Consider the following 115,343-nt stretch of genomic DNA (forward strand, 5'->3'; position numbering starts at 1 on the left):
ACTATCCGTAGCATAGCAAGCTACGCTACTTCCCGTTCGACTTGCATGTGTTAAGCACGCCGCCAGCGTTCGTCCTGAGCCAGGATCAAACTCTCCAGTTCAATCCTTGAAATTTTACTCGAAATACGATTCTCTAATCAAAGAACCAAAAACACAAAACATTGACTCGCCCTGTTCAGTTTTCAAAGAACGTTCATTTATTGCCTTTTTGGCATTGCCTATATTAGCACAGAAAAGCAGCAATGTCAAGCCACGCTGGGCATGTTCGCCCTTGCAAAACGACAGCAAAATGGGAAGCAAGCACCTATCCATCTGCAAGGCAGAAAATATAGAATACTTCAACATCGATCAAATGAATTCCATAACTGATTTGAATTCAATATTGTAGCCCAGGCTCACTGCAAAAATTTATTCATGTTGTTCCAGTTTTTTTCAAAACAAAGAATAAAAATGCATCTTGATTTTCTAGAAAGGAAATTCAATGTTGACCACGGTCTCTGGAACCTCGCCGGGGTAGATAGCGTCAGCTATCGGCACCTGAACGTCAATATGGATGGGCGAGGAAATGAAAGGGATGACGATACGCATCTCGGTGCCAATTTGCAAATATATCTTGTGCCTTACCTGGTTTATTCCGGCTTCCTCGAATGAATCATGCAATTTGCCATTTACTTTCCCGGGTGAAATCAAGCGTACCGGTATGCGGGGGCCATATGTGGCCAACAGATAACTGCCCATCACTTCACCCAAAGGAATATCAAAAGCAATCTTTTCGACATTTTTCAACGTATCCAAAGTAATCAGGACAGTTTCGGAAATGATCCTGTTTGCTTCCGCCGTGTTGAGCTGGGCAAGAACTATTTTACCATTGTCATCTTTCTCGATCAGGATCAGTTCCCGGTAAAAAACATCTCCGGCGATCTTTTCCATGATTGCTTGGTTTACCGTTTCGGTAGCTATATTCTCGGCCCTGACTTCTGCAATAGAAATGATATTGGGGCGCAATCTGCTTTCAACAAAAATAAACCCCTCTATGATCAAAAACAGGATGAGGGTGATGAAAACAAATGAAATCAATGCTCGCATCTTGCCTTCCGGCAAAAAACGTCGGTGTCGAAACATAATATATAATCCCCCTATCTATTGATACTATGGCCGGAAGATTATAATTATGTCTGCTGTTTCGATTTTAGATTTACTTGATGAGCACCTTGATGAATTTTCGCTTGCCAATCTGCAGTAAAGTTTCCTCACTTATATCGATGTTTGTTTTCATTTCCTTGATTTTCTTGCCGTTGACACGTACCCCCCCCTGCTGTATGAGCCTGCGTGCCTCACTGTTGCTGCTCACCATTCCCGTATGAGCCAGCAGGCGGATCAGATCTGCAGGTGTCTCCCAGTTGGAGGAATCAAGGTGTATCAAGGGTATTTCATCAGGCAGTCCCTGTCTCTGAAAAACGCGACGGAACTCCTCCTCGGCTCTGGAAGCCTCTTCCTTCCCATGATATAGAGCGACTATCTCGTGCCCCAATCTCATCTTGGCATCGCGGGGATGAAGTCTGCCTCGATCCAAATCCCTTCTTATCCCTTCAATTTCCCCGGGTGAGAGGCGTGTGGCCAGGGAAAAATACTCCAACATCGATTCATCGTTGATGGACATTATCTTTCCGTACATCTCCCCCGGAGGATCTGTTATACCGATATAATTGCCCAGGCTTTTGCTCATTTTCTGCAGCCCATCGGTTCCAATCAGAATGGGGGTTGTCAATGTGATCTGGGGTTCCTGACCGTATTCTTTCTGCAGGAACCTGCCCATGAGCAGATTGAATTTCTGCTCGGTGGCACCCAATTCCACATCCGCGCGAATGGCGACGGAATCATAACCTTGCATCAGCGGATAGAAAAATTCATGCAGACTGATGGGTACGCCTTCACGGTACCTGCGGCTGAAATCTTCCCTTTCAAGCATTCTGGCCACCGTGATCTTTGAAGACAGCTCTATGATCCTGGCAAATTTCAATTCTGCAAGCCAGCTGCTGTTGAAAATCAATTCTGTTTTTGCGGGGTCGAGGATTTTATATACCTGCTCGCGGTAAGTCCGGGCATTGGCCAGCACTTCTTCCTCGGACATCTGTTTTCTGGCCTCCGCGCGGCCGGTGGGGTCACCGATGCGCCCTGTAAAATCCCCCAGTATGATGACCGCTTCGTGGCCAAGATCCTGAAATTCACGTATCTTGTGAAGGACAACCGCATGCCCAAGATGCAAATCCGGGGCCGATGGATCAAAGCCCAGTTTGCATTTCAGAGGTATTCCTGTTTCATAGGAATCTTTCAGTTTCCTGTACAGGTCCCCTTCGGGGATAATTTCAACCGTATTTCTTTTTATGATTTCCAATTGTTCCGCGGGTGTAATTTTTTTCATAACCGCCAAATGATTTTCCTCCTTGCTTGAATCAATAACCAATAGCAACAATCTTCGTTTATTTTAACACATACAGAAATAAATGTAGCTTTTTCCTCTCTTTTTGGCTCATTTTACAGGGGAAGAAGCGATTTTTGGCGCCGAAAAAAGCATTCTGCACACCGTAACAATTGCCTGCCTGAGAAATCATCCTCTGGATAAATATACTCCATGAAAGTGGGTGAATGATCCGGAAAAACATCAAGACTGCAGATAATGTCGTGGATTGATGCAAATACCATCGCTGGCGGCAATCACTTTTACTCCGATTTCCTCGGTCAAATTTTCTGCCAACCTGTCGGGGTTATTTGCCAGCATCGTCGTTCCAAAGTGGGTCAATACGGCTACAGCCGGTCTGATGTTTCTGATCAATTCCCTGACCCTTACCAGGTCGAGATGCTGAATATGTCGGGCCTGCACCGGTTCGTAAAGAACGACATTGATGATCAGCATATCGGCACGGTAATGATCGATCAGTTCGGGAAAATATGCCGTATCGGTGATAAAAGAAATTTTCCCGTATGGAAGTTCAAATTTGAACCCGTAATTCTCCACCGGATGCAGGTGGGTTACCGGAGTGGAGAACTTGATGTTACAGAACTCGTACCGGCCACCCTCTTCCAGGATAACCATCCTTTCCACTGCCGCCTGAAGGTAGCTGAACAATACAGGTTCAAAGTCTACAGCCGATGCAGGCAGGAAAACTGCCCCCCGGCGGTTGTAGGTGCCATTGGTCATGGCTTCCACCATGATATTAAGGTCGGTTGAATGATCCAGGTGCCTGTGGGAAAGCAAGATCCCGTCCAGGAGATCAGGATCAAGTTTGGGCGTGCTGGCAAAGCAATTGACCAGGGTACCCGGCCCGGGATCGATCAGAAAATTGGTCCCTCCGAAACGGCACCAGGTACCGGCCGAAGATCGCAGTTGTTGCTTTACCACGAAGCGTGCACCCGCGGTACCCATTATTTTTATGAAATCATCCAAATTGATTATTTCTCCTTGTCCAGCTCTCTATCCGCCTTGAATACAAAAGCCAGAATTGTGGCCAGAGCCTCGTACAATTCCACGGGAATCTCCTCCCCGAGATCGAGAACCCTGAGACTTTCCACCAGATTTTCATCCTGGAATATCTTGATGCCATGGCCGGCAGCGATCTCCATGATCCTCTCCGCAAACCACCCCTGCCCGCTAGCCACGACAACGGGAGCATTGTCTTCGCCCTGGCGATAACGAAGTGCCACCGCTTTTCTTATATCGAAATGATCATCTGACCTGGTCATGGTTTTTCCCCTTGGATGGTTGTTTTTCGCTCCGGAAACCGATCATACCCGTACATTAAGATGAATATTTCCCCCGGCAAATTCCCTGGCTATCTCTTCTCTAACCGGATAAACCGCCCATGACAACAACTCTTTGCCGGGAGCAATTTCCCGCCCCTCCGCTTCGATCAATTTCTTGACTTCTTCCTCCAACCTTCTGCCGGCCTCCCTGGTTTCTACAAGGAAAACACAGCTGAAACCGTCTTTCTTGATTCCTACACGAACCATTACCAGGCCCAGATTTCTGGTTTCCACAACCAGTTCCACCATCGGGTTCTCCCTCAGAATCGTGCCACTTTTCTTTTCTCGTTGGGGGTAATATCGGATGAAGACCGGGTAGTTCTGATGCGCAAAAGGTACCAGGAGACTCCACAAGAGGGAATCGGCCAGCGGAAGGCTCAGAGGCGTACCCCTGGTTGGCGTTTCGGTACGTGCCAATATGCGATACAGCAATTTTTCCCCCCTCTGGGCATAGTACTCCAGAAGGAGAAATTCCCCCTTGTAAACCGGCGTTTCAACCTTGGCCGGGAAACTGCCTCCTGCCCAGCGCAATATCGCCTGCTCCCCCTTCATGTCGATAACCTTTGCCAGCATACGGGCAATGGTGGTACTGTCTGACCTTGCTTTGGAGGCCCCTTCAGCAGGATCGATCGCCTTGATCAGGACGTCGTTCAAAGTATTGATAATCCCATCTACCATGGACATCATCCAACCCGCAATATGATATAATTATTTTACCATATATTGATGGGGGATGCATGTTTTTCCGCATGAAGCAAAATGAATCTGCCGTCAAAAATAACCGAGCTTGCCTGGCTTGTTGCCATTTTTACTACATTGAAATTGGGAGGGGTTTATTTTGATTCTTGTCACTGGAGGTGCCGGCTATATCGGCAGCCATGTGGTAAATGAACTTATCGGTAAAAATTTCAGGGTCACGGTGATGGATAATTTAAGCACCGGCCACAGGGCGGCAGTTCCCCCCGCGGCAGAATTTATCGAAGCTGACCTGTTGGATGAAATGATGACGCGGGAAATTCTTTTGAAAGTCAGGCCGCAGGCAGTGATTCATTTTGCGGCCAAAAGTATCGTTTCCGATTCTGTCGCCAACCCGCTGGCCACTTTCAATACCAACGTGGTCGGTACGTTGAACCTTCTCAAAGCGATGCAACTGACCGGAACCAGGTTGCTTGTTTTCTCATCCACCGCTGCAGTTTACGGTGAACCGCATGAAACACCAATTGAAGAAGGCCATCCCCTGAATCCAACCAATCCATACGGGGAATCAAAATATTTCATTGAAAAGATACTGGCCCGTGTAGCCGAAACGGGATCACTTGGCTATATTTCCTTGCGGTATTTCAATGCTGCTGGTGCGGATCCCGAGGAAAATATCGGGGAGGATCACTCACCGGAAACACACCTTGTCCCCCTTGTCCTGGCAGTGGCTCTGGGGAAAAAAGATAAAGTAGTCATTTTCGGCGATGATTATCCGACCAGGGACGGAACTCCCATCCGTGATTATATCCATATCAAGGATCTCTCTTCCGCCCATATACTTTCTCTGAGGGCGCTGCTTGAGAACAGAATTACACGGGCAGTATACAATCTTGGCAACGAACGTGGGTACTCGGTCAAAGAAGTTATCGACATGGCGAAAAAAATCACCGGCAAAAACATCAGTTACCAGGTTGGCTCCAGAAGAAAAGGGGACCCCTCGGTGCTGGTAGCCAGTTCGCGGAAAATCAAAAAAGATCTGGGCTGGACCCCGCTGTTTTCCGATCTGTCCACCATCATCGATACTGCATGGCGTTGGCACAAAAACAATCCGGAGGGTTTCCGCGACTGACCATCCGCCAATACCATTTTGCACTCACTTTTCTTCCATCAACCTTGTTGATGAACCGTCGGCCGCCGGAGTTACGTAAAACAGGGGCTTCCCGGGCAAAACCCTTTTCGTCCCATCCAGGATTTGCCGTTGAAGTCCGGTGACCCGATCTTTTTCAACCAGAGCCACGGCGCAGCCGCCGAACCCGGCACCTGTCATTCTGGCCCCCATTACCCCATCATAATTTTGCGCGGCATCGACAATGGCATCCAGCTCCCTGCAGCTAACTTCAAATAGATCGCGCAGGCCGCGGTGGGAGGAGTTCATGAGTCTTCCGAAGGAGAACATATCCTTGTCGATCAGAGCCCTCACCGCATCCTTGACCCTCCCGTTTTCTTCAAGAACATACAGGCTTCTCCGGAACAGGGTATCCGGCATCATGGGGCGGGCTTCATTCAATTCATCAAGGGTAACATCCCGCAAGGATTCTTTGGGTCTGGCCGTGATGGCTGCAATCATGGATAAAGCTTCCTCACACTCCTTGCGGCGGCGATTGTATTCAGAATGGGCAAGACTTCTCCTGACACGACTGTCGATGATCATGAAAGTATATTTGCTCTGATCAACCGGTACCGTTTCAAAATCCCGGCTGCGGCAATCAATAAAAAGAGCGTGACCCGGCGCTGACAGGGCTGAAGCAAATTGATCCATGATGCCGCACATCACTCCTACATATTCATTTTCCGCTTTCTGACAGATCAAAGCCAATTCTCGCCTGTCAATTTCAATATCGCTCAGAGATGTAAATGCCGATGCCGCGGCCACCTCCAGCGCTGCCGAGGAACTCAAACCAGCACCTATGGGAATATTTCCCCCGAAGGAAAGGTCGGCTCCACGGATCTCATACCCCTTTTTCATCAACGCCCAGCAAACCCCTTCAATGTAGCTCCACCACCTTATCTTTTGGCGCGGCTTCAGTTCGGCAAGAGAAAAAGTATATTTTTCACCTTTATCCAGAGCGTGGGCGTGCACCTCACCATCCTCGCGCCCGGTTGCTACCACCGTGATGCCCATGTTTACAGCCATTGGCAGAACAAAGCCCAGGTTGTAATCGGTATGTTCCCCGATGAGGTTTACCCTTCCAGGAGCCCTTGCCACGATTTTCAATCCAGACACCTCCATCGTTAATTTTGGGGTATTTTTCGTCGAAGCTGCATTGCTTTTTCCTCGGGAATGGAATCGTTGATGAAAGTGCCGGCTCCCTGTTCACATCCGGCCAGGAATTTCAATTTTCCCATGTCTCTAACAGGTGGAAGAAACTCAAAATGAAGATGATTCAGGCCCCGCTTGCCTTTGACCGGATCCTGGTGCAAGATCATGAGATAGGGAAAGGAAGTCTCGAATAGCGCATCATATCCGCGCACAACTTTCTGCAGAATGGAAGCAAGATTTTGATCTTCCTCCGCGGTCAGGTCGCTCAAGGAAGAGCGATGATGACGGCTATAAATATGCACTTCAAAGGGATATCGGGCGTAAAAAGGAAGAAATGCGGTGAAATCCTTGTTGGAGGCAACAACACGCGAACCTTCAGATTCTTCAATCCTCAAAACATCACAAAAGAGACATTTTCCATCATTTTTTTTACGATAATCCCTTGCAGAGGATAGCTCCCGTTCAGGTATCGGAGGGAGGTAAGGAAAAGCGTAAATCTGACCATGAGGATGATGCAACGTCACCCCGACTTCCTCTCCCTTGTTTTCAAAGATGAGAACATATTCAATTTCCTTTTTACGCCCCAGCTCCTCGTAGCGATCTCTCCAGACCCGAATAAGATTTACAATTTGTTCATGCGACAGAGTAGCCATACTTCCATGGTGCTCCGGGGAGTAAACGACGACTTCACAGACCCCCCTGGATTCCTTTACCGGGTGAAGATCGATACTCTCCGCCTCTATCTTTGGCGGCGGTATTTTGAAACTGGGAAAACGATTTTCAAATACCACTATTTCAAAATTCTCACGTGGTATTTCGGTCGTGAAGCCCCCCTTTTTCGTGGGGCATAGTGGACAATATTCCCGGGGAGGCAACAGGGTACGGTCCATCCTGTGGGTGGCTGTAACGGTCCACTCACGACAGATGGGGTTCCACCTCAGCTCCGACATCTATGCTTCTCCTCCCCGCCATTTTTCTCGTCGTTTCTTTCAGGGGTAAAGGAATAAAATATGAGATAGCGCCCATCGTCCTTGATTATCTTTTCCTTGTTCATCACCCGATGCTTTTCATGCATTTCTGATTGCCCCCCGTCCATTTTTTGCTTCTTTCTGTCAAACATTATATCATAACAATACCCGCCACTTCTGCAAGCAATATTCGTTCCACGAACACCCCTTGAACAATGTTCAAGTTGAATTTGGCCCTGTTTCACCTTGCCGATTTCAGCAACTTTCATCTATCCTCTATTTCCCCCGGTCATCTATCCGGAGTTACCAGGAATATCTGTCGTGAAATCGTGTCATTCCTGCCCGTATATATATCAGGGCACACCATACAAATGATGTGCCCTGATTTATTGAGCAAACCTGTAAGCCGAGTTCTGTTCCTCGCATAATTCGAGGCGGTAGTCATCTATCTGTGGATGCCAGTCGCCTGACACCTCTTGCGACCATACCCGAGGAATCTGCGCGCAACGTCATCTCCCTCCTATTTGGTCTTGCTCCGGGTGGGGTTTACCTAGCCGACTGGTCTCCCAGCCGCTGGTGCGCTCTTACCGCACCGTTGCACCCTTACCCCATTCAAGTTTGAAGTGGGGCGGTTTATTTCTGTGGCACTATCCTTGGGGTCACCCCCACTGGGCGTTACCCAGCACCCTGCTCTCTGGAGCTCGGACTTTCCTCAGGAGAATCTCAAGGTTCCCCTGCGACTACCCGGTTTACTCAATCTGTTAGCTATTTTCTTCTTGACACCCGCTAACAATATTATAGCGGTAGCAGGCTCCATTTTCAAGTCAACAACTTTTATTCTGGAATCCCGATACTCATACAATGCTGTCTTTCGTCTGCCGGAAATCGCCAGCCCACACCCGGCCCGATTTACATTGCCGAACAAAAGTGCCGTCATCCCACCGTGACCAAGATCAATCTTTTGAACCGCCATATTTCCCCTGTTCCCGTCCGGTTTGCTTGCAAGAATCAAGAATGCGGGAATGGTTTCCTTGATGGGCTCCGGGCAATTCTGTTGATGATGAAATAAGACAGGATTCCGCCTCCAAGCAGAAGGAGACCGGTCAAGGTATAAAGAGCAGTCCTGCCCTTTCTTCTGGCTATCACATTGTCCCAGGCCCAGAGTGCCAGGCCGCCTATGAACGGAACTATTTCCTTTCCACCCGGTTCATTCTTTTCCATGTATTGCCTCCAGAATATCGATCATCATAATATCGATCATCATATTTTATAACTTAGATTGCCCAGTTCTGAAGGCTATATCCGGAATAGTACCCTGAAACCTGGATGTTTTCCAGAATGGTCGGGATATCAGCGGAAGAAAACCTGGTTTTGTAGGAGGAAGACATATTTATTTCGGCAAGAAAGGCCATCACATCTTGTAAATTTTTAACCGGTACCAGTTCCATCTTTTTGTTAACCTTCATGGCTTCACCGTAATTTTCTTCCGGCAAAATAAAAAATTCAGCTCCTGCCCTCTCTGCAGCTACCACCTTCTGCCTGACCCCGCCGATTTCCCCGATATCCTCGTAATAGCTGATCGTCCCCGTCCCCGCGATATCATGCCCTCCCGTCAGGTCCCCGCTCAACAATTGGTTGATGATCTCCAGCACAAACATCATCCCTGCAGATGGCCCTGAAATATTTCCCGTCTTGATATCTATTTCCATGGGCATGTCAAGTTTCCAATCCCCAAGTGCGGTGATAATTATGCCCAGGGCAGGTTTGCGGGGGTCATCAACATGTGGAACGGTGGGTATCTCGGCATTGAATTCTTCCCCATTCCTTTGCAGCGTGAGTTTGACAGATTCCCCGATTTTTCTGTTCTGAACGATGGCCAGGACCTGGTCAGCAAAATGAACATCTTCACCATCTATCTTGACAATGACATCATCAGCTTGCAATATGCCTTCTGCGGGACTATTGTTTGCAAATGCACGTATGGCAATGCCCTTGCCTTCGATATCCACAGGTTTTCCGGCTCTCCTCAACGCAATAAATTTCGCCAATAACTGGCTCTCTTCCATCCACTTTTCCAGAATGTTTATATACTCCTGCTGGCTTATCCCCGAAGGGATCACCTTGTTTTGATGCAGAACATCGATATAGGGATGAAAAAAACCGTAAATCAACCAGAAGAGGGTTGCCCTCTGTTGCCCCACTGTAACCAGATAGAAATTCCCGTCGTTCCGGTGATACCCTCCTTCGACGTCAACAAATTGGCTTAAATTTTCAGCAGTGCCGGGTTTCAAAATCAGGTATGGCGTGGGAACAAACGATGCCAGTATCAACAACAGAAAAACAACCAGTGCAACCTTGGTATTTCTTTTCAAGTGTCTCCCCTCTTTTCGGTTCAATATATTGTTCCTGGCATGAGCGGGTTCGGAAGACGTCGTCCTGGCAAGAAGGAAATGGTTTTCATTGCACGCATCCTGCAATCCGCAAATTTGCACTTGATAATTAGTATTATACAGCAAAGGGAACCAATTATTAACCGGTCAAAAAATAAAAACCGGATCCATTTTTTATCAGGTGTTCAATGAAGGCAAAAACAACATTTTTTCGCCCGGAACCGTTGTCAGCATTATCAAAAGAAGTTCTATATCCAATTTTCGATCCATATATAATAAGCGATGTCCCTTGACAGGATTATGAATAACAGGAGTTATCATGCCATATTACATCCTTCTGGCTATCGTGCCAGCAGCATATTTCTTCCATAGCTACAGAAAAAATAGAAAAAAGTCGTTCGCCAATCGTGATTTCATGACCCTTGTGCTGGCCCTCCTTGTCGTTGGCCTGACTGTCTCCGTGATTCTTTTTCCGGAAGACGCCTTCGATGCCTCCGTGAACGGATTGGAGATATGGTGGAAAATTGTCTTTCCCGCGCTTCTGCCCTTCTTTATCATCTCACATATATTGATCGGCCTGGGCGTGGTACATATGCTGGGTGTCATCCTGGAGCCGATCATGCGTCCACTCTTCAATGTTCCGGGGGCGGGTTCTTTCGTGCTGGCCATGGGGTTGGCTTCCGGTTTTCCCATCGGGGCTCTTCTGACCACCAGGCTCAGGGAACAGAATCTCTGCACGGGGGTCGAGGCCGAAAGGCTTTTAAGTTTTACCAATACCGCCGACCCTCTCTTCATGTTTGGAGCTGTCGCCGTGGGAATGATCGGACATCCGGAAACAGGTGTCATCATTGCCGTGGCCCATTACCTATCCAGCGTAACCATCGGCCTTCTAATGCGTTTTTACAAACGCGGAGATGGTTCTTCCCCTCCCGGGAAAACTGGAAACGGCAATCTATTTTCACGTTCGATAAAAGCTTTGCTGGAAGCACGGGAAAAGGACAGTCGCCCGCTGGGACAGCTGCTCAGCGATGCCATCATGAGTTCAATCAACACTTTGTTGCTCGTCGGAGGATTCATCATTCTTTTTTCGGTTATCATCAGGATCCTTGAAAGAATCGGGGGAATAGCATTGATGGTTGCCATGCTGGCAAATCTGCTGGAATTTCTGGGTATCTCCGTGCAACTGGCCCCTGCTTTGATCAGCGGACTGTTTGAAATCGATCTGGGCTGTAAACTGGCCGGATCGGCATCCGCGCCATTGAAAGATATCGTCATCATCTGCGGTTTCATCATTGCCTGGAGCGGCCTATCTGTTCATGCACAGGTAGCCAGCATCATCAGCAAGACTGATATAAAAATAAATTCCTACATCATTTGCCGGGCCCTGCATGCAATTCTGGCTGGCCTTTACTCGGCAATTCTGGCTGGCCCCGTATTTCCCCTTTTCGCCAAAGTTGCCCTTCCCGCTTTCTACCAGATGACCCCTGCGGGCACTTTTTCCTTCTGGTGGGAGCGAAGCCGATTCATGCTTTACCATCTGTTGATTTTTTTGGGAACACTGATGGCCATGGTTCTGATCGGAACATTGATCAAAAAAATAAGAATTGTTTTCCTGAAGATCAAAACGTAGAGGTGTTGATCTTCTTTATGATGAAGTCGTGGACTTCTTCCGGCACCATGGCACTGATATCGCCACCGAAACAAGCAACCTCTTTAACGATACTGGAGCTCAGGTAAGCATACTTGCTGCTGGTCATCATGAACATGGTCTCCAGACGAGGATCCAATTTGTTGTTGATCAAAGCCATCTGGAACTCAAATTCAAAATCAGAAATGGCTCTCAACCCCTTGATGATTATACAGGCTTCCTTCTGGCGAGCGTAATCAACCAGCAACCCCCTGAAACTATCAATTTCGATGTTGCGGTAATTCCTGGTTACCGATTTGAGCATTTTCATTCTTTCTTCAAAGGTAAAAAGTCCTTTTTTACGGGGATTGTCCAGCACAGCCACGGTCAGATGATCAACCACCTTGCTGGCCCTTCTGATAATATCAATGTGCCCGTTGGTAACGGGATCAAAACTTCCGGGACAGATTGCCCTTCTCATTTTGGTCTTAATACCCCCTCTCCGAATCTTTCATCTTCAAGAAACTCAGGGCCGTGTCTCCGTAATATTTCCTGTCGATCATGACCCAGTTTTCCGCATAAATATTTTTCCGCTTATGATGCTCTACAATAACCATCCCCCCCGGCGGGAGTGGATTGCTGCTTGAAATGGCATTCAGAACCTTGGGTATCAGGTTGCTGTTGTAAGGAGGATCCAGGTATACAAATGGCATATCCCCTTTTTTCTTGGATATTACTTTTATTGCGGCCAGAACATCGGTTCTCAGAATAGAGGCCCGGGAATCCAGACCAGCATTTTTTAAATTTTCAATAATTATTTTAACACACATGAAATTATTTTCAATGAACGTACAGGATTTGGCTCCTCTACTCAGAGCTTCGATACCCACAGCTCCGCTTCCAGCAAAGATATCGACGAAATTTTGCCCCCGGACCCGTTCCCCCAGGATATCGAACAGAGCCTCCCTGACCATGTCGGGCGTGGGCCTGACCTCCTTGCGACGCGGGGCTTTTATTCTGATTCCACGGCAAGAACCCCCGATAATTCTCATGTTGGTGCACCCCTGTACAGGAATTATTTTGCAACAAGAATTTTCAAGCTTATTTTATCATGCTTCCTCTCCGATTATAAAATAATTTCTTTCGGGGCAGCAGAATGATCCATATCGTTGAAAAACAGGAGCCTGCCGGCTCATGGTGAACTTCCTGATCAGGCCCATGATAAGGCGTGCTATTTCGGGTGACATCCTGGACAGTTGCGGATCCATCCTCCCGTGATGAGAAACGGATTATAAATATTTTAAAAAGAAGGGAAAAATATTTTATATGAAGGTATAAAACAGGATTCCATGTTAAATAATATCAATGAAGCAACAATGTTCCCCATAAGCTCTTCCTCCGGTTTCTCCTCTCCCGGTCACCGATCGATATCGGTGGCTTTGCCGCAGGTTTCACCTGCGGCCATTTTTTTATAGGGCCTTTCTATATCACGACAATACACGTTGGCAAAATTTCTTTTCAGCATAATTGGCGAAATTATGAATCACATCCCTGCAAATGCTGAATATAATATAAACCGATCGCAAGTTGTTGTTTCTATGGAGGTTCAAAAAATGAATTCAAGGAGAAGAAAGTCCTTGATCTTGAGAAAAGGCGGAGGGGTTTTCCTGGCTCTGGGGGGATTGGTCCTCGTTGTCAAGACGGTGCCTTTCTTTGTGTTGCCACTCTTGCTAGGTTCTTTGCTTGTACTGGCTGGATGGCACATATATTCTTATAATCCGCATTGCTGGTAGCAATCCCCATGCCCCCGACCCCCTGTGAAAGGAGGATTATCATGATGAAATTTTACGCTGTCAAAGCCCCCGGCCTTGTTGCCGCAATATTGAAGGGAATCATTTCCCTGTTCAATAAAAATAGGGGTTGACAATTCTCCGGCCTGTTGAGAGAGCAGCATGATCAGCAGGCTTTTTTGTCAAAAGCAGACCCCGGCAAGATGTTGTTCCGGAAAATCTGGAGATGATACAGGAAAGGCAGAAGGTGGTTTGTTTCCGGAGGGTGAAACATGGATCTGGGGCAGTTCAAAATTCGGCCAACTTGCTTTGCTTTACCTGAAGATGAAAAATGAAGGGTTCAAGATTGAATGGATGGCGGATGCCGTTCCAGTTCAAACCTGCTGGCCCCACCGCTAAAATTGAGGGTCATTCTGGAAGATGATACATCTTCCGTAACATAATGATTTCCCTTCCTTGTCAAACCCTGATCCTCGAGATTGGAACTGACCAGGCCACCATCCAGTTCAATGTCCAGTTCCATTGAATCCGGCACGATTACTTTTACCCTCGAGGCCCCGGCATCGATACTCAACCTCGTCTCCATTCCCCTCTCCCCCAGGCGGATGGTGATATTCCCGGCACCGATTTCCAGATCCAGGGATTTCAAATCGATTTCTCTGAAATCCAGATCCGCACCGGTTGCGCCCAGTTCCAGATCGAGATCCCATGCAACGCTACGCGGCAATCTGACGTTCCATTCCCCGTTCAATATTTCCGATGAAAAACGGGGGAAAGAGCCGGATGTTTGTTTGACCAGATATTCAGCCTTGTTTTCCCTGAAATTGGATTTGATTTCAGGCCCGGAGATATCACCGCTGTACATGATCTCCAGTCGCCTTTCATTGTTTCCCCCCATTCTCAAACTGCCCGCCCCGAAAGCCAGTTCGAGATTGGCGACATCGATGCCAGTCGGAAGGGCAAGCATTTCTTCACCGCTGATGAAATGTTTCCCCCTTTTTTTGCAATCATGATTGTCCCAGAGCCAGATGCCCGCAACAACGGTTCCGGCGATGATCAGCAGAACCAACCCCAGGGAGAAACGATTTCTGCCGGAAATGATGAAGATGCCCAGAGCTATCAACAGCACCGGCCAGAATCGGGGCAGAAAGAAACACCAGAAACCCCATTCTATCACACCAAAACTGCTCAAACCGAGCGTGATACCGGCAATGATCAAAAATAAACCCCAGAATATCTTTCTTTCATTCATCTTTTTTACCCGCAAGTCCGCTCAAAACGATGGCGATGCCCACCAGAATAATGATAATGGGCCAGGCATTGTGCCAGGGAAGAAAGGGCATGAATTGCTTCATCAGGAGAAACAGGCCGATAAAAATGGCTATCAGGCCTACAATCAGATACCCCTTCCTGTTGCTTGATTCAGCATCTTGAGGCAAACTTTCCACCGTTTGCAGTTCCTCTTCCCCGACAGTTGCGTCAGGAATATGCTCATGCAGGTTTTTTTTCTCCGGAATGATGATCCAGGCAGCGATGTAAACCAGCAACCCCATTCCTCCTGCAAAAAAAGCCAGAACCCACAACAACCTGATCAACACGGGATCGACATCAAAATAGTCTGCCAGGCCGCCGCATACCCCGGCGATCATTTTATCCGTAGCGGAACGGTAGATTTTTTTTGCCATTTTGGAAATACTCCTGTTTTCCAGTCGTGCGATGCTATTTTTAAACCCATGCAGGATCGATTCAAAATATCATCCTGTCCATAACAACTTGCTTGCAACTTCCTTGAAGATGCCTTATTTACCGGGGGGCCGAGTCCTGCAAAACAATCTATGCCTGTTTCTACAACCAAAAAATGGCCCGTCCAAGCCATGTTTTTGACCGCGGCCGCGGCAATATTCAAGCCAGCCGTTATTGTGAAACGGTTTTCCGGATTGCTCTTGTCACCCGGCCCGATTTGATACAGGTGGTGCAAACATTCATTTTACGGTTGCAATCCTTCTTCAGGGATACACGTATTCTTTGGATGTTTGGTTTCCAGGCCCTCTTGGTCTTCACATGGGAGTGGCTGATAGTGAAACCACTACTCTGTTTTTTGCCGCATATCTCACATACTTTGCCCATTTTTTTCGAACCCTTTCATTGTTTATAGAAGATGCCTCTACAGGGAAAGTGGTGCCGAAGGTGGGAATCGAACCCACATGAGCCAAGCCCACGCGATTTTGAGTCGCGCGCGTCTGCCAGTTCCGCCACTTCGGCCCGCAAATGATATATTAGCATATTTGCATCTCACCTGCAACGATCAACTTCGCGTAACCTGCAATCGTAACCTGACATCGAGATTCGAAAACCGCCGCCTCCTTTTACCCTTTCAAATCCTCATGGCTGACGAAGATGCGGCGGTTCAAAGCACTCATCCATTAGAAAAACCGAACAACTTGTCCACTAGGGGAAAATCATCGATCAGGTCCACGATATAGCGCAGGATCAGAATTGCATCCTGGACATTGACACCATCTTGCAGATTGACGTCGCCAAACACTTCCTGTTCCGCTGTGAATGATATCAATCCCACGATACCCCTCAATACAACAATGGCATCCTGCACATCGATTTCATCATTGCCATCAAGATCTCCATAGGGCATGTAGATAACGATTACCCCTTGATCTTCCAGGGAGGAAATAACCCACCTTGCCTTTTCGCCCGGGGCAAGATTTAGATCTTTGTTGTATCTCAGGTCAACTCCTCTCAGGGCAACAAGACCCCCGAGGCCCGAGATGTCCGTGATTTTATTTTCTTTCAGGAAAAGATAATATAAATACTTCAATCCCGAAAGCCCTTCGATCCTGGTGATCTGATTCCGACCCAGGTTCAGTTCTTCAAGGTTGGCCAGCTTGTCAAGCCCCTCGATCTTGGTGATCTGATTCCGACCCAGGTTCAGCTCTTCAAGGTTGGCCAGCTTGTCAAGCCCCTCGATCTTGCTGATCTGATTCCTGGCCAGGTCCAGATCTTTGAGGTTGGCCAGCTTGTCAAGCCCTTCGATCCTGGTGATCCGATTCTGACCCAGGTTCAGCTCTTCAAGGTTGGCCAGCTTGTCAAGCCCTTCGATCCTGGTGATCCTGTTACCGGTCAGGTAGAGTGAATAAAGACAACCCAGCTTATCAAGCCCCTCGATCTTGCTGATCTGATTCCTGGCCAGGTCCAGATCTTTGAGGTTGGCCAGCTTGTCAAGCCCCTCGATCTTGCCGATCTGATTCCAATCCAGGCTCAGGTATCCAAGGTTGGCCAGCTTGTCAAGCCCCTCGATCCTGGTGATCCTGTTACCGGTCATGTAGAGTGAATAAAGATAACCCAGCTTGTCAAGCCCCTCGATCTTGCCGATCTGATTCCAATCCAGGCTCAGGTATCCAAGGTTGGCCAGCTTGTCAAGCCCCTCGATCCTGGTGATCCGATTCCTGGCCAGGTCCAGATCTTTGAGGTTGACCAGTGTGTCAAGCCCCTCGATCCTGCCGATCTGATTCCAATCCAGGCTCAGGCCTTTGAGGTTGACCAGTTTGTCAAGCCCCTCGATCCTGGTGATCCGATTCCTGCCCAGGTCCAGACCTTCAAGGTTGACCAGTTTGTCAAGCCCTTCGATTTTGCTGATCCCGTTACTGCCCAGGACAAGCCATTCCAGCTCGGTCATGCCCGAAAGTCCCTCGATCTTGAGAATCTTGTTGTTGTTAATGGATAGGAACAACATTTTGGTCATCTTTTTCAGAGGTGCCATATCGCCGATCATGTTGTTTTCAAGGTGTAACTTTTCCATTTTGACCATGTTTTGCAGAGGCGCTATATCTTCGATCAGGTTATTTCCAAGGCGAAGGTATTTCATATCGGTCAGTTTGGCAAGAGCCGAAATGTCTGTAACCATATTTCCCGACAGAAGCAGTTCGTGTAATTTGCTCATATTGCGGAGTGAAGTGATGACACTGATCCTGTTTTCAGAAAGTACGAGCCGTTCCAGGTTGACAAGCTTGTTGAGTGGTGAAATGTCACTGATACGGTTATAACCCAGGAAAAGCCACTCCAGGTTGGTAAGGTTGGCAAGGGGAGAGAGATCGCTGATAAGGTTGTGAGACAGATTGAGCGACTTCAACCCGGTCGCATGTTGGAGGCCGGTCAAATCAGCTATCTCCCCATTCGCTAAATTCAAATTGGTCAATGACTCCATATCCCCAACAGTTATGGGGTCGTTCTGCTTGTTTATCTTAACCCGGATCAACGCTTCCAGTTGCGGGTCCGGTATGTGAACCTCAGTTGCAAGGGCCACATTGCCGCTCCCGGAAAGCATGGTAAATAGAAATACAGCCAGGCAACAAGACAGAACCTTCAAACTTGTTTTGACCATCCATCCCGACTCCTTTCTTCCTCCCGATTCTTCGTGTGTATTGTTTAAATTACCTATTGTATTCTATTTGATTATCATTTTACCTTCCAGGAAAAGATATTTCTGCCTTGACTCATTTTGAACACTGTATCATCATTGCCCTCGCCCCGGAAATAGATACGGGGCAGGGCTGCGGAAAGCGTGACAGCCATGCATTATCCCGCAAGTAGTATTCCGTACGTCTTTCTGAAAATCCCCGCCCGGATTTCCGAAAATAAAAAGGGCGTTTACCGCCCTTCTGCAGCTACTCCTCTATTTCAATGGCATCACTGGGACATTGCTCTGCCGCCTCGATACAGCACTTTTCATCTTCTTCATCGATAACTTTTTTCTTTACGAAGGCGAACTCATCCCCGAGGGCGAACACTTCCGGGCAGAGGTCTTCACAGACCCCACAGAGAATACAATCCTCGTTAACCGCCACTTTCATACGGTCACACCCCGTTCAGCAAATAGATATTGGTCTAAAACAATCCGGCCATACTAGGTGTGCTCAGGATTCACCGTTTTATGCAGGAAGCGGTCAAATTTCTGTATTCAAACCAAACAATCAGTAAATCATCATTTCTTCCATGATTTTCTCCACGGCCTGCCGCGGATCGGGGCTCCCGTAAATTGGCCTGCCGATCACCAGGTAATCGGCTCCTGAAGAGATGGCCTCCCCCGGGGTCACCGCACGTTTGTGTTCATGCAGATCCGTGCCGGAAGGCCTTATGCCCGGAGTAACGGTGATGATCCCGGATCCGAAGGTTTTTTTGATCAAGCCTGCTTCCCTGCCAGACGTGATGATGCCATCACAGCCGAAGTCGACCGCTTTCTTGACACGGTACATGACCATCTCCTGAAGCGGACATGAAAACCCCAGTTCCTCCAAATCATCGGCATCCATGCTGGTCAGCACGGTGATGGCCATGAGTTTCAAAGGAGTATTCCCCCGCGCCTTGACTGCCTGTTCGATGATTTTGCTGTTTCCGTGAATTGTTAGAAAATCCACTCCCGTCCGTGCCACCTGCTCGACCACGCTGGCCACTGTTTCAGGGATATCATAGTATTTCATGTCCAGAAAAACTTTTTTTCCTTTGTCAAGGAGCCAGGCAATCATTTCCCGCCCCCCAAGAAACTGCATCAACATGCCGACCTTGTAGAAATTAACCGTTTCCCCCAGTTCCTCCACCAGTCCTCGTGCCCTCGCGGGATCATCAAAATCAAGGGCGCAGATGATCCGATCTTTCAAATCGATCAAATTCTCCCCACTCCTTTCCAAACAATTATTGTTGACCTTGTTCCGTTACAAAGCAATAATCAAACGGTCTATTCCGGCAACATCCTGTCCGCTCTTTCCTTCCATTCTTTCAGTGACGTATCTCCCCACCCCACTTTTTTATCAACGATCCGGCCCTCGGTGTCGATGAAAAAACCGGTGGGAAACCCCTGGATTCCAAAAGATGTGGCGATGCTGTAATTCGCATCCGATAAAACTGTTATATCCAGGCCGTTTTTCTCCCAGAACTTCCTGACCTGTTGATCCCTGTCGCCGGCTACGGTTATCACAACAAGACCACGTGATTCATATTCTTCAATCAAAGGCTGCAACTGCAGCATCTTCTGACGGCAGGGTGTTCATGTGGTCATGAAGAAATTGAGATAAATATTTTTCCCGCTCCATTCGCCGGGGAAATTGACCGTCTCTCCCGTCATGACATTCCTGGTACTGAAGATGTTTCCTTCCGCAGTCATGCTGACAGGATCGTCCCCGGTAGAAGATGTTGTACAGGATGCCATGTTAAACATTGCCAGGATCATGATGGACACCAGCAGAATGATCCATCTGTTTCTCGACATCGTTATTCCTTCCTTTCAACATTGTTTTATTGCTTTGAGGGGCTGCTCCAAAAGTGATCGCTCCCGTAGGGCAGATTTGCATGCAGGATAGGCAGCGGATACACTCGGTTGAATTCAACTGTCCGGGAAGATCAAGTTCCATCGGGCATACCCGGCGACAACGGTCACAGGAAATACATTTTTCCGTATGATGATGGATTCTGAACAATGCCAGGCGATTGAAGAGGCCGTAAAAAGCACCAAGCGGACACATTGTTCGGCAAAATGGCCTGTCGATCACTGTCGAGGCACCCAGGATAAAAACCAGCATCCCTGCTTTCAAATAGAAGATTGTCCCGACCATGTTCCACAGCTCGGGGGCTGCCAGCAGAAGTGGTATCCCGGCCGCAAGAGTACCCTCGGGACAGATATATTTGCAGAAGTAAGGTGCGCCGAAACCGTCACTGTCAACCCAAAGTATCGGCAGCAGCAGCAACAGGATCAGTAGCAGATACTTGAAAAGGGTAAGCGGATACGGAACGTGCAACTTCCTCCTTCCGATCTTCCCTATCAGTTCCTGAATCAGGCCGAATGGGCAGAGCCAACCGCAGAACCAGCGGCCTGCCAGCCCCCCGGCTGCCAGCAGAAAGCCAAAGATGTACATCGGAAATTTGTGATGAGGGGCTGCAACCATACCCTGCAACGCTCCCAGGGGGCACGAACCGGCCGCTGCCGGGCATGAATAGCAATTCAGAACAGGAACACAGGCTCCTTTAAGCTGTCCCTGATAAATACGCCCCCGGTAAAAGTTGCCCGGAAAGGGATTGGCAACAAAAAAAGCAATGATTTGTGCTATTTTTCTTCTGAAGTTCATTGGTTACATCCCAACTATCCCAGGCCTATACACTCCAGGCAGATCGCAATCCCCTTCTGCAGGACTGGAAAAAGTTCTCCGCGCCATAACCCCGCGGCCATCAGTAAAAGGCCCGCAAAAATGATCAATATAGAATTTCTGTTTCCATACATCCAGATCTTGCCTTTCTTTATTTATTCCCGGGAAACCGCCTGACAAGGGTTTTTTATGGCGAAAAGAGAATTCTTGCAGGAATTCGTCTCATCCCTTGTTGTCGGCAATATGCATGTCCATACTTCCCGATCTGAATCCCTCCAGATCCAGTGTAACATAATCAAAACCGAGATCCTTCAATTTACTGACCAATTCTTTCCGTTTCTCCAGCAGCCCGGGAATCTCCGTCTGCCCGATCTCGATACGGGCCAGTTTCCCGTGCGACCGTACTCTCAAGGTGCCTGCAATGCCCATTTTTCGCAAAACCTGCTCCGCTGCGGCCACACGCATGAGCTTTTCGCGATCCAGTTTCTCACCGTAGGGGAAACGGGTTGCCAAACAGGTAGTCGTCGGCTTATTCCAGGTAACAAGGCCATATTTCCGTGAAAGATAACGTATCTCTTCCTTGGTCAACCGTGCTTCCTTCAGTGGACTTTCCACTCCGGTTTCCGCTGTTGCTTTCAAACCGGGGCGATATTCTTCCTCATCCTCCGTTATGGTACCGTCCATGACTGTTTTGCTTCCATATTTTCTTGCCAGAGCAACCATTTTCTCATACAATTCTTTCTTGCAATAGTAACATCTTTGTGGTGGATTTGCATGAATTTTTTCCAGTCCCAGTTCATCGGTTTCAACTATGATATGCCTTACCTTCAGATTTCCCGCTATCAGACGGGACTGTTCCATCTCTTCTGATGGGCGGAGAATCGAGGCAGCGGTTACGGCAATCACGTTCTCATTTCCGAGCAGACGCACCGCCTTGAAGAGGAGAAAACTGCTATCTACACCGCCGGAAAAAGCTATCAGTGCACTACCGGTAGAAAGCAAAATCTGGTTCAATCGGGCTTCCTTGCGTGCTGCCAGTTGTACATCTATTACCGTATCATCCGTCCTCATCTGGTGACCGATCGCCTTCCCTGTTAAAACTTTGCTGATTCAATTCTGCAAATCGGGGATAAAACCTTTATTTTATATAATTAAAGGATTTTGCTGGAATATTGTCAAAATAGAGCTTTAAAAACTGGCAAATCATTACATTTGCAGGAGGATATGGTTATGATCGCAAAGATTATCTCTTGTGCCGTTCTGGGTATCGACGGTTTTCCGGTCGAGGTAGAGGTAGATATTTCCGGTGTTGGCCTCCCCATCTTCGACCTCATCGGGCTTCCGGACCCTTCGGTACGGGAAGCCCGTGAGCGTGTCCGCTCTGCCATCCGGAATAGCGGCTTCGAATTTCCTCTCTCACGCATCACCGTCAATCTTGCTCCTGCTGATCTAAAAAAAGAGGGCCCTGCCTTTGATCTTGCCATTGCTGTCGGGCTTCTGCTGGCCACCGAACAGATACCCCATGGGGAGATGATCGGCAGATCCATGATGGTTGGTGAACTTTCTCTTGATGGTACCTTGCGAGGTGTCCCCGGCACCCTGGCCATTGCCTCTTCTCTTGCCAACCTGAATTCCGGGCAGACCGAACTTTTTGTGCCTTCCGTAAATGCTGCCGAAGCTTCCTTGATCGAAGGTATCAATGTGCGGGGCGTTGATAACCTTGCCGAGCTGGTTTCATTTTTATCAGGGAAAAAGGATATTCCCGTAATGGTTCCCGACCTTGAAAATCTGGCTACCACACCGCTGCCCGGGCTGGGAATGGAAGAGGTAAAAGGGCAAGAAAATGCCAAAAGAGCACTGGAGGTTGCTGCAGCGGGTTCGCACAATGTAATCTTTTACGGTCCGCCGGGGACGGGAAAAACGATGCTGGCACGCCGCCTGCCTGCCATCCTTCCGGAACCATCCCTGGAAGAGATGCTCGAGATCACCAGGATCCACAGTGTAGCCGGCAAGCTGTCCCCGGATACCCCCCTGATGACATCGAGGCCTTTTCGCAGCCCGCATCATAGTTCGTCTGCCGCCGGTATCATCGGCGGAGGCAAGATACCGAGACCCGGTGAAGTGAGCCTGGCGCACCGGGGCGTTCTTTTTCTCGATGAGTTGCCGGAATTTACCCGGGAGGTACTTGAGTCATTGCGGCAACCTCTTGAAGACAGGGAAGTCACCATTACAAGAACCGCCGCCACTTTGAAATTTCCGGCAGATTTTATCTTTACCAGCAGCATGAATCCTTGCCCATGCGGCAATTACGGCGATCCCCGTCATGCTTGCCGCTGTAGCTATCATCAGATCCAACGCTACCGTTCCCGCCTTTCGGGGCCACTGCTGGACCGTATCGATATACAGATCGAGGTGCCGCGGCTTGATTATACCGTGATCGAAGCCACCGCTGCTCCCGAAAGCACAGCATCGATCAGAGCAAGGGTCAACAGGGCACGCCAGGCCCAGATCGAAAGGTTCAGAAATCTTGGCATATTGACCAATTCAGAGATGGGTCCCCGACAGGTAAAAAAATTCTGCACATTGGGGAAAGATGGGCGGGCACTGGCCAAGCAGGCCTTCAACCGCCTCGGACTCTCCATGCGCGCCTATGATCGTATCCTCAAGGTTTCGCGCACCATAGCGGATCTGGAAGGGTGCGAGAATATCGAAGTGCAGCATCTGGCGGAGGCAATCCAGTACCGCAATCTTGACCGCGAACTGTTCAGGGAATAACCTTCATTTGCGACTCCGTACTTTTGTATTTTCATTTTTTGCGAGCCACCACCCTGTAAATCAAACTTTCCATCGTTTCTGGAATAAAATAGGGGCGGTTCCCCGGAAACAACGGCGAATCGCCCCCAAAAACAGCAGACCATAACAGCAGCTACCCGATCGGCCACATTCTATTTGCGCGGCGGTATGTTGGATCGCAAATCCAATTCCTCCTGAGAATAGACGGGCGGGCGGGTTTCGTGATCCAGCTCCCGTTTGTCCTCGGGTTTGAGCATCTCCTCTGCCAGATCCCGGATCACAGTCTGGAAAGCCCCCAGGGACCACTGCCCGAATACCGTGTGGCCACCTTCATAGGCCTGAACCTGGAATTCTTCATTGGTGGTAACGTAGCCCATGTAATCGTTCGCATAGGAATTGAATATAACCTGTTCAACCCCCCGTTTCTCCAGGATGGGCGCGGCGGTTTCCACCACCCTCTTCTTGGATGTATTGGTAAACTCGCCGGGGCAAGCGATGATGGCCACGTTACCAAGGATCAAGATCTGCACGGGGAGGACATAGGCTACCAATCCGTGCTCCTTCATGGCCCCCATCTTGTATTGACGTTGAAGTTCCTTGACCATCGGATCGGCAAATCCGGGTACAAGCGGGTGGTCCAATGGTAATCCCAGTACCGCACGCTGTGTTTTGCCACTTTCAAGGGCAATTTTTTTATTGCCCTGGGCTGCATAGAGGCGTTCATAATATTTTCTTTCTGCAGGTGGGTAATTGTCCAGATTGCGCAAGCGTTTATTTTTTACACTATCCGCCAGCAATGTAGCTATCTTCCCCAGAAAAACCGGCATGCCCGGGCCATCCACGGGGGTACCGGTAAGAAAGCTCAATCCCTGGCAAGGTTCAGAGGTGTAAGCATCAGTTTTTCCATTGGCAAACTCCGGATCGACATGAATATCCGAAAAATCAACATAGATCATCTCGCAGTCAAAGTTGCCGTTGACCTTGACCCGGCCATCGTCAGCGGCAATCTTCAGGGCATGTTCGCTCTGGTATCGGCCGCTCTGCCGGGCGTATTCATATTCAGCCTCCCCCTTGATTTTTTTGCGGCGGCTTACCTGCCCTGGCCCATGGTAGTGGGGCGAAACATCACCGCACGCTGCCTGTGCAAATATGGCCACCCCTTTTTCGGGGAGGGCCTCTTCGGTGAAACGGGAAGCATATCCCTTGTTGTCGCCATCCAGACAACAAAGGCGATTCCCCAGACATGTGGCATGTACACCGAACCAGGTGATCATTGCAACCAGGGTATCATCACGTTCGACAGTGAGTGCTTGCATCTTGCGATCGACGGCCAGATGACATTCATCCTCGGCACGTTTTACAACATCCGGATTCTGGTTGTACGAATTCAAAGTGCGATTCCAGGCCACCGGTATATCCTCGGGAATATCGCCGGCAGTAAAAGATATTTCGCTCGGTTGAGCAGTTTCGATAGCTTCTCCAAGAGCTTCCATCGTATTCTCTACAATGTTTTCAACCAATCTGGGATGAAAACCAGGGGTAACAACATTGTAGAGCGGCTCATGTGCACATCCGCCATAGCCGGAATGAGTATGGGTGCAGGCCATGAGGAGGCAGCGCGGATCGATATGGGGATAACGTTTGGCCAATTCTTTCTCAACACCTTCACGTATGGCATGGGTTACATACCCCAGATCCAAGCAGACATATACTATTTCCTTCCCGGCTTCATCCCTGAAATAGAACACACGGGTGTAAAGCCGATTGCGAGCGCTCTTCTGGCGGTGGAACCACATGCCATAGCCATGCATGGCATACCCTTCGGAAACAACTGTGATGTCTCGTTTTGCAAATCCTACCTGGTACATATCCTCTCCCCCATTCACAGAGTAGTTTGGTAATGTGATATATTTTGATCAATCCCCGTAACCTGTCCGTGGATTGCAACAGATGCTTTCCCGCCATGCGCGGGTACCACATTGAAGAAGACCATGGACATAAAAACGGCTGCTGTACAATCATGCTTCTTGTACGGAACAACCGGTAAATCATTTCATGATGTGACCTCCTCCGGAAATAATTGATATTCATACATAATCATAATTCAAGTTTTAATTTTATTTTTCCTGCATGAATCATGTTTGCAATCAATGTTTGAAAGGCAACTGCAGATTGCCCCGGGGTTACAGTTTCTTTTTTTCGCCGATTTTTATTTAACCTCTTTGTAATACCAGGGTTTGTTCACGGTCAGATGCGAACCTTCCTCCGGATCGACGCTGATTTCAAAGTAAGTTCCACCCCGCTTCCCCCTGTCCCACTCGTAAGAAATGTAGATATCCGTTGTTTTCACCACGGATACATAGGTGATTCCATCATGTTTCACCGCATAACCGTGGGAATGAATGTGACCCGACGTGAACGTTTTGGTACTGCCAAGCTCCTTGACCGTATTGAAAAACTTGTAATTCGCGGCGTAATCCTCGTAAGCAGCCTGCAATTCTTCCCGGGTATTGGCATTTTTGAATCGCCCGGGTGTTTCATAGTAATCACTGCCATCCGGATCTGTATGGTCAGGATTGTACAGGTAATCGGAATCGGATGAAAGTGCCACGGCATAATTGTTGGCCTTGAAAGGTATATGTGAAGCAACCATGGTTTCCACGGTTACACCGTTATTATGGGCCTTCAGGCCCTCCACAACCCACCTGTACCAGTCCGCCTGCTCATCGGTATACCCGACATCGATGGTAGAAAACTCTCGTTCGCTTTTGTCCAGATGCATGTCCTTGAAGTGTATTTTGTAGTCATCAATTTTTTGCCAGTCGCCGGTATCCATGGTGATCAGGCTGTAAAAAATTTTTCCGTCTTCATCCCTGAAGTTGATCAAACTGTTGCCCAGCCCCTGCAAATTGGTAGGGCCAACACGGAACAAGGTGTTGTCTGATGCCTGAATTATATTGCAAAGCGCGGCTTTGTCAGCACGCCATTCGGCATCATGGTTGCCAAAAGTGATGGACCAGGGGATGTCATAGCTGTCCATGAAATTTCTGAAATCCTCCATGACGATGTCGCTTAAAGGATCTGTAAGGATGTCCCCGGTAACCAGGATAAGATCGGGGTCCGCAGTTTTGATCAGTGTGTCGATATGCTTGTAAGCTTTCCTGACCATGACATTTTTGTACCAGAAACTATGCGCATAGAGACCGGTTACTTCAAGGTGCGTATCGCTCAACGCCAGAATCTTGATCTTGCCATCCCTGGCCGTTATGCTGGGGTAATCATCGGCATTGAATGTATCGTCCGCGGACCATTCGTAATTTTCAACACTGCCAATAACTACCTCTTCACCCATCTTGCATTTTTCATTGAAAACCACCGAGAATGCAGCAAAATAGAGGCCAGTTCCGATGATAATAACCAGGGCAACAACTACCAGAATCAGGGATATTTTTTTATTTTTTCTGATAGAAGTCTTCGGTTGCATGACAACATTCCTCTTCCATCTTCTTGCGGTTTTGCTGATTTTTTGTCTCAAAGGGGCCTACCAGCATATTACCATAACAGCTGTTTTTGTCCATCGGCCGATCATTGTTTCAACTCTACCGGAAATCTATCTATCAATTTTACTATGTGGCGCAGGATCAATATCGCATCAGCCACATTTATATTGTCGTCTCCATTTACATCGGCGGCGCTTTTTTGATCTTCTGTCAGCTCGATCAGCTTGACGACACTTTTCAACAACAATATAGCATCCTGAACATCAATTTCTCCATTGCCCGAAAGATCCCCGTACCGTAGAGGACGAACCAGGATTCTACTGTCTATCAACTCTGCGGGGATATCCTCAAGTTTCTCGTCAACCAATTCCAGCACTTTCAATTCAAGAGCAAACTCACCCGCTTTTTTCAGCAAAAAATCTATTTCAACAATTACCCCTTCATCGATGTCCAGAGGGTTTTTTCCTGCCCAGGCAAACTTCAGGCGTCCCGGGCCGTGTTCCAGGTTTGAATCAAACACCGATTCCTCTTCTTTTCCCAACAGATCGGTCGCCCTGATTTCCTCCGGTGCAAGCGCATCGGGGTCGAAAGTGATGGTAAAAACGATGCCCGCAACCCCATGCAGATTACGCACAATCACCGGGGCAGTAACCGCGGCACCCACGAATCCCTCGGTTCTTCCCATCTCGATGCTGGGTCTTGCCAACGCGCGAATGGTAAAATCGTGGAGAACAAAAAAAAGCATCAGAGCCATGAGCGCAAGCATTATCCCGATAATCGTGGCTATTTTCTTTTTCCGACCGGTCATTTTTTTCTCTCCCTATTACTTTCCTTCGGAATGAAGTGACGATAACTGTCACAAAGACTGTTTATTGTCAACATATGCCAGAGGTTTTGCTATATTATTATGTTTATTCCCGAGCGTTGCAATGTGCAATTGTAATCTTTATCTTTATTGTAACTTAAAAATGAAAATCAAGGTAGCCGGTTCCTGTATAAATAATCCTGTATTCATTTCAAACTATTAAAATTTTAACAGCAATATGTTGTACCGGATGAAGTTATCTTGACCGGGATTGCCGCCAGAGAATACATTCCCGAAAAATGCCATGATTTTATTTTCCCGTTCCGGCTTTCACGGCAGGAAATCTGTCGGCAATCTATAATTAAGAACGGAAATGAATGGAAAAAGTATATTTCTGTTCAACTGGAAAAATATCGATTTATTTCCGATATGGAGGTTATACAGTGACGAAACAAAATAACAGTTACATGAAGCCCGAAGGTAATTGCCTGACCACGGCGATGGGTATACTTCCCCATCGTGATGTGGAAAGAGCGCTGGAACTCTCGCTCTCTCTTGACATACCTTTCTGGCCCCAACTTCCCCGGCTAAGCTTTTACGAGGATATGTATGTACAGGTGTCGGAACATTTCCCCGGTATAGTGCTGGATCTGGAAAAGCGGGAAATCAGCTTCTCGCGGGAGAAGTTCAACCGGGAAATTGAAGAGTACCTGGCCCGATGGGATGATGAATCTTATTTCAGCCTCTCTTCACTTTACAGTGCCGTTTACCGCAGTTTTCTGAAAAATGATCTTTCTGCCTACCCGTATATCCGTGGTCAAAGCATCGGTCCGGTAAGTTTCGGACTGAAGATTCAGGACGAAGAAAAGCGCCCCATGATTTACCATGACGATGTACGTGAAATCATCTTTGACTTCGTGGCTCGCAAACTGTGGGCCCAGTACAACGACTTGTCCAGAATTCACCCCCGGCCCTTCGTCTGGGTTGATGAGCCCGGCCTGGAGATGCTCTTCATGTCCATGACCGGTTACACCAGCAATAGAGCATCGGCAGATTATCGCCTATTTCTTGAAAATTTCCCAGGCCCCAGGGGGGTTCATCTTTGTGGCAATCCCGATTGGTCTTTTCTGCTCAACCTGAACCTGGACATTCTCTCCGTGGATGTGCTCTCCCGCGGCTATATATTTACAAGATACCGGGACGAAATCAAATCTTTTCTTGACAGCGGTGCAATAATTTCGTGGGGAATTACCCCTACCCTTACCGAGGAATTTATCATTGAAAACACCCGTTCCATGATCGAAACCATAAACAAATTGTGGTCACACCTGGAACAGGGAGGAATTCCGCGCGAACAACTGTTGAAGCAGGCATGGTTCGCTCCGGCCCGTTGCTGTCTGATCAACACGGACGGGGAGATAACCGTTGAACATTCCTTTGACATGTTGAAAAAGGTGGCAGAACATTTTAAAGAAGAATGTGGTTGAAATATTATTCCACACTTGTGAACCTGTCTACCGGGCCAGGTCGGGAATTGCCTGCATCATCCATCAACGATGCACGGTTTTTACCGAAATTGCGCCTTCCTGTCGATATTTGAAGGAATAGGCCGATATAAAAACGAATTGATGAATGGCGAAGCCCGCTATTGTTCAGCAAGGAAAGGGGCCAATTATGGAATTGTACATGATATTTTTTACGGCCATGGGTGTGGGCCTTTCTGGAGCCGTGGTGCCAGGGCCGGTAACAGCGGTGGTGGCTGAACAGACCATCAAAAGGGGTTTTGTAGCCGCCCCTCTGGTAGTTCTGGGGCACGGTATACTGGAAGTTTCCGTCGTCATCCTGCTTTCAACCGGATGGGGACACCTTGTTACCGGCGAAACCGCGACAGGAGTCATCGGAATCATCGGTGGGGGAGTTCTGGCCTGGATGGGAGGGGGAATGATGCGCAACGCCCGCAATGTTTCCCTGAATATACAGAACGCCGGCACTGCTGTTTCCAAAACCGGGCCGGTCGTTGCCGGAATGATCACCACCCTGGCAAACCCTTACTGGTTCCTATGGTGGGCTACCATAGGAGCAAGCTACGTTGCTTTCTCCCTGGAATATGGAGCAAAGGGAGTGCTCCTCTTTTTCAGCGGACATATCCTTTCCGATCTGATCTGGCTGTCTTTGCTTGCGTTTGCCCTGGTTTCCGGAAAAAAATTTATCGGTGATCGTGTTTATCGGGGTATTATCTTCTTGCTGGGCCTTTTCCTGGTCGGGCTGGCCGCTTACTTCATCTGGACCGGGGCCAAATTCCTGATCTAACACCGTTTCAAAAAAAAGTGCCGACAGAGCGGCACCGTTCATCATGGCAATTCCGCCTTGCAAAAAAGTCCACAGTGGCAACATTTTTCCCTGGTCAACAAGTTCTCACGTGTCTCCTTGCATGGACATACATTGTCAGCATTGTTTTCCAGGCGGCAGGGGCAGTAAAAATCACCGAAATTCTCGAATTTTTTGATCAGGCCTGCTATGATTCTTTCCTTCCGATCACTGACCTCCAGACCCTTCAATCGAGCAAACGTGTCTATACGCCCCCTGATTTCTTCCTCCGGAGGTTGTGGCCAGCGTTTTGCTTCAAGTTGTGAACCGCGGTCCTTCAATTCCAGTTGGCTGCCGCATGCAGTACAGACAACCCTGTCGGCCGCAAGGGCCCCTTCTTTCAATTCTAGGGTTTCCCTGCAAACGGGGCATTTTATTTTGCCTCTCATCTGAATTTTTCGATCCCCTTCAGAAGCTTCTGTTCGTCATACCCCAGGATGGTCTGTTCACCGATAACAGTTATGGGGAAAGCCCTTTGACCGGTCAGGCGATCGATCTCTTCAAGTGCCTTTGCCTGTTCATCCCCGGAAAGAGAATCTACCTCGATCAATGAATACTCGACCCCTTGCTCATCAAAAAGACTTTTTACCTTGTCACACCAGAAACAGGTTGTGAGAGAATATAGTTTAATCAAGCGCACCTACCCCTTTCGTCATTTTTCTTTCTGCAATAATAGCAGATAAATTATGCAAGATCAAGAGTTGCAAATCAGAAGAATTACAGACTGTTTTGCTTTATTCCATCATTTTTCAAAAGCCTGCCACCTTTCTTGACAACCCGGATACAAAACAGCCAATGATATTTATATTGCAGCCTGGTGTGACTGGTATAATTTGGTGGGCAATTAAACTTGCAACTTGCAAAAATAACGGGTAACATCATTGAAGCTTTAAAAAAATAGCAAACAAAAGTTATGTATTGTGGGGAATCGGAGATTATAATTATTAAATTTTACATTTATTATTCATTTTTGGTTGTATTTCTATTATACTGAATTAGCTATCCAATTAAGTCTTGAAAATGACTGTAAAGGAGGTGGATGTTTTGGACCAATATAATTCCGGTAACGGACTGGTGCCAGACCCTGAAGACGTCCAGAAAAATAAGGCCATGGCTATCCTTGCTTATATCTTGTTTTTTTTACCCATAATAGCCGCAAGGGAATCCAAGTTCGCCATCTATCATGCCAATCAGGGCCTGATTCTCTTCATCGCCAGTGTAGCTCTCGGGATTGCAATCAGGATCATATCCTCCATTCTATTTTCCCTGTCCCCCTTTGGTTTCTGGGGCCTGGTCACAACCCTCACATCACTTCTGTCTTTATGTATCCTGGTTCTGGCGATCATCGGCATTGCCAATGCGGCAAATGGCAAAATGCAACCGTTGCCCATTATTGGAGGTTTCCAGATCTTGCGTTGAATGGGGTGATCCCTGGGTTGGTTCGACCCGCTTTCCTTTCTATATCGTCATCGTAAAAGGAGTGGTGAAAATGAAAAATGTATTTTTGGTTTTACTCATGATGGGACTGCTGATCGTTTCGGGTTGCAATTCCCCGGTCTCCCTGGACAAGGGCGGGAACGTCGTGATAAAAGGTGAGCAAGGCGAAGAAATCAAGATCGGGGAAAAGGGCATGGAAATCAAGGGAGAGGATGGTTCAAAATCCGTTTTTTCCACGGGCGATGATGTCAAGTTGCCGGAAGGATACCCCTCCAATGTTGTTCCCTTGATGAAAGGCGGCAAGATCGACTGGGCGAACAAAACAGTAGAGGATGGCAAGCTATCTTTCTGGATCGGGGTCAAATACAATCGTAAAAGCGAAGAGGTTTACAAGTTTTATGAGGAACTATTTTCCGGTGTTGCCGGTTTTTCCTTTTCACAATCACAGGGGTACTATTCGTTGATTGGCGTAAAGGATGGGTACGATATCATGATCACCATCACTGATGAAGAAGAAAATATCACTTCATTGGGCATAGTGCTCGGTCAACAGGGTGAATAATAACAGAAATTCTTTTTCATGTATTACAAAAGCGAGGTTGGTACATACCAACCCCGCCTTTTTATTTTGTGGCAAAATCCTTTCCGGACGACACAGGGTGCCTAATCAGCCCCTCCCCATTGCCTTAAAACAAAATCCCTGATGTATTTGTTAATCTTCCTGGGCTGTTCGAGCATAATCATATGGCCAGCATCTTCGAAAACTTGCAACTCTGCATCAGGCAAGTTATCTTTCAAGAATTTACTGTATTTAACAGGAGTGAGCAGATCTTCACGACCAACGAGGATCAATGCAGGTACCTCTATCGAATGGAGCCTGTCCATCAGGTCAAAACCGTCACAGGCGCTGAAATCGGCATAGAAAATTTCGGGAGAGGTTTCCCTCATCTCTCTGCGAGCTTCTTCGAGAAGTGAAGGAGCGGCATTTTCGCTATAAATATAAGACAGCATCTCCGGAAACACTTCTTTCTTGCGGAAACGTTCCAGTATGGCTGGCATCACACGCAAGCGCGCACCCGTGGCGATAAGAATGATCCCCCGGAGATCCCCGGGGTAGAGGCGTGCATAGTCAAGGGCTATCGCTCCGCCCAGGGAATGGCCGGCCAGAAACAAGGGCTCCAGGTTCTTCCTTGCAACTAGCGTTTTGAGTACCTCGCGATAAGCAGATACATTGTCCTCGGCTGTTCCCCCCGACCGGCCGTGACCCGGCAGATCGACTGCTATGGTTCTCATCTTCTCCGATAATCGTTTCTGGAATCTCCAATGTGATGATCTACCGCCGGAACCATGACAGAAAAGAATGGGTATTTCTCCACCGGCGTTGTTCTCGCTGAAATATATGTCTACATCTTTTCCCATATCGATAAAAGCCATCAGGGATCCCCCCAAAAAAATTATACCTGCACCTATCCAGTATTCATTCTTTTATTTGCTTTTACCTTCAATTCAAAGATAATATTCACATTATTTTCAAGATATTAAACAAAAGCAGTTGATTAGATATAAATAATCGTATACAATTTAATGCGGCTAGTTCATCGCAAACAATCTTTTTTCGAGGTCCAAAGGGGTTGTTCACAGTTGGAATTGATTGAAGGGGAAAAGGAACTCATCCTTGAAAGCATTGACGAGATATTCAAAACTAACGACAGGACCAGGGAGAATCTCATACCCATCCTGCAGCAGGCCCAGGAAAAAATAGGTTATTTGCCCACGCTGGCCATGGAACGTATTTCCGAATTGCTCGGTGTCCCCGCCGTTGATGTTTACAGTCTGGCCACATTTTACAATCAGTTCCGCCTTACTCCCCCCGGGAAATTTCAGATCAAGGTCTGCATGGGAACTGCTTGTTACATGGTTGGCGGGCAAATTGCTCTCGACTCATTTGAACGCCGCCTGGAAATTCATGAAGGAGAAACAACCCCTGATCGGGAATACAGCCTGGAGCATGTGGCCTGCGTAGGTTGCTGTACGATGGCCCCGGTTGTGGTCATCAATGAAAAAGTTGAGGGGAAGGTTACTCCCACAAAGGTGGACGGCATTCTCCTTGCGCTTGAAGAAGAAAGTAAAAAAAATGCTGATGACAATAAAGCAGACGAGGAAGACAAGAAAATAAAAAATCCTGAAGATAGCTAGGCGCCGGAAAGGAGACACATCTTTCATGTGCACCGTTTCTGCCATGGAAAAATACAACGACCTGCATGAAAAAGCAGTTGAAAAAGAAAAATATCTTGAAGAAAAAACCGTGATACGTATTGGAACCGCTACCTGCGGAATATCAGCCGGCGCACTTGATGTCAAGGCCGCTTTCGAAAAAGAACTATCGGCAAACAGCATCGATGCCGTGGTGGATGAAGTCGGATGTATAGGGCACTGCTATGCCGAACCCCTGGTCATGATTTCACGCCCTGGATTCCCCTCCCTTTGTTACGGCAATGTCGATGAAGGGTTGGTTGAACGACTGGTTAAAGACTATCTCCTTGACGATGACCCTTGCTATGAATATGCTCTGGCAGCGGTCGATCCCAATGACATCTTCCCCACTTTCGATGATTTCCCCCGGGGCGTGATCGAACACAAGATCATCCTCGAACAATGCGGTTTTATTGCCCCCGACAATATAGATCAGTATATATCCAAGAATGGATACTCTGCTCTGGCCAAAGCACTGGATATGAGCCCGGAACAGGTTCTGGAAGAGGTGAAGGAATCCAACCTGCGCGGGCGAGGCGGTGCCGGTTTCCCGGCCGGTACAAAATGGGAGGCCGCAACAAGAAACAAGGAAAATATCCGCTATGTTATATGCAATGGTGACGAGGGCGACCCGGGAGCATTCATGGACCGCAGTATACTGGAATCGGATCCACATCAGGTGATAGAAGGACTGATCATCTGCGCTTATGCTGTAAGCGCCACCAAAGGTTATTTCTATATTCGAGCCGAATACCCTCTTGCAATCCGCCGCGTCAGGCATGCCCTTGAACAGGCCCGGGAAAAAGGGTTGTTGGGTGAAAACATCCTGGGAAGCAAATTCAGCTTTGACATCGAAGTTTTCCAGGGGTCAGGCGCTTTCGTCTGCGGGGAATCATCGGCACTGGTCGAGTCGATGGAAGGCAAAACGGGGATACCGCAGGCAAGGCCTCCCCGCCTGGCTGAATCGGGTTTTCACGGTAAACCAACCGTTTTGAACAATGTAAAAACTTTGGCCTACGTTCCCCACATCATCTCCAAAGGTGCCGAATGGTTCAAAAACACGGGCACACCCGGCAGCCCGGGAACGGCTATCTTCTCACTGGTCGGCAAGGTAGAGAATTCGGGTCTCGTGGAAGTTCCGATGGGAACCACCTTGCGCGAACTTATTTTTGAAGTCGGTGGCGGGGTCCCCAATGAAAAATCTTTCAAAGCAGTACAGATAGGCGGCCCTTCAGGAGGTTGCCTGCCGGAAAGCAAACTTGACATACCCATTGATTTTGATTCTCTTTCTGAAGCCGGGGCAATCATGGGTTCCGGTGGTCTGGTAGTCCTTGATGAAGATGACTGCATGGTTTCCATTGCGCGTTACTTCCTGCAATTTACACAGGAAGAATCTTGCGGCAAGTGCACCTTCTGCCGCCTGGGCACGAAGCATATGCTTGACATACTCACTGACATCTGCGAAGGAAGAGGAGATAAAGAATCCCTGCAGGTTCTGCAAGATCTCAGTGAAGATGTGAAGGCAGGTTCGCTTTGCAATCTGGGAGCAACGGCTCCCAACCCGGTTTTGACCACTTTGCGATATTTCAGACATGAATACGACATCCATATCGAGGAAAAAAGGTGTCCTTCCCTGTTCTGCCCGGAGCTGATCGTCTACTATATTGAACCAAAAAAGTGCAGCAAGCTGTGCAATGTCTGTGTGGGTAGTTGCCCCACCGAAGCGATCTACACCCGGGACGACGGGCTTAAAGCCATTGAACAGGAAAAATGTGTGAAATGTGACAATTGCCTTAAAACCTGTCCGCCGGATTATCACGCAGTGATCAAGCTATCGCCGCCGGAAGAACTGAGCAAGAAGGAAGCAGGATAAAGATGAAAAACGTGAATTTAACCATCGATGACCGCCCCATAACCGCCAGGGAAGGCGACATATTGTTATGGGTGGCGCTGGAAAACAACATTTACATTCCCAACCTCTGCGCGATCAAGGAAAAGGAACGTCCATCGGCAAGCTGCCGGCTCTGTTTCGTGGAAATCGAGGGATATGACCGGCCGGTAACATCCTGTACCCAGCGCGTCAAGGAGGGAATGGTCGTCAGAACCAGAACCCCGGCCGTGGATCGACTGGTAAAAACTGCTTTTGAACTCCTGCTGTCAGATCATGACCTCAACTGTGCCAAATGCCCGGCAAGGAAAAATTGCGCATTGATGACCATTGCACGAGAAAGAAAACTCAAAATGAAGCTAACTCGTTTCAAACCGTTGAATCGGAAGAGGGCCATCGATGATAGCACTTCCCTTTTTACATTCGACCGCAACCGATGTGTACTGTGCGGTCGATGTGTCTGGGCTGATCGCGAAGAAGCAAAGGTCGGCGCCATTGGATTTTCCAACCGGGGCCTCGAGCGCATGGTGACCACCTTTCGAAACATACCACTTGCCGATTCACCCTGTACCGAATGCGGGCTTTGCGTGGAAGCTTGCCCGGTCGGGGCGATGACCTTCAAATAAGCTTGCCAATCATTTCTCTCAAGAGGTGCTCAACTTCATGAAGATGACGGAAATAGGAAAAAATATATTTCACATCGAGGGGAACAAGGCCGGAAGGTATCCATATGCCAACTCGCTGCTGATCAAGGATCACAGGAACGTCCTTATCGATTCCGGAATCGGGCGTGAACACGTCGAGGTTCTGGCCAGGGAATACAGGATCGACCATATTTTGGTTTCCCACGGCCATGAGGACCACACTGCTGGCAACGATCTTTTTGGCGCTGACACAAAGATTGCCGTTCATATCCTGGATGCCCCTGCAGTTAAATCGGTAGACAGGCTTGTAGAACTTTACAACATGCCCGATGAGCATCAGCGCACCATGATGGCCCGTTTTTTGAGAGAAGTTTTCTTTTTAAAGGATTCAACCGTGGACACTGAATTCACTGATGGTTACACCCTCGATCTTGGAACAATCAAGGTCGAAGCAATTCATACTCCCGGCCACTCGGCCGGGCATACCTGTTTTTTCATCCCTTGTGCCAAAATAATATTTCTGGGCGATATCGACCTTTCTTCATTCGGCCCCTGGTACGGTTCACTGGATGCGGATATCGACGCTTTTCTTGATTCGATTGAAAAAGTGAAATCGATAGATTTTGATACAGCTGTCAGTAGCCACAAGGAGATAGTTTACGGGAAAAAGAATATCGATAGAAAACTGGACCGCTACGGAGAAATTTTTCAGGAAAGGGAAGAAAAACTGCTTGCTTTCCTCGCCAGGGATAAAACAGTGGAAGAGATCATAGATGAAGCAATCATCTACGGCCGTTACCCGGAACCGACGGAACTTTACAGAAGCATGGAAGGAACAATGATCTGCAAACACCTGCGCCGCCTTGTTGACCGGGGACGGATCTATCAGAAGGAAGAAGGACTTTTCCGCGCCGTATAGAACGAATTTATTTTTTGCCGCGTTGCTCAGCTCGAGCACGGATGATGGCAGGAATAGCAATCAATCCTGGCGAAATGATTTACCGCTAAACTATTTCTGGCAGGAGGGGCTCATGAATAAAAAAAGATGGATCGCTCTGATAGTATTTTTGATCATGCTGATCTCCGTTCTGATCAACCCCCCTTCCCTCTTTACCGGTATCTTTCCCGAAGATAAAAAATGGGAAGAAACGATATACAAAGACGGCGGAACCGATCACCTGGCCATGATCGATATCAAAGGGGTCATCCTCGCGCAGGAAGAACAGGACATCTTCTCCTCATCTCAACTGGAATATGATCATGAGATCCTCCTGGATCAACTGGACAGCGCTTTTGAAGATGAAGCTGTCAAAGGGGTGATCGTCCGTATCAACTCACCCGGCGGGGGGGTGGCTGACTGCGACGAAATCTTTCAGAAGATAAGACAGCTCAAGAATGAATATACAAAACCCGTGATCGCCTACCTGGAGGATGTGGCAACATCGGGAGCTTACCTGATCTCTGCTGCATCCGATAAAATATATGCCAACCGCCATACCCTGACTGGTTCCATAGGAGTAATCATGAGCACATACAATGTTCATGAACTGGCTGAAAAATGGGGTGTCAGGGATGAAACTTTCAAAAGTGGCCCCTACAAGGACATCTTGAACCCCCTGCGTGAAGTAAGCGAAAGCGAACGCCGTATCATGCAGGAACTGATCGATGAAAGTTATTTATTCCTTATCGACAGTATCCTTGAAGAAAGAAACATGAAACGGGAAACCCTGCTCACATTATCCGACGGGCGGCTCTACTCCAGTCAGCAGGCCCGGGACAACGGGCTCATAGACACGATCGGCCTCCTCGACGATGCAATCAATGAGGTGGAAATACTGTCTGGAATAGAAAATGCAACTGTGATTCGTTACAAAAAAATTGAACCGTCGCCGATCCGCCTCCTGTTCGAAGGGTTGGGACATTCAATTTCTAGATTCAAAAACCTTTCTCCGGGAATGGACTTCTTCGATTCTCGTTACCCATCCCTGATGTACATCTGGAGTTGGTGATTCTGTTGACAGATAATGAAACCGGGTTCCGGGATAGTGGCAAAATGACCGGCGAAACCGTATACCGCCCCGCCGGTGTGTCAACAAGGTTGGGGGCATATTTGATCGACCTCATCGTTGTTTTTGCCCTCACCAATCTGTTTATTCCCGGCGCCCTGGGAAATGGAAAAACATCCGGCAACCTTGCCTTTTGGGGAGTGGGAGCAAGCGCTTTCGGTGTGTTGGCCTCACTGTATTTTCTGCTGATGACCGGATTGTCTGGACAGACAATCGGCAAGATGATCCTGGGAATCAAGGTAATCGGAATCGATGGCTCTCCCCCCGGCTGGTCAAGCTTGTTTTTTCGGGAAGTAATAGGACGTTTCATCTCCCAGGCGGCCGGCATCCAGCTGGGTTATATCTGGGCGGTCTTCAATATACACAAACAGGGTTGGCATGATTTTCTGGGCGACACCTACGTGATCATCGAACCGGAAATACAGGAAAAACGCGACATTGTCATCAGGAAAGAATATTTCCCGGGCAACCGCAGATCCTGACACTTATTTTCGATTTTCAACCTTGATCTTCCATTTTTTAATAAATAATTGTCGCCTGTCAAATATTATAATCGTCCCGGGTTTTATGAGGAACCCCTTTCTCGAAATAAACATTGCGGATGGGCAAAGCGGTGGAAACACCTTCCCGTTCAAGTATCTCCATGATTCTCAGGTTGACATCTTCTTTGATGGATAGATACTTCCCCCTGCCGGTTTCCAGTGTAAAGTAAGAAATGCCAATATCAAGGCTGCCCTTGCAAAAATTTTCGAAAGTCACATATATTGATTCCTCGTGGATTTCGGGATGCTCCTCCAACATCTTTCTTATCTCGCCCACACATTTCTTCAATCTGTCTCCCGGCGTCGTATGAGCAACCTTGAGTTTAAACTTGACTCTTCTCTTCCCCATACGGGTCCAATTGACTATAGCTTCGTTTGCCAGAATCTGATTGGGAACCGTTACCAGAGCCTGGTCAAAAGTTCTTACTTTTGTGCTGCGAAAGGAAATTTCTTCAACGGTACCCTCGGTCTGGGAGGTGGAAACCCAATCCCCCACCGAAAATGGTTTGTCAAGCAGGATCACAATTCCCCCCAATATGTTGGCGATAGCATCCTTTGCAGCCAGTGCCACGGCCAGGCCACCAAGACCCAACCCTGCTATAAAACCATTTACATCGTAGCCCCATTCCCCCGCTACCATGACTATGGCCATGACGATGATGATGAAACGGAGTACCCTTGAAAGCAGTGGACTGAGAATCTCGTCAAAATCACTATTCAATTTCCGGATAAATATTTTCAAGAAAGAAGAATAGGCAGCCGTCAGGTTGTAAAAACCCCAGGCCGCAATGATGATCAAGGAGGTGCGGAACAAACGGGCAACGGTTGTCCCCTGTTCAAGGTTCAGCGGGAAATATGTAATAGCTCCATACCCCCCCAGAAAAAGCAAGAGGGCTGCCAGAGGCTTTTCAAAAGCGGGAAAATAAATATCAGTGATTTCCTCGCGAGCATTGGGGAAAAGCCTTACCGCCAACCTGCAAAACGCCCGGGTTAAAAACCCCTTGGAAACCATCACGGCAATTACTATCAGTAAAAATATCGCTACATAGTGCCATATCCCCTCGTGTAAACAAAATGAAGCAATCCCCTGTTTGAAATAATTGATTATTTCCGCCATCCTGTCCACCATTTTTCCTTTTCCCTTGCCACCTTTCCGATTCCCCGCCCTGTGCTTTATGAAACAACAAACGATATTCAAGCTCAGTTTCGACGTTCTCTCGATTTTTCCCTGCACCATTATTTTCCATCGGCTTCCACACCAAAGAAGGATTAATCAATTATTTATGGAATCAATAAAAAAAAGTGTTGATTTTCTGGAACACCTATTGCCTGGAGGTTGATTCATGTCGTGTCAAGGATAGTAATGTTGTTTCCGGTATTCCAGGTATTGCTTTTTCTGGCAGGATTGCATATTTCCCGCCGCCGGGAACCGGGGCAGACAGATATACGCTTGCCCCTGCCAATCAGGATCATTCTCAGTCTGTCCCTTTTGCTCGTCGCCTATCTCATCAACCTGGAACACGAATCTCCCTACACAGCCTGGGTTTTCGGGGGAATGGTCCTGTCCTTTCTGGGGGATCTGACCATGGCAGAGATCATCAAGGTACCCAACAGACTTATCGGCGGAATGTCAGTTTTCGCCTGTGCCCATGTTCTTTACCTGGTTGCTTTTATCAAAACACTCAATGCGGAGGGCCACTTCCCATTTGGCATCCTTGCAATGGCATTGGTCATCTATTCGTTGATGATATCGCTCAGCTGGCGTAAGCTGATACCCGATCCGGGTCAGAAAAAAGCCCTGTATTATGGCGGGCTGTCTTACGGTTTGTGGATCGGGGTCATGGCCTCATTCGCCCTTGCCCTGGCCGTAACCCTCGGCGGAACATGGTGGATGGTTGCCGCCGGCGCCCTGTTATTTGCGATCTCCGATTCAATTATCGGCGTGACCAAAATAGGCAACATCACCCTGAAATATTCGGAAATATGGGTCTGGTTAACCTATGTAGCCGGTCAGGCAGGGATTATTTACGCCGGATGGTTTTATTAGAATGTACAATTTTCATGTCCACAAAATCACCTGTTTCCTTTTCTTGCGCAAAGCCAAAGAAGACAATAACAGGATTCTTTGATTTACTTCACCTGCTCATCCTTTCAAAAACAAGGCCAATCACGATGTCTTTACGTGTGCCATGTTGCCCATGGCTCCGATTCATACATCATTCCCGTCAGCCAAGTCCCTCCAATTTCCCCTTCAATTGATTAAATTTGCCGTTTTGAGAAATACTAAACTTAAATAATTGTTTGAACAGGGGTGAAAAAATGAACCGTAGTGTAAATCTCTTGATCAAGTATATCTATACTGCCGTGATAACTTCCGTTTTGCTTACCTATCTGCTTGTACCCTCCATCAGCCTGGTAGCGTCATTGATTGTGGCCGCGTTTGTAACCCTTGCCTCGTATTTCATCGGTGATCTGTACGTGCTGCCGAGGATGGGCAACCTCGGGGCCGTAGTTGTAAAATTTGCTTTGGCTGCCGTGATATTCGGACTCTCCAATCTGTTCATGGCCGAGGTGGTTACCTTCTCCATGGCCGTGGTAACAGCAGTCGTTATTGCCGTAGCAGAATGGTTTTCCCACCGCTATCTGACCATGGACGTCGATACTGCCGCTGAAGATGAAGGTAGCCTGTCGCTGTCAGCTTGCAAATACTGCGGTGACATAAATTGCCGTGACGAGAACTGCAGGGGCCGTGACGATAATAAAGAATGATATTCCCATCAAATCGGAGCAGGGAACCCTTGTCTTGAAGGGTTTCCTGTTCAGTTGATTGCGGCAAGGAAATCTGCATGTCACATTCATCACCGGCACATTGTTGTTGCATTTTCCTTTTCAGACTTTGAGAGGCGGCACTTTCATGCTTGAAACTGCAAAAAATAATACTTCTTTACCAACTGGTGAAATTGTATTCTTTTTGACCGCGGTGATTCCCAAAGTATTCAAAGAGCTTCGTCGCTGGAACAGAAAAATTGAAGAATGTCCCGACAGCGATCTTTATTTTCTGGCAAAAAACAGTTTGCGTCTGAAAAGGTTCCACTCCCAGGGAGGAAGTTATTTCACCCTGAGTGCTCGTAACCATTCCCCGGAATTGATCCGGGCCATCGTTGCTCTGCAGACGATCAGCGATTATCTTGACAATCTGTGTGATCGCAACAATTGCCACAACGAGGCTGCCTTCCGTTACCTGCACCTGGCCATGAGTGATGCACTTTCGCCTGGCCCGGCACGCAAAGAAAGCTATTATCGTTATTATCCCCTGAAAGATGACGGGGGTTATCTCGAAGAGTTGGTAAGTGTTTGCAGACAGCAAGTGGCACATTTTTCTTCTTATGAAACGGTAAAAAATGATATTTTGAGGCTGGTTTCATTGTACAACGATCTGCAAACTTACAAACACATGTGTCCGTCCTTGCGCGGATCTCTTCTTAAACGGTGGTGCCGGACAAAGAACGCTCTTCTCGACTGCAACCCCAACCTTTTCTGGTGGGAATATGCCGCTGCATGTGGCTCCACCCTGGCAATCTTCGCCTTGCTGGCTCTTTCCACCCGGATAGAAATATCCGCCAACACGGTGAAAGCTATTACCCGCGCCTACTTCCCCTGGGTATGTGGTTTGCATATCTTGCTCGATTATCTGATCGACCAGGAAGAAGATCTTCTGGCCAATGATTTCAACTTCATCGCTTGCTATCCATCTTCCGTCTCCATCCCCCATCGGCTGCAGTTGTTTTTCCGCGAGTCCATGAAGAGGGTTTCCATACTACCCCGTGCTCATTTTCATCAGACGATAGTCAAGGGACTGCTCGCCGTTTATCTTTCTGATCCCAAGGCTCAGAAGCCCGATCTCAAAAAAACCGCCGCCTTGTTGATAGAGAGCGCCGGCCCGGATACCCGGAACATGTTCAACTATTGTATATGGCTGCGTCGCCTGGGAATCCTGTAATCTTTCGGTGGACGATGTTTATTATTTCTTGCCCGTACCAGGGATTCAAAAACTGGATTACCATCAAATATTCTTGTGGGCCAGGTTGAACGCCCGGGATTACCATGCAGAAAATGCCTTTATATTACCAACTCGAGGTTTTTGGATAGTTTCTGCGAGGTTGTATGGAGCTTTCTGGCCAGTTCGTTCAATTCCATCACCGAAGCGGATTGTTCCTGGGTAATCGCCGCAAGGTTTTCACTGTTTGCTTTCAATGTTTCCACTTTACCGGCAATCGTTTCCAGCCGTTCCGTAACCTCACCCACTTCATCGATGATCGCTTTGAAGTTGGCTCCGGTGTTTTCAATGATTCCGGAACTCATCCTGATTTTTTCCGCTCCACGCGAAATTTCTTCCCGCGTGATCTCCGATTCTTTTTCGTTCTCCTTTATGATCAAGGTAATTTCCTGCGCCGCAAGCACTGTCTGTTCCGACAGTTTTCGCACCTCGTCAGCTACAACAGCAAAACCCCTTCCATAGCTGCCTGCCCGGGCTGCCTCGATTGCTGCATTCAGAGCAAGAAGGTTGGTTTGGTCGGAAATTTCATTGATACTGGCCACCATCTTCCCGATTTTCTTGGTCTTGCCAACAAGATTCTCCACCGATTCCTGAACCTTGGATATAACTTCCCAGATAATGTCGATCTGGTTCAAAGTATCTTCAACATCTCCGCCCCCCTTCAGGGCATGGTCAGCGGCCTGCCGCCCCATCTCCGCCATCTCCTGCGAGGCCTGTGAAAGATACATGACATTCATGGCAAATTCATTGGTAGTTGTGGCAATTTCCTCAACGGAAGCACTGATGCTTTCCGTTGACTCCGAAAGAGCCTCGCTAGCAGAAGAAGCATCCCCGGCAGCCTCCTGGGAATTATCAAGTATGGTGGCAATATCATTCTTCATTTTTTTGGCATCCTTTTCGGATTGCAATACAAGATTCAACATTTTCTTTCCTTCCATGACAGTGAAAACAATACATGCAAAAGCAATTATCAACGTGGCCGGCTGGCCCATTACAAACCCTGCTGGCAGTTCCTCCAACCCGGGCCCGGGCATGAGAATGATTAAAATCAGATTGGCCGCATATGACATTACAGTGGCAAATATAATCAATGGAATATGGAAGTACATCGAGGCCAGCACCACAACACTGAACCACAGCGGGGAAAGGGAAAATGCCTCGTGGCTCAAGACAATGATCACAGATACAAGCAGGATCGCTGCCAGTACAAGAACGTATTTGGTGTGGGCCTGTTCACGAAAATAATGCCATAGAACAGTAACAAGAAGCATCAAAACCAGCCCGGCAACAAAACCAAAAAATCGTGCGCCTTCCCTTGTATCGGCTATACCGAACAGGTTCTTGGCATACGAGACCGAAAAGCCCAAAATAAAAGCTGTCCATAAAAGCTTGATAACCAATAAATTGATCTTTTTTTCGTTCTGTTCAAGAAACTCCATGATTGTATTCCCCCCCATGCGTTATTTTAACACAATTTTTTTACTGAATAAAATGATAAAATTATATGGAAGGTCAAATCTGCTCTCCCTGCTTGCTTTTCCTCCATTGATTTTTGCCAGCAATGGCTAACATTTTCCGCCACGATTTGCATTTTCTTCGCTCTTCGGGCAGGGATTTCCATCACCGCTGTTGAAAAAAATAATGGATATGGTCATCGGAAGGAGATAGAAAACTGCAGGGTAAAAACGACCTGGGCAATGTCCTTGCAACCTATTCAAGCTCATTATCTTGTTTTGTACAGGTTGTTCTCAACCAAGCCATTAAAATAAAATGCATCAATACCACATATAGATATTAAACCAAACCCTGATTGCACAAAATTGCCTGCCAGAAAATAAAACTACACATTTTAAGGAGGATTACCATGGAAAATCTTGTGTCGACCGGTATCAGAACAGCCATCGTAACCAGCTATTTACCGCGACAGTGCGGTATTGCCACATTTTCCTCGGATCTGCTCACCAGCTTGAAACCAAACTACAATATCAATCACTTCAACACCAGCTACCTTCAGGTTGTTGCCATAGAAAATTTGACTCCTGCTCACGAATACCCCAATGAGGTAACTTTCATCATCAGGGAGCAGATTCTTGACGATTATATTCAAGCAGCCGGTTTCATCAATACCAGGTCCATCGATGTTGTCTCCCTTCAACATGAATTCAACCTCTTCGGCGGTGAGGATGGGAATTATATAACTCAATTCCTGAACAGACTTAAAAAACCGGTGGTTACCACCTTGCACACCATTCCCATCGAAGCCAGCCCCACCCAGAAAAAAAGTCTTGAAGATGTCTGCAATCTTTCCACCTTCATCGTGGTGATTTCAGAAAAATCAAAGTGGATTCTTCGTGAGCATTACCATATCCCCGATGATCGGGTGATCGTCATCCACCATGGTGTGCACGATGTTCCTTTTGCCAACCCCGCAGAGTACAAAAAAAAGATAAACATGGAAGACAGGGATATTATTCTAACCTTTGGCCTTCTTGATCAGTTCAAAGGAATGGAATATGTCATCGAGGCCATGAAAAAAGTGGTCATCCGTCATCCACAAGCCACTTTCATCATCCTTGGAAAGACCCACCCCGCCATTCTGAAGCTCCATGGTGAGGAATACCGTGAATCACTGAAAAAGATGATCAAAGAAAACAAATTGGATAACAATATTTTCTTCCGCAATGAATTCGTCACCCTGGAAGAACTGATCGATTACCTGATGGCAGCCGATATCTATATAACACCCTATCTGAATAAAGAACGCGTATCCTCGGGGACGCTGGCCTATGCACTGGCCTGTGGCAAGGCGATCATATCAACACCCTATTACTATGCCCAGGAACTGTTGAACGACCAGCGAGGGCGGATCGTTCCTTTCGAGGACAGCGAGGCCATCGCCCGTGAACTGTTGCTGCTTCTGGGAGATGACGATCTACGCAACGAGATACGCAGGAAAGCATACCGTTTCGGACGCAAGATGCTCTGGACCGAGGCCGGAAAATCCTATTACAGAACATTTGCAGAAGCTATCAAGAAAGAAAAATCCTCCAATTGAACCACATTGGTCGGAGACAGGCAGATCTTTTAAATTTTCTGTGGGGTGGTGAGGCGGAATTTCTCGCCCCCTCTTTTCTTTTTCACTGGCTGGCGGAATAGATCGACGCCATCCTCGGTCAGGACAAAGCAGCTTGATTGTAGCAGGCCCCGGGAAAGATTCCTGCTTCCCCGGGGCTTTTTTTACCGGGTTTACAGATTGATGTCATTCTGTAGTGTGTCAAATGTTTGTCAAATGTCTTATTTTTGCCCCGCTCAAAAACCTACAAACCCTTATAGATCAATGGTCGGAGCGACAGGATTTGAACCTGCGACCTCTTGACCCCCAGTCAAGCGCGCTACCAAACTGCGCCACGCCCCGCTGACATCGACATTATATATTATATATTTCTGAAATGCAATTCGCATCTACCAACATGTTTGGGATGATTTTTCTTTGATTTGTTTCTCTGTGTCAGGTTCACCCATTTGCAAGGTTTTCGAGCAGTTCTCTTTCTGTTTTTTTTCAATTGATGATAATATATAATCAATTCATGTTTTCATAACTTTACAGGTAAGGCGGAAAATGGCCAACAGACTTTATTTGCTTACCGGGGCAACGGGGCTTCTGGGCGGAAATATACTGCGACAATTGATTGCGAACGGAGAACGTGTCCGTGCACTGGCATTGCCGGGTGATCCCGCAATCCGGAATTTGCCGGCGAGCACGGAAATCGTGGAAGGCGACCTTCTTGACGATACCGCACTGGAACAGTTTTTTACCACCACGGGAAACACCGACTTGATCGTGATACATGCTGCAAGCATCGTGACGGTTGACCCCCGTCCCAACGGGAAAGTGCATGCAGTAAACGTGGATGGCACTGGAAATATCGTGGATAAATGCTTGCGGCACAAAGTCAAAAAACTTGTCTATATAAGTTCGATAGGCGCAATCCCCGAACTTCCCCATGGACAGGTTATACGCGAGGTTGAAAAACATGATCCCGAGCAGGTGATCGGCTATTACGCAAAAACCAAGGCCATGGCAACCGATCTTGTTCTGGATGCAGCGCGCGAACATGATCTTGATGCATCGGTCGTCTATCCAAGTGGAATTTTTGGTCCCAACGATTACGGCTTCGGAATGATTACAAGTTGCCTGAAAATGGTAGCGGAAGGCAAGCTGCGTATCTCCATAGGCGGTACCTTCAATTCGGTAGATGCCAGGGACCTGGCCTCCGGGATCATTGCCTGTGCGGAAAAAGGGGGCAGAGGTGAATCCTATATCATGGCCAGCCGCTGTTATACATTCGCCCAACTGATAGAAACTGTATGCAAGGAATCCGGAGCAAAAGGGCACCTGTTCACAGTTCCGCTGTGGCTGGTTCGTCCATTTGCCGGCATTGGCACGCTGTATGGCAGATTGACCAATCGGCCCGCGTGGTTCAGTAGCTATACAGTCTACAATCTCATGAGGAATAACGATTATTCTACCGAGAAAGCAGAAAGGGAGCTGGGGTTTCATTCCCGCTCACTTGACGAGACCATAGTGGACACGATCGATTGGTTAAGACAGATCGGAAAAATCGGTCCTATCAAAAAGGGCTGACTGGAAGATGAAATGACGCTTGAAAATGTCATAAAAGCATACAACCGCCATGGACTTGTGGAAATTGGTTTGTTATCCACCCCTGGGTCAGATGTTTTGCCAGGGATTTGGTTGCCTGCCCCCTGTCAGGTAGGGTTGTCCCGTGGCCCGGTTGTTTGGTGCAGAAACCTTCCATCATGGTGCAAACTGCCTTCAGTTTTCCCGGGAACAATCATTCAAGTTATTTTATCTTGTCCAGAACCAGTTTGAGGGTCTCATCTGCAATGCGGGAGCCGTCTTCAAGCAAATGGTTCATCTCCTCGTTGACTTTCTTGACATAGTCACTATCTTTGATTGCCCCCAGGTTGATGATCACATTGAGGGATCCGCTGATCAGCGCTGCCTTGAGGAAAGCCACGCCGCACCCCACATCGGAGATCGCAATCCTGGTTCCTATCTGCCCCATACGTTCGTGGACCTTGATCCCCTCGTATGATTTTCTCATTATTTCTATCGGCACTGAACATGCCACCTTTGAACACCTTTCCAGTTCTTCTTCCTTGAATCTGGCTTCTTCCGGCGTATCCTTCGGTAACCCGTACGCTTTCGACAGCGGCTCGAAAACTTCTGCATCTTTATCGACAAGCGCCTTCAGTTCGTCAATGATCCGATATCCTTTTTCCAGAAGTTCTTTTACTTCATCTTCAACGTCGGCATATCTTTTTTTACCCACGGTCAGGTTCCCGACCATATTTGAAAGAGCCATCCCTATTGCCCCGCCCAATGCCGCTGCCCCCCCTCCCCCCGGCACCGGGGCCTTTGAAGCCAGCGCTGCAAGGAATTCACCCGAAGTTTTTTCTACCATGGACATTATCAATTACCTCCTGTTTATCGCCAAGTAATCGCAAAGATCTGGCAGTAAATTTTGTATATTAGATATATTTCTCCATCTGTTCAACAATACCTGCAAAATGAATGCTCGATGGGGCGCTATTCTCATAGATTCAAGAGGATAAATAACCGGAAAGACCAATCAAAAAGGTGAACAGGGGGTCACTTTCTCATTATTGCATACGCCGGGTCTGATTTCCGGGAGCTGTCCCTTGCCGTGCAAGAGCCATGTGCTTTTATCCCGTAATGTTCTTGTATGATCGTACCCGGCAAGAGGGTAATTCCTCGAAGATGTCATCCATCAACTCCTCGTAACGCTCCTTCAACAGATTCCACAAGACAGAACTTTCTTCGACAAGGGATTTGAATTTCTTCGATTGAAAATAAAAACTGTAAGCCTGCTCGTTGGCATCCCACCACGACCGATAAAAGAATGCAAAGTCAGTTACTGCTCTATCCTCGCGGATTTGAGATGGCATTTCTCTTATCAAGTTTTCCATGGTCTCATGGGCAACCCCATAAATGAAAGCAATGGCCCTGTTCATGTGGGCAACAAATTTGATATAGGCATTGATACTGTCAAACAATTTTTCAAATCTCTGCCGATCTGGCTCTATCGGGGAATAAACACTTTTTCCGGGGCCGTTACCGTTCATGTACCGGGCCCGGTACCATAGCTGCAAAAAGGACTTGTATGCCTCGCGGTCTCCACACAGCGCACGGGAATATTTCTTTTTCATCTCCCCCGATAATTGGTACCACGGGCTGAAATATTTTGAGAGTGTCCATTCATAAACCGCAGCCATCTTCACAGGCGCAGCAATCCACTCCTGAACATGAAGAGGCAGCCTTGCCTGCAGGTATTTTTCGATCACTTCGCCGTAGTTTTGCATGCAATTGAAGGGATATTGTTTTGCCTTCTCCATGTTGCTACAGATCGGGGACAGGAAAAAGATGGTCTCCTGCCAGCAAGCAAGTAACGCCGTATAAAGTTCGGAATTGGCATTTGCCCGTATCTGCCATTTTTGCACCGGAAAGAGAGGCGTCTCCTCCCGTAGACGGTTGATATTCCTGGTACATGCTTCTAGGAGTTGACGGTAGCCTACCCCGTTTTTTATCGGAAAGCTATATTTGCCATCAAATATTGCAAAGCCAGGTGCAATGCTTTGTTCCGCCTGAAGAGTTTCGTTATCCCAGGCACCAAACAAATCGGATGTTTCCCGGTAAGGGTCAAAACTGATACCCGCTTCTTTGGTCATACCGCCCAAAAGGATCCCGTCCTTGGATTTTATGTTCTTTGCCAGATTGTTATTGTTTTATATAGGGTCGGTCTTTGAAATGATTGCCACGGTGTTTTTTCCGTTTTAACCGCACTATATATTCTATGATCGGAAAAATAAATTTAGACCACCAGAATGAATTATTCATCATCAGACATATTTTGAATGACAGGAGGCGGGGTTTCCCCCGCCTCCTGTCTGCACACAATCAATTTCAAATTAGCAACCGATATCAACTTCGGCTTTCTTCCAATTCTACTGTTTCTTCCTCTTCCTTCTCCTCCTTCTCTTTTCTTTCCCGGGATTCATTCAGTGCATGTTGATGCGCCAGTTGATGCATCCGATGCAATGATAGCAGGAATGACACTACCGACTCTCCCCCCTGGTTTTCATTGATACCCGCTGGCTGCAGCCCATCGAAACATCCGCCGGTAGAAAAATCATACAGTGGCTGGCGCACATCGTTGTTGCCAAAATACCAGTTGAAAGCCCACTCCATCCGCTCGCGCCAAACGGAATCGCCGGTCGTCAGATAGGCCTGATGGCAGGCGCCGATTATTGCTGAAGCCTCAAGCGGCCTCTGGTCAAAACGCGATTTTTCCTTTCCATTCATGTACCATTCCTGATCTCCGATAAATGAAGGATGACCGCCCACTTTATCTGTCTGTATTTCGATCAGCCATTCCAGAGTTTCCAATCCGCGATCGATCATCTCCTGTTTGTCAAGATATTGGCCGGCAGCGATCAAAGCTTCGGGCAGGCGGGGATTGTCATAGGTTACGGTATTTTCGCACCAGGGCCATTCCTCACTGGCTTTCTTGGAGAATTGATTGAAAAGCCGGCGGCTGAACCTGGTAACTGCCTTGTGCATCTGGGTCTCCCCTCCAAAACGTTCCAGATATCTCAAAGCGCCGATTATGATGTAGGACCATGCGCGGGGCGATTTGAATTTATGCGTTGATTCGATTAGCTGTTTGAATAGCCGTACGCTGAAACCTAACACCGCCTCCGTCGGCGGATAGGCAACTGCGTGACCCAGAGCCCATATCGCTCTGCCATGGGTCTCTTCAGACGTTCTTTCTTCAGACCATTCCCGGTTAAAAGATAGATGGCTTCTGATATTCCCCGTTTCAGGATCGAAAGCATTGTTGAGAAAACTTAAGTAGTTATTTAGCAAAGGCAGGATCGCCTCATCCCGGAATAGATTCCAGTTCATAACGGCAACTGCCAGAGCGCGGGCATTGTCATCCGTGCTATAACCATGCGAACGATCCGGGATGGTATAAACAGCATGATGGAAGAGTCCGGTATCGTCGGTAAGCATCTGCAACTGCCTCAGGTTAACCTCCGGTAGCACTATAGGCTCGGATAGAAAATTTGCTTCGGCAGGGTCTACAACCATCAAATCCCCGTAATCGTACAAAGCCTGCTCGAAAGCATTCATGTAAGCATTGGCCACCTCGCCCCAGACCATCTGTCGCCCGTATTCATACGCGTTTTTCCGAAGCCTGTTTCGCAAATTATCGTCTTCTATCAGCAATATCAATTTTTCCGCGATGGCCTTGCTGTCCTCGAAGGGGACCAGAATCCCCCGTTCATCACCGAGCAGATCATTTGCATAATGGTAGGGTGTGGAGATTATTGCCTTCCCCGCCGAGAGGGCAAAAGCCAGGGTACCGGAAGAAATCTGCTCTTTCCCCAGGTAAGGTGTTATATAGATATCGGCAGCTACCAGAAACTGTTTCAATTGTTCCAGGGAAACAAAGTGATTATGAAAAACAACATTGCGAGAAATTTTGTAGTCGCTGACCATCTTCTGCAGTGAATGACGGTACTTCTCCCCATATTTCTTTTTTATTTCAGGATGGGTAGCTCCCAGAATAATGAATATCACGTCGGGAAATTTCTCCACTACTCCCGGCAGGGCTTCTATGACATATTCAAGCCCCTTGTTGGCATGAAGGAGGCCGAAAGTCAAGATAACGGGCCGCCCCTCGGCATTGAACTGCCCCTTGTAATAAAACGGATCAAGAAATGGTACATCATGTACCCCATGATGGATCATCTCGATCTTCTGTTCAGGTACACCATAGACATCCTGCAGGATCTGCACTGCCTTGTCTGCCAGTACGATCAGCTTGGTCGAATAGGAACACACTTTTTGCAAGGTTTTCTTGTAAGAAGGAAGGGGATTCTCTGTAATGGTATGCAATGTTGTCACTACCGGTTTCTTGAGTTTCCCGAGTAAGTACAGAATGTAGCTTCCTTCCTCGCCTCCGCCGAATATACCATATTCATGCTGAAGATTCACTACATCTATCGGTGATAGATTTATGTAGTCGGCAGCACGACGATAATCTTCACGGTACCGCTCCCTGATGGCAAACGAAACCTCCTTGCTGTAGGGATACCCCTCAGGCACATTGTTCAAAGCTATCACTTGAAGCTCATTGTCCGGCTGATTCAAATCCTCGTTGCCGTTTATATTTTTGATGCTTTTATAAAGATCGGAGGTGAAAGTTGCTATGCCACATTTACGAGGGGGAAAAGTAGAAACGAAAGCTACCTTCAACGGTTTGTTCATTTCATTCATGGTCATCACAACATTTCTCCTTTCATTTAATATTTGGATACACCTGTACCGATGCTTGTCCCGCAAGACAATTTTCCCGTGGCCCGTCTGTTGTCTGATATATTATTGGATTACAATGTGGATTCAAAAATAAAATTTTTGATGTGGTCTTCATATAGATTAACATAGACAGGCTCCTTTTTCAACACCTCGCAGCAAAGATAAAATGTGATCAAAATATAGTCCATTTCACGTAACATCGGTCATGAATAGATATTCATGGCCATATTATCCCACTTTGTAACTCTCCTGGTGATCAGTATATATCCATATTTTAAGATACCCTTCAAAAGATATTTAATGCCTGATGGCACGGTTTTGCTGACCCGGTTTCTGTGCAAATTGCAAAATGGAATATAAAAAGGGGCCTTGTCAAAAGGCCCCCTCCATGCGGAAGAGTCATTCATTCAATTTATTTGAATCGAAGTTTATCGACCACTTTATATCGAATCAATCTTCACTTCAGGATTTGCTGGTAAGCAGAACATCGACCAGATCGTTTATATTTGCCGTGGCTACGCAGACAGTTGTATCGGCCGCACCGTAATACATCTTCAGATCCCCGGTCTGTTTGTCTACAATAACCCCGGTGGGAAATGTCACGCCGGGTACATCCCCCACGCGTTCGTAAGGCTCACGCGGTCCGAACACCCATTCATCAAGCCGACGGATGATTCTCCACGGTTCATCCAGATCCAGTAGCGCCAATCCGACACGGTAGAGATTGCCCGATGCGGTCGCACGAACACCATGATAGATGATAAGCCATCCCTCGGGCGTTTCGATTGGAGGCGGCCCCAACCCGACCTTGGAACAATCCCACCATCCCGGACGGACATCGAGCAAGATTTTATGATGGCCCCAACTTATCAGGTCAGGAGAGAATGCTATCCAGGCATGCGCTTCTCCCCTGATAATGGGACGGTGTATCAATACATAGTGGCCATTGATCAGGCGGGGAAAGAGCGAAGCATCTTTGTCTTCGGGGGGTAGCATGGTCCCCATGCGCCTGAAGTCCTTGAAATCCTTGGTCATGGCCAGAGAAACAACAGGGCCATCGGGTGAAAAAGAAACGTAGGTGATGGCAAATTCTTCACGTTCTTTTATCCAGACAATACGGGGATCCTCAACCCCCCATTGTTCCTCGTTGTGTTTTGGCTCCGGTTTGAGTGCAGGTAGATCATCAATGACCCAATTCGTAAGACCGTCCTTGCTGCGAGCTATGGTCAGATGCGAGAAGCCACGCATATCCTCAACTCTGACCAGTAGTAATGTTTCTCCATTGTACTGTATCGCTCCCGGATTGAATGTGGAATTGGCACAGTAGGGCCATTTTTCCGGGGTGAGGATGGGATTTTTGTCTGATCTTACGAAATAGTACTCGGGTTTTTGATGGACATAAGGGTTCATTTTTATCCTCCCGTTATATTACTAATAGCATTTATATAATTACAGGTATTATTCGTTTTCCCCTTCCAAAACACAAATATAATTTTCTTCACAATTGTTTTGAAACATTACCATATGCCATTGTTTTTCCAATATATGATTTCTTTCTGAAATGGTGTCCTTGAGTAAAACAGCAAGTACGCGCAAGACAGAATGAATGGCTCTACAATACCAAAAAGGGGGATCTTCACAGATCCCCCCGCTCCATCTACATTTGTGAGAACAGTTTAGAGAATTATGGCGATCAATCCGCCGCTACCTTCATTGACGATCTTCTCCAGGGTTTGTTGCAATTTTTCCTGGGCATTGGGTGGCATATTGCCCAATTTGGAAGTTATGCCGTCCTTTACCAGGTCGTGTAGCGATTTTCCGAATATCTCCGATTCCCACAATTTTTCCGGGTTCTCCTCGAACTCCGAAACGAGGTAGTTGACCAGATCTTCACTCTGCCTTTCGGAGCCCACCACCGGTGCTACTTCTGATTTGACGTCTACCCTGATCATATGCACGGAAGGAGCACTGGCTTTCAATCTAACCCCAAATCTTCCGCCATGCCTTATGATTTCTGGTTGATCAAGGGTCATTTCCTCGGCTACCGGAGGAACTACCCCGTAACCGATCTGCCTGACCTGGTCGAGAGCATCCTTCATCTTGTCATACTCTCTTTTGGCAAAGGAATAATCCCTGACGACATGCAGGATATCGGCATCGCCAACGATTTCTTCATCTGCATATTCGGACAAGATCTTCTGGAAAAGGCCCGGAACAATTTCTACATTGATCGTCGCCTCGCCCATTCCCAGATCCAGATCGGAAAGCGACGATTTTTCAATATAAACAAATTCCTCCAGGTTCCTGGCGATGTTCTCCACCTCTCTGACCTTGGTTACCGCTTCAAGGCTTTCCTGGATACAATCATCAAGGTTCTTCTTCAGCCAATGATCCACTTCCAGCACCTCAACCCAATCCGGCAATTGTACAAATACGTCCCTGACCGGGAATTCATAGAGTACCTCTTCGAGGATAACATTGATATCATTTTCCTTGAGGTACAACAGATTCAGTGCAATGACCGGTACCTCATATCTTTCAGCCAGTTCGTCCCTGAGCAGTTGTGCTTCCTCGCTCTGTGGCAGGGTGCAGTTCAGCAATATCACGAACGGTTTTCCGATTTCTTTGAGTTCGTTGATTACCCGCTCTTCCGCCTCCAGATAATTTTCACGCGGTATCTCGGCAATGCTTCCATCGGTGGTCACTACTATACCGATCGTGGAATGCTCGGTAACAACTTTTCGGGTTCCCAGTTCCGAAGCTTCCTCGAAAGGAATATCGTAATCAAACCACGGAGTGGAAACCATGCGCGGCCCCTCTTCATCTTCGTAACCCACCGCTCCCGGTACGGCATAACCTACACAATCGACAAAGCGAAATCTCATGAACAGATTCTCTTTGATTTCGATTTCCACCGCTTCATCCGGTACAAATTTTGGCTCTGTAGTCATGATCGTTTTTCCTGCACTTCCCTGGGGAAGTTCATCTCTAACGCGCTCAAGCTCATTGATATCTTCAATGTTTGGAAGGACAAATAACTCCATCGACTTGCGGATAAATGTAGATTTGCCGGTGCGCACCGGTCCCACTACCCCCAAATAAATGTCGCCTCCGGTTCGCCCAATAATGTCTCTGTAAAGATCATACTCCAAGATTTTATCCCTCCTTTTTACTGTTTTTGTAACCCAGGCATGGCCTAACAATACATTATATGAATATCTGTAAATTATATTTCTACTTTTACCAAATACGTATTGTTCTCCCCTTCCCGGGGACAGGCTACTTTTTAAAATAGATATGCAGGGAGTAGTACCATTTATGATAACTTTTTGGTATTTCAGGAAGCAATTATGTTAAATATTTTTTCGGGGCTTTCTCCTTCGAAGAGAATATGGAAGAGAATGTCTGTCACGGGGCTCTCAAGTTTCGCCTGGCGAAACAAGGCAAAAAGCGATCTGAGCGTTGAAACCCCTTCAAAGATAGTCTTTCTTCCGGATCTTATATCGGCAAGGGTTCTCCCTTTTCCCAATTCCTTGCCCAGAAAGCGATGGCGGCTGTAGGGGCTGCAACAATTGGCAAAAATATCCCCCAGGCAGGATCGGCCCGCAAAAGTCGCTGCCCGGGCCCCCATCGATCTGCCCAAAGAAACCGTCTCCCTGTACAGGGCGGCAAGAACATTCCCCCGGAGACTGTCTCCCAGATCCACTCCTTCGATGACCCCACTTGCCAGAGCTGCCACACTGGATACAGCCCCACCCAGTTCCATACCTATCATGTCCGGTTCGTGTTTGAGCCTGAAATCTTCGGTAACAAGAGATTCCTGGACCGCTTTCACCACCGGGGTATGGGTGGAGGAGATATTGAGAACCATGGGAACAAAATTTGCCAATTCCTCGGCATGCCCCGGGCCGGTGATGATAGCTGTTCCTTTTTTTGAATATGTTGGCAGCTCATCTTCAAGGACCACCGACAGTCGAAGGTGGGTCTCCGGTTCGAGGCTTTTTGAAGTGGAGACCACAAAAGTCCCGGGATCGAGATGGGGACGGATTTCGCGGATTATTCCCCTTGTGAATGCAGAGGGCACGGCGAGAATGATCATTTCTTTGCCTTTCACAGCTTCCTTCAGGCTCATGGTCGGCAATACCGATGAAGGTATCCTGACTTCCGGCAGATAGACCTCATTGCAGCGTTTCAAAACAATCGCCTCATAGGTTGCATCGGATCTCACCCAGAGAGCGATGGGGAAATTTTTTTTGGCGGAAAGAGCTACTGCAAGGGCCGTGCCCCAGCTTCCTGCTCCGATAATGCCAACACTCATCTTTTCAAAACATCCCCTTACGGGGACTTCTGTTTATCCCCGATCCTTGATTCGGTGCCGCTCACCAGCCGTTGGATGTTTTCCCGATGTTTGAAGACGACAATGGCAGCGATCCCTGTACCGAAAATGATATGCGCCATGAAAAAATTTGATGAATCGGTAAGATAGAGGATGAGAAAGGAAAGCGGAACCAGCAATGCACTGGCAATTGAACCCAACGAAACATAACGGGTGACCCCCACGATGATCACAAAAAATGCAAGGACAGCCAACGTGGGCAGAAAAAAACCGGGTACAGCCAGCAACACCCCCAGAGAGGTGGCCACCCCCTTTCCCCCTTTGAAACCTAGAAATACAGGGAAACAATGACCCACGATGACCAGGAAACCGGCCAGCAACATGACCGTTGTGCCCACCTTCAGGTGCTGCGCGGCCAGTACTGCCAGTGCCCCTTTACCGGTGTCCAGAAGCAGAACCAGAACGGCATAACGAGCACCCATCTTCCGGAGCACATTTGTGGCCCCGATATTGCCGCTGCCGAATCTCCGTATATCGATATTTTTGAACATCTTGCTGACGACCAGGCCAAAAGGAATGGAACCCAGTACATATGCCGATATCAATAGTAAAGCTTCGACCATTTTCCTTCACTCCATTCTAATTTACACCCACCACCGGGTGTGTCCCGCGCAAACTCACGCTTATTCGCTTGACCGCATCTGCTCGTTGCTCACCGTGTTATCTACCGGCCGCCATCTATTGCCTTTTTTGCTTTTACCATGAGCCGCAGGGGAACCCCCTCGAAACCAAAGGCTTCCCTCAGGCGATTTTCAATATAACGCAAGTATGAGTAATGCAGCAACCTGGCCTCGTTGACAAAGATTATGAATGTGGGAGGTTTTGTTTCCGGCTGGGTCATGTAAAGTATCCTGGCTTTCCGCCCTTTCCGGGTCGGCGGAGGGTTTACAAGCAGAACATCCTGAAGAAAATCATTGAGAATTGCGGTGGAAATTCTTTTCCTGCTCTCATCGTCAACCTTCACGATCATCTCGAAAAGTTTGCCGATACCACGTCCGGTTAGAACCGAAGTAAATTGGATCGGTGCATAATGGGCAAATGCAAACTCCCGATGAACTGTATCAATATATCGGCGCGCCATGCCCTTTTCGGCAGTCTTGACAAGATCCCATTTATTGAGGAGAAAGATGATCCCCTTTCCTGCCTCGTGTGCCATTCCAGCAATCCTCTGATCCTGTTCGGCAAACCCCTCGGATGCATCGAGCATTACGAGCACCACATCAGCCCGCCTTATCGCCTTTATCGAACGCAATACACTGTAATATTCCACATCTTCCTTGACCTTTGAGGGCCGTCGCAATCCGGCGGTGTCCACCAGCAAGAACTTCTTGCCCCCATGATCAACAAAAACGTCGATGGCATCGCGCGTCGTTCCCGGCTGCGGGGTAACGATCACCCTTTCCTCACCCAGGAGGGTGTTGATGAGGGAAGATTTCCCCACGTTGGGCCTTCCCACCACCGCCACCTTGATCAGGTTCTCCACTTCATCAATCTCCGCAAAATCTTCCGGTGGCAATTCTTCAAATATATGTTCCAGAAGATCCCCCGTCCCCAGGCCGTGAATCGCTGACACGGGAAACGGGTCGCCCAATCCCAGCTCGTAAAGCGGATAGCAACCCCATTCCCTATCCCCATGATCAACCTTGTTTGCCACCAGCAGTATTTTTTTCTTCGTTTTTCTCAGATAGGCAGCAATCTCGTGATCCAGTGAAGTCAGACCCTCGACAACATCGACAACAAAAACAATCAGGGATGCTTCTTCGATGGCTAGCTCGACCTGTCGGTGTACCTCTGTCTCGATGGAAGAACCATCAGCAAAAGTAACCCCGCCCGTATCGATGATGGTAATATTCCTTCCCAGCCAGTTTACCGTTCCATAAAGCCGATCTCTCGTCACCCCGGGCATCTGATCCTCGATGGCCGTACGCCGCCCGGTAAAACGATTGAACAATGTTGATTTACCGACGTTGGGCCTTCCCACGATAGCAACAACCGGTTCAAGCATGATCGGCCTTCCCCCTCCCGGCAAGCGCATTGATCACTTCCGACAGATTCTTCAACCCTGAAACAGGGATCAATTCCATGTCCAGTACAGCAGCCACATCCCGGAGGGAGCGATTGTCCAGAAAAACATCCTCATCATCTTTCAACATCACTCCGGGAAAGATAACCACCCTGTCCCGGTCCTGGCCCCGCAAGGTTTCGATCAGATCAAAGCCGGTCAGCAAGCCGGTAACGGTTACCATGGGACCAAAAAAACGGTTTTTGATTACCTCCAACCTTGTATCGAGGTTTGGTATCGTTTTCAAAATAGAAACCGGTAAAAGTATGGCATCCCTGGCTGCCACGCCGGTTAATAACGTAATTTTTAATTCATGGGAGAGGCGCAAATCCGGTCCCGAAGCAGACCATTCCTCGTATTCTTCCAGAAAGAGGCGCATCAACCCCACCCCGTTGTCGAGCTGTGGATAATCCTCGTATTCCGCATCGGAAGGAACAGGCATCCCGGCCAGCAGGTAAAATTCGTCAGCAAGAAAGACAAACCTTCTCCCCCTCTTCTTCAGGAAACGATCCTGCATGCCATGCACGAGCGACACAATTTCACGGGCCGCAGCCGCGGACATTGGCACCAGCGGAGTCAGCCTTTCCCGATATGCAGTCAAGCCCACGGGAACGACGGCCACGCTCTCCATGGCCGGCCCCAGCGAGGCCAGGTCATCGATTGTCTTCTTCAGTTCCGGCCCATCATTCCATGCCGGACAGACCACGATCTGCCCATGCAGATGGATTCCCGCCTCCGTGAGAATGCGCATCGTCTTCAGGCCTTCTCTTGCCTGCCGACTGCGCATCATCCTCTCTCTTAGATCGGGGGTGGTGGCATGAACGGAAACAAAGAGAGGTGAAATACGGTCACGAATGATCCTGCTGATATCCGTTGCAGCAAGGTTGTTCAGGGTGGTATAGTTGCCTTCAAGAAATGAAAGCCGGTAATCGTCGTCCTTGAAATTTACCGTCTTTCTCATTCCGGGAGGATTCTGATCGATGAAGCAGAAAATGCATTTGTTGTTGCATCTTCTGACCGCATCGATGGTCGGGGATGAAAACCCCAATCCCAGAGGCTCTCCGATATCCTTCTCGATCTTCAGTGACCATACCTGGCCATTCTCCTTCAAAATTTCAAGATCCAGTTCTTCGTGGGAGGCGGCAATCCGGTAATCGATGATATCATGCGGTGGACGGCCGTTGATGGCGATAAGGCGATCGCCAGGTACAACCCCCATTTCATCGGCCACGGACCCGGGTTGGACATGATTGATCAGAATTTCCTTTTCTTTTCCCTCACAAGAAACAACCATCCTGTTCTTCCCCATTCATTATGCCCTCTGCAATTGTTGGTTTTTCCAGAGCCTCTTTTTCCCTTCTCTTGATTATAGTTATTTTCTATATGCGCTGCAAATTCAGGAAGGGCCTAGATTTTCTATCGTTCCAGGGAAATGGCAGCCAACGCTATCACTCCCATGAAAGTTTCCATACGAAAAGGCGGGGCCAGAACCCCGCCCAGACAACCCGTTGAGCGTATATACAATACCCGGGGCCATTTCCTCCGCCCTGGGCTGAACATCTTTCCCCTATCCCCGCTGCCCCTTCGTTTCCTGACGGTAATGCCTGATATAATTCATGGCGTAATGATCCCGGCCACCGATGAGGTCAGCGCTCTTGACCGTGGCCATGGCTCCCTTCTGCCGCGGGTTGATGATGGGCAGATTCACTCCGGCAAAAACCGCCAACGCCAGAAAACTGTTGTTGAGCACCTCACGCATGGGTAGTCCGAAGGAAACATTGCTGGCACCCAGGGTCAAGTTGGAACCCCATTCCCGGCAAATCATCTCTATCGTGTCCAGGGTTACCAGTGCCGCCCCGGATTCTGCCCCCAGCGTGGTGACCAGGGGATCGAAGATGATGTCGTCCGGGTTCACACCTGCTTCCTGTCCGGCCTGAAGAATTTGCTCGGCCACCGAGAACCTTTCCTCGGCAATCATGGATATACCCTGTGAACCGAAACACAGAGCAATCACCGGTACATCATATTTGGCCGCCAAAGGTAGGATCGAGGACAGAGATTCTTCCTCTGCTGTCACACTGTTGATCAAGGGCCTGCCGGGGCAGGCATCGAGCGCCGCCTCGATAGCCCTGGCATTGGATGAGTCGATGACCACGGGGAGTCCTGAACTCTCGGCTACCGCTTGCACAGCCCGGGGTAGCAGTTCTTCCTCGTTGACTCCCGGCAGACCGACATTGACATCGATCAGTGTCGCCCCTTCTTCCTTCTGTTTCAGGGCCTCTTCTTTTACCGGATCCAGGTCGCCCTGCTTCAAAGATTCCGCCAGCACAGGTCTGCCAGTGGGATTGATCCTTTCTCCAATAACATGGGTAGCCCCCCCTGCCTGAAGAAAAATTTCTTTTTCCGTACCTTTCAGAATCGTTTTTGCCATCCACATGAGCTCCTTTCAGGAAAATTTTCTGCCAGGCTTGTTCCGAACATGTCAAGAAGGGAAGTTTACATGACCGGCAAATATTTTATAGAAACCGGGATAGGATGCCAGCTCCACGTGGCCCACCGATCCGGCTACCTGGTCAGCACGGTCAATTTCCCGTCTGGATATCAGTGCCCGGGCAGCACCAACACCGGCCGCATTGCCCACATGTGTTATTTTGCCCTTCAATTCCGGTGGTAGCAACCCGATCCGGACTGCACTATCCTGATTCATGTAATTGCCGAAAGCACCGGCCAGAAATACAGCATCGATATCATCGGTGCCAATGCCATATTCTTTGCAAATAACGGTAATCCCGGTCGCTATGGCCGCTTTGGCCAGTTGCAATTCTCTTATATCACCCTGCGTGATCAGGATAGGGTCACGTCCGGAGGCAGGTGGGCTTTCAGCGAGCACGAAAGCGTTGGCTCCTTCATGTTCAATGATCCGTCCGGCCAGTTGCGAATCGTTTTTCGCAACTGGCTCCCCTGCCGAAAGTATCTTGCCTCGATGGTTTACCAGCCCCCTGTCCAGGAGAACGGCGACAGCATCGATCAATCCGGAACCGCAAATTCCAACTGGCTCGCCGCCCCCGATCACGCTATACTTTAACCGTTGGTCAAAAAAAACCCTGTCAATGGCCCCCTCCGCAGCCCTCATTCCCCTGCTGATCTGTGCACCCTCAAAGGCAGGCCCGGCAGCTGCAGAACAGGCCAGCAACTTTTCTTTTCCCCCCACTACCACCTCGCCGTTGGTACCGATATCCACGGCCAGGTTGATCTTCCCGGAACGATCCATCCCCGTGCCAAGTATCATTGATACTGCATCTGAACCCACAAATCCAGCTATATTGGGAAGCACAAATATTCTTCCGGCCCTGTTCAGGAGAAGGCCCACTTCCCCGGGATCCACCGATACCCCTTCTTGTATAGCGGCAACATAAGGGCTGGCGGCAAGGGAAGCCGGACTGATCCCCAGGAAAATATGCTGCATGCAGGTATTGCCTACCACCGTGGCCACGTAAATATTTTCCTGCCCGAGGCCAACTTCCCTGACCAGTATCCTCAGCAACTCGTTCAGCGAACCAAGGACAAGGGCTTGCAATTCAGGCAGCGCTTTTTCATCACGGCGGATATAATCTATCCTCGAGATCAGATCGGCGCCACGGGCAGCCTGGGCATTCAGAACGGCCGCCTCGGACAACAGCTTGCCACTGGCGAGATCATAAAGATAGCCGGCAACAGTGGTGGTTCCTATATCAATGGCAACGCCAAGATTGATGGAGACCGTGTTGCCTGCCTCCACACCCCGGATTGCGCAGCCGTCTTTTATCACGGTAACACGAAAATTTTCTTCCCGCAGTACTCCAGGCAACTTCCGATACACGGAAAGGGGCAGCATTTTTGATCTCTGCCCCCGGGAACAACGTCGTAGCCTTTCACTGTCAGAGGCCTGATCTTCGAGGTCAGGAGGAGAAAGCTGAAGGTATTCCTTGCGCAATGCCGGTTCCGGAACAAGATCCGGTTCCGGGCCTTTGAACCGCCCCTTTTCCTTTGCCGCCAGGGACTGTTCAGGCAGAATCACCCGCATATCTCTATCAACAATGGTAGAGCAGGCCAGGCGGTACCCCTGCTCCAGATCCGAGGAACTCAGGTGGGAACGCTCTGCCACCGTGGGTTTGCCTGCCCCGTCGGCGATCAAAACCTTGCATTTCCCGCATTTTCCCGAACCGCCGCAGACAGTTTCCAATTCCAAACCGGCATCCCGGGCAACTTCATCAAGTCTGCTCCCCTGCCTGACCTTGATCGTCTTCTTTCCAGGTTCAAAAACAACTTTCTTGAAATCGCCCACAATATTTTTACCTCCGGGTTCTGATCAACTATTTCCCGGAACGGTCAAGCCACGTTTTTTTCCGGGGAAAAGGGTCTGATCGGGCAAGAAACTACCCCCGTATGGGATAAACGCCGTGTCGATGTACCGATTGCAACATCGCTTTCACGTTTTCCGGTTTGGAATCAACAGGGACTGTACAACCTGAGCTGAGGATAAAGCCCCCGTCGGAACCGACTTCCCGGAAAAGTTTCCGGCAGTAATCCTCTACCTCCTCGGGCTGACCCAACTTGAGCATGGTAGCCGGAACATCGCCCATGATACACATATGCCCATCGAGAACTTTTTTCGCTTCAAAGATATCGGTTACCCCATCCAGGTTGAGGACACATTTTCCCCGCGGAAATTCTTTGAAATAATGAAGGAAAGGAGTCCAGTCGCTGTCCAGATGCAATACTGGAGTAATATTCTTGCTAACATAGTATTCACACATCTCCAACCATTCCGGAAGAGCAAATTTCTCGAATTGCTTGGGGTTGATGGCAGAAGCACTGGTCCTTGTTCCCCCCATGAATACCCGGGGTATCCCGGAAAGCCTGGAGAGGATCAATCCCAGGGGTTTGAACAGTTTTATGAACTCCTTCGAGACTGCCTGAATATCTTCCGGATAACGATAAAGATCCATGATATAATCCGTAAATGAACGCAAGCCGAGGGAAATCCATTCCATCGGGGTAAAGGACAGATTGGGGCCTACCAGGAAAACAACGTCTTTTTTTCGCCAGGCACGGGTTGAACGTTTGAACTGCAGCCCGAAGGATATCAGCTTGCCCATCTGTTTTACCAACCTGGAGGGGCTGGCCATGATGGGATTGTGTTCACGCAATTTGCCCAGCATCCAGCGCATACCGCCTTTTTTCACCACATCCTTGTATTCCTCGGGTTCCATGACCGTTTCTTCCACGAATTGCCAGAGGGCATCTTCGGGATATCCATCAATGCCGGGAAGCATGGGTGGAACCAAAAAAATCAAACTCATCATCGGCCCCATACCGGCGTACGAAAGATTCATGCCATCGATTGCCCCAAGGTCTTCGATGGTTTTTTCCAGGGCCCTGTCAGCTTTCTTCAAATCAAACAGCATTTCATGCTGTGTTATACCGCCATACCGGCTGGAGAACATATCCAGGATGGGCACTACCGGTACCCGATCGGGTTTTCCAAGCTTGATCGCGGTATTGATCCTTTCTTCAGACGTCATCCGAGCCATTTTCTCGCATCTCCCTTGCTTGTATTGGGTTCATTATTGCGTCTATTGTTGGTAAGAATTGGCCAGCCGTACCGCTTCGGTAGCATCTTTGCCGTAAGCATCGGCACCACAGTAATCGACGACAGCCTCATCCACCGGTGCCCCCCCGATCATGATTTTCACCTGCTCCCGAAGTCCCGCTTCCTCCACCCTGTCAATAGTTTCTTTCATGGATTCAAAGGCAACCGTGAGAAGAGCGGAAAGCCCAAGGATCCGGGCACCGGTTTCTTCCAATTTTTGCACAAATGCTTCCGGTTTCACATCTTCACCCAGGTCATAGACATCATAACCCTCACACCTGAGCAGTGAAACCACGATATTTTTGCCAATATAGTGAATATCCCCCTGAACCGTGCCGATGACCACTTTCCCTTTCTTCTCTCCGGTACCCCCCGCTTCCAGGCGAGGAACGATCAGCTCCATGGCTTGATTGAAAACCTCCGCTGACATGATCAGTTCGGACAAAAAATATTCCTTTTTTTCAAAACGTTCGCCTATTGCAGACATGGCCTCCCGCAAAGCTTCCACCAGGTCCAGGGGTTCCGCCCCCTCCGACAACAGCCTCCTGACCTCGTCCAGGGTTGGTTCTTCCTCTACTGCGATCATGAATTCTTTCAACTTTTCCACTTCTTTTCTCCCCTTTCATTGTTGTTTCGGTGCAGGTTCAATTGCCCAAAAAGTGTTCCAGTGCCGAACTTTCACCGGGTTTTACCACAACAAATTCCCTCCCCCACTCTCCGGCAAACATCTTTTTCACAAGTCTTGCAGAACCGCTGATCTCTTCATATTTCAGCTGAAATAAACCCGCCATCTTCCGCGCATAGCAACGGTAATCATCCACCTTGTGGAGGCCTGTATCGATCAGGGCCAGGCGCCTGTAATTTGCCATCGAAGTTTTGAAAAGTTCCCGTGCTCTTTCCTCTCCCCAGAGACGCACGGCGCGTTCAAATTCATGAAAAGGTGTAGCCTCCGCTTTCGCCCACCCTCCGGTAAGATAACATGTCCCCGGCTCATGAAACAACTGCTCCCTGTGAGCTTTCCGTGAACCAAGAAAAATGCCGATGCAATCGTCCACCCGGGGGATCACAAGCGTGCAGTTTTGAGCCGCCCTGATTCCCACCAGGGCCTGAGCGCACAGGCCAAACCCAAGAAGAATGTCGAGATGGGACCCCCTGTCAGCGTACATTTCAGACAGTTCATCGATATTGTTTTGCAGGATGGTTCGCAGCCGACGGGGGGAAACATGCCCTTCAGGATCTATGGTACGCCGGATCATATCCCCCGAAATCAAAGTTGATATCTCTTCCATCACAACAGCGCAAGCAATGACGGCAATTCTTTTCTCTTCAGTGTCCAGGGAGCTCACCCCATGCCTGTTTTGCTCATTTTGGAGAAAATGGTTGACTTACAGCCCCGAAATTTCGAAATGAACGGAACGGAAATAGTTTAGTACAGAATCAACTGTTTCCAATGAAAAGTATATATTCACAACCAAATATTTTCAAGGTGGATTGACCAAAAAATAAAGGCAATGCCCCCGATGAAATTCCCTGCCATGGCTACCGGAAATTTTCCCCATTGAAAACCGCACTTGCAATCTGCAACGTTGACATCAACGATATCCATGATTTCAATCTTCATGGATAGAATTGACGGGTGCTGTACATGAATTCCCGTGCATGAACAACGGGAGTATACTGAAGCCCCTCCTCACCTTCAACTTTCAAGCCGGGAAAAGCTTGCCTGTATTTTTTTTCATGAATGGTTTCAAAATATTTATCTTGCCGAATACTTTCCACGGAATTATACTGTACCTGGTTAGAGGTATTTTTGTTGAAGGTATCGGAACCTTCTCTATTTTCCAAACCGTCCAAACAAATCTTTTGCTTTGTCTCCAATTATGTTAATATTATTGGGAAAGATGAACTAATGGAGAATAATCCATGAGACGCATTGATACCAACAAACTCAAACCTGGCATGATCGTAGCTCGGACAATATTCAGCCCCACCGGCGAACCCCTCCTGAAACCAGGTATAGAGCTAAAAAATCATTATATCAACAATTTGAAAAGGCTCGGGATCAACAATGTTTACATCCGTGATGAACGGCTCGAAGGGGTCGAATACAGTGATGTCGTCTCCGATGAGAGCAGGTTGGAAGCTAAAAGAATAATCTACGATTATTTCTCTGTCAAGGAACGTTTCAAGTTCCTGGGTGACCTTGAAAAATCCTTGATCAAAACCGCTGACAGGATAGTGAATGAGATATTGAACAGGAAGGAAATTGTTCTCAATCTTCAGGATATCAAATCTTCCGATAGCTATACGTATGACCACTGTGTCAACGTATGCATCCTCTCTGTTATTGCCGGCATGAAGTTGAATTTATCCAGGGATGAACTGGTCCAGATCGCATTGGGTTCCTCCATCCATGATATTGGCAAGCTGGATATACCCGGCGATATATTGAATAAACCGACAGTGCTTACCAGGGAAGAATTCAGCATCGTCAAGGAACATACCCGAAAAGGTTATGAACGGTTTCAGAGGGGTTCCTTCACCTCCGAAGCGGTGGGAAACATAATTCTACAACATCACGAGAGACATGCGGGGCATGGTTACCCATTTGGCTTGAAAGGCAAGGAAATTGATCGCATGGCACAGATAGTCTCCATTGCGGATGTATACGATGCCCTCACCTCTACCCGCCCTTACCGCAAAGCCTACTACCCTCACAATGCCGTTGAAATGTTTCTTTCGGTGGGCGGTGTCGACTTCAATATTGATGTGCTCAACGCTTTCCTTTCCTTCATTCCTTCTTTTCCGGTCGGGACACACGTGGTATTGAACAATCAGGAAAGCGGCCTGGTGATCAACAACACCCCCGGGTTTTCCACCCGCCCCACCGTAAGGATCCTTTATGAAGGCCCCGACCTGACCCCCCACCATTCCCCATACGAGGTCAGCCTTGTGGAGAACACGGGCCTGGTCGTCGCTGGTATGATCGATGGAGAAGGCATCTATCAGCACTTGAGATCCGTCCCCACCAACCGTGAAACTACCTCCTGAAAAATGACAATACCCGTTGGTTAGATAATGTAGTCAGTCCTGCCTTCCTTGAAGGATTGCACTTTATTTACCAAAGCAGAATACCGCAACCTGATCCCCAGGGCTACCAGTGGCCTTCCCAGAAAAACCAGCCCCAAAAATCTGGAAATGAAACCCCCGATGCGAGCCAGGACATTTACCTGGTCAAGACAATTGATGATGGCGATCTTCTTCACGTGGAGCCCAAGTAATGGCAGCAATTCTTTCATGATCTGTTTCACTTCATTTCCCCTGGAACCGCTACCAAGAGAAAAAACATGGTTCCCGTGGCCATCAATGCCTATACAGCTCAGGATGCCAATTTCCCTGCTTTCCAGGCGGTCAAAATGAGGAATCTTCAGAATCTCGCATAAATGAGGTGTCCGGGTTGTGGGCAATCTATACAAATGGATATTGGCAGCAACAACCGATGAATGCGTTCCGCCGTAACATTGGTAAATGACAAACATCATCCTTCCTCCTATTTCTATCTACCATGTTTGCAATCGCAAGAAGGATCTTTCAACAGTAGCCTTTATTTCAGCCAGGCAACCGCGATATGCCGCTTCCTCGATGCGGGGAATCCCCGAAGCCTCGGCGAATTGAAGTAGAATCTGCCACCCCGGCAGAGGGTTGACCAGCAACAAATCTGCGGGATTCCCGCCAGAGGCAGACATCAAATTGTTGATCGTCCTCCTGATAACTCCCTCTGCACAGTCTCCGTTCAGCATGTAGACCTCCTCCCCTTTTTTCCCCCGCCCGAAATATAGGATGAAGGGCCTGTCCCGCCGGAACCCTTTCAGTATTTCCCCTGTTTTTGCCATATCGATCAGGGCGTCATTCATATTTGCATGCAGGTAGGCAGCGATGAAGGATGCGGCCAGGTGCCTGGGATGATAGTAAACAACCTTCATAACGCCCTATTCAATGTTTGACCACGATGAATACACCGTTTTCAAGATCATGAACTACTCCTTCCGTTATCCGCGCCAGATATGTGGCCACCTTCTCCTGTTCCTCGGCATCGGAAACATGAAAAACAGGTGCGCCGCCACCGGCAACCAGGGAAGAGTCGGTTGTAACCACAGCCAGAATGTACTTGGTCAGCTCTGTCTCCACTATTTTTCCTTCCACGAAGCGGAATCCACATTTCGGTAAAGGCAATTTCCCCGGGGGAAAGATTCATCGTCAATCTGCTGCACCACTGCCTGCCGGGGATTGAAGAGGTTTGGAGAGCGCACTCTCCAGCACGGGAACTCTCTTTACTGCCTTGAGAAGGCACCCAAGGTCCTTCTCGATGGGCAAAATGACCAGGCCGATCCTGCCGGTATCCATATTTCGCCGTACAATCGGCATGAATTCGGCGGTATCCACATCGCGATATACGCCCAGCTGACAGGCCACCTCATGGGCAATCGCCTTTCTCTGCCCAAGATTGGCCAGCGTTTCCCTGGCATTATCATCAAGAGGTTCGATGATCACTCCCAACCCTCGATCCATGACCCGATGCCGCGCTTTCCTGGTTCCCAGGTTCATGAAATGGATGTCCTCCACATAAAGGTTCACACCCTCAAAGCGGATTTCTCCGGGCCGTACCCTGGCAATCTGCCCCACCTGTTTGCCGCGCATCAACCTGTTGCATATCAATATCGCCGGTATGCTTGCTACCAGCGCCATCTCGATACCCCCGTAGTAGGTAAACCCGCTGCATATTATCGCAATCAAGATTACAAGATAATTGCGGGACTCGAACACACGGGCAATCCCCTCCACATAATCCGGGCCGCGGGCCACGAGTTCCGAACGGTCTATATTGGCCAATGTTTTTCGCTCGATTTCTCTTATATCGCGAAACTGTGTCGCTGCAAGGGCCAGGAAAGTGACCGCCGTGAACTCCCTCTCCGCCAGTGCGGGTATGGCAACTGCCCCCAGAAGCGCCGCTATCAACCCCAATGACATGTGGGTTACTACACCATGAGGATAGGAGGGATACTGACGATAATCGGAACGGAGCATGTAGTAACGCCCGATCGTTCCACCCACTACCCCCGCTATCGAGGCCAGCAAATATTTTTCCATTGGATTTCAAACTCCCTGTACAATCCCTGTGACAACAACTATTCTTTTTCTCTGCCCCGCAGATCGGCAAATTCCCGGCTCAAAAAACGTCTCAACCTGTTCATGGCTTCGTCCCAGCTTCCCGCTGAAATCAACAGAAATACAAAGGCACCCAGGAGAACAATGACCAGAAAACGGAGGGCGGAAACAGCGGAGATCCCGCCTTCGCCAAGCACTGTGTTTCTCTGGCCGGCTACTTCCCCTTCCCCGCCCCTTGCCGATTCGAAGTAGTCGGCCACCACTCCTGCAAACAAACGGGCCGTCTCCTCCGCTCCCTCCCGCTGGTTTTCATGGCCGCCTATCTCCAGAAGGATGGAGCGGGGCGAAAGGTCCTGGTTGTAGTTACCCTGCGCTTTGAGGATGCCTTTTACCAGGCCGGGATATTTCCGGTCAGCTTCCCCTTTGAGCGCCTCGGCAAATCGTGCGTTATTATCGACATTCTGGTTCTGCCTGCCAAGCACGAGTAGAAGTTGAACCCTGTTCTTGCCGGCAACCTGCTCGATATACTCTTTCGCAGGAACTGCATCACGGTGAATATCGAAAAAAGCCATCGGTTGATCCTTGATCATCTCCTCCATCGTCCTCCGTGAACGATGGTAGGCCCCGGCATCATGGGGGATATGTGTTTGCGTGGAATGAATCACGTTTATGCGGCGATCCTCCAGCCCCCGGCAAAAACTTCTGCCCACATCAATTATCCCCCCGCCCCTGTCTATGGATGACTTTCCATCACTGGGTACATAGGACTCTGCACCATGGCTGTGATAGACGGCGATCTTTTTTGGATGCCGTGATTCCACGGGAGCAACGTCCTCCTCGCGGAAATTGTCTTCTTCCTCGGTCCCGTGAATCCCATGCCCCGTCAGACGGATTGGCAGTGAAAGCCCTTTCTTGACTTCTAGCTGACGAGCCCAGGCGATATCATCGGTGATTCTGACAATACGATAATTGACGTTGTCGGCATCAATATACTCATCGCCAACATGCAAGACGCGGGCGGTGACAAGAATAATACGCTCATCTTCCTCATTTTTAACCATAAAATAGCCTTCCCGGCGTTCATCCAGGTTGTGTTGTTCAAAGAAAGACTCTACCACCGGCAAGGTAGAATGGATGTAAATCGAGAAGGCCAGAAATATAATTGTCCAGACCAGCAAGAAGCCGATCAGTTTCCTGAACCTATTCATCATCATATGGCCCCCTTTGATCGTCTACATTGTGCTCGCTTTCTCCCTGTTGAGTCCGTGCGGCAAGATTTTCCCTTATCTCCCCGATCAGCTCCGCCATGGCAACGGCCACGAGACCGGAGATGACCGTGGCATCGAATATGCCTGCCCCCCCTATCACCATTGTTGCCCTTCCGCCGGTGAAAAACAATTCAATGCGGGTAAAGATATCGGTCAAGACGATCGCCCCCACCCCGGCAATGAACGCCGATCTGCGGGAGCGGCCTGCCAGGTAACCGATTATCCCGGCCATGATCGCCACCAGGTAAAGCGGATCCATGAGAATGGCAAATGTCGGTTCAGCAGGGAGGATCTTCAACATTGCATATACAGCCAGGGCAGAAACAAGAAGTGCCACCCCGGCGCGTATCTTCTCGTTGGCAGAATCGCTCCTCAGGAACAGGTAGACGATGAGGACAATTGGAATGACACCACCGCCTGTATTTATGGACAACGTGGACGTTATTGGTATATCCGGCAGGTAACTTCCCGCGATCATCGCTGCAATAAAAATCAAGGCAGCGCGGTCGCTCAACCCCATGCGGTCAAGGATCCTCTGGGCAAAACCCAGATAGATAAGAATTGAAATCACGATCAGAACAATCGTTCCTACGGGCATGGCGACACTCCTTTTTCAGTTTTCTTGTCTTAGATTTTCCTTATCTACCCTTCTTTATACAAAAAAACAACCGCCACCGAAACGGTTGTTTCTTCATTCAAAGCATACTTTTTACAGGTACAGATAGCGGGCCGTGCCGCCATACGTTGGCCAAAAATCCAATCATACGATTGCTAACAATCAAACGAAGTAGAAGGTACCGTTATGAATCCGTGCAAATTTTCTTTGATTTGTCACCGGGTCGGAAATTTCCCCTCCCATGAAGTACCCGGCAAATCGTTCCTCGCCCAATTCGAGACAAAATCAAGTGGCACGGTCCGACCGGGGATACCCGTGCTCCACAGGATCTCTGGAAATCGCGATGCCATGTTCCACGAACATGCACATCACACCCGCCACATTCAACCGCTCCGGCGTGAAACATCGGCACTGAACCGGTGCGGATTGTTTCATTGCTTGTGACCGCCAACAGGCAATGGTATGTTACCGGAACGGAGGGGCCGCTACAGAAAAAGATATTCTTCCGGTTTCCAGGCAGGGCGGGTCATGACCAGCCCGGCCAGGCGGCAAGGTATTTTCTTTCAGGCTCAAAACCATTCATTCTTTCATTTTTTATCATTGTCGAAGAGATCGCCAAAAACATCGCCAAGTGTCACACCGCTATCGTTGTCCTGGTCGTTGGAAATATCGTCGTCCGCCCTGATCACGGGATTTGCATCCTTGATACTCAAGCTAATCCTCTTATCCTCGGGCCGCAGATCGATAATCTTCACTTTGGTCGTGGCCCCCTCGCTTAGCGCTTCGGAAGGATGCTTGACATGATGGTCAGCAATCTGTGAAACATGGACCAGCCCCTCGACACCGGGCATAATTTCCACGAAGGCACCAAAATCAACCAGACGCGTGATTCTGCCCTCGATGACTTCACCGATCTTGAAGCGCCTCGTAACCTGGCCCCAGGGATCCTCCCCCGTGCGCCTGATACTCAAGCTTACTTTCTCTTCCTCGGGCTTGACCTGGAGAACCTTTACCTTCACCTTTTCACCAATCTTCAGAGCCTCCTCGGGGTGTCTGATCCTTCGCCAGGAAATCTCCGAAATATGCACCAGGCCATCGATCCCACCCAGATCCACGAAAGCACCGAACTTGGTCAGGCGGCGTACCTCTCCGGTAACCACGATGTCCGGTTTCAGGATCTTCAAGGTCTCCTCCTTTTTGGCAGCATTGGCCTCCTCGACATACTTCTTGCGAGAGAGGATAACTTTGTCTTTTTCCTGGTCAAGTTCTATAACTTTGAAAGATATTTCCTGGCCCAGATATTCGCCAAAGTCCGGGATATACCTGATATCGACCAGGGAACCCGGCACAAAACCGTTGATTCCGGCACCCAGATCGACGATCATACCCTTGGGAACGACTTCTTTTACCTTCCCGGTCAGCGTTTCTTCCTCTTTCAATGCATTTTCAAGTTTCTCCCATGATTTTCTCCGTTCCAGCCGCCGATGGGAGACCACTACCTCACCTTCCTGGTCATCGACGCTGATGACGAGAACCTCGAGCTCGTCGCCGGGAGCGTATTTGCTCTTTAACGTCTCTCCCTCGTAAAGAAAAACTTCCCCGCCGGGGAGAAACGCCTCCATTTTTTCACCCATGTCGATCATGATGCCGTCATCCTGAACACTGACGATGGTACCACTGGCAACGTCTCCGCTCTGATACACCTTGATCTCGTCCAGAAAGAAAAATTCCTGGTCATCGTCTTCCGTTTCCACCATCGCCTCGCTTTCTTCCTCCACCCCTGCCCCGGCACTCTCTTCTGCCATGCTTCCGGTCGCGGTATCTTCCACCGCCTCTTCCTCGGCAGGCTGCTCTTTCACTTCCTCATCCACAACTTCTTCTGCGGATGCCACGGGCTCCCCGGTATCGGTGTTCATCTCCTCTTCAGCGGTCTTCTCTTCCTCGGGCTGCTCCGTCTCATTGCAGTCCAGAGCAGTTTCTTCCCCATTATTTTTTTCACTGTTAATCTTCGACATTTCAGTCAGTACCTCCTTAATTATCCAGCCGGGGGTTGAAGCCCCGGCAATAACTCCCACTACCTTGACATCCTGGAACAGCTCTTCCGGCAACTCCTTCGCACTGGAAACGCGATACGAAGGTGTTTTTCTTATACACAGCCTCAGCAATTTTTCTGTATTGCTGCTGAGGGGGCTACCGATTATGATCATCAGGTCCGCCCGCAAAGCCATCTTTTCGGCCGCATCCTGCAATTTTTTTACTGTCGGACAGAGAGTGTCATACATTTTACAATCGGGATACAATTCTCTGTACCTTCTGGCGGCATTTTCGAAACCCTGGCGTTCCTGAGTGGTTTGGGAAATAAAAGCCGAAGGAGCACGGATCTTCTTCCTGCTCAGTTCCTGCATCGTGGAGACAACAATAGCCCTGTGCTGTGTCCACTTCAGGATCGCTTTCACCTCGGGATGTTCCGGTTTGCCCCATATCACAACCTGGTAACCTTGATCGGTAAGTTCCCGGGCCAGTGACTGTACTTTTTTAACGCGTGGGCAAGTAGCATCGTGAACGGTTACCCCCGGAATCCGGGACGCTTTTTCCAGTTCTTCGGGCCCTTCTCCATGCGTTCTGATAATCAGATGGCCCTCCCTGACATCATCAAGTGAAGAAACCAGATTTACCCCCTTTGAATTCAGATATTTTTCTACCTCCTCATTGTGAGCCAGGGGACCAAGGGTGTAGACATCTTTGCCCTCCTTGACCATTTCAAGAGCCATGTCCACCGCCCTCTGAACCCCTGAACAGAATCCTGAATGTTCATAACACAATATCCGCATCCGTGTTCACTCCCCCCGCAACCATCAAAATCTACACAGCATCCTCCAGTAAACCTTCTATGTTCTCCATGACCAGCTTGCTGACTTCCTTGATTTTCTCCCTCCGGGCCTTTCTGCTCTCCCGCTCATATTCAAAATCTACAAAGATCGGTTTACCGATATTTATCCTGATCGGCCTGAAAAGCCGGTAAGGACCCTTGATAGCCACTGGAAGAACCGGCGCACCGCTTTTCAAAATTATAAAAGCCGGCCCATCGAAAGCCTTCAACAGTTGGCCGCTCCTGCTCCTGGTCCCCTCGGGGAAAAGTCCCACCGCTTTACCCTGATCCAGGATGGATAATGCCGTCAAGAGTGCCCGGCGGTCAGCTTCCTCCCTTTTTACGGGAAAAGCGCCCAGCTTGCTGATCAGGTTCCCGAAATACGGTATATCAAACAGCTCCGCCTTGGCCATGAAACAAACCTGCCTTCTCTTGCCTATCGCCCTGGCCACCAGTGTCGGATCGAACCAGTTGATGTGGTTGGAACAGACGATCAGCGGGCCAGTCCAGGGCACATTTTCCCTGCCGGTGACTTTCATCCGGTAAATTAGCAAATAGAACAGGGAAAAGAGAAACAGGCCAAAATTGTAAAGGGCCCCGCCCTCTTCCCGTTTTTTACCGTGTTTCATGTTTTTTTTCACCCCGTACGTAAGCAACCATGGTGGAAACAACCTCGGGCAAAGTCATCTTCGTGGTATCGAGGACCATCGCTCCGGGAGCTGCCTTGAGTGGTGATACTTCCCTTCCACTGTCTATCTTGTCACGCCGCGTTATCTCCTGCCTGACTTCATCGGCAGTTATGCTGCACCCTTTTCCGAGATATTCCTTCCAACGCCGCTTCACCCTTTCTTCAGGGGACGCATCCAGGTAAATCTTGTATTCGGCATCGGGCAGCACGACAGTCCCTATGTCTCTCCCATCCATGACCACGTCTCCCCATCTGCGGGCAATCTCCTGCTGCTGCCTTACCAGATATTCGCGCACGATGGGAATGGCAGAAACCTGTGAGACAACAGTATTTACCCCGGGCGCCCTTATAGCCTCGGTCACCTCTTCCCCATCAAGGAATATACGCTGACGATCTTCTTCCGCTTGAATGTCAATAATCGTATTTTCCAGAAGGCCTGCCAATGCCTCCCTGTCTTCAATCTGCGTCCCGGCCTGCAATATTTTCAATGTTACAGCCCTGTACATGGCCCCCGTGTCCAGGTAGCCGATCTTCAGCTTTCCGGCCAGCATACGGGCCACAGTGCTCTTGCCTGCACCGGCAGGGCCATCAATGGCGATATACAGATGACTCCCTCCCCACAAAAACCGGTTTGTCCTTTTTCATAAAAAAACACCATGGTTGGACAAACCAGGTGTTTTATATATCTTCTCTCAGAATCTTTGCCTCACGCAGATAAATGTGCTTGATTTCACTTTGTTTCAGACTTGTATTGGTTAGAATCAATATTCTCAAGCATCTTTCCAAGGCTCCGGGTACATCTATCTCCCGGCAACAAAAAAGAGGGACGTCTTTCCAGCCGGCTCTTCTGGCCGCTTCGGCGGGAAAAACATCGTTTAAATCGGAGGTTAATGAAAACAATACTACGGCGATGTCCTCTAACTGCACTCCATTCGCACCGGTCATCTCTTCCATAAGCTCTTGCGCCGCCTGAATGATCTCCGCACTACAATTTTCCCTGACTGTGATGGCTCCTCTTATTCCCCTGACCATAAACTGTTCCACTCTCTCAAGTTCACCAACTCGATAGATCCTTTACCTCTCCTTGCGACCGTAACCGAAACAACCTGTAGCAGCAATATAATATAACATTATTCTTGCTTTGACAAGGATTTAATCTTCAATGTTTGTGAAATCTTCGGGTATGGCCCAACCGATCAACTGGTTGTCTCCCAGAACGATGATCTCGTCACCTACCCTGGGCTGCTGCAATCCCACCGCCCCTATGACCCGTATTCTTGCCGGTTTGTTGCAGTTTTCATCACTCTCCACTTCAACAAGATCCCCGGCCTCAACAGTGACCGTCAGTGGTTCATCGTACATTATAGCCCTCTCTTCCCCGTTGATCATGATCTTCAAGCGTGTTTGAGGTGCCAGTGCCTTCAGCGTTATCTCCATGGGGGGCTGAAACGTGCCACTTCCGGCTCCGGTCATTTTTTCCGTTTCATCAAGCGTATCTCCTTCACCGTGAAGATGCGTGTACGGCTCCCCTTCAAGGACATCAACCCGGCTCAGGTACTGCCTCACGTCACTGTTGATCATCAGGGCCTGTATCAACACCATCAAGATGATGAAAATAACCGTAAAATAAAAGACATAATTTTCTACCCGGCGCGAAAAACGTCCGAACCATCTGTTCATGACACGAAACCCCCTTTAACCTCTCCATTAATTTTTACGTTAAAGGGGGTTTTTTATACCTTGTTTGTATACTTCCCGCTAGCGATACTCCTCGTGCACAGCTTTTATATATTGGCTAAACTTGAAAAACAACTTCTCGATGTCTCTGGCATCAAGTTGCATTGATGTCGGTTCAAGGATTGCCACACGGCGGAACTCCTCCCGCGAAATTACATGGATGCAATCTTCCAATGAATCGGCAGTGATCGTTATTTCTATCGGTGCATAGGAAACCTCTTCATCAACCCCGTCATGGTACTCGATAAACGTGTATATATCCAGCACTTTTATATCTTCGACCTGAATGCCCTGCATGGGAATGCTCTGCCATAACATCATCTTCTGTTCCCTTATCTCCTCGGCTACCTCCTCGGTCGTTTTCTTTCCAAAGAAAAAACGCCCCCTGGCAGTTGTTCCGCGGTAATCATAACGTACTCTCAAACGAATCTTCTTCAACCCTTTCACGTCCGGCACCTTCTCCTCTACCCATGCTTGCGTGTTCGGATATAATGGCTGTTCCGGTTGTTCCTGACCCGTTCCTGTTCGGGCCTCTTCCTGATCGTCCTTCTCCCAGCTATAACGATCCCTTTGTTGTTCATTTTTAAGATCCCCGTGCAGGATCAAAAAATCTACATTTTTTTCCTTCTCGAGATTGAACAAGCTCACCACCCCTTTTCGCAGCATTGTACACCCAGACACGCATTCCTTCCAGCTCATTTTTGGTTTCTTTAAGGTTCAACAAATATCCTGCCTGAAAAGGGGCATATTGTTTAAGATTACTACAATATCCGTTAATATTCCTTAAAATCGCTGTATATATGCCCGCACCGGTCGATCATCTTCGCACGTTGAGGTGGATCCATATTCCCCCCGCCGGGATGATACCCAAAGCATAAATGTAAAAAAGAATATGGCGGATTGTCGGTAGAAGGTAGATCAGAAGTGCTGCCGGAAAGGAAAGGACACCGACAAAAATCAAGACAATCCCTGCAAACCTTGATTTTCCTGTTGCTTCCTGCTTTTTTTGGGGAGAAAGTTGCCCGCCTTCGTGATCGGAAAACATCTTGTATCTGATCAAAATACCGGTCAGCAACACCTGTACGCCGATGACTAGAATAATGATGATCTCCAAAAGTACAATTCCTCCCCTGGCCAGGAACGGGCAATTCAGGGTAGCATCTCGAGGCCCACCAGTTCGCGAAGTCTGGCAACCTCGCCAGCATCGAGGTGCCGGTAACTGCCCGGTGGCAATTTCCCCGTTCCCAGGAATGCAAAACAGGTTCTTTCCAGGCGGATGACCGGATGAGCAATGGCAAGGCACATCCTTTTCACCTGCCGTTTCCACCCCTGTACAAGTGTCAGGTCAAAAATACTGCAGTTGGAACCTCTATCCAGCCGCACTCTGCTGACCTCTGCCGGCGCAGTCCGCCCTTCCTCCAGCATTATCCCTCTGCGCAAGCTTCTCCGATCTGCACGGGACAGTATACCCCTGACCTTCACCCGGTAGGTTTTCTTTACACCATAACGAGGATGAGCCAGTCGATGGGCAAGTTCTCCGTCATTGGTGAAAAGCAGTACCCCACTTACATCCCGATCGAGCCTTCCGACAGGGTAAACCCTCACCTTCAAGCCATCCAGCAACTCATTGACCGTGGGCCTGCCCCGCGGGTCATTCATCGTCGTCAGGTAACCGGGCGGTTTGTGCAGCAAAACATAGGTGAAAGACCGGGGTAGCTTGACCTTGCGACCCCGAACAAGTACATTGTCGTCCGGGGAAACGAGGGTCTGCGGAATGACCACGGTCTGGCCATTTACCTTGACCAGCCCCTCGCGGATCATTACCTCCGCGCGGCGCCGGGATGCTACTCCGGCGGCAGCCAGATATTTTGCCAGCCTCAATGTGGACAGCCTCCTTGCCGACGATCAAAACATTATCATCATTTTATCACAATTGAATACCATCGACACAAACAGGGATACAGATCAAAAAAGGGAGGCCTCCCCGGCATGCTCTCCTGCTCAGGAAAAGAAAATTTTGCATACGATGATGGAAGCGATGAAACCGCCCAGGTCCCCCAGCAACCCTGCGGCAAGGGCATGGCGGGAACGGCTGATGCCCACGGCACCGAAATAGACGGTCAGCACAAAGAGGGTAGTGTCGGTGCTGCCCTGCATGGTGGAAGCAAGTCGCCCCAGAAACGAATCAGGCCCGTGTATCTGCAGTATCTCGGTGGTCACCGCCAGAGCCCCGCTACCGGAGACGGGGCGCATCAGCATCAGGGGGATGATATCAACCGGTATGTTCAGAATATTCAGCAATGGGGCAAGAAGGCGAGCCAGCAGATCCATCGCCCCGGAATCACGCAACAACCCGATGGCTACCAACATACCAACCAGGTAAGGTACAAGGCGGATAGCCATGGGAAAACCTTCCTTGGCCCCCTCGATGAATACTTCAAAAAGATTGATACGGCGCCCGAGGCCATAACAGAATGTTAGAATCAAAAACGCCGGTATGATCCAGGCCGAAACCAATTCAATCGTCTTGAAAAACATCACTTCCGGTCCCTTCGTCGTCTGAGAAGACGGTCAAAAAAGAGGGCCACTGTAACGGAACAGAAGGTAGCAATAATGGTAGTCCCCACGATTTCCGTGGGGTTGGCAGAACCGTTGGCTACCCTCAAAGCGATTATTGTTGAAGGCAGGATGGTAAGACTGGAGGTATTGATGGCCAGAAAAGTGCACATCTCGTCCGATGCCCTGGCGGGATGTTCGTTAAGTTTCTGCATTTCTTCCATAGCCTTGATTCCGAATGGGGTAGCAGCATTGCCCATCCCCAGCAGGTTGGCACTCATGTTCATCAAAATAGCATTCATGGCCGGGTGTTCATGCGGCAAGCGGGGGAACAGAAACAAAGCCAGTGGCCGCAGAAAAGATTTGACCGCATCGATAAGGCCGGACTTTTCAACTATTTTCATTATCCCCAACCAGAAAGTCATTACACTCACGAGCAGGATGGCCACCGCCACCGCGTTTTCAGCGGACTTGAACAGACTGGCGGTAATGATATCGATCCGCCCGTTGATACCGGCAACGATGATCGCCAGGCAGATCATCGCCACCCAGAGGTAGTTGACCATGCTGTTTCCCTCCGCAACGTCAGTGCATTACCTTTTCCCATAGTTCGAGCAAAGGCCTGTAAAAAGGAGCGCGGCTGACCCCTTCCCCGGCAACCAGGTCGACCGATCCGATAATTTTATCATGAAACATTATTTCCAACGTGCCAATCTTCTTTCCCTTTTTCAATGGGGCGCGATACGGTTCCTCAAGGCAAAATCTATATCTTACTTCCGGAAGTTCGCCAGCCGCGAGCGGGTAATAAAAGCTGGCTCCCGCGGCCACCGCAGCTTGCTCCTGCAATCCCTTATCAACCTGTACCGTCTTGATGACCTGTCCGGCAGCAATCAGGAGTTCCACCTTGTAGGCAGCAAAACCGTAATCTAGCAGGAGGCTGGCATCTTCCCACATATCAGGGGCATCAAGAACAACCACGATAAGGCGCTGTCCCTCACGGAAAGCGGAACCGACAAAACATCTTCCCGCCGGGGTAGTCCAACCTGTTTTGACCCCATCTGCACCGTCATAAAGTTGCAACAGCCGATTCTGATTGTGCAAAATACGGTCCCATTCATGTTCCGGCCAGGTTATGATGGCCCGCGGGGCAACCACTATGCGGCGGAAAATTTCATTTTTCATCGCATATGAGGATATCAGGGCCAGATCGTAAGCCGTGGAACGATGCTTTTTGTGGTGGAGTCCGTGAGGGTTTTCAAAAAAAGTCTTCTCCGCGCCTATCTCACGGGCCTTCTCGTTCATGAGTGCCACGAACTCTTCCACGCTGCCGCCAATATGTTCGGCAATAGCTATCGCCGCATCATTTCCCGAACGCAGCATCAGCCCGTACAGCAATTCCTCGAGAGTCTTTTTCTCCCCGCTTTCCAACCAGATGGAAGATCCGCCTGTCGAAGCTGCCCTTTCGCTGACGACGACGACCTCTTTCAATCTTCCTTTTTCGATGGCGATGATGGCCGTCATGATTTTTGTGGTACTGGCGATATATCTCTGCTGGTTCATTCCCTTGCTGTACAGTATGCGGCCAGTTCGGTGATCCATCACCACCGCCGATGCGGCAGACACGGCAGGTTTTTGCATTGTCTCCCCTACATCGTTTTCCTGTCCGGTAGCAACGCCAGAAAGAGAAAACATCAGGAACAGGAGAATCAAGATAACGCCGCTTCTGCCTGCCATTCTTTTCTTTGCAGGATCCCCCCGATCGATAAAGGACACGGATAAGCCCCCTTGTTTTAACCCTCTACCCGGATCAATGATAATTATTATTCGGTGAAAATATCATTTATGATTATTTTGGGGACTTCTGCTGGTTGTTATACAATCGGCGTGGTCATATCCTTTCCCCGGTGCTGCCGGGGTACCCCGGCTCTCCCGATCAATCGAAGATGGGGAAATAACCCGCATGGAAATGGGCCGGATAATAACTTCCCTGTCCGCGGACAAAAAAGAATTCTGGCATCCAGGCCCGGGTAGGCCGGGGCGGGGAAAAGATCAACCTTGATATGGCGATGGGGCCGAGTCGGGTTGTGTGGAACCTCTTGAAAATCAATGACCTTCCTTGCGCAGGGGAGGCAGTTCATCCAAATTTTTCAATCCAAAGTATTTGAGGAATTCGGGGGTTGTGGAATAAAGCATGGGTTTGCCGGGAGTGTCCTTGCGCCCGCTCACCTCGATCAGCCTTCTGCGTGCAAGGTTGTCAAGAACGCCATCGGAATTTACCCCGCGTATAGCTTCTATCTCCAGACGGGTAACCGGCTGCTTGTAGGCGATGATCGCAAGCGCTTCCAGCGCGGCAATGGTAAGGTTGCCTAGCGTCTCCTTGTAAAACATTTTTTCCAGAAAGGGAGCCACATCGGGCTTGGTACCAAGCTGATATCCCCCATCGATGTTCACTACTTGCAGACCGCGATGGGCGCTGTGAAAATCTCGATCCAGCTCCGCCATCAGTACAGAAGCTTCTTCCACCGAAACGTCCAGTATGGAAGCAATCTCTTTCAGTTTCAGTGGTTCCTCCCGGACAAAAAGCAAAGCCTCTATGACCGCTATCTTATGAACATTCTCCATTTGTTTAAGTCCTCTCCTTGCCGTTCTCCCGGTAAAGCTCGATCAGGACCGGGCCGAAATTCCTCTGCTGCCACAATCTGATTTCCCGCCGGTGGGCGAGTTCAAGAACGGCCATGAAAGTAACAATTATTTCCCTTATCCTGCCTGTATTGAAAAGGGTTTCCAGATAGACAGCTTCCCTTTTCTGTTTCAGTTCATGCATGATATTCTTGATCCTGTCCTTGATCAGGTATTCATCAACCAGGGAAATTGACGGTCTTGACTTCTCCCTCTGAAGCCTGGCCTTTTTTCTTTCCAGGGCATTGAACAACACCGCTGCCAGATCTTCATGGAAAAGAAAAGAATCCTGCCTCGTGATATAGAGTACCCTGGCCCGGCCGGTAGAGCGAAAATAGATCTTCTGCTGTTCCTCCTCCCGATCACGTAGAAAACGGACAGGATCCTTGAACTCACGGTATTCCAACACCCGCCGGATCAGTTCCTCGCTGCTGTTGATGGAAAGGACAGCGTCTTCTTCTTCCTCCGCAAGGCCATGCCTGGCGGGAAGGAGCAGCTTTGACTTCAATCTGAGCAGAGTCGCCGCCATGACCAGGAAATCGCTGGCGATCTCTAGGTTGAATTCTTCCATCAGCCTTATATAGTCCAGATATTGCGCGGTGATCTCGGCTATGGAGACGGACCAGATATCGATCTCCTGTTTTTTGATGAGATGATAGAGAAGATCAAATGGGCCTTCGAAAACGGGCAAATTGATTATGTACCCCAAATAGACCAGCTCCTGTCTTTGATGCTCTGTTGCGTCGATCCTAGATCCCCATCGCCTCACGCACCTCTTCGATGGTAGCCCCGGCCACGCGCCGGGCCGTCTGGGCTCCGTGTTCAAGCACCTTTTCCAGATAGGCAGGCCATCCTTCAAGTTCCCGCCTCTTCTCGTAGATCGGTTCCAGGAAAGAAATCAGTTTTCGGGATAGCCGTTCCTTGCATTCCACACACCCTATCCTGGCGGTACGGCAATTTTCCGCAATCCGTTCGATGTTTTCACCATCGAACGCCCGGTGAAACGTATACACGGGGCAAATTTCCGGGTTTCCGGGATCATTTCGCCGCGCCCTTCCCGGGTCAGTCAACATCATGCTCACTTTTCTGGAAATCTCCTCCGGTTCCTCTGTCAGCCGGATATAATTGTCATAGCTCTTGCTCATTTTTCGACCATCGACACCCGGTATCAGTGGGTAATGATTCAACCTGGTAGCAGGTTCGGGAAAGATAGGCTGGTAGAGGTGATTGAAACGGCGGGCCACCTCCCGGGTAAATTCCACATGGGGAGCCTGATCCTCGCCTACCGGCACGGCGTCCGCCTTGTAAATCAGAATATCGGCTGCCTGAAGCAAGGGATAACCTAGAAATCCGTGTGTATGGAGCTCCCTGCCCTCGATCTGCCGGAGTGCTTCCTTGAATGTCGGGCACCTTTCCAGCCAGGAAATGGGCGTGAACATGGAAAATAGAAGATGGAGCTCGGCATGTTCCTTTACATCCGATTGGCGGAAGATGACGGCACGGTCGGGATCCAGACCTGCACTGAGCCAATCCAGTACCATCTCCCTGATATTTTCCTTTATCCGGGATGAGTGTTCGTATTCCGTGGTCAGCGCATGCCAATCGGCAATGAAGAAATAACAACGATATTCATCCTGCAATTTGACCCAATTTTGCAGCGCGCCCAGATAATTCCCCAGATGCAAATATCCACTGGGGCGCATCCCGCTAAGCATCACTTTTTTGGAAGCCATAAACAATCACACCTCGGTCCTTATTTTATCTACATGGAAAAACCGTTCAATGCAAACCATACCAAGATTATAACATTTGTTTTCTTTCTAGAACAACAGGAACCTCACGATCTGAAAGCTGATCCGGTCAAAGAGGTTCATCGTCCATTCCGTCAGCGGCCATAATATTTTCCCCAACCCCCCGAAGAGAACCAGAGCTATGAGGATAATCCCCGCATACGGTTCTATCCTGCGGTAGAAATTGGCAACGGAACCGGAAGCGATGGAGACAACTATCTTGGAACCATCAAGGGGCGGCAAGGGCAACAGATTGAAAATGGCAAGGATGATATTCAACTGAATGAATGTTTGCATGAACAGGAGCAGAAGACTGTTGGTCACACCATGGCCAATCAGAAAGGAAAATATCAGTGTAGCGGCAAAGCCCAGCAACAGATTGGCCAGCGGACCGGCCAGGGAAACCCACAACAGGCCGCGACGTATATCCCGGAACCGCCCGGGGTTTATGGGAACCGGCCGTGCCCATCCGAAACCGACGATCAGGATCATCAGGGTACCGATGGGATCGAGGTGTGAAACAGGGTTCAGGGTCATCCTTCCCATGTCTTTTGCCGTCGTATCGCCGAAAGCATAGGCTACGCGGGCATGGGCATATTCATGAAATGTAAGAGCAATCAACAACGACGGTACAATGGCAATCAGTATTTCAGGATTGGATAATATTCGCACTGGCAAGGCTCCTTTTCTTCTGCGCCGGCATCCAGCAGCCGTTGAATTCCTCCCGCAATTTTATTTCATGGGCAAAAATATCCCTCTTCTGACAGATGAAAAACCCCAACCTCCTGGGGATACTGTCATATACCCCTTCAGGTTGGCCTGCAAGACCTTGCCAACCCGGGAAATAAAAGAATACAGGTCATCTGCCTCCCCCGTCCCGATCAAGATATGAAAAAACAAAATTCCGCTCTTCTTCCACCGAGCGGACCCGCCCATCCAGAACTGCTTCCCTGAGCCCCTTCAAGATTTCACCATAGATAGGGCCGGGCCTGATCCCCATTTCCTTGAGATCCTTGCCTTGCAGTTGTGGAATCACCTTGTGGAGATGATCCCAATAAAACTGGGGGTAATCCTTTATCCGTTGGTTGGGAGCTGCAGCTCTCAGCAACAGCAATGTCTCCGGTGGCAGTGGATCAAGTACATTGAACACTTCACCCGGGCCCGGTGACTCATGGCTCAATTTTTCAATTGCTTCCGGGACAGTGGAAGACAACACCATGGTTTCAATCTTGCTGCGAGAATAGTGCATGCGGTGCCCCATGAAACGTATCGTCTCCGGAGGGAGATCGTGGTACAATGCAGACAGATATATTATTTCGGGGTCAGGTTCCTTTTCCCACCGCCTTTTCCCTGCCCAGTTCACGGTCTCCCTGACCTCCTCCAGGAGTTCCCACTTCTGCAAATCCGGTTCCAGGTTGGGAAATATGAAAGAGAACAGGTCGAAATCTTCCAGCCGTTTCAAGATAGCCGGAGGATCATTCTCGTGGAATATCAACCTGACCTCGGCATTGAGCCGGGTCCTGCTCACTCGCATCAATATACGTTTTTCCACAGCATTTTCGATGAATTGTCGTGTCTGCTCTTCGATTTCAAAATTGAACCTTTTTTCAAAACGGATCGCGCGTAGTATTCTCAATGGATCGTCGACAAAACTCAGATGGTAGAGAACTCTTATGACACCATCTTGCAGATCTTGCAATCCGCCAAAATAATCGTATAGCTTGCCGAATGAATTCTTGTTCAGGGAACAGGCCAGCGTATTGATAGAAAAATCACGCCGGAAAAGGTCATTTTTCAGGCCCGAGGCCTCCACTTCGGGAAGTGCCGCAGGTGTGGGATAGAATTCCTTGCGAGCGGTTACCAGATCAATCCTTACCCCATCTTTCATCGTGATTGAAGCCGTGCCAAATGGATCGTGAGTTTGAAGGTGGCCCTTGAGAATATCATTTATTTTCCGGGCAAAAGGTATCGCTTCGGGGATGACCACGATATCCAGATCTCCCGGCTTGAAAGAGCCCAGCAGAATATCCCTGACGCTACCGCCCACCAGATAAACACTGCTCCCCTCCTTCTCTGCGTTCTGGCTTATCAAAAGAAGAAGCCTCTGTATCCCTGGTGAAAGTTTTCGGTTGATATACGAAGTAAGATCATTCAGCCCCTCTATATTTTTATCTGCCGTGGCTGCTTCCGGGTACTGTTCGACGTTGGCCAACCGTTTGTGAAGATCGACCCGTTCCGCATCCATCCTGTAGAGTGAACGCAGGATATCGGTGCGGGTTACCATGCCGCACAATCCGCCTTTCTCGTCCAAAATGGGAATCCGTCCGATATTGTAATCGATCATCAGGCGGCGAAGGCTTCTGATCGACTGGTCATGAGCGGCTGTGATTACCTTTTTGCTCATGAAAGCTTTGACCGGGGCATGACCGAGCTTGTGCCGGATAGCTTTCTGTAGATCCTTGCGGGAGACAACCCCGGCAAGCTTCCTTTCATTGTCCATTACAGGAAAGCCGCTATGTCCGTATTTTTCAAGCAATTGCATCACTTCCCTGACCGAGGTATCTACAGAAACTGTTTTAACGGGGGCAGAAGCGATATTCCGGGCCGTCAACGGTGGGGGCACGTTGAGCCGTAGCAATTCCATGAGTTCCCGGCGCGCGCGAAATATTGAATCATACTTCAGCGTCAACGAAGCTGCGCTGGAATGCCCTCCGGCTTTCCAGAAATTCAGGATACCCAACAGATTTATATCTTCATTGAAGGAACGCGCCACAACATGTATCTTACCCTCCATCTTGACAAGGCAGAAAGCCGCCTCCACATCCTCCAGCGATGAAAGCCGGTGAACCAGATCTGCAATTCCCAGGATGTAGCTTTCCGCGGAGGCCCAGCTGAACAATATTTTACGCTGGTTTATGTTGATAAATTCAGTCTGCATGATCAATTTTTCCAGAAGGGTCTTCTGGCCGGCAGTGAGCGGCCTCTGCAAAAAACTTTGTATAACATCCAGGTTGATAGTCTGTTTCCAGAGATAAGCCAGGGCCTCGACATCCCTGGGCGTGGTGGAACTGAAGGTCAGGTAACCGGTGTCCTCGTAGATGCCCATGGCCATGATCGTTGCCTCGAGTTCGGTGATGGGTAATTTCCTGTTTCTTATTTCCTCCAGCAACAGCGTGACAGTGGCACCCACGGGTTCAACCACCATCTTGCTTCCAACGAGGTCTTTTTTCCGGTCCGGATGGTGATCGTAGATGTGCAGATCCGCGCCCCGATCCAGAAACCCTCCGATTTTCCTGTGAAGCCTCGAAGGTCGGCGTGTATCGACCAGTACAACCAGACGATAATGGTCGGATAGGAGGTCTGTCTCGATCAAAGGCAGATAATCCCGGTAAAGATTGAGAAATGAACGGACATTGCAATTGATCTGCCCGGGAAGAAGAATCACCGCACGGGGGTATATTTTTCGAGCCGCTACTACTGAAGCCAGTGCATCAAAATCAACATGGGCATGAGTAGTAATGAGCGTTCCCAATATATTACCTCCATAAATTAACTTTTTCTATTATAGCATAAATTAAGTGGAGATAAGAAAAGGATGAGATTTTTAAGACTCTGCAACATCTTTGAACAGCAGGGGCAGTAAATGGTAAAATTAGATATCATTCCAATACATGATGAAAGGGGATAATCTCTTGCCCACACCGCTAAAAAGCAAACTGGTCATAGGTAGTTGCGTTCTCCTTGCCCTGCTGGCACTGTTTATCATCGGCAATCATTTTCTCTTCCCTTCCGATCATAAACCTGATGAAGTGATGAACGAACCTCCTCCGGACAAGACGGAGAACAAGCCGTTTTTATCACCGTATACCGGACTTCCCATGGAAGGGGAACTCCTGGAACGCCCGCTTGCCGCGATGATCGATAACCATCAACAGGCCCGGCCGCAACATAATTTGCAAGTTGCCTCCTACGTCTACGAGGTCATTGCCGAGGGCGGAATCACACGGTTTCTGGCCGTCTTTCACCATAAATACGAGGGGAAGATTGGCCCCGTACGCAGTATCCGCCCCTACTATGCCCATCTGGCCAGAGAAAACGATGCGGTGGTAGCCCACTGTGGATCATCAAGGCAGAGCGTGGAATTGTTGCGAAAAAAGGGCTATGATCATCTTGACGAACAACCCAATCCCGCCTATTTTTTTCGTGAAAACACCCTTCGCCCTCCCCACAACCTGTTTACCGACATGGACAGGATGATAGACGGAGCCAAACATTATCAGCTGTACCGGCCTACCCGGCAGGCCCCGCTCTGGGAAATCAGCGAAAGCGAAGGAGAAACCTTCGGTTCCGCGGAAGAAATAGGGATCAACTTCAGCAATTACAATCGTGTGCTCTATCGCTGGGATGAAGGCGAAAAAGGCTACCGTCGTTTTATCAACGGCCAACCCCATGTCGACGGGCAGGACAACAGGCAACTCATCGTGCAGAATGTCATCATTCAGTACGTGCCTGCAAGGCTTATTTCCAATGTACACCGGGAATATTCCCTGGTGGGAAACGGGGAAGGGCTGCACGTCAGCAACGGACATTCCCGGAACCTGCAATGGTCAAAGGGTAGCTTTGATACAGAGACCCGTTTTACCCTTGAAGGCGGGCAGCCGCTCAAGATTGCCCCGGGGAATACCTGGATACATATACTCACACCTGAATCCAACACCGTAACGATCGGAACAGGTAAAGAAGAACCGCTCCCCTGAACCGTATCTTTCCTTACTTTTGCATCACCATGAAACGTTCCATGTAATAAAGGAACAGGCGATTGAAATATCCGTTGAAATAGAAATCACTGGCATGGGCGGCCAGAGGCAGATAGATGATCGCACAATCGTTGTTCCCCGCTTCCCTGTACCTCTCCTGGAAAGAAGTCGAGGTCTCGTATGCAACCATGCCATCTTTCATCCCCTGATAGATCAAACAGGGGGGGCTGTCCTTCTCCACGAGCAGTTCCACATCTTTCCACTCGTCTGCTCCCCCCAGCTTCTCGAAGATGAGCTGCTCCTTGTTTGCAGGATAAAAGGGGATAAAACCTTTGATGTCAAGTTCAGGACTGAATAGTTCCTGGTGTTGCCCGCCGGAGATAGCCAGAGCCATGGCCGTTGTAAAGTGCCCGCCGGCAGACCCCCCGGAAATAAACACAGAATCCAGATTGGCGCCATATTCTGCGGCATGTTCCTCCAGATAATAGCTGAAGATGCCCAGGTGGCGTACCATGTCGTCAAGAGAAAATGGGCCGGTCAGATACTCCGGTGCTCCCAGTGATAAAACAGAGAGAGCTGCCTCCGGGATTTCAATTTTGTTCAGAAAACCGATAAAATCATACATTTCATTGAGCATGAGCAGATCGATGCGGTCCGAAAGCCCGTATTCCACATCGAAGACAGTGTAGCCCTGGGAGGCAAGATATTTGTTCATGGGCATCATGTTGAAAACACCCTTGCTCCCGGCTATCCATGCCCCACCGTGAACGCGGATGAGGGTTGAACCCCAACCGGGAAGATCGGGGTTGTCTTCGGCCGGCATGAAAACATCGAAATACAGGCGTATCCCTTCGTCCACCCCCTCCGTACCTTCATAGAAAAGAACGTCTTGCTCGTAAATAAAATCAACCGGTGGTGTTCCAAGAAAATATGCGGGAATGGAGATCTTGCTCGGCAGGAATAGAACTTCGTCCGACGGATCAATTTCCGCGCGCCACCCCTCCCCGAAAGCAGCGGCAAAATTGGCTTCCGCCGCGGTGGAAGCACGTGGAATCGCAAACAACGGGGATAGAAAGATGATAAAAATGGCCAGGCCGGTTATGCCCGTCAGATAACGCAGCCCGCTCGGTGTCTTCTTGTAAATTTTCAATATCAACAACGCCAGAGTGAAAAAATAAAAGGCCCAGAATATGCCAAACTGACAGACGAGGATCTGGGTCATGCCGAAATAGCAAGTCAGCAAAACATACGCCAGGAAGAACGAGGGAAGATACAGGATGTAGATCAGCAGCAGGAGAATCTTCTTCAGGAATGGGGTTTTCTGATCTATCTCCTCCAACGAAAAACGCTTCCTGATGGGAAAATCATCGGAAATCCCGGCCAGGGTCATGAGCAGATGGATGATCCCGAAGCCCAGAATACCGAAAAATGATGGGTAGACTGCAAGGAGCATGGTACGGTTGAAATCCACATTGTCAAGCGTGTTGGTTGCCTGCAGGTTACCGAACCAGATTCCCAGTATGGCCACGAAGAAAAAAAGCAGATAGAATGTCCCGAAGGCATTCAGCTTGCCGCTTGCACCCCACAGATTGTTCAGATAGACAACCAGAATGTTGGTCGTGAAAGCCAGCAGGATCAGAACACCAAAGAAATTCAAAAAAGGAGCCTTCCCCGGCATGGCAACATAAATGATCCCGTAAATTAAAGAAACCAGGCTCAAAAAAAGAGCAAATACAGTGATTCCTCTCAGTACATTCTTTTTTTCCAACATGAGCTTATCCTCCCTTGCGAACCAAAATATAATTTGCCTTCAAGTAATACATATTTCTATACAACCCGTTTTTAAACCTTTTTTTAAAAAACAATTGCCGGGGTATCGATACAAAATTGCTACCTGTCATCACGAAGAGGTGATGGCAATATCATTGTACCAGGGAGATGGCAATGATGGGAACCTGTTTTATACGGGGAGAGCCGGTAGCTCACTGCTTTACAGGAGGGGACCCCACAGTTATCCGGACCCCGGCAATCAACTTGAATGCTGCTGATGGAGATTGTTTTTCCTCTGCCATGACAGATGCGTGGGCGGAGCGGGGCTGTTGGTTGCTCTGAATCAGGGGAAACAGGAACCATCAATACAGAAAGAACGGGTATCTGTCATTTTCTGTTCTGCCAAAATGGTGTCAGGATGTTAATGAAAGGAGTGCAAAATTTGAAATCGATTCGTAACCATCGTTCCCTCCATTCCATGATTTTCCCCATGGTTGCGTTCTGCGCCTTGATCGCCGTGGCAGCCTGCGGTTGCCATGACCATCATGATGCTTGCCCGGATGGAAACGGCAAGATAGCGGTCATGGCCACTATCTTTCCCATCGCTGATATAATCAAAAACATTGGTGGAAATTACGTTGTCGTGACCTGCCTTCTCCCCCCCGGAGCAGATCCCCATACTTTCGAACCCACCGCATCACAGGTTAAAAATACTTCGCAAGCAGATATATTTTTCTGCATCGGCGGCGGGCTTGATGATTGGGCCACGAAACTTTCCGATGCAGCGGCAGAGCGAAAACCCCAACTCACCCGCCTCATGGAAAACATGCATGAGTCAGTATTGCCCTTTCCGGAACATGATTCGGCGCGCGTTGAAAATCCCCACATCTGGCTCGACCCCTTGCTGGTACGCGATCATATCGTTCCGATCATTACCGAGGAACTGTCACATGCCCTTCCGCAAATGAAAGAATGTTTTGCAGAAAATAGTGCCGCTTATCAGCTAGAACTGACCGCACTCGACCGGGAGATAAACAAACGCTTCACCTCGCTGAAGAGACGTTCTTTTATCTCCTACCATTCTGCCTGGGTATATTTTGCGGCACGCTACGAATTGGAGGAAACAGCGGTTATCTCCGAACATCCGGGTGAAGAACCTTCGCCCCGGTGGGTTGCTGAACTGATAGATCTTGCCAGGGAACATGCAATAACCACCATATTCGCCGAACCGCAAACGAACACTGCCATGGCCGAGAGTATTGCTGCCGAAATAGGCGGCCACGTTTCGCTGCTCGACCCCGTGGGGGGCGAGGGCATCCCGGGCAGGAGCTCCTATCTGGAACTTATGCGCTACAACACCGATTTGATAGCGGAAGGATTCCGGGAATGAATTCGAAAAAATGTACGGGAGGTAAAACCGACAATGTCCTCCAGCCGTGTCATTGTAGAATTCAGGGATGTTTGCATCAACATTGACGGGGTTAAGATACTGGAAAAGATAACTTTTCAAGTAAACAGAGGAGAGATGATCGGGGTTATCGGCCCCAATGGGGCAGGTAAAACCACCCTTTTAAAAACGGTCCTCGGGTTGGTAAAATTTGAGCGGGGGGAAGTCCTTGTTTTTGGGGTCAACCCTGCACACCTTGGTAAAAAACGCCGTCTGATTGGATATATCCCCCAGACGAACACTTTTGAGCCGAGGTTTCCTGTTTCCTCTGCCGATGTGGTCTCCATGGGCTTGCTCGGTCATCGTCCCGGGTCGGGTTTTTCAATATCCCGGCGGAAACAGATCACCGAGACCCTTGAAAAGGTCGGTCTGGCTGACTGCGCCGACTATCCATTCTACACTCTTTCCGGAGGGCAGCAGCAAGGTATCCTCCTGGCCAGGGCTATTATTGGTAAACCGGAGTTGCTCCTGCTCGATGAACCTACTTCGGGGCTCGATGCGGTTGCCCGGGAAAATTTTCTTGTCCTGCTGGAAAATTTGCAAAGGCATCTGGGCCTTACCGTCATGATGGTCTCTCATGATTTCATGAGTATTGCCCATTCAACACATTCGATCATCTGTATCAACAATTCCATGCATATCCATGGAAATCCATCCGAAGTACTTGGCGATTCCCGCCTTGGTGAACTTTTCCGTTGTCAGTATGACGTTCTGGAACATGGAAAAAAGTTGACGAACAACATCCCCCGAAGGCCAGAGAACGAAAGCCCTCCCGAAACAGGAAGTGATGGCTAACATGGATAATATTTTTTCTTTTATCTTCATGCAACGGGCCCTGATCGCCTCGGTGATGATCGGTGTACTATGCTCCGCCGTCTCCCTTCTGGTGGTACTTAAACGACTTTCTTTCCTGAGTGTTGGCCTTTCCCATTCAGCGCTCGGGGGTATCGCCATGGGCCTGGTAACCGGGATAAATCCAATGTTGACCGGTATCCTGTTTGCCATAATCGTTGCTCTGGCCACGGGCCTTGCAACTCATCGACGAAAAATTGCTGAAGACACTGCCATCGGCATCATGTTCTCGGCAGGTATGGGAATTGGCATCATCCTTATCAGCCTTGCCAGTGGATACTATCCTGAACTCTTCTCCCTGCTTTTCGGGAATATCCTCGCTGTTACATCAGCCGATCTCTACCTGCTGGGAACGGTAACGGTGGCGGTTCTGCTTTTCATCGGCTTTTTCCTGAAGGAGTTGCTGGCGATCTGCTTTGACGAAGAGATGGCTTTGGTGGGCGGCATTCCGGTCATGCCTCTTTATCTGGGTATGTTGGTGGCCATGGCAGTGACGATCATGGTTTCTGTAAAGATCGCCGGTGTCGTTCTTGCTTCCGCCTTGCTTGTCATTCCGGCAGCAACCGGTTATCGTCTATGCAAAAATTATCGGGGTATGCTTGTTGCCTCCCTGCTCACGGGATTGGTCGGTTGTATCGGTGGTCTGCTTCTATCCTACTTCTTGAACTTCCCGTCAGGAGCCACGATCGTGTTGGTGATGACGACACTCTTCCTGCTTTCCGGTTTTAAAAAAACAAAGGACCCCCCCACGGCCTCATTCTGAAAACCCTGTTTCACATCTTTCTAGAAAAAATAACTCTTGATGGTGGAAAAATTACGGTCAATGTTTTCCGGCCCGGAAACCATATCCATGTGCCCTGGCAGCAACCATTGGATTTCCTCTTCCATGAGAGACAGTTTTTCAATGCTTTCTTTCATCAATTCCATGTCGCCGCCCGGAAAATCTGTGCGCCCGATACTGGATCTGAAAACGGTATCGCCGCTGATCAGTGCTTTTTCCTTGTAGTGATAAAAACAGGCTGAGCCCGGTGAGTGCCCGGGGGTATGCAACACTTTCAAGACCGTGTCCCCCACCTCCAGATCTCCTTCCTGAAGGAAAATATCCGGGGCCAGATCGACAGAGGTGTTTCCACCCCGTTCATGATATATTCTGGCCATCGCGTCAAGCAGGTACTCCTCCTCCTTGTGCACCGCGATACGCGCACCGCTTTCTTCCCTGATCGCCGGCGCCGACTCGTAATGGTCCGGATGGCCGTGAGTGCAGATGATCAGCTTGATATCTTTGAAAGAAAAACCGTCTTTTTCAATTTTTTTTCTTAACTGCTCCATGCAATCTTCACCAAATTCATTCCTCAGGTGACCGGGATCAACAAGGATATTCTTCTCTCCCGCCAAAAGATATGTATTGCAGTTATTTCCGTACCCCCCCCAGGGATACCAGAATAGCTTTTCCGTCAACAACAACAACAATCCCTCCTTAACATCATTGCTTCGTTCTGATATAATGTAATAATTATAGCACATTCTGGGAAAAAGGGGCAAAGGAGATCCAATATGGACAAGATCAGATCGGCAGCCGAGATTGCCATGGAAAAAATCAAAAAAATAGACATCGATAGCAATGCCGTTGAAAAACACGGCGAGTACATAAAGGCGGCCAAAGTACTGGCTTCCGCACTCATTGAAAACAGAACCGACGCAGAAAAAATAATGCAATCTCTCAAGCGCTATCCGCAGGATGTCATGAATGCCGTGGAAAAAGTTTTTTTTCAGAGCATTGCCGGAGGCATCAATCTTTCCAATACAACGGAAATCATAAATATGATCCATCACCTGACCTCCGATAAAGTTATCCTGGAGGCGACAGAAGAGTTGAATGCCATTTTCCGGCAGCGTCAGGCAAAGTTGAAAAAGCTACTGGAAGAGGCTGCAAGTAAAAGAGAAGAACTGGCCCTGCAGGAACTGAGCAGGGAAGGAATAAGAGGGTCTGCCATTTACCGTATAAACTCCAGGGGTGACATCGGGGAAGACATATTTTCCCGCTGCGAGGAAGAATATCGCAGGGAGATATCGGGTTTTTGTTCTTTTCTTTCTCAAAAAGCCTGATCTAATGGGGTGTACAAGATAGTAAACGATAACCGCACCGAGTTGCTGGAGGAAAATATCTTCACCCTGATCTGGAGATATTCCCTTCCGGCTACCACGGGCATGCTAGTAAACGCATCATTCAATATAATCGACACCATATTCGTCGGCTTTCTGGGGAGCGAGGCCATCGCCGGCCTCTCCGTATCCTTCCCCGTGCAAATGTTGATGGGAGGCATCGCCATCGGCACCGCCGTGGGGGCCTCATCCCTTATCTCACGTCAACTAGGTGCCGGTGATTACAGGGAGGCCAGCAAAACAGCCAGTCAGTCCTTCTCCCTGGCACTGTTGCTCAGTCTCGTTATCATCTTTATCGGCATTTTCTACCTGGAAGATATGATCACCATGTTCGGTGCCACCCCCGAGATATTTTCGGCCACATACGATTATCTTTCCATAATTTTGTGGGGGGCTCCCACCGTCTTCCTGATGATGATGAGCAACAATATCATCCGCGGTGAAGGGAACCCGGTCATGTCCATGAAGATCATGATCGCCGGTGCGGTGCTGAATATCATCCTCGATCCCATCTTCATCTTTGTTCTGGACCTGGGCATCAAGGGCGCCGCTCTGGCAACGGTCGTTGCCCGCACAATCGTGCTCTTCTACGTTGCTTATTATTATCTTTCGGGCAAGAGTGTTGTCCGTATTGCAGCGAAATGGTTCCTGCTCCGCTGGAAAATAATTTATGAAATATACAGGGTGGGCATCTCTGCGATCTTCACACAGATTGCCTTCAATCTGGCTACTATTTTCGTGAACAGGATTCTTGGAGGCTATGATTACCTGGGCATCGCCGCTCTCGGAATTATCATGCGCTTGCAGGCATTTATCATCTTGCCCTGTATCGGCATCTCCCAGGGCCTTCTGACCATCATCGGTTTCAATTTCGGGGCCGGGCTCCACAAAAGAGTGCGCGAATCATTCCTTAAAGCGACATTTGTTGCTTTCATCTTTGCTACTGCCATCTCCCTTCCTTTCTTTCTTTTTTCCCCCTTCTTCATCAGCATATTCAGCCGGGATTACCAGCTGATCGAGATTGCTTCTTACGCATTGCGCATCATGGTCGTCTCCATCCCCATTGCCTCCTTCCAGATCATCTCCTCGGTTCTTTTTCAGGGAACAGGACGTGGATTGCCTGCCCTGGTACTGACACTTTCCCGTCAATTGCTGCTCTACCTGCCCCTGGTTTATATTCTGGATAAATTCTGGGGTATGGATGGAATCTGGTTCTCCGCCCCCATCTCTGACATGGCCTCCTGGATAATAGCCCTGGTTGCTGTGACCATTGAATTCAACCGCTTGAAAACCCCTATGTGGAGTTATATCTCCGCTTCATTGCAGCGGAGGATAGCCCGTGAACCAACCCCCTAGCCGAATTTCCCTCTCCCGTTCTTCTACTTCATTGCCCATGATGGCCTGGCCACAAAGTCCGCAGCCCACCGTGAAAAAGCGTAGAGGAAGAAACGGAAAAGCAGGAAAATAGCCATGTGGCTGTCATCAAAGATCCGGAAATTGCAGCCTGGCGGGTTGAGCCTCTCTTCTTGACTGCCGCGTGGCAAAGGAATTTTCTCGTACGGCAGTCAACCGTGGCTTGATACGGGTGGGCAAGGTGAAATGCCAGGGCTTGAATAACGCCAACATCGTCCTGAAAATAAATCGCTCCCGGGCAGAGCATGTCCCCGCCCGGGAGCAGAATTGTCTACTTTGTATTTTTCCTCTCACTCATGAACAACGTTTACCGCGCGAACGTCAAGTCCGGGATAAGGCCTCCGTTTTACTCCGGTTGCAAGGTTACAACCCTGGTTGCTTTTTCCGTAACTTCCTCCTTCTCGAAGCACATCCGCTTGTATTCGCCGGCCAGCCACATATCCAGCAGGTCATCATAATGTTCACTGCGAATATGGCCGGAGTTGCCAATCGCAAGCATATCATAGGCCTCGTGGTTTGACATGTCGATGAGATAGCGATAGGGAGCCCCCAGCATCACATCGAAGGGTATTTCAGGAGTAGGCAAACTTCCCATCGCACAGGGAGTGGAAATGTTTCCTCCCACGTTGAATGGGCCGCGGTCATACCTTTTGGGGTTGACCTCGGCACCAATATAGTGGTTGAAGGTATGCTGATGAATTTTGCCCCATTCCCAGGAAGACACCTCCGAGCCGACGTTGGCAGAAAGGTCTGCCACCGTTTCAGCAAATACTTCCCTTACCGTGTCATCAAAATCCCCGCTGATCCAGGCCGAACTGCCGGTCCTGATGTTGCGATCCAGGACATTGATAATACTCTTGTAGCTGAACGCTTGATCTTCAAGTTCCGCCGGCAGCTGATCCAGATAAACGTTTTTGATAAACAGGGAGTAGAACCTCCAGAAAATAGCAGCACCGACCGAATCTGCCTCGTCCAGCGGATTTTTCGCCCATGTTTTCAATGTCTGCAGGGCCTGAAGCTCTTTCTCATCCAGTTCCGATTCTTTTCTTTCCAGCGAGGCGATTATTTCCTGTGCCAATTTGCCCCCCATATCATTGTAGTAACTGGTCTGGACCGCCTTCATGTCATCCAATGTCAGTTTGTTCCCGCTGTCAACACGTTCTCTCAGTTGCTTGGTGATCCCGATAGCCCGGGAAGGATGTGTCCATTCATAGGAAATGAAGTAAGGATAGTCATCCTCGACGACCCGGTGATTGGCGGTAACGATCATCCCCGAAGGAGGATTGTAGAGGTAGGGAATATCATCCATATCGACAAATCCGGTCCACTCATATTCACTGCTCCACCCCGGCACGGGTAGAAGCCCGTTGCCTTCCTGTTCATGCTTGGACGAACGGATGGGAAATTTGCCATTTCCCAGATAACCGATATTCCCCTCCGTATCGGCATAAACAAAATTCTGGGCAGGGGTCCAGAAACTCCTGGTGGCCGCCCTGAACTCTTCAAAATTTTTCGCCCGGATCATCTCTACAAGAGCATCGGCTTTGGGGGTAGCATCGAGGCCGATCCAACGCAGGCTCAGGGGAGTATCCATTCCCACAGCATCAGATATAACCGGACCATGCCTGGTCACGATAATCTCCAGCTCGATGTCCTCCTGCCCCCTCACCTTCACCGTCTCTTCTATTACCTCTGCATCGATCCATTCCCCGTCAAACAAATATTTGTGAGGATCATTTTCATGGAATTTTATTTCATAGAGATCCATCACGTCAGGATCCAGGTTGGTTTCTGCCCAGGCGATGTGCTCGTTGTATCCGGCAATAACCCCCGGAACCCCGGGGAACATTACCCCGGAAACATTCAATTCACCGGGAATGATGAGGTGGTTCATGAACCAGATAGCAGGCAAATCCAGGGTCAGGTGCATATCACTGGCCAGCAATGCACCGCCGCTCTCGGTCAAATCCCCGCTGACCACCCAGTTGTTGGAACCGATCCCGCTAACTGCCTCTCCGAAACCGGTCTGGCAGGAAAGTTCTATCAGCCTGGCTGCGCCCGCAATATCCCTGTCCGTGGCGTTGGTTACAATGGTTGGCCCGTATTCGGCATAGCCCGGGAGAATATCCTTGAATTTATCACTGTCCACGCCGATTTTGGATCCCAGGGCATACAGGAACAGCTCCGTCTCCATGTTGCCTCCCAGCGACCAGGCGATCATCTTCCCTATAGCCAGGGAATCAACGGGAGTCCATTCATCGGGAACATAATCAAAAAGGACAAATTCAGGGGGAAGATTATCGATATTGTCTTCAATATAGGCATTGACGCCGGCAGCAAAACCATCCAGCATCAGCCTGGTTTCTTCAGAAATAACACCCATGTTGGCCTCGGCCGCCCGACGATAGCCAACGGTACGGTTGAAAACATCCTGTTCGACAGTACTTTCTCTTTTGCCCCCCACGATCTCCGACAGCGTGCCGGATATAACCCGGCGGAAAAGATCCATCTGGAAAAGACGGTCATTGGCCTGTGCGTATCCCTGGGCAAAGGCCACGTCCCACTCGCTTTCTGCATAGATATGCGGCACTCCATATTCATCATAATATATGGTAACCGGTTTCTCTACACCGGTGGTAAGTACAGTGCCACTGTAGACGGGCAAGCCGCTTTTCTGTTGAAAAAACCATTTTATCCAGTCAACAACACCTGTTTCCTCCGGTGAACAACCCCCTGCCATGACCGTCAACAAGAACAGCATGGTTATTGCGAACACACTCAGCTTTTTCAATAAAATCTCTCCCTTTTGTAAAATTTCATGAACCTTCCTGATCGTGAAAATATTGTAACATGTACCATCATATTTGTGAAGTTTTTAAAAATACCATTGGCTATTTGAAAGAACAGACGCTTCAAGTTGCCGGGAAAAAATATATTTGTTGTCACACTTTCAGGACCCCGTGCATATACTTTTAAGGTGCGGATTTTTAAAGGGATAAACCGCCAGTGAGACGGGGAGGGTTGCATGTGTTCCTGTTCACCCTTGCAGCTCTGGCAGAAGAGCTGTTTTTGCTGATCGGCTATTATGCCCACAATTCCTTTCCCCAGCCTTTGGCCACGGATGATGAAAGGAAATACCTTCTCAAAATGGCCGAAGGCGACATGGAGGCGAGGAATGTCCTTATTGAACATAACCTCAGGCTGGTCGCTCACATCATCAAAAAATTTGAAACTACCATTGACAAGGAAGACCTTATTTCCATCGGCACGATCGGGCTGATAAAAGGAATCAATACATTTGACATCAACTGCGGGACCCGTCTGGCCACCTATGCAGCCCGTTGTATCGAGAACGAGATATTGATGTACTTCCGCTCCCTTTCCAGGAAAAGGGCCGAAGTCTCGTTGCAGGAACCATTGGGTTTTGACAATGATGGCAACGAGATCAAATTTGAAGACATACTCAGCTACGAGGATTCGGTCCTGAAGGAAGTTGAGGCGAATATTCTCTCCGAAAGGATCATCGCCGCCATAGACAAAAAATTGCACGGTAAAGAGAAACAGGTACTGGCCATGCGATTTGGCCTCTCTGGCAGGAAACGGCGCACGCAGAAAGAAATTGCCAGAATGCTCGGCATCTCCCGTTCATATGTATCCAGAATCGAAAAGAAGGCGATCCAGAAGATTGCCCGCGATTTCAGATGATGGCAGCTTTATCTGATGGCTCTCACAGCCCTCCCGGCAATGCTCCGAAAGATTTCGGCAGCACCAAGATCCCCCCTTTCCTCCATGAAAACAACTACCACGACCCTGGAATTCTCCAGTGGTGCCATTCCAACAAACCAATGGTTGAGCACCTCACGCCCTTCACGCCGTCTCCCGCTTTGCGCCGTCCCCGTCTTCCCCCCCACCATGTACTTCGGATTGGCAGCACCCTTGCCAGTCCCGTACGTGGTAACGCTGTTCAGAACATATTTGAGCTTGTTGACGGTGGAATAACTCAGCACCCTCGTTCCCCTGTCATGGGGAAAACGCTTGACCGTCCGATGGTGACAATCCGTGATACTGTCAACCAGGCGCGGCTTGACCTTTTTCCCGTCATTGGCAATGATGGCTATCAGCTGTGCTGCCTGGATCGGGGTGATCTGCACGAGCCCTTGCCCGATGGATGTATTGGCCAGGGCTATTTGTGTTTCGATCTTCCCGGCGGATGGTATGTACCCGGCATCTTCTCCCAGCGGCAGCCCGGCCACCTCGCCCAGCCCCAGGATTCGAGCGTACCGTTCGATCATTTCTGCCCCCAGTTCCTGGCCAAGGTGAATAAAGGTACTATTGCACGAATAGGCAAAAGCATCTGTAAATGTAAGTTCAGCATGCGGGTGTACATGTGGACAGGGTATATTGCCCTCCGACAATTCAACCGAACCGTGGCAAGAGTATTCTTTGAACAGGGAAGTCAGGCCCTCTTCAAAAGCAGCGGCGGAAAGAACAATTTTGAAAATGGATCCTGGCTGGTAAGAGATCGTCGCCCGATTGTTGAACGGCCCATCCTTGCGGCCAAGGTAATCCTCCACCCGCCCCGGTTGGTAATTGGGCCTGCTGGCCAGAGCCAGTATATCACCGTTGGAGGGATTCATCACCACCACGGCACCCTGTCTGATATGGGCATCCATGATTCTTTCCACATATTCCTGCAGGTCGTGATCTATGGTCAGAACCACGTTGTACGGTTGATGTTGTCCGGAAGAGCCCCCCCGCATTCTTATACCCAGCCCTTCGATAAGGTTCTCCCTCCCATCGACAAAGGCGGAAAGAATCGGTGGCTGTGCGCTCGTAAGCTCGGCATCGTAAAAAAGTTCTATACCTTTCTGCCCTTTTCCATCGCTGTTACGAATATGTCCCACCACATGTGCAGCCAGCACCTGGGGGCTGTACCTTCCCTGCACACCAACCTTTACCACCCCCGGGATGGAGGTATCGGGTTTGAAAGCCAGTGTTCCCCTCTCCCCCCTTTCCACAATAAATGGGAATCGGCTATGCGGCGGAGACATTATTTTATCCATGAAATATTTCGAAGTCGAACCTCGGGCGAGAAGATCTTCTTTACCGTGGTAAATCGAAGGGAAAGCAACGATGGCTTCCTCCCGGATCCCGTTGATAAGGGATATTCCGTTCCGGTCCTGTATATCACCCCGCCCATGCCCCAGGATGATGCTCTGGCTACGCTGCCGCACTGCCCATCTGGTCAATTCCTCGGCATTGATGATCTGTATGAAAGTCAATCTTGTTACCAGTAATGAAAATAATAGTGACATGGTCAATAGCAGAAATACAAGACGCCGCCACTGATTGGAATTTCTCAAAATAAAAACCCCCTGAAGTCATTTTCGACCCGGGAGGCTGCAAATATACCTCTGAAAGTATATTGACCGACAGTCCTCGATTTCCTGTTTCAGTATGTTATGTTGCAGGCAGGTATTTTCGCAATATATCCAGGGGGGCCAGTTTCTCCCCGGGGACAGGGATATGCAGTTGCTGCCGGGGATGGGGCGCTGCATCCAACTCATTTCCGGACAGATCAAAGATCTTCTCTACCTTGAACCTGTAAGGCTTTCCGCTTGGCCCGAAGGCTTCCAGCTCCTCCCCCCTTAGAAAATGATTGCGCTGCTCCACGAAGGCCATCCCTTCTTTCCGATCATATCCGCGGACAACAGCGGCCAGGGTACAGCGTTGACGATACCTCTCCTTGCTGGTGGGATCAACCTGTTCGGGGCGGCCAAAATAAAATCCGGTGTGGTAAGGGCGGTGGCTCACCTTGGTCAATTCCTCCTTCCAGTCCAGATCGGAAGTTGGCCCTTCCGACCGATTCAGGTATTGATCGATAGCCTCGCGGTATACCCTGGTGACGGTGGCCACATAGTGTACCCCCTTCATCCGCCCCTCGATCTTGAAACCATCGATGCCGGCATCGACAAGTTCGGGAATATGTTCGATCATGTTGAGATCCCTGGAACTGAGGATGTAACTCCCACACCCTTCTTCCGCGATCAGGAGGGGGTCATCCAGCCTGTTCTCCTCCGCAAGAATGTAATTCCAGCGACAGGGCTGCGTACATTCACCTCGGTTGGCTCCCCGTCCGGTAAAATATGAACTCAAAATGCATCGCCCCGAGTAGGCCAGGCACATCGCCCCATGCACAAAAACCTCCAGTTCCACATCCACTTTTTTTCTGATCTCCCGGATTTCTTCCAGGCTCAGTTCACGTGCCAGAATGAGGCGCCGACATCCCCTCTCCTTCCAGAAACGAGCGCTTTCCCGGTTGGTAACTCCCGCCTGTGTGCTGAGGTGAACAGGTACCTGCGGGGCAATCCTTTGTGCCAGTTGTAGAATACCTGGATCGGAGATGATCAGTGCATCCACACCCAGGCTGGCCATCCTTTCAATACAGGTAACAGCCTCTTCCAGATGGTGGTTATGGGCGAAAATATTCAGAGCAACATAGACTTTCACCCCTGCTCGATGTGCTACCTGCACACAATCCTCCAGTTCTTTTACAGAAAAACCGGGGACATAGGCACGGAGGTTGAGATCGGCCCCCCCGACATAAACCGCATCGGCACCATAGTGAACGGCCATGTACAGCCTCTCCAGATCCCCGGCCGGGACAACCAGCTCGGGGTGAGAAATGATTACCTTTTTATCGCCAGCGACATCCATAACGTTTGAATCCCATTCCTCCCCGGGAAAGAAAGGCCCCATCATTCTCAAGAACAGGGCGGCCCGGATAGCTGTTGCCCGTGTAAAAAAAACCGGCTTTCAATACGGTTTTCCGCTTCCTTTCCTCCTTGAAACAAACCTGCTCAGCCGTCCGGCCCCTCGTCTTCCTGTTCACGGGCAAGGACAAGTTCTTCCCACTTTTCGGCTGCCAGGTTCCATTCTTCCTCATCCTCCACCTCTTCAAAATAATGCTCGTCGCCCTTCTCCCTTACACGGAAAATATAGGCGTCTTCACCCTCCACTTCTCCCACTTCATCATCCTCACCGTTGAATGTAAGTGGTACCAGGATGGCATATTCGATTTCTTCAACCGGAAATATTTCCACTACCAGGAAACGGTGTTCCACCCCATCCTCATCGATCAAAATGGCCAGATCCTCTTTTTCTTCCATCGAGATTCAACACCTTTCTTTTATTTGCGCTAATGTGAGATGTAAACAAGCCCGGGAATGACCCGTTCTTTTCTAGTATGATGGTCTTTTCTCTTGAAATTTATGTTATTTTTCCGTCGCCAAACGGGCATCCAGGTAGGATTGAAGGATGATCGTCGCCGCAACCTTGTCGATCTTCCTCCTGCGCAAATCACGTTTCATATCGGCTTCGATCAAAACTTTTTCTGCAAAGACAGTTGAAAGCCGCTCGTCCCAGAGATGTACGGTCTGACCAAATTCCCGGACCAACTTCTCCTTGAATCTTTCGGCCTCAAGTGCCGCCGGGCCAATACTCCCATTCATATTGACCGGATAGCCCAGCACTACCTCGCGGACACGGTAACGTTCGAACAGGACCGCCAGTTGCTGCAAATCTTTCTTTATTCCCGAGCGCTCGATGACCGTTATCGGCTGTGCAGTAACCTTGAGGGGATCGCTGACTGCTACCCCTATCCTTTTTTTTCCCAGATCCAATCCCATTATTCTTTTTTCAGACATCTCCGGATCCCGCCTTGTTGATAATTCTCAGGCATAGCAAGGGGCAAGCCGCCCCGCAGTACCCACACAAGATGCATCTCCGCTCGTCCACGACCGGGCCTCCATCCCAGAACAATGCATCCTGGGGGCATGCCTCGATACAACGCTTGCAGGCGCTGCATTCCTCGCTCATGTGTTGCAGTACCCGTTCCTGCTTTCCGATCTTCTCCCTCACGGATGCGGGTACCTTCCGCCCCCGAAATGTATGCAAGGCAAAATCCACTTCTGCAGCACTGCTCATCCCCACAGCAATCGCATCGATACTCGGCTGCCTGCGCAGATAATCAAACGCTTCATCGGCACGGGAATGCAGATGCCCTCCCCCCAACGGTTTCATCGTGTAGATGCCGATGCCGCGTGAATGTGCCCTTTCGATAGCTTTCAGCATTTCTTCCCTGGTACCATCTTTTATACCCAGACCTTCCATATTGAAGAGGGGATGAATGACCTGGATTTCTTCAAAATCCGGCGCTGCCACCACAGCCTCGATTGTATGGCATGAAATCCCCACGGCCCCGATCAGGTTTTCTTTGCGGGCCTCCGCCAGGTAGCGTAATGCAGGCCGATGCCCCTCCAGGGTCAGGCGTGACTCCTGTTCATGGATGAGGAATATATCGATCCGCCTCCTTCCCAGTTCACGAAGGGCTTTCTTCAGGCTGGCCGCTGCCTGTTCGGAAGTGTAAGCATAGGACTTGGTGGCCACAATCACCTCACCTGGATATTGATGCAGCGCTGCCGCGATATGTTGATATGTGCCGTACAATTCGGCAGTATCAATAAAATTTACGCCGCCCTCCAGAGCGCGGCGTACAAGGGATGCTCCCGCATCCACGTTCAGATTGGCCTGCAACGGCCCCATGGTCAACGCACCAAAACACAATCGGGATACCGTCAGTCCACTTTCACCCAATTTGCGATATTCCATCTTGCTATGAACCTATCCTCACCCAACAGTTTAACGATCATTCGGTATCATCATGAAGGTCCGTTCTGTTTACATAACTACGCACCAATTCTTCTATCAATTCATCCCTCTCAACCTTCTTGATCAGGCTGCGTACATTTTTGTGACTGGTAATATATGCAGGTTCACCTGACAACAGGTATCCAACCAACTGATTCAAGGGGTTGTACCCCTTTTCCTTGAGAGCCTGATAAACTTCAAGAATAATACGCTGGGCTTCGTTCACTCCTTCTTCTTTTTTGATTGGAAAACTCACGGTATGTTCCATCTTCTCGTTCAAGGTTCCCCCCCCCCTCGCCCGATTTTTCCATATTCATCTACGATTACCCCTCTGCTCCTCCACAATACCGCTCACCATATCCAGAGCATCCGGCAGAGCCGCGGGGTCCTTCCCCCCGGCCTGGGCCAGGTCTGGCCGACCGCCACCGCCACCGCCAACTTTTCTTGCCACGATGGCAATTATCTTTCCGGCATGAATCCCCTCCTCGATCAGTTCCGGGGTTACGGCGGCCACCAACAAAACGCGGCCTTCTCTGATCGCCCCCAGCACGACCACACCGCGTGACAGCCTTTCTTTCACATGATCGGCCACCTCACGCAGGGTTTCCATGCTGTTCACATCCACCTTGTCGGTAATGATCTGTATGTTGCCATTCTGTTTCAAGCTATTCCTCAGCAAATCCGCAGCCTGATGGAAGATCATCTTTCGCTCAAGTTCTCGAAAGTCATGCTGCAAGCGCCTGTTTTCTTCCACCCAGTCATTGATTCTTTCCTCGATCTGGTCGGGGGTTGTTTTCAGGATACCCGCGACCCGTTTCAAACGATTATCCTGCTCCTGATCATATTTCAAAGCTTCTTCACCTGTCAGCGCCTCGATCCTGCGGATCCCCGCCCCGATGCTTTCTTCCTTGACGATACGTAACAACCCGATCTGACCCGTATTCTCGAGGTGGGTACCGCCGCAAAGTTCGGAACTGTAGGTCCCGATATTGACAACCCTAACCTCATCACCATATTTTTCTTCAAAAAGTGCCATGGCCCCATGTTTCCGAGCTTCCTCCAGCGTGACATACTTGCAACTTACCGGCAATCCTTCCCTGATAACCGCGTTGATCTTGCTTTCAATATCCCGCATCTCCAGATCGGTAAGAGCGGCAAAATGCGTGAAATCGAAACGGATGCGATCGGGAATTACCTGTGAGCCCGCCTGGTTGACATGTTCACCCAGAAACTCCTTGAGTGCCCGGTGCAACAGGTGGGTAGAGGTATGGCTCCTCATGATGGCCTGCCTCCTGGCGTTGTCCACCAGGCCGCGAACGGTAGCACCCTTCTTCAACATCCCCGAATCCACCTTTCCCCGGTGGACGATCTGTTCATGGATGTTGAAATACACATCGGTAATTGAAATTTCCACCCCATCCCCGGTTATCACTCCCGTGTCTGCCACCTGCCCTCCCGATTGGGCGTAAAAGGGCGTTCGATCGATGATAATTTCGACCGTGTCCCCTTCCGAAACCTCTTCGACGGAAAGTGATTCCCTGCAGATGGCCATGATTCTGGCCTCCGCCTCCAGCCGCTCGTAGCCCTCGAAATGGGTGGAAAGATGTCTGCTCTCTTCCCAGCAAAGATCATCAACCGGGTCCCGACCATCGCCACCGGATTTTCGTGCCTTGCGCCCCCTTGATCTCTGCTCCTGCAATGCCCGGTCGAAGTTTACCACATCGACCTCCAGGCCCTTTTCAGCGAGGATCTCCCTGGTAAGATCCAGGGGAAAACCGTATGTATCGTAAAGGCGAAAAGCCACCTCGCCGGGGAACAATCGGTCTTTCCGCTGTTCTCCGGTGCCAAATTCATTCACAAGATAGGATTCCAACATATCCATTCCCTGGTTCAAGGTTTCACGAAAACGATTTTCTTCAAGCTTCACAACCTGCTTGATATAATCTTCCCTCTCACCCAGCTCGGGATAGGTACTCTTCATCAATGATACAACCAGGGAAACGGCACGGTGGAGAAAAGGATTGTCGATTCCCACCAGGCGCCCATGGCGGACAGCTCGACGCAGAAGACGACGTAAAACATATCCCCGCCCCTCGTTGGAGGGCAGAACCCCGTCAGCAACAAGGAAAACAACCCCGCGAAGGTGCTCCGCAACGATGCGCAGGGAAAGCCGGTTGTTCACTGAAAAAGCTTCGCCGGCGATATATTCCACGAGAGGCCGCACCGTATCTATCTCGTAGATAGAGGTAACTCCCTGAAGAACCGTGGCCAGGCGTTCCAACCCGGCGCCGGTGTCAATATTTTTCCTGTCCAGTGTGAGCAGGCTGCCATCGGGCATACGGTTGTACTGAGTAAAAACGAGATTCCAAACTTCCAGAAAACGATCGCAATCACAACCCACCTTGCAATCCGGGCGCCCGCATCCCACTCCCGCGCCCAGATCGAAATATATTTCCGAAGATGGCCCGCATGGACCGGTCCCTATCTCCCAGAAATTATCTTCCTTCCCCATCCGTACTATCCGTGCGGGGTCCAGTCCGACTTCTTTCCTCCAGATATCGGCCGCTTCCTCATCTTCCTCATAGACACTGATCCACAGTTTGTCCGTGGGAAGCTTGAGTAGATGCGTCACGAATTCCCAGGCCCACAGTATGGCTTTTTCCTTGAAATAATCGCCAAACGAAAAATTGCCGAGCATCTCGAAAAAAGTAGCATGTCGCCCGGTGATGCCAACCAGCTCTATATCCGGGGTGCGCACACATTTCTGGCAGGTAGCCATACGGGGATGCGGGGGGGCCTTCTCGCCGGTAAAATATGGTTTCAGGGGAGCCATCCCTGCACCGACAAGGAGCAATGAAGGATCATCCTGTGGCACCAACGAATAACTTGGTACCACAAGATGATCTTTACGTGCAAAAAAGTTCAGAAAGAGCGAGCGTATCTCGTGACTTTGCATAACCTATCCCCCTTGAAACTAAAACCAATTATATTATCTCTGTATACCAGTGTCAACAATATCGGTAGTAGAAATACCCGCCGGGAAAGCGCCACGCGCAAGGGTTTTTTACCGTCTTCGGGCCCCCTTTTCCTCGCCGGAACACCCCATGAAGGTATGGCAAATCTTCAACCAATTTCCCTTTCGGTGGAAGAATCATCCATAGGCAATATCCCGGAGGTGTTTGCTGACAATCCGCAGCGTGGCGGCAACGGGAAGAACAAACAGGAGGCCGGCAAAACCAAACAGTTTTCCGGCCGCAAGAAGAAGAAGGATGATCACCAGGGGATGAAACTTGAGGCTATGGCTGAATATCAGCGGCGCGATCAGATTTCCCTCCACCTGCTGGATGATGATCATCAATGCAGTTACCTTGATCGCCAGCACCGGCGAAGAGATGTAGGCCACGATGACAGCGGGTATGCCTCCGATAAAAGGCCCGATAATGGGTATGAAGTTGGTTACCCCGTTAAGAAAACCCAGGAAGAGTGCATATTTCACATCGAAGAGGAGCAGCCCCAGATAAACCGTCAGCCCGACCAGAAAACTGACCAGAACCATACCCCTCAAATATCTACCGATGGCCGAATCAATCTCCTTGCCGATTATCGTCAATCGTTGCCGGGCATGGGCAGGAAAGGCGCGGATGATGAACGCCTTGATATCTTCCTTGTCCCTGATGATAAAAAAAGTAAAGATCGGAACCAGAATGATGATCAGCAGGCTATTGAAAAAGCTGATGATGAAAGCAGTGATGTTTTCCAACCTGGAAAGCAGTGCCGACTCGATACCCGCCAGATTCTGTTCAACAATTTCCAGCACCGGGGGGGGCAGATTGAAACGGCGATAATTATCCTGGAAATTCAAAAAATATTGATGGGCTTTCCGGGCATGATGAGGAAAATTGGCGGCTATCCCTTGCAGATCGTCCAGAAGGTTGGGTAAAAAGCGGAGACAGATTACAAGAACAATCAGGCCAAAAACAGTATAAATCACCAGTATGGCCAGAGCCCTGGAAAGACGGCGTTTCTCCATGAAATCCACAAGCGGATTCAATATATAGGCGATGATCATGGCTATGATGAAAGGTGTTAAAACAAAATACAATATCTCTCTGTGTCGGTAGATATAGACGAGCAGGAGAGTCAACAGGATGAGAACGAGAATTATCTCTCCGGCTAACTTGACAAAGGGCATGACCGTACTGCGCTCTCGTTTCATCACTGACCTCTACAGAAAAAGCGTTTCTTATTATTATGCCCTTGAAGGATTAAAAATTATTGGTTTTCCGGCTCATGCCTGCTGACATCAAGTTTGATCTTTCACCTCATGTCGGTTTATTCTTCAGCTCGATCAAGGTTCCGTCTTCTTCCACGAGGAACATCTTGATCTTGTCCCTGTTCCTACCCTGAATCTCGAATTCTATCAGGCAATCCCAGCAGTAGTAGAGTCTGTTTCCGATCTTGCCCGTATTTATCTGATGGCAGAGAGGGCAATGTATCACATCCATGCCTGAGCCTCCTGCAAGATTATTTGTATCACGGTTATTATGAGCGAAATCGTGGCAAAGAATTCCCGGTTTTCCGGTTACAGAGGAAAATATACATGGATGATCAGGGGGAAGCGTCCCGAAGACGAGTTTTGATAGTGCCGCCGCCAAGAACTTCGTCACCCCGGTAAAAAACCACGGACTGCCCGGGGGTAACCGATGATTGGGGAGTATCAAATTGCAGGCGTGCATAGCCCCTTTCATCCCGAGGGTGAAGCAATGCGGGGGTTTCTGCTCCACGGTAACGTATACGAGCCATCACTCGCTCGATTTCAAGCGGGGGAGGACCGGCAATAAAATTGAGTTCGGAGGCGATGAGGCCGGAAACAAAAGTTTCTGCCCCGGTGCCGACCACGAGGGTGTTATCAGCAGTGCGCAAATCCACAACGTAGAGGGGCTCTGCTGCGGTAACCCCCAACCCTTTGCGCTGGCCGATCGTGTAAAAAGGCAGGCCCCGGTGTTCGCCAAGATGGTTCCCGCCCGTATCGATGATAGGGCCAGGCGGAAACGTGCCAACCTGACGACGAAGGAATTCGCGGTAATCATCCCCGGGAATGAAACAAATTTCCTGGCTTTCCTTTTTTTCATCCATGTTCAGGCCCAGTTGGAGGGCTTTGGCACGGATGATTTCTTTTGAACTGTCACCGAGGGGAAAAATCGATTTTGCCAGCTGTTCCTGGTTCAGGCGGAAGAGCATGTAGGATTGATCCCTGTCGGAATCCATTCCTTTTTTCAGGTAATACCGACGACGATCCGGCTCCCATCCGGACCGCGCATAATGCCCGGTAGCCATTTTTTCCGCCCCCAGGGAAAGGGCCTTCTCCAGAAGGACCCCGAACTTGATTCGATGATTGCATACAATGCAGGGGTTGGGTGTACAGCCCCGCTGATACTCATTGATAAAATAGCGTACCACCTCTTCTCTGAACGTTTCCTTGACATTCAGTTCAAAATGAGGTATTCCAAGATGCCTGGCCACCCGTTCCGCCTCATCGGCATCATCGTGAGGAGTGCGACCTTCCTTCGGGGCAGTTTCGTACTGCGAATCGGACCAGACACGCATCGTCAATCCGATAACCTCGTATCCTTCTTCCAGCATCTTGGCGGCGGCGACGGAACTATCCACACCCCCGCTCATCGCCACGGCCACCTTTCTGCAATTCATCAATCGAAACCCCTTTTCAGATTAGCAGATAACCCCGCCCCCGGGTAGCATCGTGAAGCGCCCGGCGAAAACCATCTTTGTCCCTGGAACGCAAGTGAAAATCGATGACCACATCCTCCCCGTACTCTATACTTATTATTTTCCCTTTCCGGGAAGAAATAAGCTTCGTGGCCGCTCCGAGGTTTTCATAGGGCAGCCGGGCCTTGAGTCGCTCCATGTAGACCCGCCGAACCGTACTCGCTGCTTTCAAACCCTCTTCAGCCGCAGCCCGGTAAGCACGTATCAGTCCGCCTACACCCAGTTTTACCCCCCCAAAATAACGGGTCACCACCATGGCTGTGTCCGTGAGTTCTGCCTTGCGCAGGACGCTCAAAATCGGCGGCCCGGCAGTTCCCACCGGCTCACGGTCATCGGAACAACGCTCCAGAAGATTGCGTTTGAAACCAACACGGTAAGCAAAGGTGTTGTGGGTAGCATCGGAAAACTCGATCTTGATCCGCTCTATGAAACGGCGTGCCTCTTCCTCGCTGGCAACCGGGCAAAGGGTAGCGATGAAACGACATCTTCCCACCGCCAGGCGCCGCCTGACCTCTTTTTTGATGCTCAGATAACTATCGGCGTTATTCTTCTTTTTCTTTTTCATTTTTTGCTTCATCTTTTCCATTATTTTGCATTGCCGCCGCCCGGCGAATCCGCTCCAGGCGCTCCTTGATACGCCCTTCGTACCCGCTGGAGCGGGGCCGATAGAATATTTTCCCCTTCAACGAGGCAGGGAGGTAATCCTGTTCAACGTACCCATGCCGGTAATCATGAGGATATCGGTACCCTACCCCATGCCCGAGCCTTTCGGCACCCCGGTAGGAAGAAGAACGTAAATGCGGGGGCACCTCTCCCCGTCCCCGCCGATCAACCTCCTTCAACGCCTCCCCCATCCCCTTGTATGCAGCATTGCTTTTGGGAGCAGAGGCCAGATATGTAACACACTGGGCCAGTGTAATCCTCCCCTCGGGCATGCCGATCAGCTGCAGAGCATGAAAGGCCGCCACGGCCACCTGCAATGCCCGGGGATCGGCATTGCCTATATCCTCGGAAGCACTGATAACCAGTCGGCGTGCCAGAAACATGGGGTCCTCCCCACCACGGATCATACAGGCCAACCAGTAAAGAGCCGCATCCGGGTCAGACCCCCTGATCGACTTGATGAGCGCCGAAGCGGTGTCATGGTGCGCGTCTCCAGCCCTGTCATGGGAGAAACCCCGCACCGCAAAAGCCTGCTCGGCCATCTCCGCCGTGAGATGGATTGTCCCATCTTTCAGCGGTTCTGCCGTATTGACAGCCAATTCAAGTGCATTCAACGCCAGCCGGGCATCCCCGTCCGCCCGGGTAGCCAGGATACCGAGCGCCTCTTCATCCGGTTCCACCCTGGTTTTCCCCATCCCTCTCTCCACATCTGCCAGGGCCCGGCGTAACAGCAACCCTATCTCTTCGTTTACCAATTTCTGAAAGACAAATATGCGGACCCTGGAAAGCAGGGGTGAAGTAAGGTGAAAAAAGGGATTTTCGGTCGTGGCACCGATAAAGAGCAACGTTCCTTCCTCGACAGCAGCCAGAAGGGCATCCTGCTGTGATTTGTTGAACCTGTGTATTTCGTCAAGAAATAAAATCGTGCGTTTCCCTTCCGTGCCCCATCTGATGCGGGCTTCCTCTATCAATCTTCGCACCTCGGCGACACCGGCCGAGATGGCGTTCAGTTGCACGAAATAAGCCCTTGTTCGCTTGGAAATCAAGCGTGCCAATGTCGTCTTGCCCGTACCCGGCGGCCCGTAAAACAAAGAAGAAGTGAGGCGGTCTTCATCGATGGCCTTTCTCAACGGAGTTCCCTCGGCAAGTATTTCTTTCTGGCCCACAAATTCTTCAAGTGAGTTTGGACGCATGCGGGTGGCCAGGGGGCCTTCTTCCTTGACTTTGTTTTTCCAGTTATAATTGAACAGGTCCATATTTACTCCGGCTTCTCCGTATTTTCCACCTGCTTTGCCATGGAAAGTTCCATTGCTTTCAAGTACAGAGCACATTCAAGGCGTTTTTTTTGCAAGGCGCATTCCAGCAGGTAAGGGCGTTCAAATTCATCATGGATCAACTTGGAAGCGGCGCGGCAACCCCCTCCACAGTGATAGCGCGCCCAGCAGGAGGCGCATTCATGTCGCAACGGCCCTGTTATGGGAAAAACTTCGGGGTCGAGCAGTTTGAAATCTTTGCGTTTCACATTACCCATCATCAATTTCCTGTTACCGATCAGCTGGTGGCAGGGGTAAAGTTCCCCCGATGGCGTAACGGCCAGATACTCCTCCCCCGCCCCGCAACCAGAAAGCCTTCTGTAAATACAGGGGCCGTTTTCCAGGTCTACGTTGAAATGAAAATATTTGAAGGGATCCCCTTTCTCGAGACAATGAAGATAAAACGCAGCCAATAATTCATATTCACGCTCCAATTCGCTCCGGTCCTCATCCCGGAGCGACCATTCATCCGCAGGGGGAGAAACTACCGGTTCCAGGGAGATATTCCTGATACCAAGCTCGTACAAATGGACGACATCCCGGCTGAAATCCCGGTTAAAACGGGTAAAAGTACCACGAACATAGTAGTTGCCATTGCACCTTTCCAGAAAATCAAGGATTTTCCCGGCTATAATCCCGTAGGTTTCTTTCCCGCCGGCCGTACGGCGCATCCGGTTATGCACTTCCGGACGCCCATCAAGGCTCAATATGGTGCTAAAATCATTATCTTTGAAATAAGAAATGGAATCATCATTCAGAAGCAGGGCATTGGTAGTGATTGTGAAATGAAATTCAACCCCTTCTTGCTCTCCCCTCTGACGGGCATAAGCGGTTACCCCTTTTACAGTATTCATGTTAAGCAAAGGTTCACCGCCAAAATAATCTATTTCCATATGCTTTTTCCCATCGGATTGCTCCAGCAGAAAATCGATGGCCGCCTTCCCCGTATCCACGGACATCAGACTGTTTTTTTCACCATATTTGCCTTCTCCCGCAAAACAGTATCGGCAGGAAAGGTTGCATGAATGAGCCACATTGAGGCATAGCGCTTTGACAGGAGATCGGCCCTTCTTTGCCTTCAAATGAACAGGTTCTGCCCAGAGCAAACCTTCTCTCTGCAAAAGCTCGGTTTCTTCAATGGCGGCGGCAATTTCCCGTGGGGGATATTTATTTTTCAGGGTATTCCTGACATTTTCCGCTGTAACGCCTTCATCGAGCAGGGCAATAACGTCCGCGGCAACAGCATCAACCCGATGAAGAGTATCACTTTCAACATCAAGTACAAGTTCGATCCCGTCGATATTGAACATATGAATCTGGCCCTTTTTCAAAACCAACACTCCCAAAACAAAAACCGGCAGCACGAAACAAACACTTCACCTTCCAAGCTCCCGGTTTCCTTTCATTGATTGAAGAATCAGAAACCCAAACTATCTTTTGCTCCCGCTGTTTTTGGCCCCGTTCCTGCAAACCTGATTCCCAACCGTACAGGAAGTTTTGCACGCCGATTGACATGATGTCGGGCATTCACGGCAACCCGCTTCCGGCCTGAAAAAAGAATGGTTGCGATTTATCGTATGGATATGTTTCATCATCCATGCCCCCCTTTCATATGCACGGCGGGAAAGACGGCATATCACCCGCCCCACCTTGAATTTTTCTGCCTGTGGGAGGTCGTCTGTTCCAGGTTGAAGGATCCTTCCTTGCCTGTCGCACGACCCACCTTCCAGATATGCAAACAACTGCCATTATTATACCTGTCGCTGATTTTTTAAGCAAGTTGCAATAGCACGTTTCGGTTTTTTTGTAAATGCAAAGTTCATGATTCCATGTAAAAAGAGGGCAGAAACAAGTTGTTCCTGCCCTTTGCGGAAGTCCCCCTTGCAGTTGCCGAAAAAAAGAGGGAATGGAAAATTCCGGCACATGGGGGACAAGAATATCATTTTTTTTCTTCACTGCAGGTAGTCAATACCTCGTCAAGAATCATGGCCAGTTCGCCAATCTTGAAAGGTTTCTGCAGAAACCCTTTGAAACCGCGGCCAAAAAACTGTGATTTGTATTTCCCACAGTCATAACCGCTCACCATCACCGCCTTGACTCCGGGATCAATCCCGTGCAACAGCTTTACCGTCGCCAGACCGTTTATTCCCCCTGGAACGGACATATCCACGAGGACGACGTCATAGGGCAAATCTTGCTGCATCGACCTTTCATAAAGCGTAACCGCTTCGGATCCATCGGAAGCACAATCAACATCATAGCCAAGCATCCTCAGCATTTCCTCGGTCATCCTTCGTACCGGTTCGAGGTCATCCATTACCAGAACCCGGCCCTGGCCTTTCAACAGCACAGATTCTTCTTTCTCCTCCTGGTACAACCGGGTCTCATCTTTGCAGATGGGGAGATATATGTTGAAGATGGTTCCTCCCCCCGGTTTGGAATGGAAATCCATGTCTCCGCCGTTACTTTTGATAATTCTGTATGATGT

113 protein-coding genes, 2 tRNA genes, 1 rRNA gene and 1 other RNA gene (1 of these 117 running past the window's edge) are annotated in these 115,343 nt (G+C 49.2%); 27 read left to right on the plus strand and 90 right to left on the minus strand.

The features are described 5' to 3' along the window. The 6 genes from GX364_07590 to GX364_07615 all read right to left on the minus strand — a co-directional run. Window positions 1-100: ribosomal RNA gene (locus GX364_07590) — 16S ribosomal RNA — on the minus strand; the annotation flags it as partial. Window positions 101-465: 365 nt separating this feature from the next. Beyond that, window positions 466-1,086: a sporulation protein YunB gene (gene yunB, locus GX364_07595; GenBank protein NLI70709.1), complete on the minus strand. Its 621-nt coding sequence runs from the start codon at window positions 1,084-1,086 to the stop codon at window positions 466-468. Window positions 1,087-1,195: 109 nt separating this feature from the next. Then, window positions 1,196-2,422, minus strand: a complete 1,227-nt coding sequence (locus GX364_07600) for a tyrosine--tRNA ligase (protein NLI70710.1) — start codon at window positions 2,420-2,422, stop codon at window positions 1,196-1,198. Window positions 2,423-2,662: 240 nt separating this feature from the next. Then, a complete protein-coding gene (locus GX364_07605; GenBank protein NLI70711.1) occupies window positions 2,663-3,445 on the minus strand; it encodes an MBL fold metallo-hydrolase in 783 nt (260 codons plus the stop codon). Between the two features lie 5 nt (window positions 3,446-3,450). Next, window positions 3,451-3,741 (minus strand): FhlB domain-containing protein, encoded by a 291-nt coding sequence (locus GX364_07610; GenBank protein NLI70712.1) that lies wholly within the window; start codon window positions 3,739-3,741, stop codon window positions 3,451-3,453. 42 nt (window positions 3,742-3,783) lie between these two features. Continuing rightward, window positions 3,784-4,479, minus strand: a complete 696-nt coding sequence (locus GX364_07615; protein ID NLI70713.1) for a hypothetical protein — start codon at window positions 4,477-4,479, stop codon at window positions 3,784-3,786. Between the two features lie 157 nt (window positions 4,480-4,636). Here GX364_07615 and galE point away from each other — a divergent pair, with 157 nt between their 5' ends. Beyond that, on the plus strand, window positions 4,637-5,629 hold the full coding sequence (gene galE / locus GX364_07620) for a UDP-glucose 4-epimerase GalE (protein NLI70714.1): 993 nt from the start codon (window positions 4,637-4,639) through the stop codon (window positions 5,627-5,629). A 24-nt stretch (window positions 5,630-5,653) separates the two neighbouring features. Here galE and galK read toward each other — a convergent pair whose 3' ends face one another. From galK to GX364_07650, 6 genes are all read right to left on the minus strand, one after another. After that, the gene (gene galK, locus GX364_07625) at window positions 5,654-6,775 is read right to left on the minus strand and encodes a galactokinase (protein ID NLI70715.1); all 1,122 of its coding nucleotides are present in this window, start codon (window positions 6,773-6,775) and stop codon (window positions 5,654-5,656) included. A 17-nt stretch (window positions 6,776-6,792) separates the two neighbouring features. Beyond that, a complete protein-coding gene (gene galT, locus GX364_07630; GenBank protein ID NLI70716.1) occupies window positions 6,793-7,770 on the minus strand; it encodes a galactose-1-phosphate uridylyltransferase in 978 nt (325 codons plus the stop codon). Then, window positions 7,758-8,057 carry a hypothetical protein gene (locus tag GX364_07635; GenBank protein NLI70717.1) on the minus strand — a complete coding sequence of 100 codons (300 nt, stop codon included), beginning with the start codon at window positions 8,055-8,057 and terminating at the stop codon, window positions 7,758-7,760. Before GX364_07635 ends, galT begins: the two co-directional genes overlap by 13 nt. A 117-nt stretch (window positions 8,058-8,174) precedes the next feature. Then, an RNA gene (gene rnpB / locus GX364_07640) (RNase P RNA component class A) lies at window positions 8,175-8,544 on the minus strand. 252 nt (window positions 8,545-8,796) lie between these two features. Then, window positions 8,797-9,009, minus strand: a complete 213-nt coding sequence (locus tag GX364_07645) for a hypothetical protein (GenBank protein ID NLI70718.1) — start codon at window positions 9,007-9,009, stop codon at window positions 8,797-8,799. 53 nt (window positions 9,010-9,062) lie between these two features. Beyond that, complete coding sequence (locus tag GX364_07650; protein ID NLI70719.1) at window positions 9,063-10,160, minus strand: PDZ domain-containing protein; 1,098 nt, start codon at window positions 10,158-10,160, stop codon at window positions 9,063-9,065. A 433-nt stretch (window positions 10,161-10,593) separates the two neighbouring features. On the opposite strand from GX364_07650, the gene ylbJ reads away from it, so the two are divergent. Then, entirely contained in the window at window positions 10,594-11,808 is a 1,215-nt protein-coding gene (ylbJ, locus tag GX364_07655; protein ID NLI70720.1) for a sporulation integral membrane protein YlbJ, read from the plus strand. On the opposite strand, the gene coaD is transcribed toward ylbJ, so the two are convergent. Genes coaD through GX364_07670 form a run of 3 tightly spaced genes read right to left on the minus strand, consistent with a single transcriptional unit; the run spans window position 11,798 to window position 13,073 of the window. Next, window positions 11,798-12,286 carry a pantetheine-phosphate adenylyltransferase gene (gene coaD, locus GX364_07660; protein NLI70721.1) on the minus strand — a complete coding sequence of 163 codons (489 nt, stop codon included), beginning with the start codon at window positions 12,284-12,286 and terminating at the stop codon, window positions 11,798-11,800. The genes ylbJ and coaD overlap by 11 nt on opposite strands. Window positions 12,287-12,293: 7 nt before the next feature. After that, entirely contained in the window at window positions 12,294-12,857 is a 564-nt protein-coding gene (rsmD, locus tag GX364_07665; GenBank protein ID NLI70722.1) for a 16S rRNA (guanine(966)-N(2))-methyltransferase RsmD, read from the minus strand. A 57-nt stretch (window positions 12,858-12,914) separates the two neighbouring features. After that, window positions 12,915-13,073 (minus strand): hypothetical protein, encoded by a 159-nt coding sequence (locus GX364_07670; GenBank protein NLI70723.1) that lies wholly within the window; start codon window positions 13,071-13,073, stop codon window positions 12,915-12,917. Between the two features lie 369 nt (window positions 13,074-13,442). On the opposite strand from GX364_07670, the gene GX364_07675 reads away from it, so the two are divergent. Next, window positions 13,443-13,598: a hypothetical protein gene (locus tag GX364_07675; protein ID NLI70724.1), complete on the plus strand. Its 156-nt coding sequence runs from the start codon at window positions 13,443-13,445 to the stop codon at window positions 13,596-13,598. Between the two features lie 337 nt (window positions 13,599-13,935). Here GX364_07675 and GX364_07680 read toward each other — a convergent pair whose 3' ends face one another. From GX364_07680 to larE, 11 genes are all read right to left on the minus strand, one after another. Continuing rightward, window positions 13,936-14,847: a hypothetical protein gene (locus GX364_07680; protein NLI70725.1), complete on the minus strand. Its 912-nt coding sequence runs from the start codon at window positions 14,845-14,847 to the stop codon at window positions 13,936-13,938. Continuing rightward, window positions 14,840-15,280: a PspC domain-containing protein gene (locus GX364_07685; GenBank protein NLI70726.1), complete on the minus strand. Its 441-nt coding sequence runs from the start codon at window positions 15,278-15,280 to the stop codon at window positions 14,840-14,842. The genes GX364_07680 and GX364_07685 overlap by 8 nt, the downstream gene beginning before the upstream one ends. A 229-nt stretch (window positions 15,281-15,509) precedes the next feature. Beyond that, window positions 15,510-15,722, minus strand: a complete 213-nt coding sequence (locus GX364_07690) for a 50S ribosomal protein L28 (GenBank protein ID NLI70727.1) — start codon at window positions 15,720-15,722, stop codon at window positions 15,510-15,512. A gap of 49 nt (window positions 15,723-15,771) precedes the next feature. Further along, a tRNA-Leu gene (locus GX364_07695) sits at window positions 15,772-15,857 on the minus strand. A gap of 154 nt (window positions 15,858-16,011) precedes the next feature. Next, window positions 16,012-17,991 carry a leucine-rich repeat protein gene (locus tag GX364_07700; GenBank protein NLI70728.1) on the minus strand — a complete coding sequence of 660 codons (1,980 nt, stop codon included), beginning with the start codon at window positions 17,989-17,991 and terminating at the stop codon, window positions 16,012-16,014. 283 nt (window positions 17,992-18,274) lie between these two features. Beyond that, window positions 18,275-18,460, minus strand: a complete 186-nt coding sequence (locus tag GX364_07705; protein NLI70729.1) for a ferredoxin — start codon at window positions 18,458-18,460, stop codon at window positions 18,275-18,277. 120 nt (window positions 18,461-18,580) lie between these two features. Further along, window positions 18,581-19,294 carry an orotidine-5'-phosphate decarboxylase gene (gene pyrF / locus GX364_07710; protein ID NLI70730.1) on the minus strand — a complete coding sequence of 238 codons (714 nt, stop codon included), beginning with the start codon at window positions 19,292-19,294 and terminating at the stop codon, window positions 18,581-18,583. 47 nt (window positions 19,295-19,341) lie between these two features. Next, complete coding sequence (locus tag GX364_07715; protein NLI70731.1) at window positions 19,342-19,623, minus strand: TlpA family protein disulfide reductase; 282 nt, start codon at window positions 19,621-19,623, stop codon at window positions 19,342-19,344. A gap of 27 nt (window positions 19,624-19,650) precedes the next feature. Next, a complete protein-coding gene (locus tag GX364_07720; GenBank protein NLI70732.1) occupies window positions 19,651-19,872 on the minus strand; it encodes a hypothetical protein in 222 nt (73 codons plus the stop codon). Further along, window positions 19,814-20,725 (minus strand): 4Fe-4S binding protein, encoded by a 912-nt coding sequence (locus GX364_07725; protein NLI70733.1) that lies wholly within the window; start codon window positions 20,723-20,725, stop codon window positions 19,814-19,816. The genes GX364_07720 and GX364_07725 overlap by 59 nt, the downstream gene beginning before the upstream one ends. A gap of 240 nt (window positions 20,726-20,965) precedes the next feature. Beyond that, a complete protein-coding gene (larE, locus tag GX364_07730; GenBank protein NLI70734.1) occupies window positions 20,966-21,814 on the minus strand; it encodes an ATP-dependent sacrificial sulfur transferase LarE in 849 nt (282 codons plus the stop codon). A 159-nt stretch (window positions 21,815-21,973) separates the two neighbouring features. On the opposite strand from larE, the gene GX364_07735 reads away from it, so the two are divergent. Next, window positions 21,974-23,518 carry a YifB family Mg chelatase-like AAA ATPase gene (locus GX364_07735; protein ID NLI70735.1) on the plus strand — a complete coding sequence of 515 codons (1,545 nt, stop codon included), beginning with the start codon at window positions 21,974-21,976 and terminating at the stop codon, window positions 23,516-23,518. 170 nt (window positions 23,519-23,688) lie between these two features. Here the strand turns inward: GX364_07735 and GX364_07740 are convergent, their stop codons facing one another. The 3 genes from GX364_07740 to GX364_07750 all read right to left on the minus strand — a co-directional run bounded on the left by GX364_07740 (window position 23,689) and on the right by GX364_07750 (window position 27,844). Then, window positions 23,689-25,404, minus strand: a complete 1,716-nt coding sequence (locus tag GX364_07740) for a ceramidase (protein ID NLI70736.1) — start codon at window positions 25,402-25,404, stop codon at window positions 23,689-23,691. A 341-nt stretch (window positions 25,405-25,745) separates the two neighbouring features. Further along, window positions 25,746-27,020 (minus strand): hypothetical protein, encoded by a 1,275-nt coding sequence (locus GX364_07745; GenBank protein ID NLI70737.1) that lies wholly within the window; start codon window positions 27,018-27,020, stop codon window positions 25,746-25,748. 101 nt (window positions 27,021-27,121) lie between these two features. Next, a complete protein-coding gene (locus tag GX364_07750; GenBank protein ID NLI70738.1) occupies window positions 27,122-27,844 on the minus strand; it encodes a hypothetical protein in 723 nt (240 codons plus the stop codon). A gap of 464 nt (window positions 27,845-28,308) precedes the next feature. Between GX364_07750 and GX364_07755 the strand changes: the two genes are divergently transcribed. Further along, window positions 28,309-29,328, plus strand: a complete 1,020-nt coding sequence (locus GX364_07755) for a hypothetical protein (protein ID NLI70739.1) — start codon at window positions 28,309-28,311, stop codon at window positions 29,326-29,328. A gap of 187 nt (window positions 29,329-29,515) precedes the next feature. Next, on the plus strand, window positions 29,516-30,151 hold the full coding sequence (locus GX364_07760; protein NLI70740.1) for a LysE family transporter: 636 nt from the start codon (window positions 29,516-29,518) through the stop codon (window positions 30,149-30,151). A 41-nt stretch (window positions 30,152-30,192) separates the two neighbouring features. On the opposite strand, the gene GX364_07765 is transcribed toward GX364_07760, so the two are convergent. Further along, window positions 30,193-30,597 carry a hypothetical protein gene (locus tag GX364_07765; GenBank protein NLI70741.1) on the minus strand — a complete coding sequence of 135 codons (405 nt, stop codon included), beginning with the start codon at window positions 30,595-30,597 and terminating at the stop codon, window positions 30,193-30,195. Next, a complete protein-coding gene (locus GX364_07770; protein NLI70742.1) occupies window positions 30,594-30,842 on the minus strand; it encodes a glutaredoxin family protein in 249 nt (82 codons plus the stop codon). The genes GX364_07765 and GX364_07770 overlap by 4 nt, the downstream gene beginning before the upstream one ends. Window positions 30,843-31,318: 476 nt before the next feature. On the opposite strand from GX364_07770, the gene GX364_07775 reads away from it, so the two are divergent. Together GX364_07775 and GX364_07780 are read left to right on the plus strand one after the other, a co-directional pair. Then, entirely contained in the window at window positions 31,319-31,627 is a 309-nt protein-coding gene (locus tag GX364_07775; GenBank protein NLI70743.1) for a hypothetical protein, read from the plus strand. Window positions 31,628-31,697: 70 nt separating this feature from the next. Next, complete coding sequence (locus GX364_07780) at window positions 31,698-32,207, plus strand: hypothetical protein (GenBank protein NLI70744.1); 510 nt, start codon at window positions 31,698-31,700, stop codon at window positions 32,205-32,207. A 101-nt stretch (window positions 32,208-32,308) separates the two neighbouring features. Here GX364_07780 and GX364_07785 read toward each other — a convergent pair whose 3' ends face one another. Continuing rightward, entirely contained in the window at window positions 32,309-33,079 is a 771-nt protein-coding gene (locus GX364_07785; protein ID NLI70745.1) for an alpha/beta hydrolase, read from the minus strand. 150 nt (window positions 33,080-33,229) lie between these two features. On the opposite strand from GX364_07785, the gene nuoE reads away from it, so the two are divergent. The 6 genes from nuoE to GX364_07815 all read left to right on the plus strand — a co-directional run bounded on the left by nuoE (window position 33,230) and on the right by GX364_07815 (window position 38,978). Next, the gene (gene nuoE / locus GX364_07790) at window positions 33,230-33,841 is read left to right on the plus strand and encodes an NADH-quinone oxidoreductase subunit NuoE (GenBank protein NLI70746.1); all 612 of its coding nucleotides are present in this window, start codon (window positions 33,230-33,232) and stop codon (window positions 33,839-33,841) included. 43 nt (window positions 33,842-33,884) lie between these two features. Beyond that, window positions 33,885-35,771: an NADH-quinone oxidoreductase subunit F gene (locus tag GX364_07795; protein ID NLI70747.1), complete on the plus strand. Its 1,887-nt coding sequence runs from the start codon at window positions 33,885-33,887 to the stop codon at window positions 35,769-35,771. Window positions 35,772-35,773: 2 nt separating this feature from the next. Then, window positions 35,774-36,412 (plus strand): 4Fe-4S binding protein, encoded by a 639-nt coding sequence (locus tag GX364_07800; GenBank protein ID NLI70748.1) that lies wholly within the window; start codon window positions 35,774-35,776, stop codon window positions 36,410-36,412. Window positions 36,413-36,449: 37 nt separating this feature from the next. After that, window positions 36,450-37,349, plus strand: a complete 900-nt coding sequence (locus tag GX364_07805) for an MBL fold metallo-hydrolase (protein NLI70749.1) — start codon at window positions 36,450-36,452, stop codon at window positions 37,347-37,349. A gap of 112 nt (window positions 37,350-37,461) precedes the next feature. Then, window positions 37,462-38,439 carry a signal peptide peptidase SppA gene (gene sppA, locus GX364_07810; GenBank protein ID NLI70750.1) on the plus strand — a complete coding sequence of 326 codons (978 nt, stop codon included), beginning with the start codon at window positions 37,462-37,464 and terminating at the stop codon, window positions 38,437-38,439. Window positions 38,440-38,444: 5 nt separating this feature from the next. After that, window positions 38,445-38,978 (plus strand): RDD family protein, encoded by a 534-nt coding sequence (locus GX364_07815; protein NLI70751.1) that lies wholly within the window; start codon window positions 38,445-38,447, stop codon window positions 38,976-38,978. 58 nt (window positions 38,979-39,036) lie between these two features. Here the strand turns inward: GX364_07815 and GX364_07820 are convergent, their stop codons facing one another. After that, window positions 39,037-40,155: a mechanosensitive ion channel family protein gene (locus GX364_07820; GenBank protein NLI70752.1), complete on the minus strand. Its 1,119-nt coding sequence runs from the start codon at window positions 40,153-40,155 to the stop codon at window positions 39,037-39,039. A gap of 231 nt (window positions 40,156-40,386) precedes the next feature. Between GX364_07820 and GX364_07825 the strand changes: the two genes are divergently transcribed. From GX364_07825 to GX364_07835, 3 genes are all read left to right on the plus strand, one after another. After that, complete coding sequence (locus GX364_07825) at window positions 40,387-41,085, plus strand: lysoplasmalogenase (protein ID NLI70753.1); 699 nt, start codon at window positions 40,387-40,389, stop codon at window positions 41,083-41,085. Window positions 41,086-41,357: 272 nt separating this feature from the next. Continuing rightward, the gene (locus GX364_07830; GenBank protein NLI70754.1) at window positions 41,358-41,807 is read left to right on the plus strand and encodes a DUF2512 family protein; all 450 of its coding nucleotides are present in this window, start codon (window positions 41,358-41,360) and stop codon (window positions 41,805-41,807) included. 145 nt (window positions 41,808-41,952) lie between these two features. Further along, the gene (locus GX364_07835; GenBank protein ID NLI70755.1) at window positions 41,953-43,038 is read left to right on the plus strand and encodes a tetraprenyl-beta-curcumene synthase family protein; all 1,086 of its coding nucleotides are present in this window, start codon (window positions 41,953-41,955) and stop codon (window positions 43,036-43,038) included. Between the two features lie 119 nt (window positions 43,039-43,157). On the opposite strand, the gene GX364_07840 is transcribed toward GX364_07835, so the two are convergent. Next, window positions 43,158-44,534, minus strand: coding sequence for a methyl-accepting chemotaxis protein (locus GX364_07840; protein NLI70756.1), 1,377 nt, complete (start codon window positions 44,532-44,534; stop codon window positions 43,158-43,160). Between the two features lie 425 nt (window positions 44,535-44,959). On the opposite strand from GX364_07840, the gene GX364_07845 reads away from it, so the two are divergent. Further along, a complete protein-coding gene (locus tag GX364_07845; protein NLI70757.1) occupies window positions 44,960-46,150 on the plus strand; it encodes a glycosyltransferase in 1,191 nt (396 codons plus the stop codon). Between the two features lie 283 nt (window positions 46,151-46,433). Here GX364_07845 and GX364_07850 read toward each other — a convergent pair. After that, window positions 46,434-46,510: transfer RNA gene (locus tag GX364_07850), tRNA-Pro, on the minus strand. A 204-nt stretch (window positions 46,511-46,714) separates the two neighbouring features. On the opposite strand from GX364_07850, the gene GX364_07855 reads away from it, so the two are divergent. Continuing rightward, window positions 46,715-47,740, plus strand: a complete 1,026-nt coding sequence (locus GX364_07855) for an NAD-dependent epimerase/dehydratase family protein (protein ID NLI70758.1) — start codon at window positions 46,715-46,717, stop codon at window positions 47,738-47,740. A gap of 220 nt (window positions 47,741-47,960) precedes the next feature. Here GX364_07855 and GX364_07860 read toward each other — a convergent pair whose 3' ends face one another. The 14 genes from GX364_07860 to GX364_07925 form a co-directional block, all read right to left on the minus strand. Next, window positions 47,961-48,590, minus strand: a complete 630-nt coding sequence (locus GX364_07860; protein ID NLI70759.1) for a cyclodeaminase/cyclohydrolase family protein — start codon at window positions 48,588-48,590, stop codon at window positions 47,961-47,963. A 256-nt stretch (window positions 48,591-48,846) separates the two neighbouring features. Next, complete coding sequence (locus GX364_07865) at window positions 48,847-49,878, minus strand: hypothetical protein (protein ID NLI70760.1); 1,032 nt, start codon at window positions 49,876-49,878, stop codon at window positions 48,847-48,849. 244 nt (window positions 49,879-50,122) lie between these two features. Beyond that, a complete protein-coding gene (locus tag GX364_07870; protein NLI70761.1) occupies window positions 50,123-52,489 on the minus strand; it encodes a glycosyltransferase in 2,367 nt (788 codons plus the stop codon). A gap of 495 nt (window positions 52,490-52,984) precedes the next feature. Further along, window positions 52,985-53,932 carry a glycosidase gene (locus tag GX364_07875; protein NLI70762.1) on the minus strand — a complete coding sequence of 316 codons (948 nt, stop codon included), beginning with the start codon at window positions 53,930-53,932 and terminating at the stop codon, window positions 52,985-52,987. 266 nt (window positions 53,933-54,198) lie between these two features. Further along, window positions 54,199-55,677, minus strand: coding sequence for a stage IV sporulation protein A (gene spoIVA / locus GX364_07880; protein NLI70763.1), 1,479 nt, complete (start codon window positions 55,675-55,677; stop codon window positions 54,199-54,201). Window positions 55,678-55,859: 182 nt separating this feature from the next. After that, a complete protein-coding gene (locus tag GX364_07885; GenBank protein ID NLI70764.1) occupies window positions 55,860-56,840 on the minus strand; it encodes an NAD(P)H-dependent glycerol-3-phosphate dehydrogenase in 981 nt (326 codons plus the stop codon). A gap of 17 nt (window positions 56,841-56,857) precedes the next feature. Continuing rightward, window positions 56,858-57,481 carry a glycerol-3-phosphate 1-O-acyltransferase PlsY gene (gene plsY, locus GX364_07890; GenBank protein ID NLI70765.1) on the minus strand — a complete coding sequence of 208 codons (624 nt, stop codon included), beginning with the start codon at window positions 57,479-57,481 and terminating at the stop codon, window positions 56,858-56,860. A 101-nt stretch (window positions 57,482-57,582) separates the two neighbouring features. Next, entirely contained in the window at window positions 57,583-58,923 is a 1,341-nt protein-coding gene (locus tag GX364_07895; GenBank protein NLI70766.1) for a ribosome biogenesis GTPase Der, read from the minus strand. Then, the gene (locus tag GX364_07900) at window positions 58,916-60,289 is read right to left on the minus strand and encodes a DUF512 domain-containing protein (GenBank protein ID NLI70767.1); all 1,374 of its coding nucleotides are present in this window, start codon (window positions 60,287-60,289) and stop codon (window positions 58,916-58,918) included. The genes GX364_07895 and GX364_07900 overlap by 8 nt, the downstream gene beginning before the upstream one ends. 258 nt (window positions 60,290-60,547) lie before the next feature. After that, window positions 60,548-61,411 (minus strand): dihydropteroate synthase, encoded by an 864-nt coding sequence (locus GX364_07905; protein ID NLI70768.1) that lies wholly within the window; start codon window positions 61,409-61,411, stop codon window positions 60,548-60,550. 51 nt (window positions 61,412-61,462) lie between these two features. Next, complete coding sequence (locus tag GX364_07910) at window positions 61,463-63,304, minus strand: DUF4445 domain-containing protein (GenBank protein NLI70769.1); 1,842 nt, start codon at window positions 63,302-63,304, stop codon at window positions 61,463-61,465. A 91-nt stretch (window positions 63,305-63,395) separates the two neighbouring features. After that, a complete protein-coding gene (locus tag GX364_07915; GenBank protein ID NLI70770.1) occupies window positions 63,396-64,553 on the minus strand; it encodes a hypothetical protein in 1,158 nt (385 codons plus the stop codon). Between the two features lie 42 nt (window positions 64,554-64,595). After that, window positions 64,596-65,198: a cobalamin-binding protein gene (locus GX364_07920; GenBank protein ID NLI70771.1), complete on the minus strand. Its 603-nt coding sequence runs from the start codon at window positions 65,196-65,198 to the stop codon at window positions 64,596-64,598. 58 nt (window positions 65,199-65,256) lie between these two features. Continuing rightward, window positions 65,257-65,958, minus strand: coding sequence for a DUF1638 domain-containing protein (locus tag GX364_07925; protein ID NLI70772.1), 702 nt, complete (start codon window positions 65,956-65,958; stop codon window positions 65,257-65,259). Between the two features lie 577 nt (window positions 65,959-66,535). Between GX364_07925 and GX364_07930 the strand changes: the two genes are divergently transcribed. Next, entirely contained in the window at window positions 66,536-67,663 is a 1,128-nt protein-coding gene (locus tag GX364_07930) for an HD-GYP domain-containing protein (GenBank protein NLI70773.1), read from the plus strand. A gap of 20 nt (window positions 67,664-67,683) precedes the next feature. On the opposite strand, the gene GX364_07935 is transcribed toward GX364_07930, so the two are convergent. The 22 genes from GX364_07935 to GX364_08040 form a co-directional block, all read right to left on the minus strand. Next, entirely contained in the window at window positions 67,684-68,154 is a 471-nt protein-coding gene (locus GX364_07935; GenBank protein ID NLI70774.1) for a DUF3189 family protein, read from the minus strand. Window positions 68,155-68,172: 18 nt separating this feature from the next. After that, a complete protein-coding gene (locus GX364_07940; GenBank protein NLI70775.1) occupies window positions 68,173-68,595 on the minus strand; it encodes a DUF3189 family protein in 423 nt (140 codons plus the stop codon). A gap of 10 nt (window positions 68,596-68,605) precedes the next feature. Further along, window positions 68,606-68,800 carry a hypothetical protein gene (locus GX364_07945; GenBank protein NLI70776.1) on the minus strand — a complete coding sequence of 65 codons (195 nt, stop codon included), beginning with the start codon at window positions 68,798-68,800 and terminating at the stop codon, window positions 68,606-68,608. Between the two features lie 69 nt (window positions 68,801-68,869). Then, window positions 68,870-69,760 carry a hypothetical protein gene (locus tag GX364_07950; protein NLI70777.1) on the minus strand — a complete coding sequence of 297 codons (891 nt, stop codon included), beginning with the start codon at window positions 69,758-69,760 and terminating at the stop codon, window positions 68,870-68,872. Between the two features lie 38 nt (window positions 69,761-69,798). Next, a complete protein-coding gene (locus GX364_07955) occupies window positions 69,799-70,992 on the minus strand; it encodes a stage II sporulation protein P (protein NLI70778.1) in 1,194 nt (397 codons plus the stop codon). Then, window positions 70,979-71,644 (minus strand): DUF1614 domain-containing protein, encoded by a 666-nt coding sequence (locus GX364_07960; protein NLI70779.1) that lies wholly within the window; start codon window positions 71,642-71,644, stop codon window positions 70,979-70,981. The genes GX364_07955 and GX364_07960 overlap by 14 nt, the downstream gene beginning before the upstream one ends. 605 nt (window positions 71,645-72,249) lie before the next feature. Continuing rightward, window positions 72,250-74,493 (minus strand): bifunctional 4-hydroxy-3-methylbut-2-enyl diphosphate reductase/30S ribosomal protein S1, encoded by a 2,244-nt coding sequence (locus GX364_07965; GenBank protein ID NLI70780.1) that lies wholly within the window; start codon window positions 74,491-74,493, stop codon window positions 72,250-72,252. 31 nt (window positions 74,494-74,524) lie between these two features. Beyond that, window positions 74,525-75,160 carry a 1-acyl-sn-glycerol-3-phosphate acyltransferase gene (locus GX364_07970; GenBank protein ID NLI70781.1) on the minus strand — a complete coding sequence of 212 codons (636 nt, stop codon included), beginning with the start codon at window positions 75,158-75,160 and terminating at the stop codon, window positions 74,525-74,527. Beyond that, window positions 75,147-75,842, minus strand: a complete 696-nt coding sequence (locus GX364_07975; GenBank protein ID NLI70782.1) for a (d)CMP kinase — start codon at window positions 75,840-75,842, stop codon at window positions 75,147-75,149. Before GX364_07975 ends, GX364_07970 begins: the two co-directional genes overlap by 14 nt. Window positions 75,843-75,897: 55 nt before the next feature. Then, entirely contained in the window at window positions 75,898-76,251 is a 354-nt protein-coding gene (gene aroH, locus GX364_07980) for a chorismate mutase (GenBank protein NLI70783.1), read from the minus strand. Window positions 76,252-76,371: 120 nt separating this feature from the next. Further along, window positions 76,372-76,899, minus strand: coding sequence for a hypothetical protein (locus GX364_07985; GenBank protein NLI70784.1), 528 nt, complete (start codon window positions 76,897-76,899; stop codon window positions 76,372-76,374). A 78-nt stretch (window positions 76,900-76,977) separates the two neighbouring features. Next, the gene (locus GX364_07990; protein NLI70785.1) at window positions 76,978-77,622 is read right to left on the minus strand and encodes a hypothetical protein; all 645 of its coding nucleotides are present in this window, start codon (window positions 77,620-77,622) and stop codon (window positions 76,978-76,980) included. A gap of 151 nt (window positions 77,623-77,773) precedes the next feature. Further along, window positions 77,774-78,070 (minus strand): hypothetical protein, encoded by a 297-nt coding sequence (locus tag GX364_07995; GenBank protein ID NLI70786.1) that lies wholly within the window; start codon window positions 78,068-78,070, stop codon window positions 77,774-77,776. A 35-nt stretch (window positions 78,071-78,105) separates the two neighbouring features. Then, a complete protein-coding gene (locus GX364_08000; GenBank protein ID NLI70787.1) occupies window positions 78,106-78,837 on the minus strand; it encodes an rRNA pseudouridine synthase in 732 nt (243 codons plus the stop codon). A gap of 120 nt (window positions 78,838-78,957) precedes the next feature. Next, window positions 78,958-79,494, minus strand: coding sequence for a spore maturation protein (locus GX364_08005; GenBank protein ID NLI70788.1), 537 nt, complete (start codon window positions 79,492-79,494; stop codon window positions 78,958-78,960). Then, window positions 79,494-80,078, minus strand: a complete 585-nt coding sequence (locus GX364_08010) for a nucleoside recognition protein (GenBank protein NLI70789.1) — start codon at window positions 80,076-80,078, stop codon at window positions 79,494-79,496. The genes GX364_08005 and GX364_08010 overlap by 1 nt, the downstream gene beginning before the upstream one ends. A gap of 19 nt (window positions 80,079-80,097) precedes the next feature. Next, the gene (locus tag GX364_08015) at window positions 80,098-81,285 is read right to left on the minus strand and encodes a D-alanyl-D-alanine carboxypeptidase (GenBank protein ID NLI70790.1); all 1,188 of its coding nucleotides are present in this window, start codon (window positions 81,283-81,285) and stop codon (window positions 80,098-80,100) included. A gap of 330 nt (window positions 81,286-81,615) precedes the next feature. Then, window positions 81,616-82,134, minus strand: coding sequence for an SMC-Scp complex subunit ScpB (gene scpB / locus GX364_08020; protein NLI70791.1), 519 nt, complete (start codon window positions 82,132-82,134; stop codon window positions 81,616-81,618). Between the two features lie 4 nt (window positions 82,135-82,138). Next, window positions 82,139-82,900 carry a segregation/condensation protein A gene (locus GX364_08025; GenBank protein ID NLI70792.1) on the minus strand — a complete coding sequence of 254 codons (762 nt, stop codon included), beginning with the start codon at window positions 82,898-82,900 and terminating at the stop codon, window positions 82,139-82,141. A gap of 40 nt (window positions 82,901-82,940) precedes the next feature. Further along, window positions 82,941-83,924, minus strand: coding sequence for a tryptophan--tRNA ligase (gene trpS, locus GX364_08030; GenBank protein NLI70793.1), 984 nt, complete (start codon window positions 83,922-83,924; stop codon window positions 82,941-82,943). Window positions 83,925-84,011: 87 nt separating this feature from the next. Next, on the minus strand, window positions 84,012-84,647 hold the full coding sequence (locus tag GX364_08035) for a site-2 protease family protein (protein NLI70794.1): 636 nt from the start codon (window positions 84,645-84,647) through the stop codon (window positions 84,012-84,014). 193 nt (window positions 84,648-84,840) lie between these two features. Next, window positions 84,841-87,513: a CBS domain-containing protein gene (locus tag GX364_08040; protein NLI70795.1), complete on the minus strand. Its 2,673-nt coding sequence runs from the start codon at window positions 87,511-87,513 to the stop codon at window positions 84,841-84,843. A gap of 160 nt (window positions 87,514-87,673) precedes the next feature. Here GX364_08040 and GX364_08045 point away from each other — a divergent pair, with 160 nt between their 5' ends. After that, the gene (locus GX364_08045) at window positions 87,674-88,738 is read left to right on the plus strand and encodes a DUF3048 domain-containing protein (protein ID NLI70796.1); all 1,065 of its coding nucleotides are present in this window, start codon (window positions 87,674-87,676) and stop codon (window positions 88,736-88,738) included. A 13-nt stretch (window positions 88,739-88,751) separates the two neighbouring features. Here GX364_08045 and GX364_08050 read toward each other — a convergent pair whose 3' ends face one another. After that, the gene (locus GX364_08050; protein ID NLI70797.1) at window positions 88,752-90,509 is read right to left on the minus strand and encodes an alpha/beta hydrolase; all 1,758 of its coding nucleotides are present in this window, start codon (window positions 90,507-90,509) and stop codon (window positions 88,752-88,754) included. Window positions 90,510-90,950: 441 nt separating this feature from the next. On the opposite strand from GX364_08050, the gene GX364_08055 reads away from it, so the two are divergent. Genes GX364_08055 through GX364_08065 form a run of 3 tightly spaced genes read left to right on the plus strand, consistent with a single transcriptional unit; the run spans window position 90,951 to window position 93,570 of the window. Then, the gene (locus GX364_08055; GenBank protein ID NLI70798.1) at window positions 90,951-91,898 is read left to right on the plus strand and encodes a zinc ABC transporter substrate-binding protein; all 948 of its coding nucleotides are present in this window, start codon (window positions 90,951-90,953) and stop codon (window positions 91,896-91,898) included. A 33-nt stretch (window positions 91,899-91,931) separates the two neighbouring features. Next, window positions 91,932-92,750, plus strand: coding sequence for an ABC transporter ATP-binding protein (locus GX364_08060; protein ID NLI70799.1), 819 nt, complete (start codon window positions 91,932-91,934; stop codon window positions 92,748-92,750). Further along, the gene (locus GX364_08065; protein NLI70800.1) at window positions 92,743-93,570 is read left to right on the plus strand and encodes a metal ABC transporter permease; all 828 of its coding nucleotides are present in this window, start codon (window positions 92,743-92,745) and stop codon (window positions 93,568-93,570) included. Before GX364_08060 ends, GX364_08065 begins: the two co-directional genes overlap by 8 nt. A gap of 20 nt (window positions 93,571-93,590) precedes the next feature. On the opposite strand, the gene GX364_08070 is transcribed toward GX364_08065, so the two are convergent. After that, entirely contained in the window at window positions 93,591-94,271 is a 681-nt protein-coding gene (locus GX364_08070; GenBank protein ID NLI70801.1) for an MBL fold metallo-hydrolase, read from the minus strand. 90 nt (window positions 94,272-94,361) lie between these two features. On the opposite strand from GX364_08070, the gene GX364_08075 reads away from it, so the two are divergent. After that, a complete protein-coding gene (locus GX364_08075) occupies window positions 94,362-94,913 on the plus strand; it encodes a hypothetical protein (GenBank protein NLI70802.1) in 552 nt (183 codons plus the stop codon). Between the two features lie 9 nt (window positions 94,914-94,922). Next, entirely contained in the window at window positions 94,923-96,326 is a 1,404-nt protein-coding gene (locus GX364_08080; protein NLI70803.1) for an MATE family efflux transporter, read from the plus strand. Between the two features lie 23 nt (window positions 96,327-96,349). On the opposite strand, the gene GX364_08085 is transcribed toward GX364_08080, so the two are convergent. Together GX364_08085 and GX364_08090 are read right to left on the minus strand one after the other, a co-directional pair. Then, window positions 96,350-96,514 (minus strand): hypothetical protein, encoded by a 165-nt coding sequence (locus GX364_08085; protein ID NLI70804.1) that lies wholly within the window; start codon window positions 96,512-96,514, stop codon window positions 96,350-96,352. Between the two features lie 215 nt (window positions 96,515-96,729). After that, complete coding sequence (locus GX364_08090) at window positions 96,730-99,174, minus strand: penicillin acylase family protein (protein ID NLI70805.1); 2,445 nt, start codon at window positions 99,172-99,174, stop codon at window positions 96,730-96,732. A gap of 230 nt (window positions 99,175-99,404) precedes the next feature. On the opposite strand from GX364_08090, the gene sigK reads away from it, so the two are divergent. Continuing rightward, a complete protein-coding gene (gene sigK, locus GX364_08095) occupies window positions 99,405-100,088 on the plus strand; it encodes an RNA polymerase sporulation sigma factor SigK (protein NLI70806.1) in 684 nt (227 codons plus the stop codon). 8 nt (window positions 100,089-100,096) lie between these two features. Here the strand turns inward: sigK and GX364_08100 are convergent, their stop codons facing one another. The 15 genes from GX364_08100 to GX364_08170 form a co-directional block, all read right to left on the minus strand. Further along, a complete protein-coding gene (locus GX364_08100) occupies window positions 100,097-101,746 on the minus strand; it encodes a penicillin-binding protein 2 (GenBank protein ID NLI70807.1) in 1,650 nt (549 codons plus the stop codon). 97 nt (window positions 101,747-101,843) lie between these two features. Beyond that, a complete protein-coding gene (locus GX364_08105; GenBank protein NLI70808.1) occupies window positions 101,844-103,070 on the minus strand; it encodes a U32 family peptidase in 1,227 nt (408 codons plus the stop codon). Between the two features lie 173 nt (window positions 103,071-103,243). Next, window positions 103,244-103,552 (minus strand): DUF1292 domain-containing protein, encoded by a 309-nt coding sequence (locus GX364_08110; protein ID NLI70809.1) that lies wholly within the window; start codon window positions 103,550-103,552, stop codon window positions 103,244-103,246. Window positions 103,553-103,657: 105 nt separating this feature from the next. After that, a complete protein-coding gene (ruvX, locus tag GX364_08115) occupies window positions 103,658-104,089 on the minus strand; it encodes a Holliday junction resolvase RuvX (GenBank protein ID NLI70810.1) in 432 nt (143 codons plus the stop codon). Continuing rightward, window positions 104,082-105,053 (minus strand): 4Fe-4S binding protein, encoded by a 972-nt coding sequence (locus GX364_08120; GenBank protein NLI70811.1) that lies wholly within the window; start codon window positions 105,051-105,053, stop codon window positions 104,082-104,084. The genes ruvX and GX364_08120 overlap by 8 nt, the downstream gene beginning before the upstream one ends. A gap of 37 nt (window positions 105,054-105,090) precedes the next feature. Further along, window positions 105,091-105,360, minus strand: a complete 270-nt coding sequence (locus GX364_08125; GenBank protein ID NLI70812.1) for an IreB family regulatory phosphoprotein — start codon at window positions 105,358-105,360, stop codon at window positions 105,091-105,093. Between the two features lie 45 nt (window positions 105,361-105,405). Continuing rightward, a complete protein-coding gene (gene alaS / locus GX364_08130; protein NLI70813.1) occupies window positions 105,406-108,048 on the minus strand; it encodes an alanine--tRNA ligase in 2,643 nt (880 codons plus the stop codon). Window positions 108,049-108,243: 195 nt separating this feature from the next. Further along, window positions 108,244-109,308: an AI-2E family transporter gene (locus GX364_08135; protein NLI70814.1), complete on the minus strand. Its 1,065-nt coding sequence runs from the start codon at window positions 109,306-109,308 to the stop codon at window positions 108,244-108,246. Between the two features lie 106 nt (window positions 109,309-109,414). Then, on the minus strand, window positions 109,415-109,597 hold the full coding sequence (locus GX364_08140; protein ID NLI70815.1) for a hypothetical protein: 183 nt from the start codon (window positions 109,595-109,597) through the stop codon (window positions 109,415-109,417). A 103-nt stretch (window positions 109,598-109,700) separates the two neighbouring features. Further along, window positions 109,701-110,801 (minus strand): tRNA 2-thiouridine(34) synthase MnmA, encoded by a 1,101-nt coding sequence (gene mnmA / locus GX364_08145; protein NLI70816.1) that lies wholly within the window; start codon window positions 110,799-110,801, stop codon window positions 109,701-109,703. 16 nt (window positions 110,802-110,817) lie between these two features. Then, window positions 110,818-111,444, minus strand: coding sequence for a YigZ family protein (locus GX364_08150; GenBank protein NLI70817.1), 627 nt, complete (start codon window positions 111,442-111,444; stop codon window positions 110,818-110,820). Next, complete coding sequence (locus tag GX364_08155; GenBank protein ID NLI70818.1) at window positions 111,422-112,798, minus strand: replication-associated recombination protein A; 1,377 nt, start codon at window positions 112,796-112,798, stop codon at window positions 111,422-111,424. Before GX364_08155 ends, GX364_08150 begins: the two co-directional genes overlap by 23 nt. A 2-nt stretch (window positions 112,799-112,800) precedes the next feature. Beyond that, a complete protein-coding gene (scfB, locus tag GX364_08160) occupies window positions 112,801-114,186 on the minus strand; it encodes a thioether cross-link-forming SCIFF peptide maturase (GenBank protein NLI70819.1) in 1,386 nt (461 codons plus the stop codon). Window positions 114,187-114,285: 99 nt separating this feature from the next. Further along, window positions 114,286-114,447 (minus strand): six-cysteine peptide SCIFF, encoded by a 162-nt coding sequence (scfA, locus tag GX364_08165; GenBank protein NLI70820.1) that lies wholly within the window; start codon window positions 114,445-114,447, stop codon window positions 114,286-114,288. A gap of 347 nt (window positions 114,448-114,794) precedes the next feature. Next, on the minus strand, window positions 114,795-115,343 hold the final stretch of the coding sequence (locus GX364_08170; GenBank protein ID NLI70821.1) for a response regulator. The gene runs 1,089 nt beyond the window's last position; 549 of the gene's 1,638 nt are visible here — the last part of the coding sequence; the start codon falls outside the window, past its right edge; the stop codon is at window positions 114,795-114,797.

This window comes from Bacillota bacterium (genome assembly GCA_012518215.1).
In the GTDB taxonomy this organism is placed as follows: domain Bacteria; phylum Bacillota; class Dethiobacteria; order DTU022; family PWGO01; genus JAAYSV01.

What these genes read in the sequence shown, in the direction of transcription:
- GX364_07600 (NLI70710.1), bottom strand. Translation starts at nt 2,422, where the DNA reads ATGAAAAAAATTACACCCGCGGAACAATTGGAAATCATAAAAAGAAAT.
- GX364_07940 (NLI70775.1), bottom strand. Translation starts at nt 68,595, where the DNA reads ATGAAGGTTGTTTACTATCATCCCAGGCACCTGGCCGCATCCTTCATC.
- GX364_07835 (NLI70755.1), top strand. Translation starts at nt 41,953, where the DNA reads ATGCTTGAAACTGCAAAAAATAATACTTCTTTACCAACTGGTGAAATT.
- galT (NLI70716.1), bottom strand. Translation starts at nt 7,770, where the DNA reads ATGTCGGAGCTGAGGTGGAACCCCATCTGTCGTGAGTGGACCGTTACA.
- GX364_07905 (NLI70768.1), bottom strand. Translation starts at nt 61,411, where the DNA reads ATGGCAAAAACGATTCTGAAAGGTACGGAAAAAGAAATTTTTCTTCAG.
- scpB (NLI70791.1), bottom strand. Translation starts at nt 82,134, where the DNA reads ATGGAGAATGTTCATAAGATAGCGGTCATAGAGGCTTTGCTTTTTGTC.
- GX364_08005 (NLI70788.1), bottom strand. Translation starts at nt 79,494, where the DNA reads ATGTTTTTCAAGACGATTGAATTGGTTTCGGCCTGGATCATACCGGCG.
- GX364_07685 (NLI70726.1), bottom strand. Translation starts at nt 15,280, where the DNA reads ATGGCAAAAAAAATCTACCGTTCCGCTACGGATAAAATGATCGCCGGG.
- aroH (NLI70783.1), bottom strand. Translation starts at nt 76,251, where the DNA reads ATGGTCAGGGGAATAAGAGGAGCCATCACAGTCAGGGAAAATTGTAGT.
- GX364_08110 (NLI70809.1), bottom strand. Translation starts at nt 103,552, where the DNA reads ATGGAAGAAAAAGAGGATCTGGCCATTTTGATCGATGAGGATGGGGTG.
- GX364_08120 (NLI70811.1), bottom strand. Translation starts at nt 105,053, where the DNA reads ATGGAATATCGCAAATTGGGTGAAAGTGGACTGACGGTATCCCGATTG.
- GX364_08135 (NLI70814.1), bottom strand. Translation starts at nt 109,308, where the DNA reads ATGAAACGAGAGCGCAGTACGGTCATGCCCTTTGTCAAGTTAGCCGGA.
- GX364_07820 (NLI70752.1), bottom strand. Translation starts at nt 40,155, where the DNA reads ATGGCGGAAATAATCAATTATTTCAAACAGGGGATTGCTTCATTTTGT.
- rsmD (NLI70722.1), bottom strand. Translation starts at nt 12,857, where the DNA reads ATGAGAATTATCGGGGGTTCTTGCCGTGGAATCAGAATAAAAGCCCCG.
- GX364_07780 (NLI70744.1), top strand. Translation starts at nt 31,698, where the DNA reads ATGAAAAATGTATTTTTGGTTTTACTCATGATGGGACTGCTGATCGTT.
- GX364_07775 (NLI70743.1), top strand. Translation starts at nt 31,319, where the DNA reads ATGGCTATCCTTGCTTATATCTTGTTTTTTTTACCCATAATAGCCGCA.
- GX364_07680 (NLI70725.1), bottom strand. Translation starts at nt 14,847, where the DNA reads ATGAATGAAAGAAAGATATTCTGGGGTTTATTTTTGATCATTGCCGGT.
- GX364_08155 (NLI70818.1), bottom strand. Translation starts at nt 112,798, where the DNA reads ATGGACCTGTTCAATTATAACTGGAAAAACAAAGTCAAGGAAGAAGGC.
- GX364_07985 (NLI70784.1), bottom strand. Translation starts at nt 76,899, where the DNA reads ATGAACAGATGGTTCGGACGTTTTTCGCGCCGGGTAGAAAATTATGTC.
- nuoE (NLI70746.1), top strand. Translation starts at nt 33,230, where the DNA reads ATGCGGCTAGTTCATCGCAAACAATCTTTTTTCGAGGTCCAAAGGGGT.
- GX364_08010 (NLI70789.1), bottom strand. Translation starts at nt 80,078, where the DNA reads ATGGTCAACTACCTCTGGGTGGCGATGATCTGCCTGGCGATCATCGTT.
- GX364_07870 (NLI70761.1), bottom strand. Translation starts at nt 52,489, where the DNA reads ATGACCATGAATGAAATGAACAAACCGTTGAAGGTAGCTTTCGTTTCT.
- GX364_07930 (NLI70773.1), top strand. Translation starts at nt 66,536, where the DNA reads ATGAGACGCATTGATACCAACAAACTCAAACCTGGCATGATCGTAGCT.
- ruvX (NLI70810.1), bottom strand. Translation starts at nt 104,089, where the DNA reads ATGTCTGAAAAAAGAATAATGGGATTGGATCTGGGAAAAAAAAGGATA.
- plsY (NLI70765.1), bottom strand. Translation starts at nt 57,481, where the DNA reads ATGGTCGAAGCTTTACTATTGATATCGGCATATGTACTGGGTTCCATT.
- GX364_07805 (NLI70749.1), top strand. Translation starts at nt 36,450, where the DNA reads ATGAAGATGACGGAAATAGGAAAAAATATATTTCACATCGAGGGGAAC.
- yunB (NLI70709.1), bottom strand. Translation starts at nt 1,086, where the DNA reads ATGCGAGCATTGATTTCATTTGTTTTCATCACCCTCATCCTGTTTTTG.
- GX364_07830 (NLI70754.1), top strand. Translation starts at nt 41,358, where the DNA reads ATGAACCGTAGTGTAAATCTCTTGATCAAGTATATCTATACTGCCGTG.
- GX364_08150 (NLI70817.1), bottom strand. Translation starts at nt 111,444, where the DNA reads ATGAAAAAGAAAAAGAAGAATAACGCCGATAGTTATCTGAGCATCAAA.
- larE (NLI70734.1), bottom strand. Translation starts at nt 21,814, where the DNA reads ATGAGGACGGATGATACGGTAATAGATGTACAACTGGCAGCACGCAAG.
- mnmA (NLI70816.1), bottom strand. Translation starts at nt 110,801, where the DNA reads ATGAATTGCAGAAAGGTGGCCGTGGCGATGAGCGGGGGTGTGGATAGT.
- GX364_07920 (NLI70771.1), bottom strand. Translation starts at nt 65,198, where the DNA reads ATGATCGCAGTAGAGGAAGAACCAACCCTGGACGAGGTCAGGAGGCTG.
- GX364_07965 (NLI70780.1), bottom strand. Translation starts at nt 74,493, where the DNA reads ATGCGGATATTGTGTTATGAACATTCAGGATTCTGTTCAGGGGTTCAG.
- GX364_08050 (NLI70797.1), bottom strand. Translation starts at nt 90,509, where the DNA reads ATGTTGGAAAAAAAGAATGTACTGAGAGGAATCACTGTATTTGCTCTT.
- GX364_07735 (NLI70735.1), top strand. Translation starts at nt 21,974, where the DNA reads ATGATCGCAAAGATTATCTCTTGTGCCGTTCTGGGTATCGACGGTTTT.
- ylbJ (NLI70720.1), top strand. Translation starts at nt 10,594, where the DNA reads ATGACCCTTGTGCTGGCCCTCCTTGTCGTTGGCCTGACTGTCTCCGTG.
- GX364_07750 (NLI70738.1), bottom strand. Translation starts at nt 27,844, where the DNA reads ATGACCGGTCGGAAAAAGAAAATAGCCACGATTATCGGGATAATGCTT.
- GX364_07645 (NLI70718.1), bottom strand. Translation starts at nt 9,009, where the DNA reads ATGGAAAAGAATGAACCGGGTGGAAAGGAAATAGTTCCGTTCATAGGC.
- GX364_07885 (NLI70764.1), bottom strand. Translation starts at nt 56,840, where the DNA reads ATGAGTGTTGGCATTATCGGAGCAGGAAGCTGGGGCACGGCCCTTGCA.
- GX364_07700 (NLI70728.1), bottom strand. Translation starts at nt 17,991, where the DNA reads ATGGTCAAAACAAGTTTGAAGGTTCTGTCTTGTTGCCTGGCTGTATTT.
- GX364_07915 (NLI70770.1), bottom strand. Translation starts at nt 64,553, where the DNA reads ATGGCTCGGATGACGTCTGAAGAAAGGATCAATACCGCGATCAAGCTT.
- GX364_07875 (NLI70762.1), bottom strand. Translation starts at nt 53,932, where the DNA reads ATGAACCCTTATGTCCATCAAAAACCCGAGTACTATTTCGTAAGATCA.
- GX364_07935 (NLI70774.1), bottom strand. Translation starts at nt 68,154, where the DNA reads ATGATGTTTGTCATTTACCAATGTTACGGCGGAACGCATTCATCGGTT.
- GX364_08125 (NLI70812.1), bottom strand. Translation starts at nt 105,360, where the DNA reads ATGGAACATACCGTGAGTTTTCCAATCAAAAAAGAAGAAGGAGTGAAC.
- alaS (NLI70813.1), bottom strand. Translation starts at nt 108,048, where the DNA reads ATGCAAAGTCACGAGATACGCTCGCTCTTTCTGAACTTTTTTGCACGT.
- GX364_08140 (NLI70815.1), bottom strand. Translation starts at nt 109,597, where the DNA reads ATGGATGTGATACATTGCCCTCTCTGCCATCAGATAAATACGGGCAAG.
- GX364_07895 (NLI70766.1), bottom strand. Translation starts at nt 58,923, where the DNA reads ATGCTTGAACCGGTTGTTGCTATCGTGGGAAGGCCCAACGTCGGTAAA.
- trpS (NLI70793.1), bottom strand. Translation starts at nt 83,924, where the DNA reads ATGGCTTCCAAAAAAGTGATGCTTAGCGGGATGCGCCCCAGTGGATAT.
- GX364_07845 (NLI70757.1), top strand. Translation starts at nt 44,960, where the DNA reads ATGGAAAATCTTGTGTCGACCGGTATCAGAACAGCCATCGTAACCAGC.
- GX364_08075 (NLI70802.1), top strand. Translation starts at nt 94,362, where the DNA reads ATGGACAAGATCAGATCGGCAGCCGAGATTGCCATGGAAAAAATCAAA.
- GX364_08060 (NLI70799.1), top strand. Translation starts at nt 91,932, where the DNA reads ATGTCCTCCAGCCGTGTCATTGTAGAATTCAGGGATGTTTGCATCAAC.
- GX364_07970 (NLI70781.1), bottom strand. Translation starts at nt 75,160, where the DNA reads ATGAAACACGGTAAAAAACGGGAAGAGGGCGGGGCCCTTTACAATTTT.
- GX364_07785 (NLI70745.1), bottom strand. Translation starts at nt 33,079, where the DNA reads ATGGCTTTTATCGATATGGGAAAAGATGTAGACATATATTTCAGCGAG.
- coaD (NLI70721.1), bottom strand. Translation starts at nt 12,286, where the DNA reads ATGAGAAGGGCAATCTGTCCCGGAAGTTTTGATCCCGTTACCAACGGG.
- GX364_07760 (NLI70740.1), top strand. Translation starts at nt 29,516, where the DNA reads ATGGAATTGTACATGATATTTTTTACGGCCATGGGTGTGGGCCTTTCT.
- GX364_07840 (NLI70756.1), bottom strand. Translation starts at nt 44,534, where the DNA reads ATGGAGTTTCTTGAACAGAACGAAAAAAAGATCAATTTATTGGTTATC.
- GX364_07900 (NLI70767.1), bottom strand. Translation starts at nt 60,289, where the DNA reads ATGGGGAAGAACAGGATGGTTGTTTCTTGTGAGGGAAAAGAAAAGGAA.
- GX364_07635 (NLI70717.1), bottom strand. Translation starts at nt 8,057, where the DNA reads ATGAAAGTTGCTGAAATCGGCAAGGTGAAACAGGGCCAAATTCAACTT.
- GX364_07800 (NLI70748.1), top strand. Translation starts at nt 35,774, where the DNA reads ATGAAAAACGTGAATTTAACCATCGATGACCGCCCCATAACCGCCAGG.
- GX364_07950 (NLI70777.1), bottom strand. Translation starts at nt 69,760, where the DNA reads ATGGAAAAATATTTGCTGGCCTCGATAGCGGGGGTAGTGGGTGGAACG.
- GX364_07860 (NLI70759.1), bottom strand. Translation starts at nt 48,590, where the DNA reads ATGTCCATGGTAGAAAAAACTTCGGGTGAATTCCTTGCAGCGCTGGCT.
- GX364_07755 (NLI70739.1), top strand. Translation starts at nt 28,309, where the DNA reads ATGAAGCCCGAAGGTAATTGCCTGACCACGGCGATGGGTATACTTCCC.
- GX364_07610 (NLI70712.1), bottom strand. Translation starts at nt 3,741, where the DNA reads ATGACCAGGTCAGATGATCATTTCGATATAAGAAAAGCGGTGGCACTT.
- GX364_07740 (NLI70736.1), bottom strand. Translation starts at nt 25,404, where the DNA reads ATGTACCAGGTAGGATTTGCAAAACGAGACATCACAGTTGTTTCCGAA.
- GX364_07990 (NLI70785.1), bottom strand. Translation starts at nt 77,622, where the DNA reads ATGCTGCGAAAAGGGGTGGTGAGCTTGTTCAATCTCGAGAAGGAAAAA.
- GX364_07745 (NLI70737.1), bottom strand. Translation starts at nt 27,020, where the DNA reads ATGCAACCGAAGACTTCTATCAGAAAAAATAAAAAAATATCCCTGATT.
- GX364_07615 (NLI70713.1), bottom strand. Translation starts at nt 4,479, where the DNA reads ATGGTAGATGGGATTATCAATACTTTGAACGACGTCCTGATCAAGGCG.
- GX364_07795 (NLI70747.1), top strand. Translation starts at nt 33,885, where the DNA reads ATGGAAAAATACAACGACCTGCATGAAAAAGCAGTTGAAAAAGAAAAA.
- GX364_07690 (NLI70727.1), bottom strand. Translation starts at nt 15,722, where the DNA reads ATGGGCAAAGTATGTGAGATATGCGGCAAAAAACAGAGTAGTGGTTTC.
- GX364_07720 (NLI70732.1), bottom strand. Translation starts at nt 19,872, where the DNA reads ATGTCGAGAAACAGATGGATCATTCTGCTGGTGTCCATCATGATCCTG.
- GX364_07725 (NLI70733.1), bottom strand. Translation starts at nt 20,725, where the DNA reads ATGAACTTCAGAAGAAAAATAGCACAAATCATTGCTTTTTTTGTTGCC.
- GX364_07670 (NLI70723.1), bottom strand. Translation starts at nt 13,073, where the DNA reads ATGGATCCGCAACTGTCCAGGATGTCACCCGAAATAGCACGCCTTATC.
- GX364_08065 (NLI70800.1), top strand. Translation starts at nt 92,743, where the DNA reads ATGGCTAACATGGATAATATTTTTTCTTTTATCTTCATGCAACGGGCC.
- GX364_07855 (NLI70758.1), top strand. Translation starts at nt 46,715, where the DNA reads ATGGCCAACAGACTTTATTTGCTTACCGGGGCAACGGGGCTTCTGGGC.
- GX364_07705 (NLI70729.1), bottom strand. Translation starts at nt 18,460, where the DNA reads ATGAAAGTGGCGGTTAACGAGGATTGTATTCTCTGTGGGGTCTGTGAA.
- GX364_07765 (NLI70741.1), bottom strand. Translation starts at nt 30,597, where the DNA reads ATGAGAGGCAAAATAAAATGCCCCGTTTGCAGGGAAACCCTAGAATTG.
- GX364_07960 (NLI70779.1), bottom strand. Translation starts at nt 71,644, where the DNA reads ATGCCCGTAGGAACGATTGTTCTGATCGTGATTTCAATTCTTATCTAT.
- scfA (NLI70820.1), bottom strand. Translation starts at nt 114,447, where the DNA reads ATGAAACATATCCATACGATAAATCGCAACCATTCTTTTTTCAGGCCG.
- GX364_07955 (NLI70778.1), bottom strand. Translation starts at nt 70,992, where the DNA reads ATGATGATGAATAGGTTCAGGAAACTGATCGGCTTCTTGCTGGTCTGG.
- sppA (NLI70750.1), top strand. Translation starts at nt 37,462, where the DNA reads ATGAATAAAAAAAGATGGATCGCTCTGATAGTATTTTTGATCATGCTG.